This is a genomic window from Pseudarthrobacter sp. 10T415 (genome assembly GCF_056394175.1).
The window spans coordinates 57672-172000 of record NZ_JBFTHJ010000002.1 but is presented as its reverse complement, the minus strand read 5'-3'; the positions used below and the strand labels follow the sequence as shown (position 1 = coordinate 172000).

The 114329-nt window shown below is 66.6% G+C and carries 106 protein-coding genes and 1 tRNA gene (1 of these 107 only partly in view); 67 read left to right on the top strand and 40 right to left on the bottom strand.

Annotation, left to right across the window (positions count from 1 at the left end; genetic code table 11):
* Positions 1-128 precede the first annotated feature (128 nt).
* From hisN to AC1DBN_RS03610, 4 genes are all read right to left on the bottom strand, one after another.
* Entirely contained in the window at positions 129-941 is an 813-nt protein-coding gene (gene hisN / locus AC1DBN_RS03625; RefSeq protein ID WP_015937565.1) for a histidinol-phosphatase, read from the bottom strand.
* Between the two features lie 61 nt (positions 942-1002).
* A complete protein-coding gene (gene rsgA / locus AC1DBN_RS03620; protein ID WP_477722577.1) occupies positions 1003-2118 on the bottom strand; it encodes a ribosome small subunit-dependent GTPase A in 1116 nt (371 codons plus the stop codon).
* A complete protein-coding gene (gene aroA, locus AC1DBN_RS03615; protein WP_091721242.1) occupies positions 2102-3523 on the bottom strand; it encodes a 3-phosphoshikimate 1-carboxyvinyltransferase in 1422 nt (473 codons plus the stop codon). Before aroA ends, rsgA begins: the two co-directional genes overlap by 17 nt.
* Before the next feature lie 5 nt (positions 3524-3528).
* Positions 3529-4077, bottom strand: a complete 549-nt coding sequence (locus AC1DBN_RS03610; RefSeq protein ID WP_015937562.1) for a DoxX family protein — start codon at positions 4075-4077, stop codon at positions 3529-3531.
* Between the two features lie 220 nt (positions 4078-4297).
* On the opposite strand from AC1DBN_RS03610, the gene AC1DBN_RS03605 reads away from it, so the two are divergent.
* Both AC1DBN_RS03605 and rsrA read left to right on the top strand, forming a co-directional pair.
* Positions 4298-5137, top strand: a complete 840-nt coding sequence (locus AC1DBN_RS03605) for a sigma-70 family RNA polymerase sigma factor (RefSeq protein ID WP_390896663.1) — start codon at positions 4298-4300, stop codon at positions 5135-5137.
* Positions 5134-5394 carry a mycothiol system anti-sigma-R factor gene (gene rsrA / locus AC1DBN_RS03600; protein WP_056085089.1) on the top strand — a complete coding sequence of 87 codons (261 nt, stop codon included), beginning with the start codon at positions 5134-5136 and terminating at the stop codon, positions 5392-5394. The genes AC1DBN_RS03605 and rsrA overlap by 4 nt, the downstream gene beginning before the upstream one ends.
* 161 nt (positions 5395-5555) lie before the next feature.
* Here rsrA and AC1DBN_RS03595 read toward each other — a convergent pair whose 3' ends face one another.
* The 5 genes from AC1DBN_RS03595 to AC1DBN_RS03575 all read right to left on the bottom strand — a co-directional run bounded on the left by AC1DBN_RS03595 (position 5556) and on the right by AC1DBN_RS03575 (position 11826).
* A complete protein-coding gene (locus tag AC1DBN_RS03595) occupies positions 5556-5630 on the bottom strand; it encodes a 50S ribosomal protein bL37 (RefSeq protein WP_369299106.1) in 75 nt (24 codons plus the stop codon).
* Positions 5631-5751: 121 nt separating this feature from the next.
* Positions 5752-6366 (bottom strand): PadR family transcriptional regulator, encoded by a 615-nt coding sequence (locus AC1DBN_RS03590; protein ID WP_477722576.1) that lies wholly within the window; start codon positions 6364-6366, stop codon positions 5752-5754.
* On the bottom strand, positions 6366-7193 hold the full coding sequence (locus tag AC1DBN_RS03585) for a DUF4097 family beta strand repeat-containing protein (RefSeq protein WP_091721234.1): 828 nt from the start codon (positions 7191-7193) through the stop codon (positions 6366-6368). Before AC1DBN_RS03585 ends, AC1DBN_RS03590 begins: the two co-directional genes overlap by 1 nt.
* An 83-nt stretch (positions 7194-7276) precedes the next feature.
* The gene (locus AC1DBN_RS03580; RefSeq protein WP_091721231.1) at positions 7277-7876 is read right to left on the bottom strand and encodes a GDSL-type esterase/lipase family protein; all 600 of its coding nucleotides are present in this window, start codon (positions 7874-7876) and stop codon (positions 7277-7279) included.
* A 149-nt stretch (positions 7877-8025) separates the two neighbouring features.
* Positions 8026-11826: a multifunctional oxoglutarate decarboxylase/oxoglutarate dehydrogenase thiamine pyrophosphate-binding subunit/dihydrolipoyllysine-residue succinyltransferase subunit gene (locus AC1DBN_RS03575; RefSeq protein WP_091721229.1), complete on the bottom strand. Its 3801-nt coding sequence runs from the start codon at positions 11824-11826 to the stop codon at positions 8026-8028.
* Between the two features lie 519 nt (positions 11827-12345).
* On the opposite strand from AC1DBN_RS03575, the gene AC1DBN_RS03570 reads away from it, so the two are divergent.
* The 5 genes from AC1DBN_RS03570 (at position 12346) to AC1DBN_RS03550 (ending at position 17557) form a co-directional block, all read left to right on the top strand.
* Positions 12346-13677: a hemolysin family protein gene (locus tag AC1DBN_RS03570; protein ID WP_477722575.1), complete on the top strand. Its 1332-nt coding sequence runs from the start codon at positions 12346-12348 to the stop codon at positions 13675-13677.
* The gene (locus AC1DBN_RS03565; RefSeq protein WP_091721224.1) at positions 13674-14744 is read left to right on the top strand and encodes a hemolysin family protein; all 1071 of its coding nucleotides are present in this window, start codon (positions 13674-13676) and stop codon (positions 14742-14744) included. Before AC1DBN_RS03570 ends, AC1DBN_RS03565 begins: the two co-directional genes overlap by 4 nt.
* A gap of 135 nt (positions 14745-14879) precedes the next feature.
* Entirely contained in the window at positions 14880-15866 is a 987-nt protein-coding gene (locus AC1DBN_RS03560; protein WP_477722574.1) for a metal ABC transporter solute-binding protein, Zn/Mn family, read from the top strand.
* Positions 15867-16682: a metal ABC transporter ATP-binding protein gene (locus AC1DBN_RS03555; RefSeq protein WP_091721219.1), complete on the top strand. Its 816-nt coding sequence runs from the start codon at positions 15867-15869 to the stop codon at positions 16680-16682. It begins immediately after the preceding gene.
* On the top strand, positions 16682-17557 hold the full coding sequence (locus tag AC1DBN_RS03550; RefSeq protein ID WP_091721216.1) for a metal ABC transporter permease: 876 nt from the start codon (positions 16682-16684) through the stop codon (positions 17555-17557). Before AC1DBN_RS03555 ends, AC1DBN_RS03550 begins: the two co-directional genes overlap by 1 nt.
* A gap of 27 nt (positions 17558-17584) precedes the next feature.
* On the opposite strand, the gene AC1DBN_RS03545 is transcribed toward AC1DBN_RS03550, so the two are convergent.
* Positions 17585-18049, bottom strand: a complete 465-nt coding sequence (locus AC1DBN_RS03545; protein WP_477722727.1) for a Fur family transcriptional regulator — start codon at positions 18047-18049, stop codon at positions 17585-17587.
* Positions 18050-18144: 95 nt separating this feature from the next.
* Between AC1DBN_RS03545 and AC1DBN_RS03540 the strand changes: the two genes are divergently transcribed.
* Complete coding sequence (locus AC1DBN_RS03540; protein ID WP_091721213.1) at positions 18145-18801, top strand: MBL fold metallo-hydrolase; 657 nt, start codon at positions 18145-18147, stop codon at positions 18799-18801.
* Here AC1DBN_RS03540 and AC1DBN_RS03535 read toward each other — a convergent pair.
* Positions 18798-19847: a PLP-dependent cysteine synthase family protein gene (locus AC1DBN_RS03535; protein WP_091724033.1), complete on the bottom strand. Its 1050-nt coding sequence runs from the start codon at positions 19845-19847 to the stop codon at positions 18798-18800. The two genes, AC1DBN_RS03540 and AC1DBN_RS03535, sit on opposite strands and share 4 nt — an antisense overlap.
* A 187-nt stretch (positions 19848-20034) precedes the next feature.
* Between AC1DBN_RS03535 and AC1DBN_RS03530 the strand changes: the two genes are divergently transcribed.
* The 3 genes from AC1DBN_RS03530 to AC1DBN_RS03520 are packed head-to-tail and all read left to right on the top strand — an operon-like array spanning position 20035 to position 22525.
* Entirely contained in the window at positions 20035-20931 is an 897-nt protein-coding gene (locus AC1DBN_RS03530) for a sulfurtransferase (protein ID WP_477722573.1), read from the top strand.
* The gene (locus AC1DBN_RS03525; protein WP_477722572.1) at positions 20928-22100 is read left to right on the top strand and encodes an NAD(P)-dependent alcohol dehydrogenase; all 1173 of its coding nucleotides are present in this window, start codon (positions 20928-20930) and stop codon (positions 22098-22100) included. The genes AC1DBN_RS03530 and AC1DBN_RS03525 overlap by 4 nt, the downstream gene beginning before the upstream one ends.
* Positions 22097-22525, top strand: a complete 429-nt coding sequence (locus tag AC1DBN_RS03520) for an HIT family protein (protein ID WP_377202685.1) — start codon at positions 22097-22099, stop codon at positions 22523-22525. Before AC1DBN_RS03525 ends, AC1DBN_RS03520 begins: the two co-directional genes overlap by 4 nt.
* Positions 22526-22579: 54 nt before the next feature.
* Here the strand turns inward: AC1DBN_RS03520 and AC1DBN_RS03515 are convergent, their stop codons facing one another.
* From AC1DBN_RS03515 to AC1DBN_RS03505, 3 genes are all read right to left on the bottom strand, one after another.
* Entirely contained in the window at positions 22580-23563 is a 984-nt protein-coding gene (locus tag AC1DBN_RS03515) for a beta-ketoacyl-ACP synthase III (RefSeq protein ID WP_477722571.1), read from the bottom strand.
* A 28-nt stretch (positions 23564-23591) separates the two neighbouring features.
* Positions 23592-27602 carry an ATP-dependent RNA helicase HrpA gene (gene hrpA, locus AC1DBN_RS03510; RefSeq protein WP_477722570.1) on the bottom strand — a complete coding sequence of 1337 codons (4011 nt, stop codon included), beginning with the start codon at positions 27600-27602 and terminating at the stop codon, positions 23592-23594.
* Between the two features lie 69 nt (positions 27603-27671).
* Complete coding sequence (locus tag AC1DBN_RS03505; protein ID WP_172829976.1) at positions 27672-27839, bottom strand: hypothetical protein; 168 nt, start codon at positions 27837-27839, stop codon at positions 27672-27674.
* A gap of 81 nt (positions 27840-27920) precedes the next feature.
* Between AC1DBN_RS03505 and AC1DBN_RS03500 the strand changes: the two genes are divergently transcribed.
* Positions 27921-28889 carry a GlxA family transcriptional regulator gene (locus AC1DBN_RS03500; RefSeq protein ID WP_477722569.1) on the top strand — a complete coding sequence of 323 codons (969 nt, stop codon included), beginning with the start codon at positions 27921-27923 and terminating at the stop codon, positions 28887-28889.
* 1 nt (position 28890) lies between these two features.
* Here AC1DBN_RS03500 and AC1DBN_RS03495 read toward each other — a convergent pair whose 3' ends face one another.
* The 6 genes from AC1DBN_RS03495 to AC1DBN_RS03470 all read right to left on the bottom strand — a co-directional run bounded on the left by AC1DBN_RS03495 (position 28891) and on the right by AC1DBN_RS03470 (position 33650).
* Positions 28891-29223, bottom strand: coding sequence for a protealysin inhibitor emfourin (locus AC1DBN_RS03495; protein WP_091721196.1), 333 nt, complete (start codon positions 29221-29223; stop codon positions 28891-28893).
* 61 nt (positions 29224-29284) lie between these two features.
* Positions 29285-30337 (bottom strand): M4 family metallopeptidase, encoded by a 1053-nt coding sequence (locus tag AC1DBN_RS03490; protein ID WP_314213613.1) that lies wholly within the window; start codon positions 30335-30337, stop codon positions 29285-29287.
* Between the two features lie 188 nt (positions 30338-30525).
* Positions 30526-30598: transfer RNA gene (locus tag AC1DBN_RS03485), tRNA-Arg, on the bottom strand.
* A 146-nt stretch (positions 30599-30744) separates the two neighbouring features.
* Positions 30745-32289: a ferredoxin--NADP reductase gene (locus AC1DBN_RS03480; protein ID WP_477722568.1), complete on the bottom strand. Its 1545-nt coding sequence runs from the start codon at positions 32287-32289 to the stop codon at positions 30745-30747.
* Positions 32286-33158, bottom strand: coding sequence for an FAD:protein FMN transferase (locus AC1DBN_RS03475; RefSeq protein WP_314213611.1), 873 nt, complete (start codon positions 33156-33158; stop codon positions 32286-32288). The genes AC1DBN_RS03480 and AC1DBN_RS03475 overlap by 4 nt, the downstream gene beginning before the upstream one ends.
* A 3-nt stretch (positions 33159-33161) precedes the next feature.
* Positions 33162-33650 carry an FMN-binding protein gene (locus tag AC1DBN_RS03470; RefSeq protein ID WP_314213609.1) on the bottom strand — a complete coding sequence of 163 codons (489 nt, stop codon included), beginning with the start codon at positions 33648-33650 and terminating at the stop codon, positions 33162-33164.
* A 188-nt stretch (positions 33651-33838) separates the two neighbouring features.
* Between AC1DBN_RS03470 and argS the strand changes: the two genes are divergently transcribed.
* From argS to AC1DBN_RS03420, 10 genes are all read left to right on the top strand, one after another.
* Positions 33839-35503: an arginine--tRNA ligase gene (gene argS, locus AC1DBN_RS03465; RefSeq protein ID WP_314213608.1), complete on the top strand. Its 1665-nt coding sequence runs from the start codon at positions 33839-33841 to the stop codon at positions 35501-35503.
* A gap of 5 nt (positions 35504-35508) precedes the next feature.
* Positions 35509-37008, top strand: coding sequence for a diaminopimelate decarboxylase (gene lysA, locus AC1DBN_RS03460; RefSeq protein WP_314213606.1), 1500 nt, complete (start codon positions 35509-35511; stop codon positions 37006-37008).
* Positions 37009-38337 (top strand): homoserine dehydrogenase, encoded by a 1329-nt coding sequence (locus AC1DBN_RS03455; RefSeq protein WP_314213605.1) that lies wholly within the window; start codon positions 37009-37011, stop codon positions 38335-38337.
* The gene (gene thrC, locus AC1DBN_RS03450; RefSeq protein ID WP_091721182.1) at positions 38338-39444 is read left to right on the top strand and encodes a threonine synthase; all 1107 of its coding nucleotides are present in this window, start codon (positions 38338-38340) and stop codon (positions 39442-39444) included. It abuts the gene before it with no gap.
* A 2-nt stretch (positions 39445-39446) separates the two neighbouring features.
* On the top strand, positions 39447-40421 hold the full coding sequence (gene thrB, locus AC1DBN_RS03445) for a homoserine kinase (RefSeq protein ID WP_314213603.1): 975 nt from the start codon (positions 39447-39449) through the stop codon (positions 40419-40421).
* Positions 40422-40713: 292 nt separating this feature from the next.
* A complete protein-coding gene (rho, locus tag AC1DBN_RS03440) occupies positions 40714-42897 on the top strand; it encodes a transcription termination factor Rho (protein ID WP_314213602.1) in 2184 nt (727 codons plus the stop codon).
* A 310-nt stretch (positions 42898-43207) separates the two neighbouring features.
* The gene (gene prfA, locus AC1DBN_RS03435; protein WP_477722567.1) at positions 43208-44281 is read left to right on the top strand and encodes a peptide chain release factor 1; all 1074 of its coding nucleotides are present in this window, start codon (positions 43208-43210) and stop codon (positions 44279-44281) included.
* 9 nt (positions 44282-44290) lie between these two features.
* Complete coding sequence (prmC, locus tag AC1DBN_RS03430; protein ID WP_091721169.1) at positions 44291-45157, top strand: peptide chain release factor N(5)-glutamine methyltransferase; 867 nt, start codon at positions 44291-44293, stop codon at positions 45155-45157.
* 12 nt (positions 45158-45169) lie between these two features.
* Complete coding sequence (locus tag AC1DBN_RS03425; RefSeq protein ID WP_091721167.1) at positions 45170-45994, top strand: L-threonylcarbamoyladenylate synthase; 825 nt, start codon at positions 45170-45172, stop codon at positions 45992-45994.
* A complete protein-coding gene (locus tag AC1DBN_RS03420) occupies positions 45994-46752 on the top strand; it encodes a WecB/TagA/CpsF family glycosyltransferase (protein ID WP_091721164.1) in 759 nt (252 codons plus the stop codon). The genes AC1DBN_RS03425 and AC1DBN_RS03420 overlap by 1 nt, the downstream gene beginning before the upstream one ends.
* A 36-nt stretch (positions 46753-46788) precedes the next feature.
* On the opposite strand, the gene AC1DBN_RS03415 is transcribed toward AC1DBN_RS03420, so the two are convergent.
* The gene (locus AC1DBN_RS03415; protein ID WP_091721161.1) at positions 46789-47685 is read right to left on the bottom strand and encodes a glycosyltransferase; all 897 of its coding nucleotides are present in this window, start codon (positions 47683-47685) and stop codon (positions 46789-46791) included.
* A gap of 289 nt (positions 47686-47974) precedes the next feature.
* On the opposite strand from AC1DBN_RS03415, the gene AC1DBN_RS03410 reads away from it, so the two are divergent.
* The 14 genes from AC1DBN_RS03410 (at position 47975) to AC1DBN_RS03345 (ending at position 61426) form a co-directional block, all read left to right on the top strand.
* A complete protein-coding gene (locus AC1DBN_RS03410; RefSeq protein ID WP_477722566.1) occupies positions 47975-49087 on the top strand; it encodes an MraY family glycosyltransferase in 1113 nt (370 codons plus the stop codon).
* 105 nt (positions 49088-49192) lie between these two features.
* Positions 49193-49675: a hypothetical protein gene (locus AC1DBN_RS03405; RefSeq protein ID WP_091721156.1), complete on the top strand. Its 483-nt coding sequence runs from the start codon at positions 49193-49195 to the stop codon at positions 49673-49675.
* Positions 49668-50006 carry an AtpZ/AtpI family protein gene (locus AC1DBN_RS03400; protein WP_477722565.1) on the top strand — a complete coding sequence of 113 codons (339 nt, stop codon included), beginning with the start codon at positions 49668-49670 and terminating at the stop codon, positions 50004-50006. Before AC1DBN_RS03405 ends, AC1DBN_RS03400 begins: the two co-directional genes overlap by 8 nt.
* 81 nt (positions 50007-50087) lie before the next feature.
* Entirely contained in the window at positions 50088-50888 is an 801-nt protein-coding gene (gene atpB / locus AC1DBN_RS03395) for a F0F1 ATP synthase subunit A (protein WP_056085165.1), read from the top strand.
* A 95-nt stretch (positions 50889-50983) separates the two neighbouring features.
* Positions 50984-51202, top strand: coding sequence for an ATP synthase F0 subunit C (gene atpE / locus AC1DBN_RS03390; RefSeq protein ID WP_011775261.1), 219 nt, complete (start codon positions 50984-50986; stop codon positions 51200-51202).
* 51 nt (positions 51203-51253) lie between these two features.
* Positions 51254-51808: a F0F1 ATP synthase subunit B gene (locus AC1DBN_RS03385; RefSeq protein WP_015937520.1), complete on the top strand. Its 555-nt coding sequence runs from the start codon at positions 51254-51256 to the stop codon at positions 51806-51808.
* Entirely contained in the window at positions 51808-52635 is an 828-nt protein-coding gene (locus AC1DBN_RS03380; RefSeq protein ID WP_091721151.1) for a F0F1 ATP synthase subunit delta, read from the top strand. Before AC1DBN_RS03385 ends, AC1DBN_RS03380 begins: the two co-directional genes overlap by 1 nt.
* A gap of 77 nt (positions 52636-52712) precedes the next feature.
* Positions 52713-54350 carry a F0F1 ATP synthase subunit alpha gene (gene atpA / locus AC1DBN_RS03375; protein ID WP_091721148.1) on the top strand — a complete coding sequence of 546 codons (1638 nt, stop codon included), beginning with the start codon at positions 52713-52715 and terminating at the stop codon, positions 54348-54350.
* Positions 54351-54423: 73 nt separating this feature from the next.
* Positions 54424-55314, top strand: coding sequence for a F0F1 ATP synthase subunit gamma (locus AC1DBN_RS03370; protein WP_091721145.1), 891 nt, complete (start codon positions 54424-54426; stop codon positions 55312-55314).
* An 83-nt stretch (positions 55315-55397) separates the two neighbouring features.
* Positions 55398-56852: a F0F1 ATP synthase subunit beta gene (gene atpD, locus AC1DBN_RS03365; RefSeq protein WP_091721143.1), complete on the top strand. Its 1455-nt coding sequence runs from the start codon at positions 55398-55400 to the stop codon at positions 56850-56852.
* Between the two features lies 1 nt (position 56853).
* Entirely contained in the window at positions 56854-57138 is a 285-nt protein-coding gene (locus AC1DBN_RS03360) for a F0F1 ATP synthase subunit epsilon (protein WP_091721140.1), read from the top strand.
* A 10-nt stretch (positions 57139-57148) separates the two neighbouring features.
* A complete protein-coding gene (locus AC1DBN_RS03355; RefSeq protein ID WP_091721137.1) occupies positions 57149-57580 on the top strand; it encodes a DUF2550 domain-containing protein in 432 nt (143 codons plus the stop codon).
* 4 nt (positions 57581-57584) lie between these two features.
* Positions 57585-58895: an alpha/beta hydrolase gene (locus tag AC1DBN_RS03350; protein WP_091721134.1), complete on the top strand. Its 1311-nt coding sequence runs from the start codon at positions 57585-57587 to the stop codon at positions 58893-58895.
* On the top strand, positions 58892-61426 hold the full coding sequence (locus tag AC1DBN_RS03345; RefSeq protein ID WP_091724028.1) for a bifunctional lysylphosphatidylglycerol flippase/synthetase MprF: 2535 nt from the start codon (positions 58892-58894) through the stop codon (positions 61424-61426). The genes AC1DBN_RS03350 and AC1DBN_RS03345 overlap by 4 nt, the downstream gene beginning before the upstream one ends.
* Before the next feature lie 155 nt (positions 61427-61581).
* Here AC1DBN_RS03345 and AC1DBN_RS03340 read toward each other — a convergent pair whose 3' ends face one another.
* Both AC1DBN_RS03340 and nucS read right to left on the bottom strand, forming a co-directional pair.
* Entirely contained in the window at positions 61582-61785 is a 204-nt protein-coding gene (locus AC1DBN_RS03340) for a cold-shock protein (protein WP_011692441.1), read from the bottom strand.
* Between the two features lie 296 nt (positions 61786-62081).
* A complete protein-coding gene (gene nucS / locus AC1DBN_RS03335; protein ID WP_091724026.1) occupies positions 62082-62777 on the bottom strand; it encodes an endonuclease NucS in 696 nt (231 codons plus the stop codon).
* Between the two features lie 115 nt (positions 62778-62892).
* Here nucS and AC1DBN_RS03330 point away from each other — a divergent pair, with 115 nt between their 5' ends.
* Positions 62893-63246 (top strand): hypothetical protein, encoded by a 354-nt coding sequence (locus AC1DBN_RS03330; RefSeq protein WP_015937510.1) that lies wholly within the window; start codon positions 62893-62895, stop codon positions 63244-63246.
* Positions 63247-63317: 71 nt separating this feature from the next.
* Complete coding sequence (locus AC1DBN_RS03325; protein WP_091721131.1) at positions 63318-64118, top strand: alpha/beta hydrolase; 801 nt, start codon at positions 63318-63320, stop codon at positions 64116-64118.
* 36 nt (positions 64119-64154) lie between these two features.
* On the opposite strand, the gene AC1DBN_RS03320 is transcribed toward AC1DBN_RS03325, so the two are convergent.
* Positions 64155-65465: an AI-2E family transporter gene (locus AC1DBN_RS03320; protein WP_091721129.1), complete on the bottom strand. Its 1311-nt coding sequence runs from the start codon at positions 65463-65465 to the stop codon at positions 64155-64157.
* A 202-nt stretch (positions 65466-65667) separates the two neighbouring features.
* Between AC1DBN_RS03320 and AC1DBN_RS03315 the strand changes: the two genes are divergently transcribed.
* The 9 genes from AC1DBN_RS03315 to AC1DBN_RS03275 all read left to right on the top strand — a co-directional run bounded on the left by AC1DBN_RS03315 (position 65668) and on the right by AC1DBN_RS03275 (position 75421).
* Positions 65668-67371 carry a hypothetical protein gene (locus AC1DBN_RS03315; protein ID WP_091721126.1) on the top strand — a complete coding sequence of 568 codons (1704 nt, stop codon included), beginning with the start codon at positions 65668-65670 and terminating at the stop codon, positions 67369-67371.
* A 69-nt stretch (positions 67372-67440) separates the two neighbouring features.
* The gene (locus tag AC1DBN_RS03310) at positions 67441-68445 is read left to right on the top strand and encodes a co-chaperone YbbN (protein ID WP_477722564.1); all 1005 of its coding nucleotides are present in this window, start codon (positions 67441-67443) and stop codon (positions 68443-68445) included.
* Complete coding sequence (locus AC1DBN_RS03305; RefSeq protein WP_091721121.1) at positions 68445-69542, top strand: NADH:flavin oxidoreductase/NADH oxidase; 1098 nt, start codon at positions 68445-68447, stop codon at positions 69540-69542. Before AC1DBN_RS03310 ends, AC1DBN_RS03305 begins: the two co-directional genes overlap by 1 nt.
* Complete coding sequence (locus tag AC1DBN_RS03300; RefSeq protein WP_322788287.1) at positions 69511-69900, top strand: DUF3253 domain-containing protein; 390 nt, start codon at positions 69511-69513, stop codon at positions 69898-69900. The genes AC1DBN_RS03305 and AC1DBN_RS03300 overlap by 32 nt, the downstream gene beginning before the upstream one ends.
* Positions 69901-69988: 88 nt before the next feature.
* Positions 69989-70807 (top strand): ABC transporter ATP-binding protein, encoded by an 819-nt coding sequence (locus AC1DBN_RS03295; protein WP_091721118.1) that lies wholly within the window; start codon positions 69989-69991, stop codon positions 70805-70807.
* Positions 70789-72360 (top strand): transporter, encoded by a 1572-nt coding sequence (locus tag AC1DBN_RS03290; protein WP_091721115.1) that lies wholly within the window; start codon positions 70789-70791, stop codon positions 72358-72360. The genes AC1DBN_RS03295 and AC1DBN_RS03290 overlap by 19 nt, the downstream gene beginning before the upstream one ends.
* Positions 72361-72387: 27 nt before the next feature.
* Entirely contained in the window at positions 72388-73167 is a 780-nt protein-coding gene (gene nagB, locus AC1DBN_RS03285; RefSeq protein WP_091721112.1) for a glucosamine-6-phosphate deaminase, read from the top strand.
* 131 nt (positions 73168-73298) lie between these two features.
* Positions 73299-73640, top strand: coding sequence for a DUF3039 domain-containing protein (locus AC1DBN_RS03280; RefSeq protein WP_015937500.1), 342 nt, complete (start codon positions 73299-73301; stop codon positions 73638-73640).
* Positions 73640-75421 carry a DEAD/DEAH box helicase gene (locus tag AC1DBN_RS03275; RefSeq protein WP_091721109.1) on the top strand — a complete coding sequence of 594 codons (1782 nt, stop codon included), beginning with the start codon at positions 73640-73642 and terminating at the stop codon, positions 75419-75421. Before AC1DBN_RS03280 ends, AC1DBN_RS03275 begins: the two co-directional genes overlap by 1 nt.
* A gap of 61 nt (positions 75422-75482) precedes the next feature.
* Here AC1DBN_RS03275 and AC1DBN_RS03270 read toward each other — a convergent pair whose 3' ends face one another.
* Together AC1DBN_RS03270 and AC1DBN_RS03265 are read right to left on the bottom strand one after the other, a co-directional pair.
* Positions 75483-76106, bottom strand: a complete 624-nt coding sequence (locus tag AC1DBN_RS03270; RefSeq protein WP_091721106.1) for an isochorismatase family protein — start codon at positions 76104-76106, stop codon at positions 75483-75485.
* Positions 76107-76115: 9 nt separating this feature from the next.
* A complete protein-coding gene (locus AC1DBN_RS03265) occupies positions 76116-77444 on the bottom strand; it encodes a nicotinate phosphoribosyltransferase (protein ID WP_091724023.1) in 1329 nt (442 codons plus the stop codon).
* A gap of 38 nt (positions 77445-77482) precedes the next feature.
* Between AC1DBN_RS03265 and clpS the strand changes: the two genes are divergently transcribed.
* The 6 genes from clpS to rdgB all read left to right on the top strand — a co-directional run bounded on the left by clpS (position 77483) and on the right by rdgB (position 81818).
* Complete coding sequence (clpS, locus tag AC1DBN_RS03260; protein ID WP_091721104.1) at positions 77483-77845, top strand: ATP-dependent Clp protease adapter ClpS; 363 nt, start codon at positions 77483-77485, stop codon at positions 77843-77845.
* Entirely contained in the window at positions 77838-78404 is a 567-nt protein-coding gene (locus AC1DBN_RS03255) for a DUF2017 domain-containing protein (RefSeq protein ID WP_091721101.1), read from the top strand. Before clpS ends, AC1DBN_RS03255 begins: the two co-directional genes overlap by 8 nt.
* Positions 78405-78509: 105 nt before the next feature.
* Positions 78510-79550 carry a glutamate racemase gene (gene murI, locus AC1DBN_RS03250; RefSeq protein ID WP_390896657.1) on the top strand — a complete coding sequence of 347 codons (1041 nt, stop codon included), beginning with the start codon at positions 78510-78512 and terminating at the stop codon, positions 79548-79550.
* Entirely contained in the window at positions 79547-80344 is a 798-nt protein-coding gene (locus tag AC1DBN_RS03245; protein ID WP_091721099.1) for an MBL fold metallo-hydrolase, read from the top strand. The genes murI and AC1DBN_RS03245 overlap by 4 nt, the downstream gene beginning before the upstream one ends.
* A 65-nt stretch (positions 80345-80409) precedes the next feature.
* Positions 80410-81168: a ribonuclease PH gene (gene rph / locus AC1DBN_RS03240; RefSeq protein WP_015937492.1), complete on the top strand. Its 759-nt coding sequence runs from the start codon at positions 80410-80412 to the stop codon at positions 81166-81168.
* Positions 81165-81818: an RdgB/HAM1 family non-canonical purine NTP pyrophosphatase gene (gene rdgB / locus AC1DBN_RS03235; protein WP_091721096.1), complete on the top strand. Its 654-nt coding sequence runs from the start codon at positions 81165-81167 to the stop codon at positions 81816-81818. Before rph ends, rdgB begins: the two co-directional genes overlap by 4 nt.
* An 84-nt stretch (positions 81819-81902) precedes the next feature.
* Here the strand turns inward: rdgB and AC1DBN_RS03230 are convergent, their stop codons facing one another.
* On the bottom strand, positions 81903-82682 hold the full coding sequence (locus tag AC1DBN_RS03230; protein WP_091724019.1) for a DedA family protein: 780 nt from the start codon (positions 82680-82682) through the stop codon (positions 81903-81905).
* 108 nt (positions 82683-82790) lie between these two features.
* Here AC1DBN_RS03230 and AC1DBN_RS03225 point away from each other — a divergent pair, with 108 nt between their 5' ends.
* Entirely contained in the window at positions 82791-83801 is a 1011-nt protein-coding gene (locus AC1DBN_RS03225; RefSeq protein WP_091721094.1) for a 3'-5' exonuclease, read from the top strand.
* A gap of 113 nt (positions 83802-83914) precedes the next feature.
* Entirely contained in the window at positions 83915-84391 is a 477-nt protein-coding gene (locus AC1DBN_RS03220; protein WP_091721091.1) for a DUF4395 domain-containing protein, read from the top strand.
* On the opposite strand, the gene AC1DBN_RS03215 is transcribed toward AC1DBN_RS03220, so the two are convergent.
* On the bottom strand, positions 84372-85454 hold the full coding sequence (locus AC1DBN_RS03215) for an ADP-ribosylglycohydrolase family protein (RefSeq protein WP_091721087.1): 1083 nt from the start codon (positions 85452-85454) through the stop codon (positions 84372-84374). The genes AC1DBN_RS03220 and AC1DBN_RS03215 overlap by 20 nt on opposite strands.
* 176 nt (positions 85455-85630) lie before the next feature.
* On the opposite strand from AC1DBN_RS03215, the gene AC1DBN_RS03210 reads away from it, so the two are divergent.
* The 4 genes from AC1DBN_RS03210 to AC1DBN_RS03195 all read left to right on the top strand — a co-directional run bounded on the left by AC1DBN_RS03210 (position 85631) and on the right by AC1DBN_RS03195 (position 92386).
* The gene (locus tag AC1DBN_RS03210) at positions 85631-86587 is read left to right on the top strand and encodes an aquaporin (protein ID WP_091721084.1); all 957 of its coding nucleotides are present in this window, start codon (positions 85631-85633) and stop codon (positions 86585-86587) included.
* A 79-nt stretch (positions 86588-86666) separates the two neighbouring features.
* On the top strand, positions 86667-87845 hold the full coding sequence (locus AC1DBN_RS03205) for an exonuclease SbcCD subunit D (RefSeq protein WP_091721083.1): 1179 nt from the start codon (positions 86667-86669) through the stop codon (positions 87843-87845).
* Positions 87842-90919, top strand: coding sequence for an AAA family ATPase (locus tag AC1DBN_RS03200; RefSeq protein WP_477722563.1), 3078 nt, complete (start codon positions 87842-87844; stop codon positions 90917-90919). The genes AC1DBN_RS03205 and AC1DBN_RS03200 overlap by 4 nt, the downstream gene beginning before the upstream one ends.
* Positions 90920-91027: 108 nt before the next feature.
* Complete coding sequence (locus AC1DBN_RS03195; RefSeq protein WP_091721077.1) at positions 91028-92386, top strand: MFS transporter; 1359 nt, start codon at positions 91028-91030, stop codon at positions 92384-92386.
* A 40-nt stretch (positions 92387-92426) separates the two neighbouring features.
* Here the strand turns inward: AC1DBN_RS03195 and AC1DBN_RS03190 are convergent, their stop codons facing one another.
* Positions 92427-93158 (bottom strand): IclR family transcriptional regulator, encoded by a 732-nt coding sequence (locus AC1DBN_RS03190; protein ID WP_091724017.1) that lies wholly within the window; start codon positions 93156-93158, stop codon positions 92427-92429.
* A 220-nt stretch (positions 93159-93378) separates the two neighbouring features.
* Here AC1DBN_RS03190 and AC1DBN_RS03185 point away from each other — a divergent pair, with 220 nt between their 5' ends.
* Positions 93379-94713, top strand: coding sequence for an MFS transporter (locus AC1DBN_RS03185; protein WP_091721075.1), 1335 nt, complete (start codon positions 93379-93381; stop codon positions 94711-94713).
* 106 nt (positions 94714-94819) lie between these two features.
* On the opposite strand, the gene AC1DBN_RS03180 is transcribed toward AC1DBN_RS03185, so the two are convergent.
* The 3 genes from AC1DBN_RS03180 to AC1DBN_RS03170 form a co-directional block, all read right to left on the bottom strand.
* Positions 94820-95467, bottom strand: a complete 648-nt coding sequence (locus tag AC1DBN_RS03180; protein ID WP_172829974.1) for a phosphoribosyltransferase — start codon at positions 95465-95467, stop codon at positions 94820-94822.
* A 97-nt stretch (positions 95468-95564) separates the two neighbouring features.
* Positions 95565-96392, bottom strand: a complete 828-nt coding sequence (locus tag AC1DBN_RS03175) for an alpha/beta fold hydrolase (RefSeq protein ID WP_091721072.1) — start codon at positions 96390-96392, stop codon at positions 95565-95567.
* Positions 96393-96500: 108 nt separating this feature from the next.
* The gene (locus tag AC1DBN_RS03170; RefSeq protein WP_477722562.1) at positions 96501-97880 is read right to left on the bottom strand and encodes an amino acid permease; all 1380 of its coding nucleotides are present in this window, start codon (positions 97878-97880) and stop codon (positions 96501-96503) included.
* A gap of 237 nt (positions 97881-98117) precedes the next feature.
* Between AC1DBN_RS03170 and AC1DBN_RS03165 the strand changes: the two genes are divergently transcribed.
* The 5 genes from AC1DBN_RS03165 to AC1DBN_RS03145 are packed head-to-tail and all read left to right on the top strand — an operon-like array spanning position 98118 to position 103820.
* Positions 98118-98828: an NUDIX hydrolase gene (locus AC1DBN_RS03165; RefSeq protein ID WP_091724014.1), complete on the top strand. Its 711-nt coding sequence runs from the start codon at positions 98118-98120 to the stop codon at positions 98826-98828.
* Positions 98825-100126 carry a quinolinate synthase NadA gene (gene nadA, locus AC1DBN_RS03160; protein ID WP_477722561.1) on the top strand — a complete coding sequence of 434 codons (1302 nt, stop codon included), beginning with the start codon at positions 98825-98827 and terminating at the stop codon, positions 100124-100126. The genes AC1DBN_RS03165 and nadA overlap by 4 nt, the downstream gene beginning before the upstream one ends.
* Positions 100126-101757, top strand: coding sequence for an L-aspartate oxidase (gene nadB / locus AC1DBN_RS03155; protein ID WP_477722560.1), 1632 nt, complete (start codon positions 100126-100128; stop codon positions 101755-101757). The genes nadA and nadB overlap by 1 nt, the downstream gene beginning before the upstream one ends.
* Positions 101750-102658, top strand: a complete 909-nt coding sequence (gene nadC / locus AC1DBN_RS03150) for a carboxylating nicotinate-nucleotide diphosphorylase (protein WP_091721061.1) — start codon at positions 101750-101752, stop codon at positions 102656-102658. Before nadB ends, nadC begins: the two co-directional genes overlap by 8 nt.
* 4 nt (positions 102659-102662) lie before the next feature.
* On the top strand, positions 102663-103820 hold the full coding sequence (locus tag AC1DBN_RS03145; RefSeq protein ID WP_091721040.1) for a cysteine desulfurase family protein: 1158 nt from the start codon (positions 102663-102665) through the stop codon (positions 103818-103820).
* 13 nt (positions 103821-103833) lie between these two features.
* Here AC1DBN_RS03145 and AC1DBN_RS03140 read toward each other — a convergent pair whose 3' ends face one another.
* The 3 genes from AC1DBN_RS03140 to AC1DBN_RS03130 all read right to left on the bottom strand — a co-directional run bounded on the left by AC1DBN_RS03140 (position 103834) and on the right by AC1DBN_RS03130 (position 105263).
* The gene (locus AC1DBN_RS03140; protein ID WP_091721037.1) at positions 103834-104325 is read right to left on the bottom strand and encodes a GtrA family protein; all 492 of its coding nucleotides are present in this window, start codon (positions 104323-104325) and stop codon (positions 103834-103836) included.
* Positions 104326-104426: 101 nt separating this feature from the next.
* Positions 104427-105089, bottom strand: coding sequence for a DUF1684 domain-containing protein (locus AC1DBN_RS03135; protein ID WP_091721034.1), 663 nt, complete (start codon positions 105087-105089; stop codon positions 104427-104429).
* A 9-nt stretch (positions 105090-105098) separates the two neighbouring features.
* Entirely contained in the window at positions 105099-105263 is a 165-nt protein-coding gene (locus AC1DBN_RS03130) for a hypothetical protein (RefSeq protein ID WP_477722559.1), read from the bottom strand.
* Between the two features lie 76 nt (positions 105264-105339).
* Here AC1DBN_RS03130 and AC1DBN_RS03125 point away from each other — a divergent pair, with 76 nt between their 5' ends.
* On the top strand, positions 105340-106203 hold the full coding sequence (locus AC1DBN_RS03125; RefSeq protein WP_091721031.1) for a hypothetical protein: 864 nt from the start codon (positions 105340-105342) through the stop codon (positions 106201-106203).
* Positions 106204-106273: 70 nt separating this feature from the next.
* A complete protein-coding gene (locus tag AC1DBN_RS03120; RefSeq protein WP_314213528.1) occupies positions 106274-107080 on the top strand; it encodes a transglutaminase-like domain-containing protein in 807 nt (268 codons plus the stop codon).
* A gap of 51 nt (positions 107081-107131) precedes the next feature.
* On the opposite strand, the gene AC1DBN_RS03115 is transcribed toward AC1DBN_RS03120, so the two are convergent.
* The 5 genes from AC1DBN_RS03115 to AC1DBN_RS03095 all read right to left on the bottom strand — a co-directional run.
* On the bottom strand, positions 107132-107599 hold the full coding sequence (locus AC1DBN_RS03115) for a MarR family winged helix-turn-helix transcriptional regulator (protein ID WP_091721026.1): 468 nt from the start codon (positions 107597-107599) through the stop codon (positions 107132-107134).
* Positions 107599-108708: an LLM class flavin-dependent oxidoreductase gene (locus tag AC1DBN_RS03110; protein WP_477722558.1), complete on the bottom strand. Its 1110-nt coding sequence runs from the start codon at positions 108706-108708 to the stop codon at positions 107599-107601. Before AC1DBN_RS03110 ends, AC1DBN_RS03115 begins: the two co-directional genes overlap by 1 nt.
* A gap of 115 nt (positions 108709-108823) precedes the next feature.
* The gene (locus AC1DBN_RS03105) at positions 108824-112051 is read right to left on the bottom strand and encodes an efflux RND transporter permease subunit (RefSeq protein WP_314213524.1); all 3228 of its coding nucleotides are present in this window, start codon (positions 112049-112051) and stop codon (positions 108824-108826) included.
* A 63-nt stretch (positions 112052-112114) separates the two neighbouring features.
* Positions 112115-113617, bottom strand: coding sequence for a malate:quinone oxidoreductase (locus AC1DBN_RS03100; protein WP_314213522.1), 1503 nt, complete (start codon positions 113615-113617; stop codon positions 112115-112117).
* A 79-nt stretch (positions 113618-113696) separates the two neighbouring features.
* Positions 113697-114329, bottom strand: the 3' end of a protein-coding gene (locus AC1DBN_RS03095; RefSeq protein WP_314213520.1) for an ABC transporter substrate-binding protein. Its footprint extends 1038 nt past the window's final position; the window shows 633 of its 1671 coding nt (coding positions 1039-1671); the start codon falls outside the window, past its right edge — the gene reads right to left on this strand; the stop codon is at positions 113697-113699.

The following is a 114329-nucleotide window of genomic DNA, read 5'->3' as shown; positions in this document are numbered from 1 at the left end:
CTGAAGCCGGGAGGATTGTTAAGGGTTTTGTTACGTGCGGCCCGGAAACGGGACTTTCTTCGAAGATTACGACGGCGGGCGCCACCTTTCGGAGGCGCCCGCGGTCGATTGTTCGGGAGGAGGCCGGCCTACAGCAGGTCGTCCAGGCCGGGGTTCAGCCGGTGCAGCACTTCGGTGTGCAGGATGGAATTGGTGGCCAGGGCGTTCCCGCCGAATGGGCCGTCCTCGCCTTCGAGGGAGGTGAAACGGCCGCCGGCCTCCACCACGATGGGCACGAGGGCGGCCATGTCATAGAGGTTCAGTTCGGGCTCGCAGGCGATGTCCACGGACCCTTCGGCCACCATGCAGTAGGACCAGAAATCGCCGTAGGCGCGCGTGCGCCAGACGTCCTCAGTCAGGCCCAGGAAGTCGTCAAGGTTGCCGCGTTCCTTCCAGCCACCCAGGCTGGAATAGGACAGCGAAGCGTCGGACAGGGTAGAAACGTCCGAGACCCGGAGCCGGGTGGCCGACGCAAGGGAACGGCCCATGTAGGCCCCCATGCCTTTGGCGGCCCACCACCGCTTTCCCAGGGCGGGTGCGCTGACGACGCCCACTACCGGCTCGCCCTCATCAACCAGGGCGATGAGCGTGGCCCAGACGGGAACACCGCGGACGAAGTTCTTGGTGCCGTCGATGGGATCGATGATCCACCGCCGGGAGCCGTGGCCGGTGCTGCCGAACTCTTCACCCAGCACGGCGTCGCGTGGCCGGGAGCGTGAGAGCTGGCCGCGGATGGCTTCCTCGGCGGCCTTGTCCGCATCGGTGACAGGCGTCAGGTCTGGCTTGGTCTCCACGTGGAGGTCCTGCGCCTTGAAGCGGCTCATGGTCTGGTCATCCACGGAATCGGCCAGGACATGGGCCAGCCGCAGGTCGTCGTTATAGGTCGAAGCGGGTTGGATCATGGTTCCAAACTACCGTCTGGCGCCGGTTCTGCCGGGAGGTCGGCCGTGCCGGTTGGCGCTGTCAGCTGATGGTGCCGAGCTCCTTGGCCTCCTGGGCTTCCATCCTGGGATCCGCGCCCAGGAGCCGGCGGAGCGAAGCCAGGCGTGCTTCGCCGGTGGGTCCTGCGTGTCCGCCGGTCACCCAGGCGTCGAGCCCGCAGTTGACGGCAGTGGCGGTGTGCTTGCAGCCGCGTTCGCAATCATCAGTGCCCGGCGAAAGATCCGGGAACGACCTCAGGATCCGGTCCGGATCCACATGGGCAAGGCCAAATGACCGGATGCCTGGGGTGTCGATGATCCAGCTGCCGGGAGGGGCGTCGGCCAGGCGCAGGGCAAGGGCCGACGACGACGTGTGCCGTCCCCGTCCCGTTACCGCGTTCACGCCGCCGGTGGCCCGTTCAGCGCCGGTCAGGGCGTTCACCATGGTTGATTTACCGACGCCGGAGTGCCCCAGCATTACGGTGACCTTGCCGCCCAGGTGTGCCCTGAGCCCGGCAACGGCGTCACTGTCCAGCCGGGCCGACAACCCGTCATCGGAGCGGGCGTCGATGCCTGACGCCTCCAGGTCGGCGGTCCGGCTGATGATGACCGGGAAATCAAGGTGCGTGTAGTTGGCCAGGAACTCGCCGGGATCCTTCACGTCCGCCTTGGTGACCAGCAGGATCGGCTCAATGCCGGCGTCGTACGCTGCCACGAGGGCGCGGTCGATGAATCCTGTGCGGGGTTCGGGGTTTGCTGCTGCCACCACCACCACCAGCTGGTCGGCGTTGGCCACGACGGCACGTTCAATGGGGTCAGTGTCGTCTGCACTGCGGCGCAGGAGGGTGGTGCGGTCCTGGATTTTGACGAGCCGCGCCAGGGTGTTGGGGTCCCCGGACACGTCACCGACGAGGGAGACGAAATCGCCGGCTACCACCGGGTTCCGGCGCAGCTCCCGCGCCCGCGCGGCAACGACTGTCCGCTCATCGCCGGAGTCTTCGTCAACGACGGCGGTGTAGCGTCCGCGGTCGACCGTAATGATGCGGCCTGTTACGGCGTCGTCGTGGCTGGGGCGGTCCTTCGTGCGCGGCCGGGTGCCCTTCTTGTTGGGCCGGATCCGGACGTCGGATTCGTCCCAGGAGTCAGTCCTCCGCGGCACCGGCGGAACCTCCCGCTCCAGCTTCGGAGCCCAGTGAGGCCGTTCCCCGTTGTTCGAGCATGCCCGTCCACAGCCGCGGGAAGTCCGGCATGGTTTTGGCCGTCGTCGCGATGTCCTCCACCTGGACACCCTCGACCGCGAGGCCGAGGATTGCCCCGGCGGTGGCCATACGGTGGTCGGCATAGCTGTGGACGACGCCGGCATGCAGCTTCGCCGGGCGGATGACCAGGCCGTCACTGGTTTCCTCCGCGTCGCCGCCCAGGCGGTTGATCTCGGTGACCAGTGCGGCGAGCCTGTCCGTTTCATGCCCCCGGAGATGGGCGATGCCGCTCAGGCGGGAGGGGCCGGTGGCCAGGGCACAGAGCGCGGCCACTGTGGGTGCCAGTTCGCTGGTGTCGGCGAAATCCGCCCCCTTGATTTCGGACCCGCCCCGGACCGTCAACACCCCGTCCAGCAGTGTCACTTCTGCGCCCATGCGGGCCAGGATGCTGCGCCACAGGTCGCCTACCTGCTGCGTCTGCTCCGGCCAGCCCGGGATCCTGACGGTTCCAGCGGATGCGAGGGCGGCGGCCAGGAACGGACCTGCATTGGAAAGGTCCTGCTCGATCTGCTGGTCAAAGGCACGGATGGGCCCCGGAGCAACAACCCAGTGGTTGGGAACGGAATCGTCCACCTGCACACCGGCGCCGCGGAGTACAGCCACCGTCATGTTGATGTGGTCGAGGCTGGGCACAGGCTTGCCCACGTGCTCCAGGTGCAGGCCTTCGGTGAACCGTGCACCGACCAGCAGGAGCGCGGAGACGAACTGCGAGGACGCACTGGCGTCGATAACCAGGTGCCCGCCGCGGACTGCTCCGGTTCCTTCGACGACAAACGGCAGCGACGCGGGGGTGCTGCCATCTTCGGCCGAGACATTCACGCCGAGGGCTTTAAGGGCCTCGATGATAGTCCCCATGGGGCGCTTCCGCGCGTGCGGGTCGCCGTCGAACGTGCTGGCACCGCTGCGCAGCGCCGCGAGTGGTGGAACGAAGCGCATGACGGTGCCGGCAAGGCCGCAGTCGATGCGCACCGCGGTGCCCGCTGCGTTCCCCTGCCCCTCAGGTTCCCGGTGCCGCATCGGAACCACCTCAAGGTCGGGGCCGAACGCGCCGTCGCCGGGAACCTCGGTGATCGTGGCGCCCAACTGGCGCAGCGCCTCGATCATCAGGACGGAGTCCCTGGAATGCAGGGGCGCCCGCAACCGCGATGGCCCGTCAGCCAGGGCTGCCAGGACCAGGTACCTGTTGGTCAGGGACTTTGAGCCGGGCACCGTGACGGTGGCGTCTACGGGACGGTCTGCGTAGGGTGCCGGCCAGTGGGGGACAGTCGTTCCGGAGTCATTCCGGGCAGCGGCTGCAGCGATCATGTCCTTTAGGCCCCCGTAGCCTGCTCCACGGCGCGGCGCACGGCCTTGTCGGCCTTGGTCAGCTTCTTGTTCGTGGTCTTGCGCGCATCCGCGGCGAGGTGGGCGGCACCCTTGCGGGCGTCGGCAGCCAGGTGTTCCGCGCGCCACGCCAGTCCGGGCCTGCCTGCGGTGTCAACGGAAGCCAGCAGTGCGCCGCCGCTGAGCGACAGGTTCTTGAGCAGCTGGCCCCGGCGCGCTTCGCGGCCTTCCTTGCTGCTGATGTCCGCGCTGCGCCATTCAACGAACGTGTTAAGCAGCGAGACCACCGTCAGGACGGTGGCGGAAAGCCGGGAGAACTTGCCCAGTCCGAAGAGCACTCCCGCGCCTACCTGGGTTCCTCCGATGACCCGGGCGAGCGTCTTCTCGTCCGTTTGGAAGGGCAGGGACGCCGCCGCCTTGCGGAGCAGGGGTGACAACTGCTGGGCAGTGTCGTCGGCGTTCTTGAGCTTGTCCAATCCTGCAATGACGAAGCTGGAAGCCAGCATGGGGCGGGCGAGCGTGCGGACAAAGGACATGGATTTCCTCCTGGCTGGACGAACCGCATCGGCAGCGGCATAAGTCCGTTCTAGTCTTGCACTTTTAGGGAATATTTGCCCAAGGCCGGCGGTTATGGCTCTTGGGTCCGCGCAGGGGGCTGGACCCGAAAGCAAGCAGCAGAACGGGACACCGGACAGAGAGCGGAGTTGGGCCTTGGCGAGGGTGTTGGACGGAGTTGGTGCTCCAGGGCCGGTGGCACTGGACCTGGTATCGGACGCGTTGCCGGAGTATGGCAGCGCCGGGCCGAGGAGCCTGACAGTAGACTTGAAGGCAATGAGTACCTTGGATCCGGCCGTTTCGGCCATGTATGAAGCGTCCGGCGCTGAAGCTAAGGGCGGAAACGTTGCAGTGCCGTCAGACGGCGGGGAAACCCGGGACGTACCCACCGGCGATTCGGGCGGCAACGGCCTGGACGTTTCCACCGAATCGGTGGAGGAACGCAGGCTCCGGTTTGAGCGTGACGCCATGCAGTACGTCGATCAGCTCTACTCTGCCGCAATGCGGATGGCCCGGAACCCGTCCGACGCCGAGGACCTGGTGCAGGAGGCTTACACCAAAGCGTTTTCGGCCTTCCACCAGTACAAGCCGGGAACAAACCTGAAAGCCTGGCTGTACCGGATTCTGACGAACACCTACATCAATCTGTACCGCAAGCGGCAGCGCGAACCCCTTCAGTCCAACTCGGACACCATCGAGGACTGGCAATTGGCGCGGGCCGAATCGCATACCTCAAGCGGACTCCGTTCCGCCGAGGCAGAGGCGTTGGACCACCTTCCGGACTCTGACGTCAAACGCGCCCTTCAGGCCATTCCCGAGGAGTTCCGGCTTGCCGTGTACTTCGCGGATGTGGAGGGGTTCGCGTACAAGGAAATTTCCGACATCATGAACACCCCCATCGGAACGGTGATGTCCCGGCTGCACCGCGGCCGGAAGATGTTGCGGGACATGCTCGCGGAGTACGCCGCAGAGCGCGGATTCAAGACGGGCGTGGAATCGCAGGCCGCGGCCAACACCAAACAACAGGAGAGCCGGAAATGAGCGACTGCCAGGGATTGGGCGATTGCGACGACGCCCGGATGCAACGCATCTATGAGTACCTCGATGGTGCGCTGACCCGTGAGGACATCACGGAGATCAAGAACCACCTCGACGAGTGCCCGGAATGCACGGAGCAGTATGACCTCGAGTGCGTCATCCGGAACATGGTGAAGCGCTCCTGCACCGAAGCGGCCCCGGACAACCTCAAGAACGCCATCCTGGACCGCATCCACGCCATCAGGCCCGTGGACGCCTAGACCAGGACGCAGCGGTGCGCTGAGCACGCGCCGCGACGGCAGCCCGCACCCAACGGGATACGTTGGGTGCGGGAGCAGTAACAGGTTTTAAACAGTGAAAGACCCCGGAAGCCGATTGGCGTCCGGGGTCTTTCACTTGAACCGTGGTACCTGGCTGTTGCCTAGGTGTTGGGGCGCTTCCCGTGGTTCGCGCCGCCACGCTTACGGTCACGACGCTTGCGTGCACGCTTGCTCATAGCTGGCCTCCTTACTTTCGGTACTCAAAAGAGCTGCCCTCCAGTCTCCCACATGATCAGACCCGCCGCGAACCGGCACCGCCGCATGACCTGCAGCTGGACCCGGCGGCTGTGGCAGCTGCTAGCGCGCCAGGGAGTTCAGGACGGCGATCCTGGCTTGTTCCAGGACAGTGCGGACCGTCTCCAATGCCACCGGGCTCAGCGGCTCCTTGCCCGCCTTCAGCCGCAGCTCCCGCCGGAGGTCGTCGCGGAATGCCTGCAGCATCATTTCCGCTGCCTTCAGTGCCCGGTTTCCCTCGGCCGGCGTCCGTCCGCTCCTGCCCCTGAACTCAGCAGCGGTTGCGGTGGCGCGGGCTGCCTCTGCCGTGGCTGCGAGGTCCGCGCGGAGGCCGCGCATGTTGCTTCGGATGTCTTCCCGAAGGCTGTCCGCCAGCCGGCGTACGGAGGCCGAGATCTCGTTCTCCACCCCGGCCAGTTCGTCGCGGCGGCTGTTCAGCTCCGCCAGGCCGGACTCGGTGATGCGGTAATTGGTCCTCCTGCCGGCGGTTTCAGTGGATACCAGCCCTTCCTCCTCAAGCTTGCCGAGGCGAGGGTAGATGGTGCCCGCGCTGGGGGAGTAGGTGCCGCCAAACCTGTCCTTTAGGGCCTTGATGAGCTCGTAGCCGTGTTTCGGCCCCGACTCCAGGAGCGCAAGGAGATACAGGCGGAGGGCGCCATGCGCGAATACCGGGGGCATCAGAGCCCTGCTTCCGCGTTACCGCGCTCCGCCCCGTGGAAGATCGACGTGGTGCCGGAGATCGAATTTGTCCGGACCAGCATCAGTTGGCGGTCCGGCCCGGCGATGGTTTCCACCTTCCCGCCCACCTGGGCATAGCGGTGGTCGTTGATGACTACCGCGCCGCTGGCCGATTTGGCCACGATGTCCACGCCGACGTCGTGCGGCAGCCGGATTGTCAGGTCCCCGGACACCGAGTTGGAACCGAAGTCCTCCGTAAAGCCGTGCAGGTCGAAGCTGAGGTCCCCACTGACCGTATTGGCCCGGACGTGGCTGAGGGTGCCGGAAACGGTGACCTCGCCGGAAACACTCTTGGCGGTCAACACGCCGGAGTGGCTCCGGGCGGTTACATCCCCGCTGACGGTATTGACGTGCAACTCGCCGGCTGTGCCGTCCGCCATGACTGATCCCGAGACGGTGTTCAGCCTGGTGTGTCCGGAGATCCCGGACACCAGCCCGTCGCCGCTGACAGTGCCTGCCTCAACTTCGACATTCTCCGGGACTGCGATGCTGATGATCGCGGAATTGTCGCTGTGATGGCTGACGGTGCCCATCAGGTTCTTGAACCAGCCTTGGGGGCCGTGCAGCTGGTGGCGAATCTCAAGCCTGCCGTCCACCACCGAGACAGCGACGGGATCTCCCTCGACCTGGGAGATCTCGATGCGGGTTACCGGCTCTCCATGGGTCACAACATCGAACCTGCCGCTGACCATGCCGAGCTTCAGCGACGTCACGGCGTCGATATCGATGGTTTGCGGACTGGTGACTGTCCAGCTCTGCTCAGGCATTGCCCCTCCAAAGACGATATATCGCGGTTGCATCCACCGTACGCCGGAGGCGCAGGCGGGTCAAGATATATCGCGAAACCGGGCTACTCCGGGGCGTTGATGCGCAGCCACTGGAACCAGCCGCGGTGCAGGACCAGCCAGGCCATGAGGCCATAGCCGGCCTGCCCGGGAGTTCCTCCGTTGGCGGCGAGGTCCTGGCGCCATTGCTCATGGTTGAGCAAGGGGGAGAAGGTGTCCACGTAGAGGTGCTTCCGGCGGGTGGTGACATCTGCGAAGGCAGTGTTCAGCTCGTCGAGGCGGCGGTTCTGGGCCGGGTCCAGGGTGGGCGGCGGGCCCACGACGAAAACCTCGATCCGGTTCTGCGATGCGGAGTCGAGGATGTTGGCGAGGTTGAGGCGGCTTCGTGCCGTGGACAGGCCGAACTCAACGTCGCGGCCCGACAGCCCGATGACCAGCCGGTTCTCCGCCTGGTCGCTGAAGCGCCGTCCGGCCTCGCCCAGCCAACGGGCGGCCAGCCCCTCGGTGCCTTCCTGGGGGCAGGGCAGGGCATAGCTTTCCAGCAGCATGCCGTCCTGTGGTGTCCGGGCAAGGACACGCCCCAGCCAACCCAGCGCGCGGGGGTCTCCCAGTCCGGCCAGCAGTTCGTCTCCTACAGCTGCAATGCGCAGCTTCCTGTCTTCCACACGATCCTCTTTACGTTCGTACTGACCGGCCGGTGTGCGCCGGTTGCCGCCTGGAGCTGCAACCGGCACACAAAGGGCGCTGTCCATCCATTAAACAGAACTGCCCGGCCGGAGTCTGGTATTTCGACTCCGGCCGGGCAGCGCGCTGCCTACTTCCGTGCAAATGCCTGCTTCAGGAGCAGATCCTGCTCAGCAGCGTGCCGCTTCATGGAACCGGCCGCCGTCGAGGCCGATGCGGGCCGGGACACCAGGCGGACCCTGCGGTCAAGTGCGTCCGGCAGGTTCAGGCCAATGAAAGGCCACGGTCCCTGGTTGGCGGGCTCGTCCTGGGCCCAGATAACCTCGGCGTTCGGGTACTTGGCAAGCTCGGCCGCAATGTCAGCGCTCGGCAGCGGGTACAGCTGCTCAACGCGGACAATGGCGGTGGTCTTGTCGCCGGTCTTCTGGCGGGTTGACAGAAGATCGTAGTACAGGCGGCCAGAGACCAGGAGGACCCGTTCGACGGCGTTCGCATCCAGGTGCTCGTGCTCGGCGATCACCGGGCGGAAGGTACCGGTGGTGAAGTCCTCGACGGAGGACGCGGCGGCCTTCAGGCGCAGGAGCTGCTTGGGAGTGAAGATGATCAGCGGCTTCCGCGGCCGGCTGTACGCCTGGCGGCGCAGCAGGTGGAAGTGCGATGCCGCGGTGGTGGGGTTGGCCACGATCATGTTCTCTTCGGCGCACATCTGGAGGAAGCGCTCGATGCGGGCGGACGAGTGGTCCGGCCCCTGGCCCTCGTAGCCGTGCGGCAGCATCAGGACCAGCGAGGAGCGCTGGCCCCACTTCTGCTCAGCGGATGAGATGAACTCGTCGATGATGGTCTGCGCGCCGTTGACGAAGTCGCCGAACTGCGCTTCCCAAAGGACCAGTGCATCCGGACGCTCCACCGAGTAGCCGTATTCGAAGCCCATGGCCGCGTATTCGGAGAGCAGCGAGTCATAGATCCACAGCTTGGCCTGGTCATCTGACAGGTTGCCCAGCGGCAGCCATTCGTTGCCGTTGGCGCGGTCGTGGAACACGGCGTGGCGCTGCACGAAGGTACCGCGGCGGGAGTCCTGGCCGGCGAGCCGGACGGGGACGCCTTCCATGATCAGGGAGCCGAACGCGGCGATTTCGCCGAAGCCCCAGTCGATGCCGCCTTCGCGGGACATCTGCTCGCGCTTCTCCAGCAGCTGCTTCAGCTTGGCGTGCACCGTGAAGCCTTCAGGGATCTCGACGTGCGCCTTGCCGATGCGGGCCAGGGTGTCGGCAGAGATCGCGGTGCTGGCCGGGGCGTTCGTACCGAAATCGGACTGCTGGGCGATGGGCCGCTCGATGTCCGAGACGGCCGCGGAGTCGGCGGTGACGATCGGGATCGGGGACGTCTGCGCTGCGTGCGTCTCGGCGAAGACGCGCTCCAGCCGTTCCTGGTAGTCGCGGAGCAGCTGCTCTGCTTCTTCCTCGGTGATGTCGCCGCGGCCGATGAGGGCCTCGGTGTACAGCTTGCGGACCGAACGCTTGGCTTCGATCAGGTTGTACATCATCGGCTGGGTCATCGAAGGGTCGTCGCCTTCGTTGTGCCCGCGGCGGCGGTAGCACACCATGTCGATGACAACGTCCTTGTGGAAGCGCTGGCGGAACTCGTAGGCAAGCTGGCCGATGCGGACCACTGCCTCGGGGTCGTCGCCATTGACGTGGAACACCGGTGCCTGGATCATCTTGGCGACGTCCGTGGAGTAGGTGGACGAACGCGATGACGACGGCGCGGTGGTGAACCCGACCTGGTTGTTGACCACCACGTGGATGGTGCCGCCGGTGCGGTACCCGCGGAGCTGCGACAGGTTCAGCGTCTCGGCAACAACGCCCTGGCCGGCGAACGCGGCGTCGCCGTGGACCATGATGGGCAGGACGGGGAAGGCCTCGCCCTGGTCCAGGCGGTCCTGCTTGGCGCGCACGATGCCTTCGAGGACGGAGTCCACGGCTTCGAGGTGGGACGGGTTTGCGGCCAGGTAGACCTTGGTCTCGTTGCCGTTCTCCGACGTGAAGGTACCTTCTGTGCCGAGGTGGTACTTGACGTCGCCCGAGCCCTGGACGGAGCGGGGATCCTGAGTACCTTCAAATTCGCGGAACACCTGGGCGTAGGTCTTGCCGGCGATGTTGGTCAGGACGTTGAGGCGGCCGCGGTGGGCCATGCCGATGGCAACCTCGTCGAGGCCGTCGTCGGCCGCTTCCGAGATGACGGCGTCGAGCAGCGGAATCAGTGATTCGCCGCCTTCGAGGGAGAAGCGCTTCTGCCCGACGAACTTGGTCTGCAGGAAGGTTTCGAATGCTTCCGCGGCGTTGAGCCGGGAGACGATCCGGAGCTGCTCTTCACGGCTGGGCTTCGAGTAAGGGTGCTCGAGCTGGTCCTGGAACCACTTGCGTTCTTCCGGCTCCTGGATGTGCATGTACTCGATGCCGGTGGTGCGGCAGTAGGCGTCGCGGAGGACACCCAGGATGTCGCGGAACTTCAGCATCGGCTTTCCGCCGAAACCGCCCGTGGGCCACTCGCGGTCCAGGTCCCAGAGGGTCAGGCCATAGGTCAGGACGTCAAGGTCGGGGTGCTTGCGCTGTACGTACTCCAGCGGATCGGTGTCCGCCATCAGGTGGCCGCGCACGCGGAAGGAGTGGATCAGCTGCTGGATCCGGGCAACCTTGTTGATCTCGTCGGCCGGGTCGACCTGGAGGTCGGGGCTCCACCGTACGGGCTCGTAGGGGATGCGCAGTGCTTCGAAGATCTCGTCGTAGAAGTTCTGCGCACCCAGCAGCAGCTGGTGGACCAGCTTGAGGAACTCGCCGCTGCCGGCGCCCTGGATGACGCGGTGGTCGTACGTCGAGGTCAGGGTGAGGACCTTGCTGATGGCGTTCTGGGCGATGATCTTTTCGCTGGCACCCTGGAACTCGGCGGGGTAGTCGAGGGCGCCGACGCCGATGATGGCGGCCTGGCCCTTGGAGAGTCGCGGAACCGAGTGCACGGTGCCGATGCCGCCGGGGTTCGTCAGGGACACGGTGGTGCCCTGGTGGTCGTCGGCCGTGAGCTTGCCGTTGCGGGCGCGCTTGATCAGGTCCTCGTACGTGTGCCAGAACTCGGCGAAGTTGAGGGTTTCGGCCTTCTTGATGTTCGGGACCATCAGCAGGCGGGTGCCGTCAGGTTTGGGCATGTCGATGGCGATGCCGAAGTTGACGTGCGCCGGCTGGACTGCGACGGGCTTGCCGTCCACCTCGTCGTAGTACACGTTCATGGACGGGAACTGGGACAGGGCGCGGATCACGGCGTAGCCGATGAGGTGCGTGAAGGAGACTTTGCCGCCGCGGGCCCGGGCGAGGTTCGAGTTGATGACCACGCGGTTATCAATCAGCAGCTTCGCCGGGATGGCGCGCACGCTGGTGGCGGTGGGAACCTCAAGGCTGGTGACCATGTTGGTGGCGATGGCCTTGGCCGGTCCGCGGAGGACGGAGACGACGTCCTCTTCCGGAGCGGTGGGTGCCTTGACGTTCTTGGGCAGCTGGGCCGGGATGGGCTGGGCTCCGGCGGCGGGCTTCCGGCCGCCGTCGCGAGCTTCCGTGGCGGGAGCCTTTTTCGCAGGTGCCGCGGCCGCGGGTGCTGCGGCCGGTGCTGCTGCGGGCGCAGGCGGTGCGGCGGCCGGCGACGGTGCCGGTGCTGCAGGTGCCGCGTTCACAATAGGCATCTTGGTTGTGGGAGGGTTCGCTGCGGCATTCGCCGAGTGTCCGTTGGAAGAAGAACTGCTGCCTGAGTCGAACGATTCAAACAGCGGCCACCACTTGGCATCCACAGCGTTCTTGTCCTGCTGATACTGCTCGTACAGTTCATCAACGAGCCACTCGTTCCCGCCAAATTCCTCTGGTAGACGGTGGCTTGGCTGCTCTGGCACTTGAAATACGCCTCTTCCATGAGTTTGATTTCTCTGCCGGCCATACGGTGCTACAGCACTCTGACGGACCGGTTTCCCTGAGTCCTCTGAACCCAGACCTTTGCAAGTCTAGTAACCCCGATGTGGTATCTGCCAATAAGGGTGACCCAAATCATGAAGTGACGTTCTGGCCGTTGATTATGGCGGCTGGAAGAGACCCCGGATGGTGTCCCCGGGTATGGGGATCCGGAGTCCGCTGCCGGTGCCGGGGGAACGGGCCGGGGACAGGTGCTCCTGTAGACTGAAATCCTTATGGACAGTAAATCTAGGTGCCGGCCTGGGGGCTGTCAGCGGAGCATGAACCACAGCGCCGCACAGCCCACCCGCAGAGCCGGCAAACCCCGAACACGCGCCCATCATCTGCTGTCGGCCTCCCCGGTCGAATTCCCCGGGGACAGGGCATCCGCCGACCACCCTCCGCCGGACCGATATTCCAGCCCCGTGATTCCCGGACCCCTGTCCGGGCCGGCGGGGTGCTGAATGGAATGGCTACTCCTGGCGGCAGGACTGCTGCTGATCGCCGGCACGGGCTTCTTCGTCGCCGTCGAATTCTCCCTGATCGCCCTTGACCAGCCGACGGTCCAGCGCGCCGTCGACGCCGGTGACACCGGTGCCGTGCCACTGCTGGCCTGCCTCAAATCGTTGTCGACCCAGCTCTCAAGCTGCCAGCTGGGCATTACCCTCACCACGCTGCTCACCGGCTACGTCATGGAACCGTCGGTGGGCCGCCTCCTGGAGGGCCCGCTCACTGCCCTTGGCCTGCCCCAGGTTGCTGCGGCCTCAATTTCGCTGGTCCTCGCCATGGTGCTGGCCACGCTGCTGTCGATGCTCCTGGGCGAACTCGTTCCCAAGAACATGGCCATCGCGTTGTCCTTCCCCGTCGGCAAGGCCCTGGCCCGGCCGCAACTGATCTTCACCGCGGTCTTCAGGCCGGCCATCGTGGTCCTCAACGGCTTTTCCAACCGGGTGCTCCACATCTTCGGGCTGGAAGCCAAGGAAGAGATTTCCGGCGCCCGCACCCCGTCCGAGCTGGCGTCACTGGTGCGCCGCTCGGCGGCGATGGGAACGCTCGACGCCGGTACGGCCAACTTCGTGTCCCGCACCTTGAACTTCTCCTCCAGGACCGCGGCCGACGTCATGACGCCGCGCATCCGGGTGGAGATGGTCGATGCCGACCAGCCGGTCTCCGACATCGTTGACGCGGCGCGCCGCACTGGTTATTCACGGTTCCCCGTGATTGGCGATTCCGCGGACGACATCAAGGGCCTGGTTCATGTCAAGAAGGCCGTGGCCGTGCCTTGGGACAGGCGGCACAAGCTTGAGGCCGGCGCCATCATGACCGAAGTCCTCCGGGTTCCCGAAACCATCCACCTTGACGCCCTGCTGGCGGAACTCCGCGAGGGCAACCTCCAGCTGGCTGTGGTCCTCGACGAATACGGTGGCACCGCAGGCATTGCCACGCTTGAGGACCTGGTCGAGGAAATTGTGGGCGAGGTAGCCGACGAGCACGACAAGGTGCGGCCGGGGCTGCTGCAGAGCGCTTCCGGGGACTGGTATTTCCCGGGACTCCTGCGCCCGGACGAGTTGTCCGAGCAGATCCCGGGCCTGACGGTCCCGGACGAATCGGCCTACGAAACCGTGGGTGGTTACGTGATGAGCAAACTCGGCCGGATCGCAGCGGTGGGGGACACGGTGGCCGTCGATGGCGGAACGCTGAGCGTCACCCGGATGGACGGGCGCCGCATCGACCGTATCTGCTTCCGGCCGGCTGCCCCTGAACCGGACAGCAACAACGACGGGAGCGCATCATGAGCGACTGGGCCGGCATCGTCTGGCTGGCGTTCCTGCTGCTCGGCAACGCGTTCTTCGTGGCGGCCGAGTTCGCCATCATGTCCGCCCGGCGCAGCCAGATTGAACCATTGGCGGAGTCCGGGTCAAAGCGGGCCCAAACCACCCTGAAGGCGATGGAGAACGTGTCGCTGATGCTGGCCTGCGCCCAGCTTGGCATCACGGTGTGCTCGCTGCTGATCCTGCTGGTGGCCGAGCCCGCGATCCACCACCTCCTCGCCGCGCCGCTGGAGCTGGTGGGCCTGCCCGTGGAGGTGGCCGATATCGCCGCGTTCGCTGTTGCCCTGATGTTCGTGACCTTCCTGCACGTCACCTTTGGCGAGATGGTGCCCAAGAACATTTCGGTCTCGGTCGCTGACAAGGCGGCAATGTTCCTTGCCCCGCCGCTGGTCTTCGTGGCACGGCTGGTTCACCCCGTCATCTCGGTGCTGAACTGGTCGGCGAACCACATCCTCAAGCTGTTGCGGATCGAGCCCAAGGATGAGGTCAACTCGTCCTTCACGCTCGAGGAGGTCCAGTCCATCGTGCAGGAATCCACCCGGCACGGACTGGTGGACGACGACGCCGGCCTGATCACCGGAGCCCTGGAGTTCTCCGAATACACGGCGGGGGACATCATGGTGCCGCTGGACAGCCTGGTCATGCTCAAGGCTGCCACCACCCCGGTGGAGTTTGAGAAGGCCGTCAGCCGCACGGGCTTTTCACGGTTCCCCATGCTGGACGAGGACGATCTTTTGTACGGCTACCTGCACGTCAAGGATGTGCTGTCCATCCCTGCGGCGGCCTACGAGCTGCCGATCGCAGAAAGCCGGGTCCGTTCCCTGGCCAACCTGGCCCTCGGCGATGAAATCGAAAAGGCCATGTCCGTCATGCAGCGGACAGGCTCGCACCTTGCCCGCGTCATCGGTAAGGACGGCAACACCCAGGGCATCCTGTTCCTTGAGGACGTGATTGAACAGCTGGTTGGTGAGATCCGGGATGCCACCCAGGCCACCGGCATCCGCCGGCTGGGGCAACCCAACGGGGGATAGGCGCTGCAGTGCCGGTGAGCCCGGTCCCTGGGGGGTCCAGAGGGCCGGGCTTACCCATACCTAAATAGGAATGATTCCTATTTAGGTATAAGCTGGGCACCTGTTGTTCCCCTCCCCAGTGAACCGAGGTTTTCCGTGCACCGCTCCGCCGTCCGTCCGTCCCTGGCCGCCCTTGCCGGCCTTGGCTTGCTGCTCTCCGGATGCAGCGCCCAGCCGGACAACGCTTCGCCGGGGGCGCAGTCCGGTGGCACTGGAATCAATGTGGTTGCCTCCACCAACGTCTACGGCGACATCGCGTCGTCAGTGGGTGGCGACAAGGTCAGCGTAACTTCGATCATCACCAAGACCAGCCAGGACCCGCACTCCTACGAGGCAACCGCCCAGGACCGGCTGGCGGTGTCCAAGGCCGACCTGGTGATCACCAACGGCGGCGGGTACGACGACTTCATGAATACCCTGGTGGACGGCAGCAAGCTCGACGCCGGAAACGTGCTTGACGCCGTAGAACTCTCCGGCCTGGAGCATTCCGGCGAGGAGGCTGAGCCCTCCGCCAGTGCCGATGCCTCGGCAGGAGACCACGGGCATGACCATGGCGATTTCAACGAACACGTCTGGTACAGCCTCCATGCCATGGAACATCTCGCCGACGAGCTGGAAGCCAAACTGTCGGCCCGGGCGCCGGAATCCGCGCAGGAGTTCAAGGCCAACGCTGCCTCCTTCAAGTCGTCGCTGGAGGAATTGCACGGAAAGCTGGACACGCTGAAGGCGTCAGGCGGCGGAGCCCGGGTGGCTGTCACGGAACCCGTGCCGCTCTATCTCCTGGAAGACGCAGGCCTGGTCAACGCGACCCCCGCGGACTACACCGCAGCGATCGAGGAAGGCACGGACGTGCCGCCCGCCGTCCTCAGGGCGGCCACAGACCTGATGTCCGGCAAGTCCGTTCGGATGCTCGCCTACAACGAACAGACCGAAGGGCCCCAGACCGAGGCCCTGAAGAAGGCGGCGGAGGCCGCAGGCGTCCCGGTGGTGGACTTTAACGAAACCCTCCCCGAAGGCAAGACGTACCTGCAGTGGATGACGGACAATGTGGACAACATCAGCACGATCCTGGAGAGCAAATAGGTGGAACCAGTCGTCAGCCTTACCGGAGCGTCCCTGAAGTTCGGCGAGCGGACGCTCTGGGAGGACCTCGACCTGGACATCAACCCCGGCGAGTTCTTTGCGGTCCTCGGACCCAACGGAAGCGGTAAAACGAGTTTCCTGAAAGTCCTGCTCGGCCTCCAAAACCTCCACCGCGGCAACGTCGATATCGGCGGCAAGCCCGTGGAGCGTGGCAGCAGGCTGATTGGCTACGTCCCGCAACAAAAATCCTTTGCTCCCGACACCCCCATGCGCGCCCGCGACCTGGTGGGACTGGGCGTGGACGGCCACCGCTGGGGGCTGCGGCTCCCGTCGGCGAAGACCAGCCGCCGGATCGACGGACTCCTGGACCTGGTGGGCGCAGCCGACTACGCGAAGGTGCCTGTGGGCCAGCTGTCGGGCGGCGAGCAGCAACGGCTGCGGGTGGCCCAGGCCCTTGCCTCGGACCCCCAGGTGCTCCTGTGCGACGAGCCGCTCCTCTCACTCGACCTGCACCACCAGCAGGCAGTCAGCGCGCTGATCAACAACCAGTGCCGCGAACGCAACAGCGCCGTGGTGTTCGTAACCCACGAAATCAATCCGATCATCGACTACGTAGACAGGGTGCTGTACCTGGCTGGCGGCCGGTTCAGGGTGGGAACACCGGAAGACGTCATGACCACCGAAGTGCTGTCCGACCTGTACGGAAGCCATGTTGAGGTCATCCGGGCAAATGGCCGGTTGGTGGTGGTTGGACTCCCTGACGCCACCACCCACCACCATGCCGAAACGCATGAGCTGGCGGGGGAGGTTGCCTGATGGACGCTGACAGCATCCTCGGAGCCATCTTCAACTTCGACAACTACGGTGAGCTGCTGGTCCTGGTGCAGAACTCCATCTGGGCCGGAGCCATCCTGGGCCTCCTGGGCGGCCTGGTGGGAACCTTCGTCATGAAGCGGGACCTCGCCTTCGCGGTGCACGGCATCTCCGAGCTGTCATTCGCCGGTGCGGCGTTCGCCCTGCTCATCGGCGCCGATATTGTCTTTGGTTCCCTCGTCGGCTCCGTCGCCGCGGCACTCCTGCTGGGGCTGATGGGCGTCAGGGCGCGGGACAAGAACTCGATCATCGGCGTCATCATGCCTTTCGGGCTCGGCCTGGGAATCCTCTTCCTGTCCCTTTATGAGGGCCGCGCCGCCAACAAGTTCGGCCTGCTGACCGGCCAGATCGTGTCCGTCGACACGGTCCAGCTCCAGGCGCTGGCAGGAACCGCCGTGGTGGTCATGCTCGCGCTCGTTGCCATGTGGCGGCCGCTGAACTTCGCCAGCGTGGATCCCGAGCTTGCCGAAGCACGGGGTGTTCCGGTGCGGACCCTGGCCATTGTCTTCATGGTCCTGCTGGGCGTCAGTGTGGCGTTGTCCATCCAGGTGGTGGGCGCCCTGCTGGTGCTGGCCCTGCTGATTACGCCTGCTGCAGCCGCGCTTCGGGTGACATCCTCCCCTGTGGCCGTGGTGGCGCTGAGCGTGGCCTTCGCTGTGACGGCGACGGTGGGCGGAATCCTGCTGGCCCTCGGCGGACGGATTCCCATCAGCCCCTACGTGACCACGTTGTCGTTCCTGATCTATGTGGTGTGCCGCGTCATCGGATCGGTCCGGCAGCGCAGGGGCATCAACGGGCGGGTCCTGCAGCCGCGCTGACAGGATTCGGCCGGAAAGCCTCCGGGCTTAGAGCCGGCCGGCGGCCTTGAGCGCGGTGCAGTCCGGGCAGAGGCCAAAGATTTCCACGGTGTGCGCCACCTCGGTGAAACCGTGCTCGGCAGCGGTGCGGGCAGCCCAGGTTTCGACGGCGGGCGCCTCCACCTCCACGGCCCTGCCGCAGTTGCGGCACAACAGGTGGTGGTGGTGCTCCGTGACGGCGCAGCGCCGGTAGACGGCTTCGCCTTCGCCGTTGCGCAGCACGTCCACCAATCCCTCGTCCGCGAGCGACTGGAGGATTCGGTAGGCGGTTGCCAGGGATACCGAGACGCCCTGGTTCTGCAGGATCCTGTACAGCTCCTGGGTGCTGACGAAGTCGTCCAGTTCGTCCAGTGCAGCGCTGACGGCACGGCGCTGCTTGGTGACGCGCTGTTCCTTGCCGACACCCGCAGGCGGGGCAGGCGGGGTGGAATCAGCCTTGGCGCCGAGCGGCATGGATGAACTCGCTTCCGTGGTGTTGGTGGCAACTATCAAGATTACCAGCCGGAGCTCCGTGGACACCTTTCCGGGGGCCGCCCTAGGCTGGCGCTATGAAGCTGACGAAATACACCCATGCCTGTGTCCGCCTCGAGAAGGACAACCGGGTCCTGGTGATCGACCCCGGCAACTTCTCCGAAACCGGGGAGGCGCTGGCCGGTGTGGAATCGGTGCTGGTGACCCACGAACATGCTGACCATATCGACGTCGACGCAGTGGCAGGTGCCCTTCGCAACAACAAGGATCTATCGCTGTATGCCCCCGCAGGCGTCGCGGCGCAGATGCGCTCCGAAGCCGGGGACGCGCAGGACCGCATCCACGCCGTGGAACCGGGCTCCTCATTCCAGGCAGCAGGATTCGATATCCGGAGCTTCGGCGGCCAGCATGCACTGATCCACCCGCAGATTCCGGTGGTGGCGAACATCGGCTACCTGCTGGATGAAAACCTGTACCACCCGGGCGACTCGTTCATCATCCCCGACGGCATCAGTGTGAAGACCCTCCTGGTCCCGTTGCATGCGCCCTGGAGCAAGGCCGGTGAGGTGGTGGACTTCGTGGTGGGCGTGCGCGCGCCGAAAGCCTTCCAGATCCATGACGGACTGCTCAACGATAACGGCCTGAAGATCGTAGAGGCCCACGTCAAGCGGATCGGTGCCAAGTATGGGACCGACTATGTCCACCTGGCTGCAGGGGAGTCCGTGGAAATCTAGGCTCCCGTCCACCGGCCGGTCTCGAAGAACTCCGCGATGACCGCTTCCCACGGCGCGGGTTCAAGGCCTTGGGAGGCCAGCCACTGGGCGTTGTGGTAGCTGCCCGCGTAGCGTTCGCCGCCGTCGCACATCAGCGAGACGACGCTGCCGTGGCGGCCGTCCGCCAGCATCTCCGCGATCAGCTGCCAGACGCCCCAGAGGTTGGTTCCCGTCGACGGGCCGGCATGGAGCCCGGCGAGGGAACGGAGGTGCCGCATGGCAGCCACCGACGCTGCGTCAGGGACCTGGACCATCCGGTCGATCACGGACGGCACGAAACTCGGTTCCATGCGCGGCCGCCCGATCCCTTCGATGCGGGACGGCAGCCCCGTGGCGGGGCCAGTGGCGCCGGTCCTCCCGCCAAGCCAGCCCGGGTAGAAAGCTGAATTCTCGGGATCCACCACAAGCAGCTGCGTGGGGTGGCTGTGGTACCGGAGGTAGCGGCCGATGGTGGCGCTGGTGCCGCCGGTTCCGGCTCCCACCACGATCCAGTCCGGCACCGGATGCTCTTCCTGGCTGAGCTGGCCGAAGATGGATTCGGCGATGTTGTTGTTGCCACGCCAGTCAGTGGCCCGTTCGGCATACGTGAACTGGTCCATGTAGTGCCCGTTGGAGGTGGCGGCCACCTCTTCCGCCGCCGAATACACATCGGAGGCGTGGTCCACCAGGAGGCAGGAACCGCCGAACTGTTCGATCAGGGCGATCTTTTCGGGGCTGGTGCTGCGCGCCATGACCGCGACGAACGGCAGCCCCAGCAGTTGGGCGAAGTAGGCCTCGGAGACGGCGGTGCTGCCGCTGGAGGCCTCGACGATGGTGGTACCGGGACGGATCCAGCCGTTGACCAGGCCGAAGAGGAAGAGGGAACGTGCCAGCCGGTGCTTCAGGCTCCCTGACCGGTGCGTGGACTCGTCCTTCAGGTAAAGCTGGACGCCCCAGTGCTCCGGCAGCGGAATGGAATAGAGATGGGTGTCGGCGGAGCGGTTGTTTTCCGCCGTAATCCTGCGGATCGCCTGGTCGGCCCAATCCCGGTCCTGCCGCCCGCGGCCGCTCCCGTCCGCACCCGCCCTGCTGCCGTCGCCTGCGTTGCCCCCGCCTGCATAACCGTTGTATCCGTTTGCCACCGCACCAGCCTACCCGCGGACGGGAGCGCGCCGCCTAGAGTGGAAGCACAATGGCAACCACCCAAGGAGAACGATGAATCCCCTGATGGACGTGGCCCGGCTGACGGAGCTCCTCGCTGAAGGCCGGCGCACCGTACTGCTGGACGTGCGCTGGGCGCTGGGGGATCCGCACGGCAGGGAACACTACCTCGCAGGCCATCTGCCCGGCGCCGTGTTCGTGGACCTGGCCACGGAACTCGCTGCCCACGCAGAGCCCAGGCGGGGGAGGCACCCCTTGCCCGCTCCCGCCGACTTCCAGGCGGCCGCCCGCCGCTGGGGAATCAACGACGGCGACGTGGTGGTGGCGTACGACGACACCGGAAACATGGCCGCCGCCAGGGCGTGGTGGATGCTGCGGAACGCCGGGTTGCCCGAGGCATACCTGCTCGACGGCGGATTGGGCGCCTGGCGTGCCGCCGGCCTGGCCATTGAAACGGGCCCGGTGCAGCCGGTCCCAGGCATCGTCACCTTGGGCGACGGAGCCATGCCTGTGGTCGACGCCGCTGCTGCCGCCGCGTGGGCGGACAGCGGGCTCCTGCTCGATGCGCGGGCGGGGGAGCGGTACCGCGGCGAGGTTGAGCCGGTGGACCCGCGTGCCGGTCACATCCCCGGGGCCGTCAGCGCGCCGACGTCGGAGAATGTCGACGGGACCGGCGCATTCCTGCCGGCGGCCGTGTTGAGGAGCAGGTTCGAGGTGCTGGGCGTCCGGGAAGAGACACCCGTGGCCGTGTACTGCGGTTCCGGCGTGACTGCCGCGCACCAGGTGGCCGCGCTGGCCGCCGCGGGATTTACGGCGGCGCTGTACCCGGGCTCGTTCTCCGAGTGGTCCAACCATCCGGACCTGCCGGTGGCCACAGGCCCCGAACCCGGAAGCACCGCCCGGGAGCCGGCTGGAAACGGCGCCGCAGGCAAGGGTAGCGTCGCACTATGACCCCAGGACGCCCCGTTCCCCCGCCCCTTGACAAACCCATCGAACCCGCCGCCGACCTCCCCGGCAGCCGTCTCCCCGCCAGCGCGGTCGAGGGCCTGCTGGCGGCAGCCCGCGGAGCCGTGTCCCCGGACAGCGGACTGGTCCCGCTGACTGTCGCCCGGCGCGCACCCAAGGCCGACGACGTCGAAATCGCCATTGAATTTTGCGGTCTCTGCCATTCAGACGTCCACGCCGCCCGGGGTGAGTGGGGCGGCCAAACCTACCCGCTGATCCCAGGCCACGAGATTGTGGGACGGGTCAGCCGCGTCGGTGCCGGCGTCACGGACTTCGCCGTGGGTGACCGCGTGGGTGTCGGCTGCATCGTGGATTCCTGCCGGGAATGCGAAAGCTGCCTCGACGGCCTGGAACAGTACTGCGAAAACGGCATGACCGGAACGTACGGCGCCACGGACCGGAGGAACGGTGACGCCATGACCCAGGGCGGCTACTCCTCCTCAATCGTGGTGGACCGACGGTACGTCCTCCGCATCCCGGACGCACTGGACCCGGCTGCCGCCGCGCCGCTGCTGTGCGCAGGTGTGACAACTTACTCCCCGCTGCGGCACTTCGATGTCGAAGAAGGCGACGTAGTGGGTGTGGTGGGCCTGGGCGGACTCGGGCACATGGCAGTCAAGCTGGCCAAAGCCATGGGTGCGCGGGTGGTCGTTTTTACCACCTCGGAGTCCAAGGTGGCCGCCGCGCTGGAGCTGGGAGCTGACGAGGTGGTCCTGTCCCGGGACGCGGACGCCATGGCGGGCGCCAACCGGACCATCGACGTCATCATCGACACCGTGGCGGCACCGCACGACCTGAACGCGCTGTTCCGCACCCTCCGCGTGGACGGCGCCCTGTTCCAGCTCGGCCTGCCGTCCGGGGAGATGCCTCCGGTCAATCCGCGGACCCTCATCCGCCGCCGCGTGGCCTATGCCGGCTCGCTGATCGGCGGTATCGCAGAAACACAGGAGATGCTGGACTTCTGCGCGGAACACGGCGTGCTGGCCGACATCGAAGTGGTCGGTGCGCACCAGCTTGATGAGGCTTACGACCGGATGGTTGCCGGCGACGTCAAATACCGTTTCGTGCTGGACGCCGGAACCCTTCAGTCACCCGCCAAGGAGGCAAACGCATGAGCACGCTTTTCACCAAAATCCTGAACGGCGAGATTCCCGGCCGGTTTGTGTGGCGTGAGGACGGTGTAGGTGCCTTCCTGACTACCGGGCCACTGGCAGACGGCCACACTCTGGTGGTTCCCACCGAGGAAGTGGACCGTTGGACCGACGCCTCGCCCGAGACGCTGGCGAAAGTCATGGAGGTGGCAAGGCGGATCGGCGCAGTCCAGGTGGACATCTTTGGCGCGAGCCGGGCCGGGCTGATCGTGGCCGGGTACGAGATCAACCACCTGCACGTCCACGTGTGGCCGTCCCGGACCATGGCTGACTTCGACTTCGGATCCGCGGACCAGAACCCGGACCCTGCCGTGCTGGATGCCAATGCCGCCAAACTCCGCGAGGGGCTCCGGGCCGCCGGCTACGGGGAGTTTGTCCCGGCTGACTAGGCCCTGCTGATTGCCGGCGCCATGTGCCGGCAATCAGCAGCGCGGTGGGGTCCGTTACGCGCGGCGGGGCGTCATCGCCACCATGCCGGCGTAGGTAAAGCCTCCGCCGAACCCGAAGAGCAATGCCGGGACGTCCGCAGGGATTTTGCCGGAGTGCCACCACTTACTCAAGCCGAGCGGCACGCTGGCAGCAGACGTGTTCCCCGATTCGGTGACATCGGTGATGACAACGCGGTCCGTCATGCCCAGGGCCTCGGCCAGCGGCTCGATGATGCGCAGGTTGGCCTGGTGCGCGGCCAGCACCTGGATGTCGTCCAGGGTCAGGCCTGCGCGGGCAACGGTCTCGCGGGCGCGCTCCGGTGCCTTGGTGAGGGCCCAGCGCAACACCTCGCGGCCGTTCTGGGCGAAGCGTCCCGAGGGCGGGGAGATCTTGACGGCGTCGGCCATGCCGATTTCCGAACCCCACACCACCGGGCCGATCCGCGGGGTGACGGAGGGGCGCACGACGGCGGCGCCCGCACCGTCGGCGGTGAGCACCGCCGTCGCACGGTCCGTCCAGTCAGTCACCGCTGAGAGGGTCTCGGCCCCCACCACGATCGCGTGCGAGGCGCTTCCCATGCGGATGGCCTGGTCGGCGATGCCCAGGGCGTACTCGAATCCCGAACAGGCCGTGTTGACGTCCATGATGGCGGGTCCCCGGCCGTCACGTCCCAGCCCGAGGGCTGCTGACACGCGTCCGGCGGTGTTGGGTGACCGCTCGGCGGCAGTGGTGGTGGCCACGACGACGAGGTCGATGTCCGCGGCCGGAACGCCTGAGTCTTCCAGCGCCATCCGTGCGGCGGGAATGGCGAGGTCCACTACCGTTTCGCCTTCCGCGGCGATCCGCCTGGTGATGATGCCGGTGCGCTGGCGGATCCATTCGTCGTTGGTGTCCATCATGCCTTCGAGCTCATGGTTGTCCATGACGCGTACCGGCTGTGCGTGGCCAAGGCCGGCTATCTCGGTGCCGGCTGGCCCGTGGGCAAGCGAAATCTCCATGGGGTTTCCTCTCGGGGTAAGTTGCCCGCTATGCCGGGGCCAGGGCTTTGTTGAGTACGGTGCGGATGCGCTTCTCCGAGACGGAGTAGGCAGTTCCAAGTTCGACGGCGAAGAGGCTCACCCGGAGTTCCTCGAGCATCCAGCGCACCTGGGTTAACTCACGCCCGGCGCGCCGCCCCGGCAGCAGCGCCGAAACTGCATCGTCGTAGTCGTCTTCGAGGCGCTGGACCACGGCCATGTTGAGGGCGTCGCGCTGGACGTTGCCCGGCAGGCGTTCCAGCCGTTTCTCGATGGCCGTGAGGTACCGGGGCAGCTGGCTGAGCTGTGCGTAGCCCGTGCGTGCCACAAAACCGGGGTAGACCAGCTGCTCCAGCTGGCTTTTGATGTCGTTCAGGGCGCTGATCAGGGCCAGGCTGGTAGTGCCCTTAAGCTGCTTTTCGATCCGGCGGGTGCTGGCGAGGATGCGCTCCACGACGGCAGTCACGCTGAACACGGTGTCAATCAGCTCCGCACGGACCACCTCATAGAGCCGGTCGAAGGCGTTCCTGTCCCACGGCAGCTCGGCCGGGGTGAGCTTATCGATGGCCGCCAGTGCACAGTCGGCAATCAACGCCGACACTGAGCCGTGCGGATTTTGGCTGAACGTGAGCTTTTCGGTGTTGCTCAGATGTTCGAGGACGTAGCGGTCCGGCGCCGGGACGCGCAACGCCAGCAGGCGGATGACGCCGCCCCGCATGGCATCGAGCTGCTCATCCGGGGTCTGGAAGACCTGCAGTGACACGGATGTGCCCTGGTCCACCAGCGCCGGGTACCCGGTCACCGTATGGCCCTTGACCATGTTGCTGACCTTGCGCTCTACGCTGCCGAAGCTCCACTCCGTCAGACCGTCGCGCTCCACGAATCCGGCAGCGGCCCGGCTGCCGCCGGCGTTGGTGGCGGCGGGCTGCCCGGCCGGTGCCGCTCCGGCGTCGCGCGTTGCTCCCGCTGGAGCGGCCCCGGATGCCCCTTGGCCCTTGCCATGGGCCTTCGCGCGGGTCGTGGTGGCGGGTGTGGCTCCGAGGGATTCGGCAATGGCGCGCCGGGTAGCCGGGGCCAGGCTCTCCTGGAGCGCCGCAAGGTCCTTGCCTTCGCCGAGGGCCTTGCCTTTGCTGTCCACCACCGTAAAGCTCACGCGCAGGTGCGGCGGCACGGCGTCCCAGTTCCACGAGCCGGGGGGAATGACCGCTCCGCGGAGGCGGCGCAGGGCCAGCTCCAGTGACGGCTCAAGCCCGTCCGTAGCGGGATCGAAGTCGGCCTCCAGCAGTGCGACGGCCTGGCGTGCCACGTCGGGGGCCGGGACAAAGTTCTTCCGCACCTGTTTTGGCAGCGATTTGATCAGGGCCGTCACCAGCTCCACGCGCTGTCCGGGGATCAGCCACCGGAACGGGGCGTCATCGAGCTGGTTGAGGAACAGCACGGGAACTTCCGCCGTCACGCCGTCGGAGGGGTTCGGGGGAGACCCGGGGGCCACCGGGTGGAACTCGTAGGTCAGCGGAAGTTCGAAGCCCTTATGCAGCCAGGTCTTCGGGTACGCGGCCTCGTCAAGGTCCTCGGCATCGTCGCTGAGCAGAAGTGACTTGTCGAAGTCCAGCAGGTCGGGATTGTCCCGGCGGGCGTCCTTCCACCACTTGTCGAAGTGGCGTTCCGAGACCACATCGGCGCCCACCCGGGCATCGTAGAAGTCGAAGAGCGTGTCGTCGTCGACCATCAGGTCACGGCGCCGCATCCGGGCTTCAAGCTCTTCCACCTCGTGCAGGAGGGCACGGTTGCGGTGGAAGAACTTGTGGTGGGTGCGCCAGTCGCCCTCCACCAGGGCGTGCCGGATGAACAGCTCCCTCGCCACCACCGGGTCCACCCGGCCATAGTTGATCCGCCGCTGGGCGATGATGGGGACACCGTAGAGGGTCACCTTCTCGTAGGCCATGACGGCGCCCTGGCGCGTTGACCAGTGCGGCTCGCTGTAGCTGCGCTTCACCAGGTCCGGTGCCACCTGCTCGGCCCAGTCGGGATCGAACTTCGCGGCCACCCTGGCCCACAGCCGGCTGGTTTCCACCAATTCGGCAGCCATGACGAACGTAGGTGACTTCTTGAACAATGCGGAGCCCGGGAAGATGGCGAACCGGCTGCCCCGGGCACCGGCATATTCGCGCTTGCGTTCGTCCAGGATGCCGATGTGGCTCAGCAGCCCGGACAGCAGGCTGATGTGGACACCCTCGTGGTTCCCCACCGGATCCGTGAGCCGCTTGTTGTCCAGGCTGATGCCCAGCGGGCGGGCCAGCTGGCGCAGCTGGGTGAACAGGTCCTGCCACTCCCGGACCCGGAGGTAGTTGATGAACTCCGCCCGGCACAGGCGGCGGAACGCCGACGACGACAGTTCCTGCTGCTTCTCCTGCAGGTAGTTCCAGAGGTTCAGGTAACCGGTGAAGTCCGAGTTTTCGTCCTTGAACCGGTTGTGCTTCTCTGCCGCCAGTTGTTGCTTGTCCGTGGGGCGCTCGCGCGGGTCCTGGATGGTGAGCGCAGCGGCGAGGATCATGACTTCCCGCACGCAGTTGCGTTTGCCGGCCTCCACGATCATGCGGCCCAGGCGGGGGTCCACGGGCAGCTGGGCAAGTTTCTGCCCGACGGCGGTGAGGCCGCCGCCCTGGGGTCCGCCCCGGGTGCCTGTTTCCGCCTGCCCCGCCTTGCCTTGGGACCGCGGGGGAGCCAGGGCGCCGAGCTCGCGAAGGAGGGTGACGCCGTCGTTGATGGCCCGGGTTTCCGGCGGTTCAACGAAGGGGAATTCCTCCACGTCCTTGGGTCCGCGTGCCACGCCCATGGCGGTCATCTGCAGGATTACTGCTGCCAAGTTGGTTCGCAGGATCTCAGGATCGGTGAACTGGGGGCGGGACTCGAAGTCCTCCTCCGAGTACAGCCGGATGGCGATGCCGTCGGAGACGCGGCCACAGCGGCCGGACCGCTGGTTGGCTGAGGCCTGGGAAACCCGTTCGATGGGCAGCCGCTGGACCTTGGTGCGGTGTGAGTACCGCGAGATGCGGGCCGTGCCGGTATCGATGACGTATTTGATGCCGGGGACCGTCAGCGAGGTTTCTGCCACGTTGGTGGCCAGCACGATCCGGCGCTTGCTGCCCGGGTGGAAGACCTTGTGCTGTTCCTGCAGGCTCAGGCGAGCGAAGAGCGGTAGCACCTCGGTGCCTGCGAGCCGGCGGTTCCCCTGGATGCGCGCCTGGAGTGCTTCGGCGGCGTCTCGGATCTCGCGCTCGCCGGAGAAGAACACGAGGATGTCGCCCGGGGCTTCCGCCGCGAGTTCGTCCACGGCGTCGCAGACGGCGTCCAGGGGGTCGCGGTCCTCTTCAAGCTCGTCGTCCGAGGCGTCATCGTCTTCCTCCCTGGGCTGGGAGAGGGGGCGGTAACGGATTTCCACCGGGAAGGTACGGCCGGAGACCTCGATGATGGGTGCCGGTGTTTCCGGCGTGCCGAAGTGGTTGGCGAAGCGCTCGGGATCGATGGTGGCCGAGGTGATGATGAGTTTCAGGTCCGGCCGCTGGGGGAGGATCCGCTTCAGGTAGCCGAGGATGAAGTCGATGTTGAGGCTGCGCTCATGGGCTTCATCAATGATGATGGCGTTGTACTTGCGGAGCAGCTTGTCGCGCTGGATCTCGGCCAGCAGGATGCCGTCGGTCATCAGTTTGACCTTGGTGGCCTTGCTGACTTCGCCGGTGAAGCGGACCTGGAACCCCACCTCTTGGCCGATCTCCACGCCCAGTTCCTCGGCGATGCGTTCGGCGACGGTGCGGGCGGCGAGCCGGCGCGGCTGGGTGTGGCCGATCAGCCCGTTCTCGCCCAGGCCCAGTTCCAGGCACATCTTGGGGATCTGGGTGGTCTTTCCGGAACCGGTCTCGCCGGCAATGATGGTCACCTGATTGGCCGCAATGGCTGCCATCAGGTCCTCGCGGCGCTCGGAGACCGGCAGTTCGGCGGGATAGGAAATGTGAAAAGTCATGGCTGCAGACAGTCTACTGCGGCGGGGCCGGCTCCCTGTGGTTCGACTGCCTGCGGCGGTTGCTGGTGGCTAGAAGATGCGGAGGGTGTAGTTGGTGCTGGGCAGGTCCAGCGCGGACCAGTCCTGGTGCGAAGCGACGGGAGGCGTGTGCCCCCGGCCGTCGCTGAGGAGTGCCGCCACGGTGGCCGCGGCGACGAGGAGGAGGACGATGATGAGGATGGCTGCGAAGATTTCCATATCTCCATGCTTCTCCTGTGGACCGGCAGGAAACAGTGGCAGAAATGCCCAAAAAGGGAAAATTTCTGCCACACTGAAGACATGCTGAAAACCGTGGCAGTGATCGTGGTTCCCAACTTCTCGATGTTCGAATTCGGCACCGCCTGCGAGGTGTTCGGAATCGACCGCTCGGACCGGGGGAACGGCGTTCCCGCTTTTGAATTCCGGGTCTGCACGCCGTCGCCGGGGGACGTGCCGCTGAAATCCGGCCTGTCCATGAACGTCAAACTCGGTCTCGAAGCGACAAAGGACGCGGACCTGGTGATCATGGCCCCGTTCGGACGCGACCAGGACCTGCCGGAACCGCTCCTGGATGCCCTGCGCGCCGCTGATGCCAGGGGAGCCTGGGTCATGTCCATCTGTTCCGGCGCTTTCGCCCTGGCCCGGGCCGGGCTGCTGGATGGCCGCCGCTGCACCACGCACTGGCATTACTCGGACCAACTGGCCGCGTCCTATCCGGCCGCCCGGGTCGATGAAAACGTCCTGTATGTCCAGGACGGCAACATCATCTCCTCCGCCGGAACGGCCGCAGGCATTGACGCCTGCCTGCACCTGGTGCGGGTGGAGCTCGGCGCACAGGTTGCCTCCGCCATCGCACGGGACATGGTGGTTCCCCCGCACCGTGACGGCGGCCAGGCCCAGTTCATCGACCGGCCCATGCCCACGTGCGGCTCGGCGCCCATGGAGGCACTGCTGCGCTGGATGGTACAGAACCTGGACCGTGAGCACTCGGTCAATGAACTGGCGGCCCGGGTGCACATGTCAGCGCGCACGTTCGCACGGAAGTTCCGGTCGGAAACCGGGGCCACGCCCGCCGCGTGGCTCAATTCCCAAAGGGTGCTGCGGGCGCAGGAACTGCTCGAGTCCACGGACCTGAATATCGATGAAGTGGCCAAGGAATCAGGATTCGGCCACCCGGTGCTGCTGCGGCACCATTTCGCAAAAGTACTGGATACCAGCCCGCAGTCCTATCGCCGGGCGTTCCGGGGGCAACTGGCCGAGGCGGGCTAGCTCACGCGCCGGACGTCCCGTCGTCGTCCGCTGTCGCCTGGTCCTGTTCCGCTGCGGCCCGGGCACTCTCCACGAGGATGCGCCACGGACCGGTGACTGCGCGCTCCGGCAGGGCGGCGCGGCGCCCGCCTGCACGGATGGAATAGATAAACCGATCCGGCTGGGCGTCGGCGAACTCCCTGGCCGCCGCCACCGCGGTCCGCGGGACGGCGTCCCAGGGGCACGCCTCAACGATCGGCTGCCACTGGTTGATGGCAGTCTCGGACCGGGCATCCACGGTCCACACCCTGGTGATCGCCGCGATTCCGCCGGTGCGCTCAACACTGATCTTCATGGCCTGGTTCCTGGGGCTTCCGCTCAGCCTGGCGGACTGGAATCCGGCAGCCAGGCATCTGTTAAAGCTTGACCTTCACAGTTTCCCACGCCTTCCGGACGGCGTCATGCTCCTTGCTGTCCGACCCGAAAAGTTCCACCGCCGCCGCGAGTGTGGCGCGGGCAAAGACGGTGAAGGTGGCCGTGGCGGGAAGCGAGCCCCCGGTCAGGGTTTCGTACCAGATGCGCCCCGGTGCGTCCCAGGCGTTTCCGCCCAGGGCGTCCGCCACGAGGTAGAACGCCCTGTTGGGGATGCCCGAGTTGATATGGACGCCGCCGTTGTCAGCGCTGGTCCGGACGTAGCCGTCCATGGAATCAGGCTGGGGATCCTTGCCGAGCACATCGTCGTCGTACGCCGTTCCCGGGGCCTTCATGGAGCGCAGTGCCTGCCCTTGCACCTCCGGTGTGAAGAGTCCCTCGCCGATGAGCCAGCTGGCTTCCGCCGCGGACTGGCCCTTCACATACTGCTCCACCAGTGCGCCGAAGACATCCGACATGGATTCGTTCAGGGCTCCGGCCTGGTTGCGGTACGCCAGGCCGGCGGAAAACTGCGTGACCCCGTGCGCCAGTTCGTGGCCGATGACACTCAGTGAGGCGGTGAACCGCTGGAAGACAGCGCCGTCGCCGTCACCAAAGACCATCTGCTTGCCGTCCCAGAAAGCATTGTCGTACAGCTTGCCGAAATGCACGGTGGCGTCCATCGGGAGACCGCGGCCGTCAATGGAGTCCCGGCCAAAGACGTCCGCGTAGAGGCGGTGGGTGTGGCCCAGGCCGTCATAGGCTTCATCGGCAGCGGCGTCTCCGGTCTGTGGTTCGCCTTCCTTCCGCACCAGTTTTCCGGGGAGGGATTCGGCGCCGTGGGCGTCATAAATGGTCCTGATTGCCGGGCCCGGTTTGGCAGCCAGCATCCCGGCGGTGGTCTCCGGCCGGGCGGTTATCCGGGCGGCCTGGACACTCTTCACATGGACCAGGGCTTCCTTGGCAGCCCTGGCTGCCGCGGAGTACTCCGGTGCGTCCTGCCGGGCAAGACGCCGCAGCAGGTACGGCGGAACGATGGTGCAGAACGGAACGTGCATGGCGTACCCCCTCAAGTAGGTAACTTCAGGTTAGGAGGGGGCACGGACATTTGGCGGCAGCCACACGGCAGCCACGTTTCCGCCGGACAGCAGTCAGCAGCCGCGGCTGTGCACGCATGACAGAGCGGGCTGCTGTCCGGCGGGTTAAACAAAACACCCCGCCGTACTGGACGGCGGGGTGTTTGCTGTGCCCTCGATAGGATTCGAACCTACGACCTTCTGCTCCGGAGGCAGACGCTCTATCCCCTGAGCTACGAGGGCAATCCGGGGTTCCTGCCGTTGCTGGCGGGACGTCCTAGAGCTTAGCAGGAAGGTGCCCCGCAAAGGAAAATCGGCGCGGGTTCAAGGCCCCGGCCAATCCCTGGCAGTGCCGGAACGGCCTGCCCGGGCACCCTGGGCCACGCCCATCAGTAACCGGAGAAGGAGTCCACATGCACGCGCCGTGCCCCGGCCTGGCGCGCGGCGCGGCGCAAGGACGCCACGCTGGCGGGCGAGCCGGACACGTAGACGTCGCGGCCCTCGATGTCCGGGACGAGGGCCTTCAGCGCATCTGCGTCGAGCCTGGAAGTGCCGGCCGGCGCAGCGTCGAGGCCTGACGGCGGTTCTGACCCGTCGGAGGTGCGTACCAGGACCCGGACACCCGAAGCCCTGAGTTCGTCCGCATAGGCGACGTCGTCCGCGCTCCTGGCCAGCAGGACCAGTACCGCGTCGCGTTCCTCAAGTGCGCCGGAGGCGACGTGCGAGAGGAACGGCGTGATGCCGATGCCCGCCGCGACGAGGAGCACCGGACGGTTCGGATCCCGGGACAGGACGAAGTCGCCGCCCACGGAAGTGGCCGTGAGCTCATCACCGGGCTGCAGACCCAGCAGGACCTTTTTGGCCGCAGAAAGGGGTTCGGCAGTACGGACGCCGAATTTCACGAGGCGTTCCCTTGGCGAACCGGCAAGGCTGAAGACGCGCCGCCTGCCCTTGCCGTCGGTTTTTGCGTGCGGCAGGTCCAGTTCCATGTACTGGCCGGGAAGGAACCGCACGGGATGCGATGGCGTGAACGAGAACTCGGTGGTGCTGGGCGTGAGTGGCCGGCTGGAGGCAAAGCGGAGCTTTACGCCGCCGCGCTGGCCCAGCAGGAAGGCCGCAAGGTTGCCCACCAGAAGTGCAGCCTCGGGTGAATTGGCGATGAAGCCGAAGTTGTACGGGACGGCGAACAGCACGCCCACCAGTGCCGCCAGGGACAGCTGCTGCCAACGGCGCGGCGGCAGCGTCAGGGGTTCGGACAGCATGAAGCCCACGAAGAACAGCACAGGACGCTGCGCCAGAGCCTGCCAGAGACCCATCCCCGCGCCCATACCGGCCCGGAGCAGTTCCAGCGTGATGATCGATGTTGAGACCACCGTGAACACCGAGGCCATCAGGAGCTTCCTGGTCCGGTAAAGGACCAGCAGGACGCCGGGAACCAGCAGCCACAGCATGGCCGGCGTGGCCGCCCACCAGGTGGCGATATTGAGCCCGGTCAGGCCGGTCACGAAGGCACCGAGGGCTGCAGGGTTGAAGACGTGCCTGCCCCGCCACGCCAGTGCGTATTTCGAGGCGGAGGCAAGGACGCAGGCTAACGCCACTCCGGCGACGTCCATTGCCTGGAACGTAGGCCAGAACAGGAAGTAGAGCAGCAGGCCGGTGATGAGGGAGGACTCCGAGTGCGGGCGTACCCTGAACAACGCAGCCAGGCCACGGTTCGAGGCATAGGTCAGGAAAAGGCACAGGGCCAGGTGGGCCAGCATCTCCGGAACGCCGAACGTCAGCCATCCCAGCACGTCCAGCAGCAGGCTGTAGGCCACCAGGCCCGCCAGGACCAGCAGGATGAGCCGGTACATCGTGAAGCGGCCAAGCACGGTGTCCAGCCGCCCGGCAATGGTGGGTGCCGGGCCGGCGGACGGCGTCTCAACGGTGCTCATGTGAACAGTGTCCCTTCGAATTCTGCGGAATAGGCGGCGCTGCCGTCGGAAAAAACCGTCAGCCAGGAAACGTCGAATGACTCCTCGAGCACAGCGCCGGGGACGAAAAAGAGGGCGGTGGCGAGGGCGTCGGCCACGGCGGCGGTGTCCGCCAGCGCCCAGGTTGCGACGGCGGTGCGCACCGGTTGCCCGGTGGTCGCGTCAAGGACATGGTGCAGTCCGTCGCCCCAGGCCCGGCGGTTGGCGGCGGAAGCGCACAGTGCCCTGCCGCCAAGTTCCACCACGCCGATGGCCTGGGCCGGGTTATACGGGTGTTCAAGCCCCACCGGGACGGTACCGGGGCCGCGGGCCAGCAGGTCCCCGCTGGCGTCCACCATGAAGGCCTCCACGCCGTGTACCTCCAGGGCGGATGCCAGCACATCAACCAGCAGGCCCTTGCCTGCTGCCCCGATGTCCAGCACCACCGGGGCGGTGGTGCTGATCGACGTCCCGTTCCAGTCCAGGACGTCCTCCCAGCGCGGGGCCGGCAGCGGGTCACCCGACGGCCGGAGCGTATAGGCGGCGTCGTAGCCCAGGCGCTCGAGGCTTGCGCCCACCAGCGGCGTCATGGCGCCGCCGGTCAGCCCGTACAGCGTCCTGTACAGTTCCCCGAGCCCGGCGGCTTCTGCTGGAAAGCTGTAGCTGCCGGGCTCGCGGGCCATGGCACTGACCAGCGAGTCGGCGCGGAAACGGGACCAGACGGCGTCGAACTTTTCCACGAGGGCCAGCAGGTCCTGTTGTGCGGACAGCCCAAGGACGTGCGGCGTGGAAACCTCCCAGCCCGTCCCGATTCCCTCGAACGAAAAAGCAGCCCAGTCCGCGTGCGGCACCGCCTACTGCGCCTCCGACTTGATCTGCTCCACGGCCTGGTTGAAGCCACCGCTGGTCAGGGACGAACCGGCCACCTTGGACACATTGAGGTCCTCGATGTTCTTGCCCACCACCTGGGCGGCGATACCGCCGGCGAACTCGCCCTGGAACTTGCGGGTGTTGGGATTGGACGGGTGCTGGGTGATCTGGACATCAGTCACTTTGCCCGACGCCAGGGTCAGCTGCACCCCCACCGTTTCGTTTCCGTTGGGCGAGACGTACGTCCCGTCAGCGCTGTAGGTACCGTCCTTGTAGCTCGAACCACTGCTGGCCAGTGCAGATTCCCCTGCGGAGGGTGTGGTTGCCGCGGCAGAGGCGCCGCCCGCGGTCGAAACGGGGTTGCTTTCGGCCGCCGAGGGGGCGCAGCCGGCCACAGTGCCCACGAGGGACAGCCCGGCGATTCCAACATAGATGCTCTTGCGTACCGGTCGGTTCAGTGCTGAGGGTCTCATGAAGGCTCTCGTTTCGTAGGGTGATCACAGGTATGGGCGGACGTTACGACCTTGTCAACGCTGAAACCACCATATTGGTTCAACCCTGTGCATTCTCTGGGATTTCCTTGGAGGCGCCCTGCGTGGATACACGACGAAGCAAATGCCCGGAATTCTTTGCTGTGACTGGCCCCCGGTACCCTAGAAGGGTGACTCCCGAAGAACTCTCCCTCGCCATATCCGCATGCCTGAAGGACGCCGTCGCCGCCGGCGAAATCGCCCTGGCAGAATCAGCCGTCCCCGAGGACGTGCGCGTGGAGCGACCCAAGAACCGGGACCACGGCGACTGGGCCACCAACATCGCGCTGCAGCTCGCGAAGCAGGCCGGCACGAATCCCCGCGAATTCGCCACCATCCTCAGTGCGCGGCTGAAGACGATCAGCGGCGTCGCCGCCGTGGACATCGCCGGGCCGGGCTTCCTGAACATCACCGTTGACGCCGCTGCCGCCGGTGCCCTGGCCAAGGTCATCGTGGAGGCCGGCACACAGTACGGCACGAACACCGCGCTCGCAGGCCACACCGTCAACATGGAATTCGTCTCCGCCAACCCCACCGGGCCGCTGCACATCGGCCACACGCGGTGGGCCGCCCTCGGCGACGCCATTGCCCGGGTGTTGCGGGCCTCGGGCGCCGACGTCACCGCGGAGTACTACATCAACGACGCCGGCTCGCAGATGAACACGTTCGCCAACTCCGTGTACTCCCGCCTGCACGGCCTGCCCGTCCCCGACGGCGGCTACCCGGGCCAGTACATCGCAGACCTTGGCCATGAGGTCCTCACGGCGCATCCGGACATCCGCGAACTCACCGAGGTCGCTGCTTTGCCGGTCATCCGTGCTGCCGCCTACGAAGCCCAGATGAAGGACATCAAGGCCACACTCGCGGACTTCGGCGTCGAGTTCGACGTCTTCTTCTCCGAGCAGGAGCTGCACGACGCCGGTGCCATCGAAAGTGCCGTGGCGCGCCTGCGCGAGCAGGGCCACGTGTTCGACGACGGCGGTGCGGTGTGGCTGCGCACCACGGACTTTGGCGACGACAAGGACCGCGTCATGATCCGCGCCAACGGCGAGCCCACCTACTTCGCCGCGGACGCCGCCTACTACCTTTCCAAGAAGGACCGCGGCTACACGGAGAAGATCTACCTGCTGGGAGCCGACCACCACGGCTACATCCACCGCCTCAAGGCCATCGCTGCCGCCGCCGGGGACGATCCCGAGGTCAACATCGAGGTGCTGATCGGCCAGCTCGTTTCCGTCAACGGGGCCAAGCTCTCCAAGCGCGCGGGCAACATCATCGAGCTCAAGGACCTCATCGACTGGCTGGGCAAGGACGCGGTGCGCTACTCATTGGCCCGCTTCCCGGCGGATTCCCCGCTGACGCTGGACCCGGAGCTGCTGAAGAAGAACAGCAACGAAAACCCGGTGTTCTACGTGCAGTACGCCCACGCCCGTTCCCGCGGTGCCGCGCGCAACGCGGTGGCAGCCGGCGTGGAACGCCAAGTGGACGGCGCGGACAGCTTCGATGCCTCGCTGCTGGACCACGCCACCGAGAACGAGCTGCTCTCCTTCCTGGGCAGCTACCCGTCGGTGGTGGCCAAGGCCGCGGAACTGCGTGAACCGCACCGCGTGGCACGGCATCTTGAAACCATCGCCGGTGCCTACCACCGCTGGTATGACGCCTGCCGGATTGCCCCCATGGGAGACGAAGCCGTCACCGATACCAACCGCACGCGCCTGTGGCTCAACGACGCCACCAGCCAGGTCCTCGCCAACGGACTCGACCTGCTGGGTGTCTCCGCCCCGGAACGGATGTGAGCGCCATGACAACCACTGGAAGGACTGTGCACGCCGGGCACGCGGCGTCCCCGCTGGCCCCCGAATGGCTGCAGGTCCCGGCCGACCTGAATGCGCTGCACGAACCCATGTGGGCTGGCAGCGTTGACCGGAACAGTGCCGGCGCCCTCACTGTCGGCGGCGTTGGCGTGCAGGAGCTCAAAGAGCAGTTCGGCACGCCCCTCTTCGTGATGGACGAGGCCGATTTCCGTGCCCGTGCCCGCGCCTTCAAGGACTCCTTCGACGCAGCCTTCGCCGATATCTGCGGCGGCGTGGACGTCTACTACGCCGGTAAGTCCTTCCTGTGCACCGCCGTGGTGAAGTGGGTGGAAGAGGAAGGGCTCCGCCTCGACACCGCGTCCGGCGGTGAGCTCGCCGTGGCTGCCCGCGCCGGCATCGCAGGGGAGCGGGTTGCGCTGCACGGCAACAACAAGTCCGACGCCGAGATCACCCGGGCCCTGGACATGGGCCTGGGCCGCATCGTGGTGGACAGCCTGGACGAGCTGGTCAGGGTAGGGGACATCGCCCGTGCCAGTGGCCGGTTGGCAAAGGTCATGCTCCGGCTCACTCCGGGTGTGCACGCGCACACCCACGAATTCATCGCCACCGCCCACGAGGACCAGAAGTTCGGCCTCTCCATGGCCGCGGACACCACGGACCAGGCAGGGCTCTCCGCAGCGGAGGAAGCCGTGGCCGCAGCATCGGCCCACCCGGGCATCGAGCTGCTTGGCCTGCACTGCCACATCGGGTCGCAGATTTTCGAACCCGACGGGTTTGCCCTGGCCGCCGAGAAGCTGCTGCGCTTCCTCGCGGCCATGCAGGAAAAGTACTCCATCACCATGCCCGAGCTGGACCTCGGCGGTGGCTACGGCATTGCCTACACGCCGGTGGACACCCCGCGTCCCGCGGCGGAGATCGCGACGGCGATGGCCGCCGTCGTGCGTTCGACCTGCGCCGAGCTGGGCATCGACGCGCCGCGCATCTCCATCGAGCCGGGCCGCGCGATCGTTGGCAGCACCACTTTCACGCTGTACGAAGTGGGAACGCTCAAGACCGTCCGCGTCGATGCCGCTGCGTCGGACAATGGTGACGCCGCAGGTGACGCAGGCAACAACGTTACGTATCCCCGCCGCTATGTTTCAGTGGACGGCGGCATGAGCGACAACGCCCGACCGGTGCTGTACGACGCCGATTATTCGGCCGTCCTCGCCTCGCGCACCTCCTCGGCCGCCCCGCAGCTGTCCCGAGTGGTGGGCAAACATTGCGAGAGCGGCGACATAGTTGTTAGAGATGTATATCTGCCCGGGGACGTGGCAGCCGGTGATCTGCTTGCTGTACCGGGAACCGGCGCCTACTGCTGGGCCCTCTCGAGCAACTACAACTATCTGGCCCGGCCGGGCGTTGTCGCGGTGCGCGACGGATCTGCCCGGCTGATTGTCCGCGGGGAAACCGAAGAAGATCTGCTGAACCGCGACATGGGAGCCTGAATGACGGAAATGCGAACCCTGAAAGTAGCCCTGCTGGGCTGTGGCAACGTTGGGGCCCAGGTTGCGCGGATCCTCCTTGAGGACGCCGACGCCCTCGCCGCCCGCACCGGTGCGCGGCTGGAACTCAGCGGCATCGCCGTGCGCAACGTAAACTCCAAGCGCGACGTCGAACTGCCGCAGGAACTGTTCACTACCGACGCCGAGACCCTGGTCAAGGACGCCGACCTGGTCATCGAACTGATGGGCGGCATCGAACCGGCCCGCACGCTGATCCTTTCCGCGCTCACTAACGGTGCCTGCGTGGTCACCGGCAACAAGGCCCTGCTCGCGCAGGACGGCCCCACGTTGTACGAAGCAGCGGACAAAGCCGGCGTGCAGCTGTCCTTCGAGGCCGCCGTGGCTGGTGCGATTCCCATCCTGCGGCCCATCCGCGACAGCCTGTCGGGCGACCGGATCACCCGGGTGCTGGGCATCGTCAACGGCACCACCAACTTCATCCTTGACCAGATGGATTCAACAGGTGCCCAGTTCGCCGACGCCCTCGCCGAAGCGCAGCGCCTCGGTTACGCGGAGGCCGACCCAACAGCCGACGTCGAAGGCCATGACGCCGCCGCGAAGGCCGCCATCCTCGCAACGCTGTCCTTCCACACCCGCTTTGCGCTGGAAAACGTCCACTGCGAAGGCATCACCTCCGTCACTGCGGCAGATATCGCCGCGGCCAAGGACGCCGGCTTCGTCATCAAGCTGCTGGCAATCGCCGAGAAGTTGACGGCCGGAGGCACGGAAACTGACGGTAAAGACGGCGTTTCCGTCCGCGTGCACCCCACGCTGCTGCCCCGCGAGCACCCGCTGGCTGCTGTCCGCGGCGCCTTCAACGCCGTGTTCATCGAAGCGGAAAATGCCGGCGAACTGATGTTCTACGGACAGGGTGCCGGTGGCACGCCGACGGCGTCTGCCGTCCTGGGCGACCTCGTCTCAGCTGCACGGCGCCTGGTCCTGGGCGGACCCCAGCGCACCGAAACCACCACCGGCCATGTCCCGGCCCTGCCGATCGATGCCTCGGTCACCAGCTACTACATCGGACTCGACGTCGCGGACCAGCCGGGCGTCCTGGCCAGGATTGCCCAGCTGTTCGCCGGGAACGGTGTCTCCATCGAAACCATGCGGCAGACCATCCACCGCGACGCGGAGTCCAACGTGGAATCCGCCGAACTCAGGATCGTCACCCACCGCGCGTCCGAGGCCGCCCTTGCGGCCACCGTCGAGGCCGTGAAGGGCCTGGACGTCATCAATTCAGTTACATCCGTTCTGCGGGTAGAAGGAGTCTAAGTGGCTCACCAATGGCGCGGCGTCATCCGCGAATACGCTGACCGCCTGCCCGTCACGGCATCCACCCGGGTCATCACCCTGGGCGAAGGCGGCACCCCGCTGGTGCACGCACAGAAGCTCTCCGAGCTCACCGGCTCCGAGGTGTACCTCAAGGTTGAGGGCATGAACCCCACCGGTTCCTTCAAGGACCGCGGCATGACCATGGCCATGACCGCCGCCGTCGAGGCCGGGGCCAAGGCAGTGGTGTGCGCCTCGACCGGCAACACCTCCGCCTCCGCAGCCGCCTACGCAACGGCAGCGGGACTGAAGTGCGCCGTCCTGGTGCCCGAAGGAAAGATCTCCATGGGCAAGCTGAGCCAGGCCATCGCGCACGGCGCCACGCTGCTGCAGGTGGACGGCAACTTCGACAACTGCCTGGACATCGCCCGGAAACTGGGGGAGTCCTACCCGGTTTTCCTGGTCAACTCCGTCAATCCCGCCCGCATCCAGGGCCAGAAGACCGGAGCGTTCGAGGTTGTTGACGCCCTTGGCGACGCCCCGGACATCCACGTCCTCCCCGTGGGCAACGCCGGCAACATCACCGCGTACTGGAAGGGCTACAAGGAGTACTCCGCGCCGTTCGAGTCCGAAACCGCCGGCACGCTTCCCGCAGTGTCCACCAAGACGCCCACCATGTGGGGCTTCCAGGCCGCCGGTGCCGCGCCGTTCGTTGCCGGCCACCCCATCACCGAACCGGACACCATCGCCACGGCCATCCGGATCGGCAACCCCGCCTCCTGGGACGGTGCCGTGGGTGCCCGCGACGAGTCCGGCGGCCTGATCGACGCCGTGACCGACGACGAAATCCTGGCCGCACACCGCTGGCTGTCCGCCAAGGAAGGCGTCTTCGTTGAGCCCGGTTCCGCTGCTGGTGTCGCCGGACTGCTCAAGAAGCACGCTGCCGGTGAGGTTCCTTCCGGTAAGACCATCGTCATCACTGTCACCGGGCACGGGCTCAAGGATCCCCAGTGGGCGCTGCGCACCGAGGACGGCAGCGACGTCCAGCCGGTAAAGGTTTCCAACGACGTCGTCACTGTTGCTGCTGAACTGGGACTGGAAGAAAAATAGCCTTGAACGCCACCTCGCAGGCCGCCGTCGGACTGCAACTCATTAAGCCCGGCCAGCGCGTCACGGTCCGGGTCCCGGCCACCACGGCCAACCTGGGACCGGGGTATGACAGCCTCGGAATGGCACTGGCCCTGCACGACACCCTGACGGTGGAGAGCCTGGACACGGACGAACTGGTCTTCGACCTGAGTGGCGAAGGGGCAGATACCCTGCCGCGGGATGCCAGCCACCTGGTGATCCGGGCAATGGATGCGGCCTTCGAACGGCTCGGCTTCCGCCACGGCGGCCTGAAGGTGACGGCCCAGAACGTCAACCCGCACGGCAGGGGGCTGGGCTCCTCCGCATCGGCAGTGGTTGCAGCAGTGTCTGCCGCGAATGCCATGGTTCCAGCGGAAAGCCGGCGCGGCCGGGACTGGATCCTGCAGCTCACCAGCGAGATGGAAGGCCACCCGGACAACGTCGCACCGGCGATTTATGGCGGACTGGCGCTGTCATGGCAGGACAGTGACCAGTACAGCAGCACCCGCGCCGAGGTGGCCGGAACAGTGGTTCCCATTGTGGCTGTCCCGGACTTCGAGCTGTCCACCGAAGCGGCGCGGGCCCTCCTGCCCGCCTCGGTGGGACACCACGCGGCCGCCATGAATTCCGGCCGGGCCGCGCTGCTGGTCCACGCCCTGACCCGGGACCCCAAATTCCTGCTGGCGGGCACGGAGGACTACCTGCACCAGAGCTACCGTGCATCGGCCATGCGGCCCAGTGCGGCGCTGATTGGTGCGCTGCGGCAGGCGGGCCATGCCGCAGTGGTTTCCGGTGCCGGCCCCACCGTGCTGGTACTGGCCAACGGCGAGCCGGAAGCAGCCGACATCCTGGCCTTCATCACCGCGTTTACAGGAGCCAACACGCCGGAAGTGAACTGGCGCGTGCTGAAGCTCGCAGTGGACGTGGAAGGTGCTAAGGTGGACGTGCACCGGCGGTAATTCCGCCTATCTGATCTGCTTCTGCACTCAGTGGCAACTGATCTCCTACTGCGAATCTATTCCGGTGCCACCTGCTTGGTCTGTCGCAGGAATTTGCAGCATCCAACTGCCCCCCACGCGTCAGCCCTCCGTTCCGCCACGGGCGGTACGGAAGGTGAATCAGTACCGGCCCTGCTGGCCGAAATCCAACCGGCAAGGCCGCAAAATGCGGCTGCAGATCTGAACTGCAGCCCAGATCAAATCATCGCGTCCAGCTCCCAGTCCGGACGCCGTCGAGGGGGAAGGATCCTTCGTGACCGAAACCACTGAGCTGTCACCAGCTGTGGAACTATCATCTTCTGTTGCCGAGTCACCGGCAGCACCCGCCAAGAGCAGCGGCCTTGCAGGCCTGAAGCTCGCCCAGCTGCAGGCCTTGGCCAGCCAGCTTGGAATCTCGGGCGGTTCCCGCATGCGCAAGGGGGACCTGGTGGCTGCCATCTCCGCCCACCGTGCCGGCACTCCCACCACCAAGGCACCGGCCCGGGCAACTGAAAAGGCCACCGCTCCTGTTGCCGCTCCCACTGTTTCCGCTCCGGCCGCCCCTGAGGCTGCCGAAGCACCGGCCGCCGAAGGCACCCGTGCCCGGCGCGGCCGCAGCCGCCGCGCCGGCAGCGATGGTGTTGTTGTGACCCCGGCCGCTGAAACCGCTCCTGCAGTTGAAGCAGCGCCCGTTGCGGAAACCGCTGCAGCGCCGTCAGCCGCTCCCGCTGCGGAAGCCGCCGAAGGTGCCTCCGAGCGCCGCCAGCCCCGTACCCGCAACCGCCGCCGTGGCGAAGCCGCCACCCAGGAGGCTCCCGCCGAAACTCCCGCGGAGCAGCCGGCCGGCGAACCCAAGGCCGCCGATCAGGGCAACACGGAGCAGAAGGCCGCCGAGCAGCGCTCCGAGTCCACCGAAACCGTGGATGCCGGCCAGCGCAATGACCGCCGCGACCGCAGCCGTGGAGGCCGCGACAACCGCGATGCCGACGGTGGTCAGCGCGACAACAGCCGTGACGCCGGCCAGCGCGACTCCGGCCAGCGCGACAACAGCCGTGATGCCGGCCAGCGTGACTCCGGCCAGCGTGACAACCGCGATAACCGCGATGGCGATGACACCGACGGCAGCAGCCGCCGGAACCGCCGCAACCGTCGCGACCGCAACGACCGTAACGACCGTTCCGGTGGCCAGGACCGGGACAACACCTCCCGCAACGACCGCTTCCGCGACCGCAACGACCGCCGCCGCGGACGCAACCAGGGCCCGGACGTCGACGACGTCGAGGTCACCGAGGACGACGTCCTCCTGCCCGTCGCCGGCATCCTGGACGTCCTGGAGAACTACGCGTTCATCCGCACCTCCGGCTACCTGCCCGGCCCCAACGACGTTTACGTTTCGCTGGCACAGGTCAAGAAGTACAACCTGCGCAAGGGTGACGCCGTCGTCGGCGCCATCCGTGCACCGCGCGACGGCGAAGACCGCAGCCAGCAGTCCACCCGCCAGAAGTTCAACGCCCTGGTCCGCGTCACGTCCGTCAACGGCAAGACCGCCGAAGAGCTCAAGGACCGCGTCGAATTCGCCAAGCTGGTCCCGCTCTACCCGTCCGAGCGCCTGCGCCTCGAAACGGACCCCAAGAAGATCGGTCCCCGGGTCATCGACCTCGTGGCTCCCATCGGCAAGGGCCAGCGTGGCCTGATCGTCTCGCCGCCCAAGGCCGGCAAGACGCTCATCCTGCAGTCCATCGCCAACGCAATCACCACCAACAACCCTGAGGTCCACCTCATGATGGTGCTGGTTGACGAACGTCCCGAAGAAGTCACGGACATGCAGCGCACAGTCAAGGGCGAGGTCATTGCCTCCACCTTCGACCGTCCCGCAGACGACCACACCACCGTGGCCGAACTCTCCATCGAACGCGCCAAGCGCCTCGTGGAAATGGGCATGGACGTGGTGGTCCTCCTGGACTCCATGACCCGCCTGGGCCGTGCCTACAACCTGGCAGCACCGGCCTCCGGCCGCATCCTGTCCGGTGGTGTGGACTCCGCCGCGCTGTACCCGCCGAAGCGCTTCTTCGGTGCAGCCCGCAACATCGAAAACGGCGGCTCGCTCACCATCCTGGCCACCGCCCTCGTCGAGACCGGCTCCAAGATGGACGAAGTCATCTTCGAAGAGTTCAAGGGCACCGGCAACATGGAACTGCGCCTGTCCCGCCAGCTGGCAGACAAGCGTATCTTCCCCGCCGTGGACGTCAACGCATCGGGCACCCGCCGCGAAGAGAACCTGCTCTCGCCGGAGGAAGTCAAGATCATGTGGAAGCTGCGCCGCGTCCTCTCCGGACTCGAAACGCAGCAGAGCCTTGAGCTGCTGACCAACAAGATCCGGGAAACCGGAAGCAACGTCGAGTTCCTCATGCAGGTACAGAAGACGACGCTTGGTGCTAAGTCGGATAACGACAAGTAGCTGAGTTTAGGGGCGGGGTGCCGGAAAATCCCGCGGCTTGGGGGCCGCGCGGATTTTCCGCCCCCGCCCCTTCGCGTGGCGGCTCAGTCCTGACGGACATGAGCCGCCACGCTCCGGCAGCGGGCAGGGGCCTTCCCAACGCTCGCAAGCTCGCGTAGGGTCCCTCGGCCCGGCCCTTACGGGCCACTCCCGGAGCGGCAAAATCCGAACGCCATGCATTTATCCCACCAAATGCGGGCGTGCGTCCGGACGTGCGGTCAGTCTCCGCATGGCAGTCATTAGACTTGTACAAGTCGAAAGAGGTTTATAAATGTTTGAGTCCGTACAGGGCCTGCTTGATGAGCATGACTCCATCCAGGCGCAGCTGGGGGATCCTGCTGTTTATGCTGACCAGCGGCTTGCCCGGAAGCTGGGGCGGCGGTCGGCTCAGCTTAATGGCATTGTGGAGGCCTACCACCGCTGGGAGGGGCTGCGGGACGATCTTTCCGCTGCCAGGGAGATGGCAGCCGAGGATTCCGAGTTCGCTGCAGAGGTTCCCGAGCTGGAGGCATCCCTGGAGACTGCTGCGGCCAAGCTTCGGCGACTGCTGATCCCGCGCGATCCGGACGACGCCCGCAACGTGATCCTCGAAGTCAAGGGCGGCGAAGGCGGCGACGAAGCCGCGCTGTTCGCCGGTGACCTCCTGCGCATGTACACCCGGTACGCGGAATCCCGCGGCTGGAAGACCGAAATCATCTCTTCCACAGAGTCCGACCTGGGCGGATACAAGGACGTCCAGGTGGCTGTCAAGGGCAGCTCCAACGATCCCGCCGAGGGCGTCTACGCACGGCTCAAGTTCGAAGGCGGCGTCCACCGCGTGCAGCGCGTCCCCGTCACCGAGTCCCAGGGCCGCATCCACACCTCCGCCGCCGGCGTGCTGGTCCTGCCCGAGGTTGACGAGCCCGAAGAGCTCGAAATCAACCAGAACGACCTCAAGATCGACGTGTACCGGTCCTCCGGCCCGGGTGGCCAGTCGGTGAACACCACGGACTCCGCCGTCCGCATCACGCACCTTCCCACGGGCATCGTGGTGGCCATGCAGAACGAAAAGTCGCAGCTGCAGAACCGTGAAGCCGGCATGCGCGTGTTGCGTGCACGCATCCTTGCCCACCAGCAGGAGCAGATTGACGCCGCCAACTCCGAGCAGCGGAAATCCCAGATCCGCACCATGGACCGCTCCGAGCGGATCCGCACGTACAACTACCCGGAGAACCGGATCGCGGACCACCGCACCGGCTACAAGGCGTACAACCTGGACCAGGTCATGAATGGGGACCTGGAACCGGTCATCCAGTCTGCCATCGAGATGGACGAACAGGCACGCCTGGACGCCATCGGCGACTAGTCCGCGCGTATGAGTGCAGGCCAGTCCCTCGCTGACGCCGTCAGTGCGGCAACCGCTGTCCTCCGCGAGGCGGGTGTGCCCAGCCCCCGCGTTGACGCCGAGCTCCTCGCCGACCACCTGCTCCAGGTGGGCCTGGGCCGGCTCCGCGCCCTGATGCTGGGCGACACCCCGGCGCCAGAGGGGTATGACGAACTTGTGGCGGAACGGGCAGGCCGTGTACCCCTTCAGCACATCACCGGGGTGGCCCACTTCAGGTATCTGGAACTGGCGGTAGGCCCGGGTGTCTTCATTCCCCGTCCCGAGACTGAATCGGTGGTCCAGCTGGTGATCGACCATGTGGCGGGAATGGACGCGCCGAGGATCGTGGACCTCGGAACAGGGTCCGGCGCCATCGCAGGCTCCATCGCACATGAGGTTCCCGTCGCCGAAGTCCACGCCGTCGAATTCAGTCCGCTGGCCCACGCCTGGGCGGCCCGGAACCTCGAACCCCTCGGCGTCCACCTCGTCCTGGGGGACCTGCGAACGGCACTTCCGGAGCTGAACGGAACCTTCGACGTCGTGATCTCCAACCCGCCCTACATCCCCGCCGAAGCCATCCCCAACGAACCCGAAGTGGCACTGCACGACCCGCCGGAGGCACTGTACGGCGGGGGAGCGGACGGTATGGAGCTCCCGACGGCGGCAGCGGCCTCCGCTGCGCGTCTTCTACGGCCCGGGGGCTACTTTGTGATGGAACACGCCGAAGTCCAGGCCGGCTGGGTCGCCGCCATGCTCGGCAGGCAGGGAGCCTGGACCGGTATCAGCACGCACGTGGACCTGAACGGCAAAGAGCGCGCCACCAGCGCCTTCCTTGCCGGACCTGGCCACACGGAATGAAAGAATAGGCCTGTGACCACAACCTACGACTGCAGCACCGACAGCCAGCGCGCCGAAGCCCTCGAACATGCCCAGCGGGCCATCAGCGAGAAAAAATGCGTGGTCCTGCCCACGGACACCGTGTATGGAATCGCCGCCGACGCTTTCTCGCCGCAGGCCGTCACCATGCTCCTGGTGTCCAAGGGACGCAGCCGCACCATGCCGCCGCCCGTGCTGATTCCCCGTATCAACGCCCTGGACGGGCTGGCCACGGACATTTCCGCGGAGGCCCGCAAGCTTGCGGAAGCCTTTTGGCCCGGCGGCCTCACGCTCATTTTCCACGCCCAGCCCTCATTGGACTGGGACCTTGGCGAGACCAAGGGGACTGTAGCGCTGCGGATGCCGGCCGATGAAATTGCGCAGGAGCTGCTGACCCTCACCGGGCCCCTGGCCGTATCCTCCGCAAACCGGACCGGACACGCCCCGGCACAAACCGCCGCCGCAGCGCGCGAGCAGCTGGCGGACTCCGTGGAGGTCTACCTGGAAGGCGGCTTCCGCCCGGCCGAGGGCGCGGACGCGGTTCCTTCCACCATTGTTGATGCCACCGGGCCCCGCCTCCGCGTTGTCCGCAACGGTGCGGTCAGTCTCGACCAGCTTCGCGAGCACGTTCCGGGCGTCCTGGGCCTCGGCGAGATTCCCATGGCTGAGGAGAATGCCGAGGAGGATACTGCGGAGCCAGCCGTGGCAGCAGAGCCGGCCGATGAGGGAATCGTCGGCAACGAAGCGGGCAACGGTGAATCTGCAGGGAAGGCCGAGCCGGCGGATGCCGCCGCACCGGCCAGGGAACAGCAGCCTTGATGGCACTGGACCGCCAGCAGATTCCTGTCCTGGACGTCCACGCCACGCCGCTGCGGGTTCCCGAGCTGGTTGAGGAGCTCAGCCGCTTTATCGAGGACGGCTCCACCCGGACGGTGCTGGGACACAACCTCCACAGCGTCACGCTCACCCTCTCCGATGATGGGTTTCGCCGGCTCTACGAGGCCAGTGACATCGTGCTCCTGGACGGGGCGCCCGTGCTGTGGCTGTGGGGGAGGACAGGCAACGCGGCGGGTCCCGTCATGGACTACCGGCTCGGCTCCACCGACTGGCTGCCCGCCCTTGACCAAGTGCGCGGCCTCGAGCGGATTGCTGTGGTGGGCGCCGGCAATGAAGCCAATTCCGGTGCTGTCGCCCGGCTGAGGACCATCGTTCCCGGTGCCCGGGTGGAAGGTTTTCCGGGCGAGGACTGGAACCCTGAACTGGAGGATGCCGCCGTCGCCTGGCTGCACCGCGAGCAGCCGCAGCTGGTGCTGTTGGGCCTGGGCATGCCCCTGCAGGAGGAAGTGCTGCAGCGTCGGCTCGACGGCTTGCCGCCGGCCATTTACTGCGCCGTGGGTGGTGCCATCGAACAGCTGGCCGGGATCCAGAAGCTGGCGCCCCGCTGGCTGGGCCGGCTGGGCCTTGAATGGGCCTGGCGGCTGCTGCTGCACCCGCGCCGCGTTGCCTACCGTGTTTTCGGCGAGCCCTGGGTCCTGCTGTGGCTCCTGGCAACGCGCCGTTTATCCAGCAAGGGCTAACGGGCTCCTCCGGCAGCCCCTACGCGGGGAGTGCCGCTAGAACTTCTGGTCCTCCAGCGGGCCGAATCCTTTGCCGCGCAGGCCGGCGCTGAAGGTCCGTGCCCAGGCAAGCAGCCCGGGAAGGTCGCGGCGCTGCAGGAAGTACCCCAGGTAGCCGCCTACGTCCGCAATGAACGAACGGACCCGGAAATACCGGCGGATGAGGTACCCGCGGTTGCGGTAGTAGTAATAGCGCTTGAACGCCGATTCCGGAACGATGACGTGCCATCCGGCGCCGTACACGTGCTGGGTTTCGGAAAACGCGTGCGGGTGTGTAATGGCTGTGGTGGTGACTGTTCCAAACCTGATCCCTGCCTGGCGGAGCCGGATGGTGAAGTCCACCTCGTCGCCGCGGATAAACAGGCGCATGTCGGGCAGGCCCACCTTGAAGAACACGTCGGACCGGATGAGCGCGCCATTGAAGAAGTGCCCGTCGTCGGGAAGGAACCCCAGTTTCTCCACCTCGGCGCGGTCGTGGGTGACCTTGCCGTCCAGCCGGAAGAAGAAGGAAAGCCTGTCGGGCTGTCCGGGTGCCGTCACGAGTGGAACCACAGCCTCCAGGTCGCGGGCTTCGGCCTCCCGGACCAGCGTGGCGAGGCATTCAGGATCGGCGGGCACGGCGTCGTCGTCCATCATCCAGATCCACTTGGCACCGCTGGCCACCGCCTTGAGGGCCGCGAGGGCAAACCCGCCGGCCCCGCCAAGGTTGGCTTCGGACCGGACATAGTCAACGTTGGCATGTTGATCCGCTATGCTGCGCGCCGGCGTTGTGCCACTGTCCACCAGGCAAATGGTGTCCACTGCGGCCGTCTGGGCCTTGATCGAATCCAGCAGTACCGCGAGCTCCTTCGGACGGTCGAAGGTCACGGCTGCAACTGCAATGCGGGCGGTCATGGGGGTCCTTTCAGCATGGCTGTCAGGGGTTTCCCTGCTCCTTCTGCGCGAGTGTGGCGCGGAGCCATGACGCCGTTGGCGCTAGTATCTTTGACTAGAGTCCACTGTAATACAGCCCTGTAAGGCACTGCGTAAAGCTATCTGCGTACTGTCTGCTGCGCGCTCGGCGACGGAGAAGTTTCATTTATCGGAGAACAGATTCCCGGCCAGTGAGCCCACCTATCCCGGACCTGCCGCCGGCGCGGCGGTCCATTCCCGGCCCCATCAATCCTGAAACGGCCATCACCCCATGATCATGTACCTGCTCATGGGCCTGACGGCCGCCGTCGTGTCCTACGCCGCGACCTGGGGTGCCCGGGTGGTGGGCCACAGGCTCGAACTGCACCAGCCCATCCGCAGCCGCGACATGCATTCCACTCCCGTTTCCAGGCTTGGCGGCGTTGCCATCTTCCTGGGGGTGATGGTGGCACTGATCGTCGCGAGCCAGTCCTTCTTCGTCAAGGACATCTACCGGAACAATTTCTCGCCGTGGGGAGTGCTGGCCGGGGCCGCGGTGATCGTCCTGGTGGGCGTGGCCGATGACCTCCTGGACATTCGCTGGTGGGTGAAGCTGATCGGCCAGAGCCTGGCTGCGCTTACCGTGGCCACCTGGGGCGTACAAATGACCATCGTTCCCTGGGTTCCCGACCCCATCTACCTGGAGAACGGAACGCTCCGGGTGGTGCTGACCGCAGGGCTCATTGTCACCACCATGAACGCCTTCAATTTCATCGACGGCTTGGACGGTCTTGCCGCAGGAGTGGCCGTGATCGGCGGAACGGCGTTCTTCGTCACCGCCTACTGGGTACACCGCAATGCGGTTCTGCTGGATTACTCAGACCTTGCCACGCTCATCACGGCGGTCCTCGTAGGCGGCTGCCTCGGGTTCCTGCCCCACAACTGGTTCCCCTCAAAGATCTTCATGGGGGACTCCGGGGCCATGCTGATCGGGCTGCTGATGGCGTCGGCAGGTGTGGTGTCCACGGGACAGATCACCTCGGGCCTGTACGACCGGGCCAACGGTATTTCCACGGTCATCCCCATCCTCCTTCCCTTCGCCGTGCTCTTCCTGCCCTTGCTGGACCTGGGCCTCGCCGTGGTCCGGCGCACCGCGCGAGGACGATCGCCGTGGTCTGCGGACCGTGGACACCTGCACCACAAACTTCTCGACATCGGCTACTCGCACCGCACGGCCGTAATCCTTATGTACCTGTGGACAGTGGTGCTGTCCTTCGGCGGGCTCGCCTTTGCCATCTTCCCCTGGCAGATCGTCCTCGCGGTTGACCTCTTCGCCACGTTGGTCATGGGCCTGATCACGGCGTGGCCGTACCTGTCCCGCAGCGGCGAGGAACCAGCCACGTAACGCCGTGCGGAAACATTTTCTATCTCGTGTAGAATTTAGGGGCAGCACAAGCTGCCACTCCACCCTGCTGGCTCCCCGCCAAATGCCCCCGACGATTGGGATCGAATGACCTCCAACGCCGAGCCCGGACCTGCGTCCGGCAAAGGACATGTTGGTGCTTCCGGTCCCACCGCATCGCTGTGGCTGCACCTGCTCAAGATCAGCGCCGCTGCCGCGGCAATAGGCCTGGTCCTCTGCAGTGCAACCGCGATGTTCCTCAACGGTGGTGCCGCCGCACTCTCAAGTGCTTTGGGCGGTTTGCTGGTGATGCTGTTCTTTGGAATCAGCCTCCTGGTTGGCCACTTCGTTGGACGAAGCAACCCCTCCGGTGCCATCGGCGTCTTCGTGGCCACCTACTTCATCAAAGTCGTGGGATTCGCCATTGTGATGTTCGTGCTGGGGGCGCCCCAATGGCTGCAAGGCCGCTGGTTCGTCGCCGGAGCCGTAGTGGCCGTCGTCCTGTGGCAGGCGGCCGAAATCTATGGTTTCAGCAAAGTCCGACTTCAGATCTACAACGATCCAGAGGACAAAGGGGAGCCCCGTGCGTAACTCAAGGAAACGTGACGCTGCCGGTAACGGCAGCCGTGCGGAGGGCAGTTCTGCGCCCGGCGTCTCCAGCGAAAACACCGACGGCGGATACAACGCCGGGATGGCCGTCTTCAGCTACATCATTGGCGGAATCATCGTCTGGAGTTTGATAGGGTGGGGATTGGATTTTCTGTGGGGAACGCGCTGGATTGTGCTCGCAGGCGCTCTGCTTGGAGCCGTCGGAGGTTTTTACCTTTCCCACATGCATGGCCTCACCAGTTCCCGCAAAAACACTGGTGATCGTCCTGCTGCCAGCGGTCCGTCCCAGGACGGCGGCACGAATGCCAAATAATTTCACAGGGGGAACTTCAGGCCGCAAGGCCCCTGCTCCCCGCCCAACGCCCAATGATGGACACTGCAGAGAGGAAACGCGTTGATCGCGCTTGCGCTCCCGGCCCAAGATTCAGGAGAGTTTACACCTCCTGGTATTAACGAAATGCATTTGCCGGCAATCCTGCCGTGGGGTGCCGCAGAAGGATTCTCCAAGCAGATGCTGCTGGTCCTCCTCTCTGTCGTCTTTATCGCCGTCTTCTTCGTGCTGGCTGCACGCAAGCAGCAGCTGGTACCCGGTAAGCTCCAGTTCGCCGGCGAGGCCGCCTACGGCTTCGTCCGCAACGGCATCGCCAAGGACATCATCGGCGGCCGCGACTTTATCAAGTACGTGCCCCTGCTGTTCAGCCTGTTCTTCTTCATCCTGGTGAACAACATCTACGGCGCCATCCCGGTCATCCAGCTCCCCACGTTCTCGCACGTCGGCGGAGCATACGTCCTGGCCGGCATCGTCTACTTCACCTGGATCGCCATCGGCGTCAAGAAGAACGGCCTTCGCTACTTCAAGCTGGCCACCGTTCCGTCGGGTGTTCCCTGGTTCATCCTGCCGATCGTCATCCCGATCGAGATCATCTCCAACTTCGTCGTCCGGCCCGTGACGCACAGCCTCCGTCTGTTCGCCACCATGCTGGCCGGCCACCTCATCGTGATGATCGCCGGTTCCGGCATCGAATACCTGGTCATGCAGGAAAGCATCCTCCTGAAGGGCACCTCTGTCCTGGTGCTCGCCGGTGCGATCGCCATGTACATGCTTGAGGCCCTGATCATGGTCCTGCAGGCGTACGTCTTTACCCTGCTGACGGCGATCTACATCGAAGGCGCCCTGCACGCCGACAGCCACTAGGCGCCCTGCCGACAGGCACACACAAATCTTCCCCTCACGGGGATGAAGCAACCCAAACAACCTGCCACATGGGTGGCATCTTGAAAGGAAGAAAAATGGAAGGCACAATCAACGGCTCCCTCAACCTCATCGGCTATGGCCTCTCGGCCATCGGCGGTGGTATCGGTGTGGGTCTCGTGTTCGCCGCTTACATCAACGGTGTGGCACGTCAGCCGGAGGCTCAGCGTGTGCTGCAGCCGATCGCATTCCTTGGTCTGGCACTGACCGAAGCCCTCGCCATCCTTGGTCTCGTCTTCGCTTTCGTCCTTTCCTAGTCCTGGCGCGAAGCGAACATTCAGAACCGAGTAGATAAGGACGGGTGAAATATGAATCAGCTGATCATCTCAGCCGCCACTGAAGGCGAAAAGGTTAACCCCCTCGTTCCCAACCTTTGGGAAATGGGCGTTGTCCTGGTTGGCTTCGCGATTCTCATGTTCATCGTGGTCAAGTTTGTTGTCCCGATGTTCGAGAAGACCTTTGCCGAGCGAGCCGAAGCCATCGAAGGTGGCATTGCCAAGGCTGAAAAAGCCCAGGCTGAGGCGTCTGCTGCACTCGAAGAGTACAAGCAGCAGCTGACCGACGCCCGCACCGAAGCAAACCGCATTCGTGAGGAAGCACGCGCCGAAGGTGCGCAGATCCTCGCGGACCTCAAGGAGAAGGCTGCTGCCGAGTCTGCCCGCATCACTGCGCAGGCACACGCACAGATCGAATCCGAGCGCCAGGCGGCCGTTGTGTCCCTGCGCTCTGAGGTTGGCACCCTGGCCACCACCCTTGCCGGCCGCATCGTGGGCGAATCGCTCAACGACGACGACCGCTCAGCACGGGTTGTGGACCGGTTCCTGGCAGATCTGGAGACCCAGAGCGCAGGTGCAGCTAAGTAATGGCAGGCGTATCGAGCGAATCGCTGGCAACAGCACTGGCCGCGCTGGAAGTAAAGCTTCCCACCGCATCGTTGCAGCTGGCTAAGGAACTCTTCGGAATTCTGGGAATGGTGGACAGCTCGGCTGGCTTGCGCCGCGCCCTGACTGACCCGTCCCGTAACGGTGACGAAAAGTCGGCGCTGGTCAGGCAGCTGGTTGGCGGAAAAGTCTCCGCTGATGCTGCAGAGGTCGCGGGCGGATTGGCCAGTTCACGCTGGGCATCTGCTCGGGACATCGGCGATGCACTCGAGACTCTTGCCGCAACGGTGGTCATTTCCGTTGCTGAAAACAAGTCGGCCGTTTCTGCCTCCGGCATCACTGGCCTGGAAGAACTGGAGAACGACCTGTTCTCCTTCAACCAGGCCGTGGCGTCCAGCCACGAGGTACAACGTGCTCTGTCCGAACCACAGGCCAGCGGGGCAGCCAAGGCTGCCCTTGCCGAAAAGCTGGTGCCCGGTGTCAGTGAGGAAGCAAAAGTCCTCATTACCCAGGCAGTCACCCAGCCCCGCGGCATCAAGGCGACGCGCCTGGTGGAACGGTTCGCCGAGTTGGCGGCCAAGCGGCAGCAGCGCTGGATTGCAACGGTCAGCGTGACCCGTCCCCTGACGTCGACGCAGCTGTCCCGCCTCCAGGCGGGCCTGAACGCGCTGTACGGACGGGAACTGAAGGTCAACATCAACGTTGATCCGGCACTCATTGGCGGCATCCGCGTCCAGGTGGGTGACGAAGTGCTCGACGCTTCGGTCATCAGCCGCCTGGGCGAGCTGCAACGCCAGCTGGCCGGCTAGCCGGACAAGCACAACCAAACTGATAGAAACCCCGGTCACCTGACGGTGATCACAAAACAGGAGAGCAGGGACTGCAGATGGCCGAATTGACCATCAACGCCGACGACGTCCGTAATGCGCTGAACGAGTTCGCGGCGTCCTACGAACCCGGAAACGCAGAACGCGTAGAGGTCGGCCGCGTAACCACCGCTAGTGACGGCATCGCCCGTGTTGAGGGCCTTCCCTCGGTCATGGCGAACGAGCTGCTGCGCTTCGAGGACGGCACGCTGGGCCTCGCCCAGAACCTTGACGTCCGCGAAATCGGCGTCATCATCCTCGGCGACTTCACCGGTATCGAAGAAGGCCAGGAAGTCCACCGCACCGGACAGGTTCTGTCCGTGCCCGTGGGCGACGCCTTCCTCGGCCGCGTAGTCGACCCGTTGGGCGTGCCCATCGACGACCTCGGCGAGATCAAGGCTGAAGCCACCCGTGCCCTGGAGCTCCAGGCTCCCGGCGTGACGCAGCGCAAGTCGGTTCACGAGCCGATGCAGACCGGTCTCAAGGCCATCGACGCCATGATTCCGATCGGACGCGGCCAGCGTCAGCTGATCATTGGTGACCGCCAGACCGGCAAGTCGGCCATTGCGATCGACACCATCATCAACCAGAAGGCCAACTGGGCTTCCGGCGATGTGACCAAGCAGGTCCGCTGCATCTACGTGGCGATCGGCCAGAAGGCATCCACTATTGCCGCTGTCCGCCAGACCCTCGAGGACAACGGCGCGCTCGAGTACACCACCATCGTGGCGTCTCCCGCATCCGACCCCGCCGGCTTCAAGTACCTGGCACCGTACGCAGGTTCCGCGATCGGCCAGCACTGGATGTACGGCGGCAAGCACGTCCTCATCGTGTTTGATGACCTGTCCAAGCAGGCTGAAGCCTACCGCGCCGTGTCCCTGCTGCTCCGCCGCCCGCCGGGACGCGAAGCCTACCCGGGTGACGTCTTCTACTTGCACTCCCGTCTCCTGGAGCGTTGTGCAAAGCTCTCCGACGAGCTCGGTGCCGGTTCCATGACGGGCCTGCCGCTGATCGAGACCAAGGCGAACGACGTGTCCGCCTACATCCCGACCAACGTCATCTCCATCACCGACGGCCAGATCTTCCTGCAGTCGGACCTCTTCAACGCCAACCAGCGTCCCGCAGTCGACGTGGGCGTTTCGGTGTCCCGCGTTGGCGGTGCAGCGCAGGTGAAGTCCATGAAGAAGGTCTCCGGCACGTTGAAGCTGGAACTCGCCCAGTACCGCGACATGCAGGCGTTCGCTATGTTTGCCTCGGACCTGGACGCCGCGTCACGCCAGCAGCTCACCCGTGGAGCCCGCCTGATGGAACTGCTCAAGCAGGGCCAGTACTCACCGTTCCCGGTTGAGGACCAGGTTGTCTCCATCTGGGCAGGCACCAACGGCCACCTGGATGACGTTCCGGTTGAGGATGTGAACCGGTTCGAAACCGAGTTCCTGGAGCACCTCAAGCACAAGTCCTCCATCCTCACCACGCTGGCGCAGACCAACGTGATGGACGATGACACCGCAGCAGCTCTGAAGTCCTCCATCATCGACTTCAAGAAGGGCTTCTTCGGCGAAGGCGACAACCACTTGGTGGGCGCAGGCCACGAGGCACATGACGCCATCTCCGAGGGCGAAGTCGACCAGGAAAAGATCGTCAAGCAGAAGCGCTAGTTCCGATGGCCGGGTGTGCCGGGCCCGCAGGGTCCGGCACACCCGGTTTACGGAATGTTAGGAAAGGATAAGTATGGGAGCCCAGATCCGGGTCTACCGCCAGAAGATCAGCTCGACCACGTCGATGCGCAAGATCTTCAAGGCGATGGAACTGATCGCTACCTCGCGCATCGGGAAGGCCCGTGCGCGCGTAGCAGCTTCACTGCCTTACGCGAACGCGATCACGCGCGCCGTTTCTGCTGTCGCCAGCCAAAGCGAAATCGACCACCCGCTGGTCACTGAGCCGGAGCAGATCCGCCGTGCCGCCGTCCTGGTAATTACCTCGGACCGCGGCCTGGCAGGTTCGTACTCGGCCAGCGTCCTCAAGCAGGCGGAAGGTCTCAACGAGCTGCTCCACGCCGAAGGCAAGGAAGTCAAGACCTACCTCGTGGGACGTAAGTCCCAGGCTTACTTCGACTTCCGGAACCGCGAATATGCGCGGGTCTGGACCGGAGGAACCGACGCACCCGAATTCAGCACCGCGCGTGAAATCGGGGCCGCACTGCTGGCCGACTTTGCTGCGGACTTCGAAGACGGCGGCGTGGACGAAATCCATGTTGTCTACACACGCTTCAAGTCCATGGTCACCCAGGAGCCCACGGTCATCCGCCTGCTGCCGCTTGAGGTAGTGGAGGAAGAAGCCGCCTCCGAGTCGGAGCTTCTGCCGCTGTACGAGTTCGAGCCGGAGACCGAACAGGTCCTCGACGCGCTGCTGCCCCGCTACATCGAGTCACGCCTGTTTGCAGCAATGCTGCAGGCCGCCGCATCCGAACTGGCCGCACGCCAGCGCGCGATGAAGTCGGCAGGGGACAACGCCACCGATCTGATCAAGAAGTACACGCGTCTGCGCAACACGGCCCGCCAGGCCGAGATCACGCAGGAGCTCTCCGAGATTGTTGCCGGTGCCGACGCGCTTGCGTCCTAGCCTGCACTGACCCGGTTTCCGCGGAACCTGCACCACAACAGATAAACTTAACCCCACGCCATCTACTGAGTGAAGTGAGAGAGATGACTGCCACTGCTACCGAACACGTAGCCGCAACGTCCGGTGCCACCGGCCGCATTGCGCGCGTAATCGGCCCGGTTGTCGACGTCGAATTCCCGGCTGACGCAATCCCGTCCATCTATAACGCCCTCACCACCGAGATTACTCTCAACGGTGAGACCAAGACCATCACGTTCGAGACCTCCCAGCACCTGGGTGACAACCTCGTCCGCGCCATCTCCCTGCAGGCTACTGACGGACTGGTCCGCGGCACCTCAGTGGTGGACTCCGGCGCCCCGATTTCCGTCCCCGTTGGCGACGGCGTCAAGGGCCACATCTTCAACGTGCTGGGCCAGCCCCTGGACGTTACCGAGTCGGAACTGGACATCAGCGAACGCTGGCCGATCCACCGCAAGGCACCCAGCTTCGCTTCGCTCGAAGGCTCCACCGAGATGCTGGAAACCGGCATCAAGGTCATCGACCTTCTCACCCCGTACATCAAGGGTGGCAAGATCGGCCTGTTCGGCGGCGCCGGCGTGGGCAAGACTGTTCTGATCCAGGAAATGATCACCCGTGTTGCGCGCAACTTCGGTGGTACTTCCGTGTTCGCCGGTGTTGGCGAGCGTACCCGTGAGGGCAATGACCTCTGGGTTGAAATGGAAGAGGCAGGCGTCCTCAAGGACACAGCCCTTGTATTCGGCCAGATGGATGAGCCGCCGGGAACGCGCCTTCGCGTTGCACTGTCCGCACTGACCATGGCGGAGTACTTCCGCGATGTCCAGAACCAGGACGTGCTGCTGTTCATCGACAACATCTTCCGCTTCACGCAGGCAGGTTCCGAGGTTTCCACCCTGCTCGGCCGCATGCCGTCCGCCGTGGGCTACCAGCCCAACCTGGCCGACGAAATGGGTCTCCTGCAGGAACGCATTACCTCCACCAAGGGCCACTCCATCACCTCGATGCAGGCCATCTACGTTCCCGCAGATGACTACACCGACCCGGCCCCGGCCACCACGTTCGCGCACCTGGATGCCACCACGGAGCTTTCCCGTGAAATCGCATCCCGTGGCCTGTACCCGGCCGTGGATCCGCTGACCTCCACGTCGCGAATCCTGGACCCGCAGTACATCGGCAAGGATCACTACAACACGGCTGTCCGTGTGAAGCAGATCCTGCAGAAGAACAAGGAACTCCAGGACATCATCGCCATCCTCGGCGTTGACGAACTCTCCGAAGAGGACAAGATCGTCGTGTCGCGTGCACGCCGTATCCAGCAGTTCCTCTCGCAGAACACCTACACCGCCAAGCAGTTCACCGGCGTTGAGGGCTCCACGGTCTCTATCAAGGACACCGTCGAAGGCTTCACGGCGATCTGCGACGGCGAGCTCGACCACATTGCGGAGCAGGCGTTCTTCAACGTCGGCGGCCTCGATGACGTTGAGCGCCAGTGGGCCAAGATCCAGGAACAGACCAAGTAATATGGCTGAGCTTGAGGTTGAGATTGTCGCAGCGGACCACTTCGTGTGGTCCGGAGCGGCCACGATGGTCAAGGCCCGCACCAGCGATGGTGAGATCGGAATCCTGCCCGGCCACTCGCCCCTGCTGGCGATCCTGGCCGAAGGTGAACTCGCGATCCAGCCGGTGTCCGGGGACCGTATTTCGGTCGATGTTGACGGCGGGTTCTTCTCCGTCGACAACAACCGGGTAGTCATCGTTGCTGACAACGCCCAGCTTGGCGGCTCGGCTACCGCTGGGATCCGCTAGCACGACCTTGATGGACGCACCGGGTATTTCGTTCATCGCACTGGCAATCGCCTTTGGATTGCTGATTTTTGCACTGTGCCTTTCGGGGGTGCGCCGCTTCAACCTGCGGCGTGCCCTCGGCACGGTGGACGCCTCCATTTGCATGGCTGGAAACAGCTGGCAGATGGGGGTTTGTCGTTATCAGGACAACGACCTTGAGTGGTTCCGGCTGCTCTCGCTCAGTGTCCGCCCAAAACACAAGTTCAAGCGGCATTCCCTTGAACTCCTTGGCCGCCGCAAGCCCACCGAGGCCGAAGCCGTCAAGGTACAGCCCGACGTCGTCATCGTGGAACTTCGCTACGAGGGCCAGGACCTGCGGCTCGCCATGAAGTTCGATGCCTACACAGGCCTGTCGTCGTGGCTGGAAGCCGGGCCGGTCATCGGCATCGGCACCTGGCGTTAGACGCGTGGACTGGATCCTTGATGTCCGGCTGACCGACGGCCCCCTCTACTGGGCCTCGCTGATCCTGGGCCTCGCCGGCGCCGCGTTCCTCCTCATGCCACCGCCGCCCCACGGACCGGTGCGCTGGCTCTACCGGGTCATTGCCGCCGTTGCCGTGGCCTTTGCGCTGGTGGCCACCGTCCACTGGGCGCTGATTAACCTCTATTCCGTTTTCCCGGAAAACATCCCGGACCCGGTCCTTCTGTGGCTGGTGCCAGCTGTGGCCGCGGTACTCCTCTGGCTGTTCCTCCTGCCCCGCAACTCCTGGCGCCGCCGTGGCGGTGGCCTGGCTGCCGCACTGCTGGTGGTTGCCCTGTCCAGCGTGCAAATCAACGCCTACTTCGGCCTCAACCGTACGGTGAGCGACCTGATGGGGACCGCCCTTGCCCGCATTCCTGCCCTGGAACAGAACCTCGTCCGGCCGGCAGGAGCGCCCGACGGCGTGGCGCTGCAGGGCTGGCGTCCGCAAGGGGACATCCCGGACGGGGGAGTCCTGCGCAAGGCCGCCATTCCAGGCACCATCTCCGGCATGGATACCCGGGACGCCTTCATCTACCTTCCTCCGGCCTACTTTGCACAGAACCGTCCGGCGTTGCCCGTGTTGGTCCTCATTGCCGGCCAGCCCGGCGGTCCGGCCGACTGGCTGACCGGCGGAGCCCTCCGCGGCCACATGGACTCCTTTGCTGCCGCCCATGGCGGCGTGGCTCCCGTGGTGGTGGTCCCCGACGCAAACGGGTCGCAGAACGCCAACACCATGTGCATGGACAGCCAGATCGCCCACGCCGATACCTACCTGTCGCAGGATGTGCCGCGGTGGATCGGCTCCACCCTTGCCGTGGACACGGACCATTCGCACTGGGCGGTAGGGGGATTCTCCTTCGGCGGCACTTGCGCCATCCAGCTGGGAACCCGCCATCCTGACCTGTTTCCCGAGGTCCTGGCGTTCTCGGCAGAAGCCGAGCCCGCCATCGCCAAGGAACGCCAGAAGACCATCGACGCCGCCTTCCCGGGCGACCCCGAGGCGTTCCTGCGGCAGACGCCGCTGGCCATCATGGCGGACAAGCGTTTTGACGGCCATGGCCTGTACCTGACGGCCGGGCAGAACGATACTGAATTTGTGGGCTACCTCAGGACCCTGGCGGCCGCTGCCGGGGACGCCGGATTCACCGTACGCGCCTACGAGGTGGAGCACACCGGGCACTCGTGGGACACGTCGTCCCGGCGGTTTGGCGATGCCCTGCAGTTCCTCGCAGCCCAGTGGGGGACCGGCGGATGAGCGGCGGACAGGACACCCGGACCATGGCATTGGCTTGGGACACCGTGGTCCGGCCAACGCTGGGCAGGGCGGCGACGGGGCTGAAGGCCATGCCGTTCACGCTTGTGGTGCTCGCCGTGTTTGTGGGTACAGGCGCGGCTACGGACAGCTTCCTGGCCGGTCCGTCCGAGCAGCTGCTGGATGTTGCCGGCGTCAGCGGTCCCGGACTGCGTGAGGGGCGCTGGTGGTCGCTGTTCACCAGCCTCTTCTTCGCCACCAACCCCACTGCCTATGTGGTGGCCGCGCTGATGATCATTGTGCTGCTGGGCCTTGCCGAACGGAAACTCGGTTTCCGGAGTGCCGCTGCACTGTTCCTGGGCGGCCAGTTCGCGGCCGTCACGCTGTTCCTCCTGGTTACCCAGCTCGCGGCCTATGTGGGGGACGGGTGGCTCGACACCATGACCGACGTCATCCTGATCGGCCCCTACGCCCCGGTGCTCGCCGCAGGCATGGCAGGCAGCGCCCGGCTGCCGGTGCTCTGGCAGCGGCGCCTGCGGACGGCGGCACTTTCGATCTCGCTGCTGCTCGTCCTGTACGTGGGACATGCCGAGACGGTGATCGGCCTCCTTGGCGCGCTGCTGGGACTCCTGGTGGGCTGGTGGATCCAAGGCGACGAAGGCAGGCTCCACCGGCACCGCTCCACCGGACGGGAGGCCCGTAACCTGCTGGCCCTGATGGTGGCCGTGTTCGCCGTCGGGCCCATCCTCACCGGGATCACCCGGGCACCCACCGGGCCGCTGGCGCTGCTTCGGGACGTTGTCCTGAATCCGCTGCCCACGCTGGGCCAACTGGCGTTCAACTGCGGGGCCACTGTGGAAGCGTCCTGCCTTGAAGCGGGCAGGGCAGGTTTCGCCGGTCCGTTCGGCCTGGCACTGGCAGTGGTCCCGGTGGTCCTGCTGCTGATCTGCGCCGACGGGATGCGCCGGGGACGCAGGATGGCCTTGAACATTGCCCTGGCGATCCAGCTGGCTGTGACGGCCCTGGCCGCCGTGTACCTTGCACTGTTCGCCCTGGTTCCCTCCAGGCCGCAGGGCCCGCACGCGGCGCCCATGGGCTCCGCCTTTGCCCATGTGCTTCCGCTGGTGGTGGTTCCGCTGCTGCTGTCCGTCATCCTGTGGCTGAACCGGAGGCAATTCCGGGTGCAGACCCTGCCCACCGCCCGGCGCACGCTTGCCGTGCTGGTGGGCGGCTCCTGGGGGGTGCTGGCTGCCGCCTATGCCACCGCATGGTTCGCCTCTGGCGGGATGTCCCGCGACGGCGGTGTGCTGGGTCTGTTTGCCGAGCTGGCCCGGCAGTATGTACCGGTGCCGATTCCGCAGCATTTCCACCGGGTCTTCGCAGACCGGAACACGGTGGAGGCTGTCCTCTTCGCCTATTCCGGGCCCGTGTTTTGGCTTATTGCGCTGGCAGCCGTGTGGTGGGCGCTGCTGGGCGGAAACCACGGGCACGACTCCGGCCGGCAGGACCGGGCACGGGCGCGGACGCTGCTCCACCAGGGCGGCGGCCCGCTGTCCTGGATGGCCTTGTGGGAACCGAACGCATACTGGTTCAGCCCGGACGGCCAGGGAGCCATGGCCTACCAGCAGCACGGCAGTGTTGCCCTGACCCTCGGGTGTGCCATCGGCCCTGCCGGATCCCAGCTGGCCGTCACGGAGGGATTCCTCGCCCATTGCCGGCGCGAGGCGCTGATTCCGGCACTGTATTCCTGCGACGACTCGGTGTGGCCGGCCCTGCGTGAGCGCGGCTTCTCCCGGGTATCGGTGGCCCAGGAAACCCGGCTGGCCATCCGGGAGCTGGAATTCAAGGGCAAGGAGTGGCAGAACGTCCGGACGGCACTGAACCGGGCTGCCAAGTTGGGGGTGCATGCCGTCTGGGGTCCGTACAGCGGGTTGCCGGTAGCCTTGCGCACCCGGTTGAACGAAGTGTCCGAGGAATGGGCCGCCGGAAAGTCCGTACCGGAAATGGGCTTCACGCTTGGCAGCGTGGACGAGCTCGACGACGATGAGGTGCTGTGCTGCCTTGCCGTCGACGGTGAAGGCAGGGTCCACGGGTTCACCAGTTGGCTTCCCGTGTACGACGACGGCCGCCTCGTCAGCCGGACGCTGGACGTGATGCGCCGGGGCGCCGACGGTTTCCCCGGCGTGATGGAATTCCTGATCGCCTCCGCTGTCCTGGAACTGCGGGATTCCGTGGAGGTGATTTCGCTGTCCGGTTCACCGCTGGCGAATGACGGGGGAGCCGAGGACACCGCCCAAGGGGGAGCCAAGAACCTGGTCCGCATCCTTGACCTGGTGGGCCACGCGCTGGAACCCGTTTATGGATTCCGGTCGTTGGCGGCCTTCAAGTCCCGTTTCAAGCCCGAGTACCGGGCGTTGTACCTCTACTACCAGGACCCTCTTCAGTTGCCGGCCATCGGCCGTGCGCTCACCCGGGCCTACCTGCCTGGCCTGTCCCTGCCCCAGGGCGCCAGGCTGGTCCGGAATTTAGTCTGATAAGGATGCCGTTCGCTGCCGGATATCGCCCGGCCGGGGCCGCATAACGCAAAGGCTAAGGCTGGCCCAACAATGCGCCAGGCAAAAAGAATGGTCCCCGGCAATTATGCCAGGGACCATTCTTTGCTAATCAGGCTTAGCAGTCTGTCCGAAGACTAGACGAGCGTAACGCCGGTGGCCTGCGGGCCCTTGGCGCCCTGACCGATTTCGAACTGAACGCGCTGGTTCTCGTCGAGGGTCTTGAAGCCGCCGGTCTGGATCTCGGAGTAGTGGACGAAGACGTCGCCGTCGGAGTCGTCCGGGGTAATGAAGCCGAAGCCCTTTTCAGCGTTGAACCACTTCACAGTTCCCTGTGCCATTTATTTCTCCTCATTGTGGAACTTTCTTAAGATCGGCACACTTCGTACCGGCCTTGGTCACTCCGCGAGAAGAATCCTGAATAGCCGTCCGGAAAAGGAACTGGCCCTGCAGGAGCTTCGCGCTCGCAACATGTCTTGCGAGCATGAAAAACACCTACACAAAGACTGAGTTAAGAATTTCATGCCCGTTCCCGCAGGTCAACGCTTCGGCGGCGGAATCGGACAAATTTTAGGTAAAAACCGGGGTGCATGCCTTGTCGGGACACAATTGGCCAATGCCGAAAGGACAGGCGGCGTTAGAAGAGCCGGGATTCGCTGTCGTCGACACCGCGCATTGCGTCGTAATCGAGGGTCACGCAATCAATCCCGCGGTCGTTGGCGAGGACCTTGGCCTGCGGTTTGATCTGCTGGGCGGCGAAGATGCCGCGCACCGGTGCCAGCAGGGGATCGCGGTTCAACAGCTCAAGGTAGCGGGTGAGTTGCTCCACGCCGTCGATGTCCCCGCGCCGCTTGAGTTCGATGGCCACGGTTGCGCCGTCGCCGTCCCGGGCCAGGATGTCCACCGGACCGATGGCCGTGAAGTATTCGCGCCGGATCAGCGAATAGCCTGTTCCCAGCGTTTCGATCTGGTCGGCCAGGAGCCGCTGGAGGTCCGCCTCCACGCCGTCCTTGATCAGGCCCGGGTCCACGCCGAGGTCGTGGGAGGTTTCGCTGAGCTTTTCATGGATATTGATGATCAGCCGGTCATCCGTCTTCGCGGACTGGACCGTCCATTGCTCCGCGACTCCCAACTCCAGGTCAACGTCCTCCGGTGACGTAACACGGAGTGTGGCCGGCGGACTCATCCAGTTCAGGGGCTTGTACGAGCCACCGTCTGAATGCACAAGGACAGAGCCGTCCGCCTTGACCAGCAGGAGCCTGGTGGCGAGGGGGAGATGGGCTTTGAGCCGGCCAACATAATCAACGGAGCATCGGGCAATCACAAGTCGCACGCCGTACACACTACCGGGTGCCGGAGCGGGAATGACGACGGGGGCCGGCGGCAGTGCACCACTCTTCGCGGAGAGGCTGCAGTAGCGCCCCGTCCCGCTGGGGCAGAATGGATGCATGCCGCGCTCCAACCGTCCCCGCCGTCCCGTGTCCGGGAAGCCTGCGGCAACCGGGCGGGGAACCGGAAAAAAGGGGAACGGTGACGTTCCCGAACTGGACCTCGAACGGGCCCGGGCAGGCATCGCCCGCCGGGAAAGCGCCCCGGACGGGGAATGGATGGTCCGCAGCATGACAGCGCGTAACGCGGCGAAGACCTACATCTGCCCCGAATGTTCCACCGCCGTGCTGCCCGGGGTGGCACACCTGGTGGTCTGGAAGGACGACCACCTGTTCGGTGCCGCCGCCGGCCTCGCTGAACGCCGCCACTGGCACACGAACTGCTGGAATTCGCGCAGCTACAGGTACCGCTGACGCGGCACTGAACAGCTGGCGCGGAGGAGCCCGGGCCGTGGAGACCGCCCGCTGTCGCTAAGCTGGCAGGCATGACTTTTGATCCGGCGTCGTACGAATTCAGCCAGGCCGCTGGCCCCGTTCCCATCCGTGCCTCCACGGTCCTGCCGGCCAGGCGCGAGAACGTCGAGCTGCAGACAGCGGACGGACACACTCTGGTGGGCGAACTCGCCCTGCCGGAATCCGGCGAGGTCCGGGCCACGCTGATCACGTTGCACCCGCTTCCTACGCACGGCGGCTTCATGGACTCGCACGTCTACCGCAAGGCGTCCTACCGGCTGCCGGCGCTGGCCGGCATCGCAGTGCTGCGTTTCAACACGCGCGGCACCGGCTCCCCCCGGGGCACCAGCACGGGTGCGTTCGAGGAAGGCGTGGGGGAACGCCACGACGTGGAAGCGGCGGTCCGTTTCGCCGTCGAACGCGGGCTGCCCAACCGGTGGCTGGTGGGCTGGTCCTTCGGCACGGAACTGGCACTGATGTACGGTGCCACCGAACCTGTGGCATCGCAGGTGGAGGGTGCTGTCCTGCTGTCCCCGCCGCTGCACCGGGCCACGGACAAGCACCTGCAGCTGTGGGCGGAGTCGGGCAAACCGCTGACGGTCCTGGTGCCGGAGCACGATGACTTCCTCCAGCCCGCCGAGGCCGCAGCCCGCTTCAGCCTGGTTCCCCAAGCGCACGTGCTGGGCGTGGACGGCGCAAAGCATCTGTGGGTGGGCGAGAAGTACGCCGCGCGGGTCCTGAACGAGATTGTGGGGCGGGTGTCCGCAACGGACGGGAACGCCGCTGCACTGCCGACCGAGTGGGACGGGCCCACGGCGACTGCCGCCTCCTGACCCGTCCCCGAAGCGGGCATCCCCGCGGTTGCCGGGCTAGTGCTGGTCCTGCCGGACGATATAGATCTCCTTGATCAGCAACAGGATGGCAGCCGCCGTGGGAATCGCGATAAGGGCGCCCAGGACCCCCAGCAGGCTGCCGCCGGCGATCACGGAAATGACGGCGACGGCACCGGGAACGGCCACGGCCTTCTGCATGATGCGTGGCGAGATGAAGTAGGCCTCGAACTGGAGGTAGGCAAAGTAGCAGATGGCGTAGATGGCGGCCGTCTGCCAGCCCACGGTCAGGGCGATGAGGACTACGACAACGCCGGCGATCATGGCACCCACCAGCGGGATAAAGGCAAGCAGTGCCACCACGAACGCGAGCAGCAGGGCGAACGGAATGCCCACAATCGACATCACGATGAAGGCGAAGGTGGCATTGAGCAGGGCAACGCAGGCCTGGCCGATCACGTAGTTGCCCACGGACTTGGTGATGGCATCCGACAACGCCTCCACCCGGTGCCGGCGGGAACGCGGGGCCAGCCGGTAACCCCACTTCTTCATTGCCGGCAGGGCAGCAAGGAAGTAGAGGCTGAGCACCAGGACGATCAGGGCACCGAACAGGCCATTGGCCACCGTGGAGCCGAACCCCACGACGCCGCCGGCGATTCCGCCCACGGCGTTGGGATCGTTGACGAACTTGTTCAACTCATCGGCGATGCGGTCGCGGACACCGAACTGGTCGTCAAGGGTGCGGAAAAGGTCCGAGTTCATGAAATCCCGCACCCACGTGGGCGCCTGCTGCACTATCTCGGTGACCTGCTGGACGATCGTTGGGATCAGGGTGGCAAAGAAGCCCACTACGGCGACGATCAGCACGGAGACTGACATCAGGATTCCGGCCGGCCGGGGGATCTTCCGGTTCTCGAGCCACTTCACCACGGGCTCGAGGCCCAGCGCGATGAAGAGCGCCGCAACGATCCACAGGAGCAACTGGGTGGTGTGTGATCCAATCCAGTAGACCAGCAGCGCCACCCCGACGCCGACGGTTCCCATGAAGCCCATGTAGAGCGGATGTTGCGGGGACATCCGTGGTCCGGGGGCGCCGAACTGGGGGCGCGTCACGCCGTCGGGGTCCTCGGTGGTTTGGTCCTGCTGGGAGTATTCCGGGGGCATCTCGAAACGGAGCCGCGGCTGCGCGCCGGGCAGCGGCTGGCGGAGGCGACGTGCCAGGAAGCCCAGCGCTGCTGCGGCGGCGCCCTTCCGGTGGGCAGTTCCGGGCCCCTGGGGGACCGCGGGCGACGGTCCAACGTCCCTTGGATCGCCTGCTGCCTGGGAGGACTCGTCCGTCTTGTCAGTCACTGGTTTTTGGCGCCTGTTCCGTGCATGGCACCGCCTTGGCGGGCCGGTGTGATGATCATCGCAAACACTATCAGCAGGCTTGTCAACACCTGCGGAGGAGCACCGCAGAGACTCCTGGCGAGGACTGCCGGATAGCCATGAACCGGGCCTGAACTGGGGCTCGTGGTAACAAAATGGTTACTATTGAAGCTAAACCCCGCTGATGATAGGTGTTCCCTTGCGTTTAAAGACTGCAGCCGCACTTGTGCTGCTCGGCCTCCTGACACTTCTGGCCGGTATCGGCCAGAAGACCATCTGGGCCCCTTCCGAGACCTTTACGGCGTCCGCGCCGGCCGACGCTACGGCTGCCCCGTTGACCGTCTTCGACCAGAAGCTGCGGACACTCCACGGCGGAACCGTCAAGATCGATGTCCAGGGCGACGGCAACTTCATGCTTGCCGCGGGCCGGCCCGATGACGTTGAGGCATGGGTGGGCACCGCTGCGCACAACACCATCACGGGAACGTCCGAGGACGGCAAGTCCCTGCAGGTTGAACATACCGACGGCGAAGCCACGGCACCCAACCCTGCAGGATCCGACCTTTGGGTCACCACGGAGAATGCCAGCGGTGAGCTTGAATACTCCTGGACGCCTCCGGCGGACGGCGACTGGACGTTGCTGCTGGCCGCTGACGGAACCAAGGCTGCTCCCGCGACTGTCTCGATGACCTTTCCCAACGACACCGCCACCCCCTGGGCCATCCCGCTGATGGTCCTCGGCGCGCTGCTCATCCTTGGCGGGATTGTCCTCGCCGTGCTCTCGGCCCGCCGTCGCGACGGTGACGGCGACGGCGAGGGCAGCGGATTCGCCCAGCGTGCCCGTGCACGCAAGCAGGCCCGCTCCTCCTCCAGGGTCACCATGGCGGCCGCCGGCGTGGCCGCTGCGGTACTGGCCGGCACGGGAACTGCCGCCACGGCCGCCACATCGCCTGCCCCCGCTCCCACGGGCTCTGCCTCGGCGCCTGCCGCCCAGGGTGGAAACGCCGCCCCCGTCCTGCTGGACGTGCAGTTCCGCCGCATCCTTGAGCAGGTGTCCAGTGCTGCCGACGCCGGCGACGCCGCCAAGGATGCTGCAAAACTGGCTGACCGGGTGGGCGGTACGGAGCTGGAAGTCCGTACCTCGAACTACAAGATCCGCTCGCAGGTGGGCTCGTATGAGGCCCGCATGCCGGTCCGTTCCACCAAGCTCCTGACGACGGCGGTCACCACGGACCGCGGATGGCCGCGCTCGGTCCTCGCCGTTTCCCAGGGTGATGGCAACGTGGTTCCCCAGCTGCTGACCCTCGTCCAGAAGTCCCCGCGGGAAAACTACAAGCTCATGGAGACCACTCCGCTCCAGCCGGGCACCACGTTCCCCGCCATCAGCCGGAACGGCACTGAGACCGTGGAGGCTAAAGACAAGACCGGCCTGCTGTACACCGGGGAAGAGGCCCTGTCGGGCCTGGCCGACCGGCTCAGCAATGCCGATTCGGCGTTCAAGGACAAGATCGTGGAAGGCGAGTCCTCGCCGTACATTGCCGACACCCTGTCCTACCAGGCCGAGGTGGTCAAGGCCGGCGAAAACGGAAACTTCTCCTTCACCCACAAGGTGGCCCCCGAAGGCACCGTGGTGTTCCGCACCGAAGATGGCGGCGCACTGGTGCTGGGCCGCATCAACTTCGGCTTCGAAGGAACCCCGAAGGCCGCCGGAGACAAGCTCTCCATTGGTGACGACGCCGCAGCCCTGGCCGGAGGCAAGGAAACCACCACGGGCATGGTCCTGAGCTTCGCCGAGTCGGTGGCGGTCTACGTGCCGCCGGCGGGGTCCTCCGATCCCATGAAGCTTGTGGCAGCAACCCGCGGGCTCGTGGGCGCCAGCTTCAAGTAGCCGCCCGCACCAAGTAGTCCCATTACCGCAGTACCACCGGCAGCGGCCGCAGTGGCTAGAGTGGGAAGCATGAGTTCGCCTGCTTCCCGTCCAGTCCCTCCGGCCGCTGCCAACCTGCTTAACCTGCGCGGCGCCGTCGATCTTTCCAGCCTGAAGCAACGCCCCGCCGCTCCGTCGCCGTCAGCGGCACCGCCGTCGCAGGATGCCCCGGCGGGCACCCCGGCGGCCGGTGGGACAAGCGGTCCGGGAAATGGCCCCGAGTTGCGGGTCGAGGTGACGGAGATGAACTTCCAGCAGCTCGTGGAGCTCTCCGCGCAGGTGCCGGTGGTCTTCGCCCTGTGGGCTCCGTACTCCCCGGAATCCGCTGCGGCCCTTGAGGCCCTGGACCGCGTGGTGGCCGGCTACGGCGGCCGGCTGGTACTGGGCGCTGCTGACATCGAAGCGTTCCCCCAGCTTGCCCAGGCCTTCCAGGTCCAGGCCGTGCCCACTGCAGTGGCCGTCCTGAAGGGGCAGCCGGTTCCCCTCTTCCAGGGCCACGCCGAGGAAGAACAGGTGCGCAGCCTTTTCGATGAACTGCTGAAGGTTGCCGCTGCCAACGGTGTCACCGGCAGCCTGAACGCCGGGGACGGCGGCGAACCGGAAGAAGCTCCGTTGCCCCCGCTGCACCAGGCCGCGTACGACGCCATCGAAGCAGGGGACTACGAGTCGGCGGCAGAAGCGTACCGGCAGGCCCTTAACGAGATGCCGTCCGATCACGAGGCCAAGGCCGGCCTGGCACAGGTGGAGCTGATGGCCAGGCTGCAGGTGGTGTCTGCCCAGGACACCGAGGCCATCCGGGCGCTGGCGGCCAATGAGCCGGACAACATTGAAGCGCAGCTGGGCGTCGCGGACCTTGATGTCGCCGGGGGCCACGTTGAGGATGGGCTGAACCGCGTGGTGGCCTTTATCGGCCGGAACTTCGGCCCGGAGCGTGAGACCGCGCGGGTGCGGCTGCTGGAGCTGTTTGACGTCGTGGGGGCCTCGGACGAACGGGTGGCCAAGGCGCGCCAGGCCCTGGCGAGGGTGCTCTTCTAGTGCCGGCGCTCTTCGAGCCGCTGAAGCTGAGGTCCCTGGAACTGCAGCACCGGGGCTGGGTATCACCCATGTGCCAATACAGTTGCGATGCCGACGCCGCCCCGGGTGTTCCCAACGACTGGCACCTGATGCATTTGGGCTCCTTTGCCGCCGGCGGGGCCGCGCTGATCCTCACCGAGGCGGCAGCCGTGAACCCCGAAGGCCGCATCAGCCCGCGCGACGCCGGCATCTGGAACGACGATCAGGTTCACGCCTGGCGGCGGATTACCTCGTTCGTGCACCAGCACGGCACCGGCGGGGCCAGGATCGGCGTCCAGTTGGCCCACGCCGGCCGGAAGGCCTCCACGTTTTGGCCGTTTTCCGGCCGGCGCGGGACGGTGCCCGAATCGGAGGGCGGCTGGACCACGGTTGGCCCGTCGGCAATCGCGTTCGAGGGGTACGACACTCCGGCCGCCATGACCGGGGACCAGATCCAGGCAGTGGTTACGGACTTCGTCGCTGCCGCGGTCCGGGCGGTCGATGCCGGCTTCGACACTGTGGAGATCCACGGGGCCCACGGCTACCTGCTGCACCAGTTCCAGAGCCCCTTGAGCAACACCCGTGACGACGAATGGGGCGGCGACGAGGAACGGCGGAACCGCCTGATGCTCGCCGTCATCGATGCCGTTCGGTCCGCCATCCCGGACTCAATGCCGCTCCTGCTGCGGATTTCCGCCAGCGACTGGGCGCCGGGCGGCATCGGCCTGCCGGAGTCTGTCCGCCTGGCTCGCCAGGCGGCGGAGCATGGCGTGGACCTGATCGACGTTTCCAGTGGGGGAGCGGTGGCCCACCAGGAAATCACCGTGGGCCCGGGTTACCAGACCGGATTCGCTGCCGCCATCCGGGAGGAAACCGGAGTGCCCACCGGCACGGTGGGACTCCTGACCTCCGCCGGGCAGGCGGAGCACGCTGTGGCCACTGGCCAGGCGGATGCGGTGCTGATTGCCAGGGCGGCGCTCCGCGATCCGCACTGGTGGCTTCGTGCGGCCTTCGAATTGGGTCATGACCTGCCGTGGGTTCCGCAGTATGAGCGCGCCATTCCGCGGCGCTCGTTCTGAACGGCATGCCGTGAACGGGCCGAAGCCATCGGATGACGCGGCACCTCGCGGCGCTGCCCCGTCCGGCAAGTCCGCCTCCGGCAAGTCCGCCTCCGGCTCTTCCTCTTCCGGGCCCACCGGCAAGGAACTGGAGACTGCCATCCTGAAGCTGCTGGCCGCCCGGGCAGCCACATCCACTATTTGCCCGTCCGATGCCGCCCGCGCCGTGGGCGGCGAGCACTGGCGGGGTCTGATGGAGCCGGTCCGCCAAGCCGCCCGCCGGCTGGTTGACGCCGGCGACGTCGAGGTCACCCAGGGCGGTTCCGTGGTGGATCCGGGCACCGCCAAGGGCCCCATCCGCATCCGCAAGGCCCGCTAGGCACCCGCCCGCGGACGCCGTCGTACGCCTTTGTCGCTACTCCTCCGGGAGGACCCCAGGGGCGGCACCTGCGGGCTAGTCTGGCTTCATGACTGCTCCGCAACCGCACCCGGCGCTTCCACCCACCCCTGCCGGCCCACCCCCTGGCGGGGCCGTTCCGGCACTGTCCATCCGGGGGTTGGCCAAGCGTTTTGGCACCAAGATCGCCGTGGACGGAATCAGCCTCGATGTCCCGGCCGGCTCCTTCTACGGCATCGTGGGTCCCAACGGCGCCGGCAAGACCACCACCCTGTCGATGGCGACGGGGCTTCTCCGCCCGGACTTCGGCACGGCCCTGGTGCACGGCGTGGATGTCTGGGTGAATCCCCTGGAGGCCAAAAGGCTGATGGGCATCCTCCCGGATGGCGTCCGGCTCTTCGACCGCCTCACCGGAGAACAGCTCATCACCTATGCCGGGCTGCTGCGCGGCATGGACCGCGGGGTGGTGGCTTCCCGGGTGGGCGAGCTGCTCGCTGCCATGGACCTGGCCCAGGACGCCGGCACCCTGGTGGTGGACTACTCGGCCGGCATGACCAAGAAGATCGCCCTCGCTTCGGCACTGATCCACGCCCCGCGGCTCCTGGTCCTTGATGAGCCTTTTGAAGCCGTGGACCCTGTCTCGGCGTCGAATATCCGGTCAATCCTGGACAGCTACGTCGCCTCGGGCGGAACAGTCATTGTCTCCAGCCATGTAATGGACCTGGTGCAGCGCATGTGCGACCACGTGGCAGTGGTGGCAGGCGGCCGTGTGCTGGCTGCCGGAACCGTTGACGAGGTCCGCGCCGGAGCCTCCCTGGAAGACCGCTTCGTCCAGCTGGTGGGCGGCCGGAGCCACACGGAAGGGCTGGAATGGTTGCGCACCTCCTAAGGCTCAAGCTGACTCTGCTGCGCAACGGGCTCAAGCGCAGCCCCTGGCAAATCGTGGGTATTGCCTTTGGCGCCCTTTATGCCGTGGGAATCGTGGGGGCGCTGGTGGTCGCGCTGATCATGGTGGGGCGCGAAAGCCACGAAATTGCACAGACTGCCGTGGTGCTGGGCGGATCCATCGCCATCCTTGGGTGGGGGCTCATCCCGGTGGCCGTATCCTCTGCCGATATGACCCTGGACCCGCTGCGGTTCACCACCTTCGCCGTGCCCATGCGGCAGCTTCTGGCGGGGCTCGCACTGGGCGGCCTGATTGGCATCCCCGGGGTGGCCACCGCACTGGTGGGTCTTGCCACCGTGGCAACCTGGTCACGGGGCATCCTTTCGGCCGGTGCCGCACTGGTGGGGGCTGTCCTGGGAATCCTGACCTGCATCATCCTGTCCAAGGTGGTGACCACGGCTACGGCCAGCCTTGCCTCGTCCCGGCGCTTCAAGGACATCAGCGGCGTAGTCTTCATGATTCCGCTGATCCTGCTGGGACCCATCGTGGCAGGTGTTGCACAAGGCATCAGCGCCTCGGCGGCGTTCCTGCCTGACTTCGCCCGTGCCCTTGCATGGACGCCGCTGGGTGCGGCCTGGTCCCTCGGCGGAGACATTGACGCCGGGCAACCCGGGGCCGCCGGTCTGAAACTGCTGATCGCCGCCGCAACGCTGGCGGCCCTTACCTGGTGCTGGAAAGTCCTCCTGGAACGCGCGCTGGTCAACCCGCCCTACGCAGGCGGTGGAAGCCGGAAGGGCGGAAAGCTGGGAATGTTCGCCTTGCTGCCGCCAACACCCACCGGAGCCGTAACGGCCCGTTCACTCACGTACTGGCTGCGGGACCCCCGCTACGGCGGATCGCTCATTGTCATTCCGCTGCTGGCCGTGGTGCTGTTCTTCCAGGCCAGCCAGGGGGACAGCCTGGGCGCCCTTTCCGTGCTCGGCCCGCTCACGGCTTTCCTCATGGCCTGGTCCATTTCTGCAGACATCTCCTATGACAACACCGCCTTCGCCCTCCACCTGGCCACCGGGGTCCGGGGAACCGCAGACCGCCTGGGCCGTGCACTGGCGTGCCTGATCCTCTCCGTCCCGGTGGTGCTGGCCTTCACGGTGGTGCCCTTTGCCTTCACCGGGTCCTGGGAGTGGTTGCCTGGCGTGCTGGGCCTGTCACTGGGCATGCTGCTCAGCGGGCTGGGACTGTCATCAGTGGTGTCCGCCCGGTACAACATCGCCGTTCCGCTGCCGGGCGACAGCCCGTTCAAGAAGCCGCCGGGAAATGTTGGCCAGACCATGCTGGTGCAATTCGGCGGCATGGGCGTGCTTGCCTTCCTGGTCATTCCGGAGGCCGCGCTGCTCATCGTGCAGAGCGTCACGGGTAATCCGTTCTTCGGGTGGCTGAACCTTGGCGTAGGCCTGGCCCTGGGGCTGGTACTTTTTGTGGTGGGCGTCAGGGTTGGCGGCCGCTGGCTGGAAGCCCGCGGTCCGGAAATGCTGGCCCAACTCACTGTGAACCGTTGATCCACCACCCCCGAAGGACGGCCTGACGTGGAAGTTGTAATCCTTGGCGGCAGCCGTCCCATCGGGAAGCTGGCCGCTGACGCCATCGAAGAGCTGTTGCGGCGCAAACCGGACGCTGTGCTGGGGCTGGCCACCGGGTCCTCGCCCCTGCCCGTCTACGAGGAACTGGCCGCGCGCCACGCAACAGGGCTGGATTTTAGCCGGGCGTCTGGCTTCGCCCTCGATGAATATGTGGGACTGCCCGACGGGCACCCCGAGCAGTACCGGAACGTGATCCGCCGCGAATTCACCGACCGGATCAATATCGATCCCGCCAACGTCCATTCGCCGGACGGCTCCGCCGCGGACATCCCGGCAGCCTGCGATGCCTATGAAGCCGCCATCGCCGCTGCCGGGGACGTGGACCTGCAGTTGCTGGGCGTTGGCACCGACGGCCACATCGGTTTCAATGAGCCCGGGTCCTCCTTCGCCTCGCGCACCCGGATCAAGAGCCTGATCGAACAGACCCGCAAGGACAACGCGCGGTTCTTCACCAGCCTGGCGGACGTTCCGCACCATGTCATCACGCAGGGCCTGGGCACCATCATGGACGCCCGGCACGTGATCCTGATCGCAACCGGAGCCCAGAAGGCGCAGGCGGTCCGGGACTTCGTGGAGGGACCCGTTGCTGCGATCTGCCCGGCGTCGGTCCTGCAGTTCCACCCGCACGCCACCGTCCTGGTGGACGAAGCCGCCGCTTCGGCCTTGAAACTCGCCGATTTCTACCGGCATACCTACGACAACAAGCCCTCCTGGCAGGGCCTTTAGCGGCACCTCCGGCACCCGGGCGCGTCGCGGAAACGTACGACGCCGGGCTTCGCCGGGATGCGTCCGGCCCGGATGGACGTGCCCCCGGGAGCCGCGCCACCGTCGGACGCAGCCCTGCCGGAAAGGCTAAGATGGTTGGCATGACTAGCATGACGGACCCTCTCGAAAACGACCCGATGCGCGAGCTTTCCGGGGCTGGTACGTCCACGGCCACCATTGAGCGCGAGGAACTGCGCCAGGAGGTCGAACCGGGGGACCGGGAGCGCTTTTCGCACTATGTCCGCAAGGAAAAGATCATGGAGTCGGCGCTGAGCGGTGAGCCCGTCATCGCACTGTGCGGCAAGGTCTGGACGCCGGGCCGGGATCCGAAGAAGTTCCCGGTGTGCCCCACGTGCAAAGAGGTCTACGAGGGCCTCCGCCCGGGCAATGACGGCGGCAAGGGTCCCGGAGGGGACTCAGGCAGCAACAAATAGTGACGGAGACGCTCTTTGGCGGCCCCACCCTGCCCCCGGCCTATCCGGAACGCGCAGCCTGGGGAACCGCCCCGAAACTCCGTGCCTGGCAGCAGGAGGCCCTTGACCTCTACTTGGCCAAAAGCCCCCGCGATTTCCTTGCGGTAGCAACGCCCGGCGCCGGTAAGACCACCTTCGCCCTGCGCATCGCCTCAACGCTCATCGATTCCGGTGCGGTAAACCGCGTGACCATCGTGGCGCCCACCGACCACCTCAAGCGGCAGTGGGCTGACGCTGCAGCCAAGGTGGGCATCGCGATCGACCCCAACTTCAAGAACTCGGACGGCCAGCACGGCCGCGGATTCATCGGGGTTGCTGTCACGTATGCCCAGGTTGCCAGCAAACCGATGCTGCACCGCGCCAAGACCGAGGCCGCCCGCACGCTGGTGATCCTGGACGAGATCCACCACGGTGGCGAAGCCCTGTCCTGGGGCGACGGTCTGCGGGAGGCCTTCGACCCCGCGATCCGCCGGCTGTCCCTGACCGGAACACCGTTCCGTTCGGATACCTCGCCTATTCCGTTCGTGGAGTACGCCGAGGACCGCGACGGCATCAGGCGCTCCAAAGCCGATTACACTTACGGCTACGGCAACGCCCTGCGCGACCACGTGGTCCGGCCCGTGATGTTCATGGCGTATTCGGGCCAGATGCGCTGGCGTACCAGTGCCGGCGAGGAGATGGCGGCGTCCCTGGGCGAGGCTGCCGTCACGAAGGACATCACCTCGCATGCCTGGCGGACAGCACTAAACCCGGCCGGCGAGTGGATCCCCGCCGTCCTGGCGGGCGCGGACAGGCGGCTCAGCGAGGTGCGCCGCACGGTGCCCGACGCCGGCGGCCTGGTGATTGCCACGGACCACGAGGACGCGCGGGCCTACGCCGGGCAGCTGAAGCGGATCACGGGGGAGTCGCCCACGGTGATCCTCTCCGATGACGCGAAGGCCTCGAGCAAGATCGAGGAGTTTACCGCTAGCGAAAAGCGGTGGATGGTGGCTGTCCGGATGGTGTCCGAAGGCGTTGACGTGCCCCGGCTGTCCGTCGGTGTGTACGCAACGTCCACGTCCACGCCGTTGTTCTTTGCCCAGGCTGTGGGGCGTTTCGTGCGTGCCCGCAAGCGCGGCGAAACTGCCTCGGTGTTCCTGCCGTCCGTCCCCACGCTGATGGCGCTGGCCAACTCCATGGAAATGGAGCGGGACCACGCCCTGGACCGGCCGGAGAAAGAAGACGGCGACGGCCTGTTCAACCCCGAGGACTCGCTGATGGCCGAGGCGAACCGGGAGGACAAAGCCTCGGACAGCCTCACCAAGGGCAAGTTCGAGGCACTGGACTCACAGGCCTCCTTCGACAGGGTCCTGTTCGACGGCGGCGAGTTCGGCACCGGCGGCGAGGTGGGGTCCGACGACGAAATGGACTTCCTGGGCATCCCCGGGCTCCTGGATGCCGAGCAGGTGGGCACGCTGCTGCGGCAGCGCCAGCATGAACAGCTGAACCGGAAGAACCGGAAGGGGCCGGCGGCGGCGGAAACCGTGATTCCAGCCGTACCGGACCATAGGATGCTGATGGACCTGCGGAACGAGCTGGCGAAAAACGTGGCTGCATGGGCGGCCCGGACCGGCACTCCGCACGGCATGGTGCACACCAAGCTGCGCACCGTCTGCGGCGGTCCACCGGTGGCCCAGGCCAACGAGGAACAGCTGCAGGCGCGGCTGCGGAAGCTTCAGGACTGGTTCGTCGGCCGCAAGTAGCGGACAGGAATACAGGAATGGCCGGGCCCGTAGGCCCGGCCATTCCTGTAGGTTCCGGCTTTCAGGCGACGTCTACGCCGCCGAGTTCCATCTCCGCCACGGCTTCTTCCAGGTCTTCGGCAATGCCCGCCGTGAGGGACCGGACCACGGTGACCGAGTATCCTGCCTGGACGGCGTCGAGGGAGGTGGCCAGCACGCAGTAGTCGGTGGCGATCCCCACCACCACAACGTCCTCAACGTCATGGCTCTGCAGCCAGTCGTCGAGGCCGACGGCGTCCCCGTCCGGCTCAAGGGCGTCGCCTGTTGAACCGGCCTGGCGCTCCCCGGTGGGGACGGCGTCCTCGGGCGCCAGGAGTCCCTCGAAGCCCGAGTACGCGGCAGCGTACTGGCCCTTCCGGAAATACGCCTCGATGTATTCGGTGTCCAGGTCCGGGTGGAGGTCCGCGCCGCGGGTGCCCGCCACGCAGTGCGCCGGCCAGCTGTCCTTGAAATCAGGGGTTTCCGAAAAGTGCCCGCCCGGATCGATGTGCCAGTCCTGGGTGGCCACAATGTGGTCGAATTCGTTGTGGTGGGCGTCGACGTATTCGCTGATGGCGCCGGCCACGGCAGCGCCGCCGTCAACGGCAAGCGAACCGCCCTCGCAGAAGTCGTTCTGGACGTCGACAATAATTAGTGCGCGTGACATCAGTCCTCCTCAGTTGTCTTCGTAGATGGTGGGGATTGCTGCCTCGCCGCGCTGCAGCCGGTTGACCACCGGCGGCAGTTCGGCCATGGAATCGGCGTGCCGCCGGGCCGCCCGGACCACTCCCTCGTGCCCGGTCCAGCCGGGAAGGAGCTCGCCGTTCTTCATGAACTGCTGCAGCAGGGGGCGGTCGTTCCCATCGTCTTCGGGGCGGTGGCCTACGCCCACTACCTCCGCCGTAGCCGTGCCTCGGCTGTCCAGCTTGCGCAGCGCATATTTGCGCCCGCCCACGCTGGCTTTGTTCTTGGCGGCCTTGGCCACGGAGACGTACGCGCCGTCGTCGTCCGTGCGGCTGACCAGCTTGTAGACCATGCTGGCGGTGGGAGCACCGGAACCGGTGACCAGCGACGTGCCCACACCGTAAGCGTCCACCGGAGCGGACTGCAGGGCGGCGATGGCGTACTCGTCGAGATCGGACGTGACCATGATCTTGGTGTTCTCGTTGCCGAGGTCGTCCAACAGCCGGCGGACCCACTGTGCCTGGGCCACGAGGTCGCCCGAGTCCAGCCGCACCGCACCCAGCCGGGGACCCGCAATGTCCACGGCCGTGCGGACGGCCTGTTCGACGTCGTACGTGTCCACCAGAAGGGAGGTGCCCTCGCCGAGGGAAGCGATCTGCGCCTCGAAGGCTTCGCGCTCGGTGTCATGCAGCAGCGTGAAGGAGTGCGCGGCGGTGCCCACCGTCCTGATGCCGTACCGGATGCCGGCCTCGAGGTTGGAGGTGCTGCCAAAGCCGGCGATCACGGCGGCACGCGCGGCCGAAGCAGCCGCTTCCTCGTGGGTGCGCCGCGACCCCATCTCAATGCAGGGGCGGCCGCCGGCAGCGCTGACCATGCGCGACGCGGCGGAAGCGATGGCGCTGTCATGGTTGAGGACGGACAGGATGTACGTCTCCAGCATGCAGGCTTCGGCGAACGTGCCCTCGACGATCAGGATGGGGGAGTTGGGGAAGTAGGCCTCACCCTCCGCGTAACCCCAGATGTCGCCGGAGAACCGGTAGGAGGACAGGTACTCCAGCGTGGCGTCATCCACCACGTTGGTGCGGGCCAGGAAATCCAGCTCCGCCTTGCCGAAGCGGAAGTTGGCGATGCCCTCCAGCAGCCGGCCGGTGCCTGCCACGATGCCGTACCTGCGGCCGTCCGGGAGCCGCCGTGCAAAGGCCTCGAACACCGATTTGCGGTGGGCCGCGCCGGAATGGAGCGAAGCCTGCAGCATGGTCAGCTCGTAGTGGTCTGTATAAAAGGACGTGCGGGGATGGTCCCAGCCGGCAGAGGTACTCACGAAAATCACTCTAGTAGCCAGCCCCATAGAATGGACAGATGAGCATTAGCGTTGCGCCCGGCCCTGATACGCAGGAGGGCACCCGGACCGGAACAGCGGAGTCCATAGACACCCTGGCCGCCCCGGACATCCCCTGGAACCTGGTGATCTGGAACGATCCCGTCAACCTCATGAGCTACGTCAGCTACGTTTTCCAAAGCTATTTCGGGTATTCGGAGACCAAGGCGAACAAGCTCATGATGGAGGTCCACAAGAAGGGCCGGTCCATCGTGACGCACGGCAGCAAGGAACAGGTGGAGCGCCACGCGGTGGCCATGCACGGCTTCGGGCTGTGGGCCACAGTGGAAAAGGCAAGCGGCACGTCCGGCAACCCGGGCCGGGGCAAGGGGAAACGTGGCTAAGGCATTCAAGTACGGACTCAAGGGCATCACCGGATTCCTGGAACCAACCGAGCGCGAACTCCTGCGGAGCCTGATTGCCGATGTCATCTCCATGCTGCAGCCGGAGGAACGCGAGGGCCAGGACCCGCTGGCGGCACTCATCGGACTGGACATGGACGTGGTTGAGCCCACCGACCGTGCGGTCAGGCGGTTGCTGCCGAACGTGGTCAAGGACGACGGCGACGCCTCGCTGGAGTTCCGCCAGCTCACCGAGCGCTCGCTGCGGGAAACCAAGATCGGAGCCCTGCGGGCCGCGGCGCTGGACCTGGACAAGGACGAGATCGTGCTGACCACCGAGGGCGCGAAGCACTGGTCCACGGCGCTGAACGACGTCCGCCTGGTGCTGGCTGAACGGCTGGACATCCGCGACGAACAGGATGCCGAGCACGTCCACCTGATGCAGGACTGGTCCCAGGCCGAAGACGTGGAAAGCTACCTGGCGCTGGTCTACAACTTCACCACCTGGCTGCAGGAATCCCTGGTGCAGGCCATGCTCCAGTCCATGGAAAGCCGCCGTTGAGCGGCGGCCGCCGCGCCGGCAGCCGGGCCTGTGACACATCAGACACGAGTTCCAGGCCACAACATGATGGCTGAGGCTTCAGGGAAGACCTATCCTCGAATAATCATGACAACAGCCTCGAGCAAGGAGCCGTCAGCGGTCGCTGCACAGGTGTCCGCAGCCAGCGACCCTCCCGCAGCGGCGCTGGAAACCCGGCCCATCGGCGTTTTCGATTCCGGCGTAGGCGGCCTCACGGTGGCCCGCTCCATCATCGACCAGCTGCCCAACGAGTCCATCCTCTACGTGGGGGATACGGCACACGGGCCCTACGGGCCGCTGCCCATCGCCGAAGTCCGCGCCAATGCCCTCGGCGTCATGGACGAACTGGTGGACTCCGGCGTCAAGCTGCTCACCATAGCCTGCAACTCGGCGTCGGCCGCTGTGCTCCGGGACGCCCGCGAGCGGTACACGGCCAAGTACGGCATCCCTGTCATTGAAGTCATCCAGCCGGCTGTCCGCCGCGCCGTGGCGGCCACCCGCTCCGGGCGCGTCGGCGTCATCGGAACTTCCGCCACCGTCGGCTCCCGGGCCTACGAGGACACCTTCGCCGCAGCCCCGGACCTGCACATCACCTCCGTGGCCTGCCCTGAATTCGTCAGCTACGTCGAGGCCGGCATCACCACCGGGCCGGAGCTGCTGGCCGTTGCCGAGGAATACCTCGCACCCCTGAAGGCCTCGGGCGTGGACACCGTGGTGCTGGGCTGCACCCACTACCCGCTGCTGACCGGCGTCATCTCCTATGTCATGGGGGCGGATGTCACCCTCGTCTCCAGCGCCGAGGAAACCGCCAAGGACGTCTACCGGGCCCTGGCAACCAACAACCTGCAGCGCACGGCGGCCACCCCGCCCGAGCACCATTTCGTGGCCACCGGCGACGCCGCGCAGTTCGAAACCCTGGCCCGGCGGTTCCTCGGACCCGAGGTGCTGTCCGTCCGCCACGTGGACCACGTGGCTGCGCAGTACCCCACGGGAAGCCTTGCCCGCATCACGCCGGAGATGATCGCAGCGGCCCAGAGCGCGCGGACCCGGCCGCGAATCTCCAATTTCGTGGACCGCGCACTTGCGGACACCGGCCCCGCCGGCAGCAGCGGGGGGACCGGCCTGTGAAGCTCACCATCGTCGGCTGCACCGGCTCGTTCCCCGGCCCCGGATCCCCGGCATCCTGCTACCTTCTGACGGCCACCGACGGGGAGCGGACCTGGAAAGTGGTCATGGACCTCGGCAGCGGTGCCCTCGGCGCCATCCAGCGCTACACGGACCTTGAGGACATCGACGCGATCTTCCTCACCCACCTGCACCCGGACCACTGCATGGACCTGTGCGGACTGCACGTCGCCGTCCGCTGGAAGCCCGGTGGGTGGGACCGAGGCCGCATTCCCGTGTGGGGACCCGCCGCCACCGCTGACCGGATGGCCACCGCCTACGGGTTGGACCTGGACCCCGGGATGCACGAGGAATTCGACTTCACCAACTGGAGCGAACGCCAGCCCGTGACGGTGGGCCCTTTCACGGTGACGCCTTACGCCGTGAACCATCCCGTGGAGGAGGCGTACGCGCTCCGGGTGGAGGTGGTGGAACCGGACAAGGATGGCAACCCGGTGGCCCGCACCCTCACTTACTCGGGGGACACGGACTCGTGCCCCGGCCTGGAAGAGGCAGCGAAGAACGCCGACCTGTTCCTGTGCGAGGCGGCCTTCGAAGAGGGCCGCGACGACGGGATCAAGGACGTCCACCTCACCGGCAAGCGCGCCGGCGAAGCAGCAGCGGCCGCGAACGCCCGCAGGCTCCTGCTGACCCACATCCCCGTCTGGACCTCGCAGACCACCGTCATGGCTGAAGCGCGCCCGGTTTTCCCGGGCGATGTGGCCGTGGCCGTGGCCGGAGTGCACTACACCATCTAGCGGCCGGTCGAGCATGCCCGGCTGCCGGGGCGGACCCTGCCCTTGGCACTCGATAAGCTAAAGGCATGACTTCTGAAGCAACTGCAGTGCCCATTGTGCGCGCCGACGGCCGCGCCCCCGACCAGCTCCGGCCCATCAGCATCACCCGCGGATGGTCCAACCAGGCTGAAGGTTCGGCGCTGATCGAATTCGGCAACACCAGGGTCCTGTGCACCGCTTCCCTGACCGCAGGCGTCCCGCGCTGGCTCAAGGGGGAGGGCAGGGGCTGGGTCACCGCCGAATACGCCATGCTCCCGCGTGCAACCAACACCCGCTCCGACCGGGAATCCGTCAAGGGCAAGATCGGCGGCCGCACCCATGAGATCTCCCGGCTCATCGGCCGGTCCCTGCGCTCGATCATCGACACCAAGGCCCTGGGCGAGAACACCATCGTGCTGGACTGCGACGTCCTGCAGGCCGACGGCGGCACCAGGACCGCGGCGATCACGGGCGCCTACGTGGCCCTGGCCGATGCCATCCGCTTCGCCCGCGACAACAAGCTGATCGCGCGGAACGCCCAGCCGCTGACCGACACCATCGCTGCCGTGTCCGTGGGCATCATCGACGGCGTTCCCATGCTGGACCTGCCCTACGTTGAGGACGTCCGGGCCGAGACGGACATGAACGTGGTGGTCACCGGGTCCGGCAAGTTCGTGGAGGTCCAGGGCACCGCAGAGGGTGCGCCCTTCGACCGTGACGAGCTGAACCAGCTCCTGGACCTGGCGCTGCTGGGCACCACCCAGCTCGCGGCCATCCAGCGGGAGACGCTGGCGGACACCCTGTGAGTGACGGGGCCACCCCGCGGCTGGTCCTTGCCACGCACAACAAGGGCAAGCTCCGGGAGCTGCGCGAGCTCCTGCGCGGCCAGGTCCCAGGGCTCGACGTCGATACCCAGGTGGTCGATGCGGCTGCGGCGGGTGCGCCGGACGTCGTCGAAACGGGTGTCACGTTCGCGGAAAACTCGCTGCTGAAGGCCCGCGCCGTGGCCGCCGCCACCGGCCTGGTGGCCATCGCGGATGACTCTGGGCTCGCCGTCGACGTCATGGGCGGCGCGCCGGGCATCTTCTCCGCGCGGTGGTCCGGCAGGCATGGCGACGACGAAGCCAACCTCAATCTCCTCCTGGGCCAGCTCTCCGACGTGCCGGACCAGCACCGCGGTGCTGCGTTCGTCTGTGCGGCGGCCCTGGCTGTCCCGGCAGCCGATGGGGAGGACACGCGCGAGGTGGTGGAGTACGGGCAGCTCGAGGGCGTCCTGCTGCGCGAGCCCCGCGGGGCCGGCGGCTTCGGTTATGACCCCATTCTGCAGCCGGCCGGCCACGACCGCAGCTGTGCCGAACTGTCGGCCGCGGAGAAGAACGCCATCAGCCACCGCGGCAAGGCCTTCCGTGCCCTGCTGCCGTCCATCGTGGCGGCCCTGGAAACTCAGCCCGCCTGACGCAGCTCGGGCCGGGAACCTCCCGAGGATATGCATGAAAAAGGCGCGGTCCCCATGGTGGGGACCGCGCCTTTCGCTATCCGGCTACTTAGGGTGGCGGGGGGTCTTGTGTTCGTCCTCCGGGGTGTGTTCCTCGATGAACTCGTCAACGGCGTCGGTACCGTAGGCCTGGGCCTGGCGCTTGGCGGACATGCCGCGAAGGACCTCGATGCCGATGGGCAGCACCGATACCAGCACGATGGCGATGAAGATGATGTCCAGGTTGTCCCGCACCCACGGGACCTTGTCGCCGAGGAGGAAGCCGAGCAGCGTCACGCCGCCGCCCCACAGCAGCGCGCCGATGACGTTGTAGAGGAAGAACTTCTTCTTATCCATCTGGGCCACGCCCACGATGACCGGCACGAAGGTCCGGATGATGGGGACGAAGCGGGCCAGGATCAGTGCCTTGCCGCCGTGCTTTTCGAAGAACGCGTGGGCGTTCTCCACGTTTTCCCGCTTGAACAGCCGCGAATTCGGCTTGTTGAAGATGGCGGGGCCGGCCTTGGACCCGATGAAGTAGCCGGCCTGGTTGCCGATGATGGCCGAAATCACAATCAGCAGGGCAAGCAGCCACACGTTGAACTTGATGGTGTCCGTGGCAACCAGCAGGCCCGCCGTGAACAGCATGGAATCGCCGGGGAGGAAGAAGCCCACCAGCAGGCCGGTCTCCGCGAAGACGATGCCGCACACCAGCAGGACCACCCACGGCGCCAGGGCAGGATCAGCCAGGAAGATCTGGGGGTTCAGCCAGTCGGGAAGGAAGGAAGCCAGCTGCGGCTGGACCGGTCCTGCACCGCCCAGCATGGACACAGCAAGGTCATTCATCACGGGAAAGTTCACCCTTCAAGGGTACTTGACGGGCCTGCGCCGGGCGGTCCGGCAGTGCCGCCAGCCTGTCGGGTCCGGGCGCCTTCCGGCGGTAAGGTTGCTGGCGTGGGTTTGGACTTTACGGCGATTGACTTTGAAACGGCGAACGGCTTCAGGGGCTCTCCCTGCGCAGTTGGCCTGACAAAAGTCCGCGGCGGCAAGGTGGTGGAGGAGGCCGCGTGGCTGATGCAGCCACCGGCTGACCACGACCACTTCGACTACCACAACGTGCGGATCCACGGCATTACCGCCGCGGACGTTGCGGGCCGGCCCCGCTTCGGTGATCTGTTTCCCGAAATCGGGGCCTTCATCGGCGATGACGTGCTGGCCGCCCACAACGCCGCCTTCGACCTGGGAGTGATCCGCTCGGCCCTGGAGGTCTCCGGACTTCCCGGCCCCGCGTACGACTACGTCTGCACCGTGATGCTGTCCCGGCGGTGCTACTCCCTGGTGTCCAACTCCCTGCCGTTCGCGGCGGAGGAGGCGGGCGTCCCGCTGCTCCGGCACCACGACGCCGCAGAGGATGCCCGGGCCTGCGCCGGAATCCTGATCGACATCGCCCGGCGCAACGGGGCCAACAGCCTGGCCGAGCTCTACCTTTCACTGGGGCTCGTGATGCCGCGGCAGCACGCGTTCGATCCGGCGGTGGATCCGTTGTCCAAGCAAAGCCTGACAGCCCTTGCCGGCGGGTCGGGCAACGGTGCTGCGCTGGTCCGGCCCTTCCAGTCCGGCTGGCCGGACGAAGGCCCCAACCCGGAGCCCAACCCGGATGCGGAGCCCGGCCATCCCCTCTACGGGCAGACCGTCGTCTTCACCGGTCAGTTGTCCATCGGGCGGCCGGAGGCGAAGGTCCGCTCCGCCGAGGCCGGTGCCCGGACGGAAAGCCGCGTGACCGGCAGGACCACAGTCCTGGTGGTGGGTGACGGATTCGTGGCCGCGGACCTGCGCTCCGGGCGGCTGACCGGCAAGGCCCGCAGGGTGCTGGAGCTCCACGACCGCGGCCAGGCCATTGAGGTGTTGTCCGAGGGCGAGTTCCTGCAGATGGTGGGGAGCATGGCGGGCGCAGCAACCGCGTAGCCTCGCTTCATGCCAATCGGCCGCCCGGCATGCGAAGCGTTGCCTCACCTCCGGGAGTTCACGGGAAGCAACAATCCTTCCTCCCGGCGGCGGCCCGATCCTAGCCTTGCACCATGAGCCTCTTCGCCTTCCCCAACCCCGTCAACGAGTACGCGGCCCGCGTCACTGCAGGGCTGGTGGTGCTCGCGGCCGTGGCTACTGCCTTGAGCGGTTCCGTATGGGGTTTGGCGGCCATTGCCGCGGGTTTCTGGCTGAGGCTGCTGTTCGGCCCGCGGATCTCCCCGCTTGCGTTGCTGTCCGTCAAGGTCATCACGCCGCGGCTGGGCAGGGTCAAGCTCGTGGCCGGACCGCCCAAGCGTTTCGCCCAGGGGATGGGCGCGCTGGTGTCCACCGCGGCGCTGGTCCTGTTCCTCTCCGGTGCCGTACCGGCGTCGTGGGCTGTCCTGGGCGTCCTGATCGTGGCGGCTTCGCTGGAGGCGTTCCTGGCGTTCTGCCTGGGCTGCGTGATCTTCGGCTGGCTTCAGCGCCGCGGGCTGATTCCGGAGGACGTCTGCGAAGCGTGCAACAACATCAGCCTTCGCCGGTTGTGACTCCCACCAGGAGGTCCGCCATGCCCCGGATCACTTCCGGGGCCTCGAGCACGCCAAGCCACTCTTCCGGCAGGCACGCCTCGCCGTAGTAGGCGCCCAGGATGTTGCCCGCCACGGATCCGGTGGAGTCGCTGTCGCCGCTGTGGTTCACGGCCAACGCCACCGCTTCCCGGAAATGCCGCACGGGAGCGTCCGCGGCTGCGTCATCGGCGGGGCGGGTGGCGAGGACGGCGTAAAGGCCGACGGCGAGCGCCTCCTCCGCAACCCAGCCCTCGCCGAGTTCGGCAACGAGTTCCTCGGGCGGGACAACGCCCTTGGCTGCCAGCCGAAGCGCCACCTCAAGCCGCTGCGGCAGTTCCGGTGCCACGCCGGTGATGCCGGCGGCGTGGGCAGTTACCGCCGCGGCTGCATCGTGCAGGGCGTCGCCTGAGATGAGGCGGTGGATCAGGAGGCTGAATACCCCGGCGCTCTGCCGCGCCGAAGGGTGCCCGTGCGTCAGGGAGGCGGCGTCGGCACTCAACTTGTAGACGGCGTCGGCCGTCACATGCGGCACCAGGCCGAAAGGTGCCGAACGCATGACGGTGCCGCAGCCCTTGGAGTCCGGATTCACGGGCCGGAAGGATGTTCCCATTTCCCCGGTGGCCAATCCCGAAATGCAGGCACGGCCGGGGTGGCGGCGCTGGTGGAGGACCGCATGCCCGTCGATCCAGCGGGGCTGCGGGGCCGGCGCCGCGGGCCCGGCATCCTCACCCTGGGTGGCAAGCCACCGCAGGTAGGCCAGCCACAGGCAGGCATTGACGTCGGCGCCGACTCCCGAGTTGGCCCACTCCAGCGCTTCAACCAGGCCATCCACGGTGTACAGGGTCATCTGCGTATCGTCGGAGATGTGGGTGCTGCCCGAAATGTCGGCGAAGTCCCTCAGCCCGTCCGGGCCGAAGCGGCTCCGGATGTCGGAAATGGGATCGAATTCAACTTCGTAGCCGAGGGAGTCGCCGAGTGCGCCGCCGAGCAGGCATCCGTGGATGCGGGACTTCAGTGCGGGCACGGCAGTGTCAAAGCTCATGCTGCAAATCTACCGTGGGCGTGCAGTGGGCCGGAAAGCAGCGGCGCTGGACTGCGCCGCTGGATCGGCGACGGTGCCGGCGTCCGGCCGGTGTCCAGCCAACGCCCAGCCGGGGCTGGAACAATACTGGGGTTGCCCGGCGGCAGCACCCCTGGCCCCTACCCAAAGGTCCCATCATGAGCACTACCGTTCCTGACCGACACGATGCCCTTCCCGGCACCTCCGACGCCGTCCGTCCGGGCCTGCTGCCCAGGCTTGGCGCCGAAGCGTTCGGCAGCCTCTTCATCGCCGTCGCCGGCCTTGGGGTACCGCTGTTCAGCATCCCGCAGTCCAGCCCCCTTCCCGCAGCCCTGGCGGCCGGCCTTGCGGTGACTGCGGCGATGCTCGCGGTGGGGCACGTGTCCGGCGGGCACTTCAACCCGGCGATTACCCTGGGCCACCTTCTCGCCGGGCGCATGCGTGCCGGCGCGGCAGCCGCCTACGCCGTTGCCCAGCTGGCCGGCGCCGTGGTGGGGGCCCTGGTGCTGTTCGCGGTACTGCGCACCCTGCCGGGCATCGCGGACAGCCGCACCGCCTTCGATACCGTCACCGCAGGCTTCGGTGAGCACTCGATTATCCAGGCGCCCGTGGCTGCCGTGCTCCTCCTCGAAGTGCTGGGCGCAGCCATCGTGGTGGCCGTCTTCCTTGGTGCCGCCGCCCGCGAAAGGGCCGGCGCCGTCGTCGCGCCCTTTGCCGTGGGCCTGACCTTCGCCGCCCTCCTGCAGCTGGGACAGGCCGTGGGAAACCTGCCTTACAACCCCGCCCGGGCGCTGGCGTCCGCCGTCTTCAGCTCAGGCTGGGCCGTTGAACAGCTCTGGGTATTCCTGCTGGCGCCCCTCGCCGGTGCGGCCATCGCGGGCCTGCTGTTCCGCATCTTCCGCGCCACGCCGGCGCCCGCGCCCGTCACCGGGGACACGTCCGACGACGATGCCTCCCTGGACGGGCACCCTGCGGTTGCTGCGGGGGCCGGCGCGGACGCCACAGCCGGCTCCGCCGGGGGAGCCCGCAGCGCAGCGCAGCCGGATCGTGCGGTCGGGTCCACCGGCGGCGCCCCCAGCGAGGCCCAGGAGTTCTTCGACGGCAAGCGGGGCTGAGGGCCCTTTTACTGTGGGATGCCACTGACGGGTTGCGGCGCTGGCGCAAACTGTCAGTGGCAGCCGATAGCTTAGAAAGATGCGGTTACTTCATACATCGGACTGGCACCTTGGCCGGTCTTTCCACGGCGTGGGCATGCTTGATGCCCAGCGTGCGTTCGTCAGCCAGCTCGTGGCGGCGGTATCGGATCACGGGGTTGATGTTGTCCTGATCGCGGGGGACGTCTACGACCGCGCCCTGCCGGGCGTCGACGTGGTGCGCCTGCTGGATGAGGCCCTCGTGGGGATCACGGACGCCGGGGCAAAGGTGGTCCTCACCAGTGGCAACCATGACTCCGCCATCCGTCTGGGCTTTGCGGCCCGGCTGCTCGAACGCGGGGGAGTGCACCTGCGGACACGAGTGGAAGACCTGGACAAGCCGCTGCTTCTGCCGCTGGGTCCGGATGCGGCCGGCGGGGATGCCGTTGCCGCCATCTACGGCATCCCATGGCTGGAGCCGCGGCTCGTGGCCGAGCAGCTGGGTGTGGAGGCGGCCAGCCATTTCGACGTCACCCGCGCGGCCACCACCCTCATCCGGGAGGACATCGCGCGGCGCGCCGGCTCCGCTGCGGTCCATTCAGTGGTCCTGGCCCACACCTTTGCCAGCGGCGGCATCAGCTCGGACAGCGAACGTGAACTCAGCATCGGCGGGGTGGGAGCAGTCCCGCTGGACCTGTTCGACGGCTTCAGCTACACCGCGCTGGGCCACCTGCACGGACGCCAGTCCCTTTCCCCGCAGGTCCGGTACTCAGGCTCACCCCTGGCCTATTCCTTTTCCGAGGCCAACCACAGCAAGGGCGCCTGGCTGGTGGACCTCGGGCCGGACGGCGTCACGTCTGTGGAGGAAGTGCTGTGGGACGCCCCGCGCCGCCTGGCGGTCCTGCGGGGTCCCTTGGCGGAACTCCTGGAGTCACCGGACCATGCATGGGCCGAAACTGCCTACTGCCAGGTCACGCTGACGGATGACCAGCGGCCGGCACGCGCCATGGAGCGGCTCCGCGCAAGGTTCCCCGACACCCTGGTGCTGGGCTTCGACCCCCAGGGCGCCGCACCGGCGCTCTCCACCAGCTACAGCAGCAGGCTCGCCGAAGCCCCGGACGACCTCGCAGTGTGCTGCGGGTTCCTCGACCACGTCCGCGGCCGAACACCGGACGACGCCGAGAAGGCAGCGCTCGCGGCCGCGCTGGAGAACGTCCGGCTCCAGGAGGCGGCACTGTGAGGATCCACCACCTCCGCATCTCTGGTTTCGGCCCCTTCGCGGGCACCGAGGACGTTGATTTTGACCGGCTCAGCGGGCACGGCCTGTTCCTCCTCAACGGGCCAACGGGTGCAGGAAAAACCAGCGTCCTGGACGCCATCTGCTTCGCCCTGTACGGCTCCGTCCCGGGTGCACGGCAGGACGGCAAACGCCTCCGGAGCGACCATGCAGAGCCGTCCCAGGAACCTGCCGTGACCCTGGAATTTTCGGCGCAGGGCCGGCGCTTCGAAGTCACCCGTTCACCCGCCTGGGACAAACCGAGCACGCGGGGCAGGAACGGATTCACCACGCAGCAGGCAAAGACGCTCCTGCGGGAGCGTGCTGACGGCGCCTGGGTGGAAAAGTCCGCCCGCAATGACGAGGCCGGCGCGGAGATCACTGCGCTGCTGGGGATGGACCGCGATCAGTTCACCCGCGTGGTGATGCTCCCGCAGGGGGACTTTGCGGCCTTCCTCAGGTCGAAGGCTGCTGACCGGCTCGAGCTGCTGCAGAAGCTCTTCGGCACCCAGCGCTTCGAAGCCCTGGAGCAGGAGCTCTCCCGGGAGGCGCTGGCGGCCCGGGAAAGCGTCGCTGCACTTTCGGGACAACTGGAACTGCTCACTGCGCGTGCCGAATCCGAGGCCGCCTCCCTGGAATTGGCCGAGGACGGCGCCCCTGCGGCGGACAACGCCTCCGAACGGCTGGAGTGGCTGCAGGGAGCGGTCGCGCAACGCCTGGAGGTACTTCGCGGGTCCGCGGCGGAGGCCGAAACGGCGGCCGCAGTGCGGACGCTGGCTGTTGATGAGGAAACCGGACGCCGCGAACGGCGGCGCAGGCTTGAAGCGGCCGAAGCGCGGCGGAATGCTGTGGCGGATGCGGCGCCCCGACTCGAAGAACTTGCGGCCCGCCTGGCGCGGCACCGCAAGGCCGAAGTCCTCGAAGGTCAGCTGAAGAACGTTGACGGTGCTGCGGCCAGGGTCGCCAGCGCGTCCCGGGCCGCGGAGTCGGCACTGACGTTCCTTCGTCTTGCCGCTGACGACGACCCCGAACTGGCGCCGTTGGAACTCACTGACGGCGCTGCGGCCGGGAGCAGTGCTGCTTCCCTGCCGGCATCCGTCACGGCGTCTGCGGCGGATGAACTGGGCCGGCTCCGTTCCCTGTTGGCCGTGGTGGAGGCGCGCCTTCCGGACGAAGACAGGTTGCAGGCCCTGCGAAAGCGTCACGCCGACCTTGGCCGGAAACAGGCAGAGCTGGAGGCGGCCGGAGCCAAGCTCGGGACCCGCTCCGCCGCCCTCCTGGACGAACGGGCAGGCCTCGAATCCGGGCTGGGGCCCTTGGAGCTGCTGGCCGGAACCGCTGCCCTGCGGAGCAAGGAAGCAGCGTCAGCAGGAGAGCTCCTGGACGTGGTGCGCCGCCACGCCTCAGCTGTGGCGGCGCGCAATGCCGTGAAGCTGCGCTGCGATGCGGCCAGGGAACGCCAACTGGAGGCCAAGCAGCAATGGCTGGACCTGAGGGAGGAGCGGCTCACCCATGCCGCTGCCGAACTTGCCGCCCAGCTGCACGCCGGTGACCCATGCCCGGTGTGCGGCAGCGCCGAGCATCCTGCGCCTGCCGCCGGCGGCAGCCAGGGCCCCGGGCTGGCACAGGCAGAGGACGCAGCACACGCTGCCTACGAGGCTGCAGATGACGCCCTTTCCCGGGTTGGCGCCGAACTGGCCACCGCTGAGCAGTCGGTGGCGGTTCTTGCCGGGCAGGGCGGCGACACCCCCGAGGACGAAGCACTCGCCGCCGCCGAAGAGGCGCGTACTGCAGCTGCAGAGGCGGAGCGTGCGGCAGCGGACCTTTCAGTGGTCCGCGGAAAACTTGAGGCGCTGGACGCTGGAATTGCCGAGGCCACAGCCGCCAAGGCCGGAATCGATGCGGGGCTGGTGCAGGCGGAGTCCTCGCTGGCAGAAGTGTCCGATCAGGCCGCTGCGCTGGACGAGGCCCTGTCCGGTCTGCGGGCCGGCCGTCCCAGCCTGGCCCGGCGGCTGCGCTCGCTGGAGGGCGCAGTGGCTGTGCTCGACAAGGCCGTGGCAGCTCAGGCCGCGCTGACAGTGGCGCAGTCACAGGCGGACGACGCCCGCCAACAGCTCGAGCTGGCATTGCCGTCGGCCGGCTTCGCGACGGCCGAGGAAGCACGCAGCCAACTCCTCGACAGCGCGGAGGCGGACGGACTCGAGGCCGAGGTCCGTGCCGGCCAGGATGAGGCAGCCAGGGTGCGGGAGCTGTTCGCTGCCGAAGACCTGGTTCGCGCCGCGGAAGAGAAATCCGGAGAGTTTGACCCCAGCGGGGAAAGGCTCGCCGCGCTGGAAAACGCAGCTGCCGAGTCCCGCGAATTGGCGCGCCAGGCAGACCTCTCCGCCGGGATGGCCGCACGGTGCCTGGCATCGCTGGCGGCCATTAGCCAGGACTACGCAACGTTGGCAGGTTCTGCCAGGGAACCGGCGGAGCGGGCCCGGATGCTGGCGGGGCTGGCGGACGCAGCCGCCGGCCGGGGCGAGAACACCTACCGGATGAGCCTGAACAGCTACGTCCTCGCAGCCCGCCTGGAACAGGTTGCCATTGCGGCGTCCGAGCGGCTGGTGGCGATGAGTGACGGCAGGTACCTGCTGCAGCACACCGACGCCAAAGCGGCACGCGGGGCCAAATCCGGGCTGGGCCTGGAAGTGGTGGACCAATGGACGGGCCACCGCCGTGACACGTCCACCCTGTCCGGGGGTGAGTCCTTCATGGCTTCCCTGTCGCTGGCGCTGGGTCTCGCCGACGTCGTGCAGCAGGAAGCCGGGGGAGTGGAAATCGAAACCCTGTTCGTGGACGAGGGCTTCGGCAGCCTCGACGAGCAGTCACTGGAGCAGGTCATGGACGCCCTTGAGGGACTGCGTGATGGCGGCCGCGTCGTGGGGCTCGTCAGCCACGTCGGTGAGATGAAGCAGCGGATCGGGACCCAACTGCAGGTGCTCAAGGGCCGGACCGGATCCACGCTGAGGATCTCGGAGGCACTCGACGCCGGTTGACCCGCAGCCGGCCGGGCCGCGGTTGGGATGCAGGCGTAGAATGGTGTAGTTACCGGGTTGCGTGCATCGGGAGGAGGGACGATGCGCATGATCTGAACGAGCCCGGAATTGACTTCACACAGCCCTTCTCCCACGTCGCCGTCCACCGCGCCGCCGTCCCCGGTATCAACCGAACCCGGATCCCCGTCGCAACCAACAGCGGCCACGGGCGTTCCCCAACCGGCCAGGACCGGCCGGTTTGCCCGGCTTCCCCTGCTGGCCGGCCGCAGCTTCATTCCCCTTGGCCTTTTTGCCCGGCTTCCGCTCGCCATGCTGACGGTGGGAACCCTCACCATGGTCACGTCCGTCAGCGGGTCCTACGCCGCGGGCGGCACGGCTGCCGGGGCTGTAGGCATCGGCTCGGCCCTTGGCGCACCGGTGCTCGGTGCGCTCGCCGACAGGCGGGGGCAGCGGCCCGTCCTGCTGACCGCGGCGATCATCAACACCGTGGCGGTCCTGGCCCTCATTCTGGCGGCCACGTCGACTGTAACCTCCGGCGGACTGTTTGGAGCCGTCATCGCGGCGGCGCTTATTTCCGGCGCGAGTTCCCCGCAGGTGGGCCCCCTGGCCCGGGTGCGCTGGATGGCACTCGCATCGCATGGCCCGGCGTCACAGCAGGCCGCGGACCTGGACACGGCGCTGTCCTACGAGAGCACCGCCGACGAAGTGACGTTCGTCCTGGGCCCGGCCCTGGTGGGAATCCTGGCCAGCCTCGTGGCCCCGTGGCTGCCCCTCGTCCTGGCCGCCGCCATGACTGCAACCCTGGTACCTGCGTTCGCGGCCCACCCGACCCACCGGGCAGTGCGGCCCGCCCCGCGTAAGGCAGCAACCGGGAAGCCGGCGGCCCGGGCCGGAAGGCTGCCGGCCGCCGTCGCCCTCCCTGTCGCCGCCATGGTCTGCATGGGAACGTTCTTCGGCTCGACGCAGGCAGCCCTCAGCTCGTTCTCCGCGCCCATCGCAGGGCCGGAAATTGCAGGACTGCTGTACGCGGCCGTGGGTTTGAGCTCCGCCGCCGCGGCACTCTCGGTGGCCTACTGGCCGCGTACGTTCACCCTGCCCCGGCGATGGATTGTGTCCGCCGGGCTGATGGCGCTCCTGTCACTGCTCCTGCTGTTGCCGGATTCGCTGGCCGCCATGGTGGCTGTGCTGCTGATCCTGGGGATCCCGGTGGGCCCGGTCATGGTGACCGTCTTTACGGCAGGCGGCGTCCTGGCGCCGGCCGGCCGGCTGGGAACGGTCATGACCGCCTTGGCCAGCGGCATCGTGGCCGGCACGGCACTGGGTTCAGCCATCGGTGGTTACCTGGCAGAAGCGGGCGGCCATCACCTTGCGTTCCTGGTCCCCATCGCAGCGTCCATGCTGTTGGCACTGCTGGGCGCCGCTGCCGCCGTCGTGCTTGGAAAGCGCGGAACCGGCAGCCGCGGCTGATGCGGCTTCGCGTCCAGAGGCGGAAGCACGGCCGGACGGGTCAGGCCAACTGTTCCTGGATCCTCGCCGCGCTCCCCGCCAGCGCGGCGCCCACGGCCTCGGGGTCGTGGGCGGAACGGATGTAGACGACGGCCAGGGCGGCGGGCCGGCCGCCCGGCACCTTGATGGGGGCAGCCAGGGAGGAAACCCCTGCGATGACCTCGTCGTGGCTTGCCGAGTATCCCAGCCGGCGGGCCTCGCCGGCCTCCTGCCGGTAGGCCACGCCGGTGTCCAGCCGGTCCCATTCGGCCCCGGTGAACGCTGACTGGATGGCGATGCCCGGTGCCCCGGCGTTGATGGGATGCCTCGTGCCGGGGTGCTGGGCCACTGTGGCCCCCGAATGCCGCGGCTCGACGGTGACCAGCGTGATGCAGTCATGATGGTCCCAGACCGCGATGAAAGCAGTCATGTCCAAGCTGTTTGCGAGGTAGGTGAGCTCGGGGAGGGCGGCCGACTGGAGGTTTCGCGAGACTCCGCGTGCCAGGACGGCAAGGCCGGGGCCTGGCTGTACTTTTCCGGCGTCGTCCCGCACCAGCAGTGAGTGGTCCTCAAGTGTGCGCAGGATCCGGTACGCCACGGACCGGTGGACGCCCATGGCATCGGCCAGTTCGGCGATGGTCAGCGGGCCGGGCGCAGCTGCCAGGATCTCAAGGGCGCGAATACCGCGCGAGAGAGTCTGGGAGGGCGAAGCTTGGGCTGCCGGTCCTGCCGGGGCGGCTGCGGTGGAGGTCATGGAGTCCATCGTAGGTGCCCGGAGCGGGGTAGGTGTGTCCTTTATGGGAACTCACCATTCAAATATGGAACTGAGATGCCATCCCGCCGTTCACCGCAAAATTCGACCACACCGTGTTGCGTCTCACATTTTCGTAGTACTCTACTTACCAACTGACCGTTCTGTCGGTAATCCTGAAGGCGTCCGGCGGTGCATGCCGCCAATAAACAATGGAGTTTCAATGACCACACCTTCCCAGGTGGATACACTCTCCGGTCCCAGCACACGGAGGGAAGAGCGCAAGGTCCTCGCGGGCACGCTCGTCGGCACCACCATCGAGTGGTACGACTTCTTCATCTTTGCCCAGCTGACGGCAACGCTGCTGTCGCCGCTGTTCCTGGCGCCGCTGAACGAGTCAAACCCCGGACTGGCGCAGATCCTGTCCTTCGCCCTGATCGGCATCAGCTTCCTTTTCCGGCCGCTCGGTGCAGTGGTTGCCGGGCACCTGGGTGACAGGCTGGGCCGCAAGGCCATGCTGGTGTTCACGCTGGTCATGATGGGTGCTGCAACGGCCCTCATCGGCATGCTCCCCACCTACGCCCAGATCGGTGCCTGGGCCCCGATCCTGCTGATCCTCCTGCGCGTCATCCAGGGCTTCTCCGCAGGCGGCGAATGGGGCGGCGCAGCCCTGATGGCCGTTGAACATGCACCCCTGAACAAGCGCGGCCTCTTCGGTGCCTACCCGCAGATCGGCGTTCCCGTCGGCATGATCCTGGCCACCGGCCTGCTGTTCTTCCTCAACAGCAGCATGTCCAAGGAAGACTTCGCTGCCTGGGGCTGGCGGGTCCCGTTCCTGCTGTCCATCGTCCTGATCGTGGTGGGTTACCTGATCCGCCGCGCCGTGGCCGAGAGCCCTGTCTTCCAGGAGATGGCATTGCGGAAAAAGGAAAGCAAGGCGCCGCTGGGCGAGCTCATCCGCAACCACAAACTCCCCGTCCTGTACTCCACCCTGATCTTCATCGGCAATAATGCCGCCGGCTACCTGCTGATCGCGTTCTTCATCTCCTACGCCACCAGGACCCTCAAGATGCCCACCCCGCAGATCCTGCTGGCCACCACCCTGGCGTCCTTCGGCTGGCTGATCTTCACCCTGGCGGGCGGCTGGCTCTCCGACAAGATCGGCCGGGTCAAGACGTTCCTTGCCGGCTACGCCATCGTGTTCGCCTGGATGCTTCCCATGTTCGCCCTGATCGACACGAAGAACATCTGGCTCTACGGTGTGGCGCTGTTCGTCCTCACCATCGGACTGGGACTGTCCTACGGGCCCATGTCCGCTATGTACGCCGAAATGTTCCCGGCGAACGTCCGGTACTCCGGTATCTCGATCGGCTACGCGTTCGGCGCCATCCTGGGCGGCGCGTTTGCGGCCACCATTGCTGAAACACTGCTGCAAAGCACCAAGTGGGCCGGGTCCATCGGCATCTACATCATGGTGTTGTGCGTCATCTCGGCCATCGGGGTAGTGCTGGCCAAGGAAACCAAGGGCCGCCCGCTGGGCGTCAGCGCCCACCACTGACCACAAATCCCGCGCCCCGCTTCGCTTCGGCCAAGGAAACTTGACGGCGGGGCCCGGGGGAACGAAGGCGACGGCGGGCCGGACTTTTGCGTCCGGGCCGCCGTAGCTAATTCCTGAGGTAGTGGATGGCGGCGTCGTCGGACAGCTGTTCGAAGTGCCGGTAGAAACTGCCCACCGCCCGGAACTTGCCCGGCAGGTGCAGGCAGATCACGGCATCGCAAACGCGCTCCACTGACGCCTCGGCCTCGATCGAACCCACCGGAGCGGCGGCCACCACAACGGCAGCGCCACTCTCGCGGACCGCTTCCACGGCTGCCCGCATGGTGGCGCCGGTGGCCAGGCCGTCATCCACCAGCAGCACGGTCTTCCCGGCCAGGTCAATGGACGTTCCGGGGTAGAGGCCCACCCGGCGTTGCAGCTCGGCACGCTCGCGTTCTTCCACCTCGTCCAGCCATTCGCGCCGGACGCCGTGCTCCAGCACACGGTCCACCAGCGGCTTGTTGACCAGCCTGACGGTGCGGCCGCGGGCCCACGCCAGTGCTCCATATGCCGTTTCCTCGTGGCCCGGAATGCCCAGCTTGCGGACCAGGATGGTCCCCAGCGGAAGGTAGAGTGCCTTGGCCACGGCCGCTGCTACCGGTATCCCGCCGCGGGCCAGGCCCAGGACAACGGCACCGGGCCGCTCCCTGAATTGGGTCAGAGCGGCGGCGAGGCGCTCGCCTGCCTCGGTTCGGTCTTCGAATCGCGTACCCATCTGCCCCTCCAGGCTCTTCCGGCCCTGTGATTCCAGCCTACCGCTGGGCGCCGCCGGGATATTCAGGGTGCCGGCATGATCCGGGGTGCTGGAATCCTCAGACCGCCAGGAAGGCGATAGCCGCCTGTTTGAAGGCCCTGCTGGTGACGGCATTGGTATGGTTCCGGCCCGACAGGACGAGCTGTTCAGCCATGCCCCCGGTACTGTTGGCCAGCTCGGCGAGCTTGGGGAGGCTGCCGATCCGTTCATCCTGGTCGCCGGCCACCAGGAGCATTGGCACGTGGGGGACCGCTTCGGCGGGGTCATAGGGCTCGGCCTTGATGGCCTCGACAAGGGTGAGCAACGCAAAGATGTTGTTGGTGGGCAGCAGCAGCGCCATCTTCAGCAGTTGCGCGGTGGACCCGTCGGCGATCGGCGTGCCGTCGGCCAGGTAATCCTGGGCGGCCGTCAGGTCGAACTCGGCCAGCGGATCGGAGATGTTGGGTCCGCCAAGCACCAGGCGGTGGACGATCTCGGGCTGGGTGGAGGCAAACTCCCACGCCAGCCGCGATCCCAGGGAGTAGCCGACGAGGTCGAGCCCGCTGGAAGGATCGCCGTCCTGCAGTGGCCGGACGCCGGCGTCGAACGCTGTCTGCAGCAGATCGGCGCGGATGCGGCTGGGGGAGTACGAATCACGGTCCTCCGGCGCGCCGCTGCGGCCGTGGCCGGGCAGGTCCACCGTGATCACGCGGCGGCCCGCCTCCAGGAGGGCGCCCACCCAGCCGGTGTCTTCCCAGTTGAGTTTCCCCGAGGAGGAGAAGCCGTGCAGCAGCAGGACCGGCCGCAACCCGGCATCGTCAGCGGGGTCATGCACCGCCACGAACAGTTGGGGGTCCGTGCCCTCCACAGTGTGCGCATGCTGTTGGCCGGTGTGCCTGCCGCTCATGGTGTCAGTCCTCATCAACTCGAACACGGTGGCGGGGGTCCGCACGGATCGTGCGGCGCCGCCGAAGGTACTAGCCACTCTACCGGCCGGGCTGCCGGGTTTTTCAAGTCACTCGGACGGGCGGCGGCGGCCCTGGATCCGGGCGCCTGCGGCGCAGGCCAAGGCAATTCCCGCGATCAACGCAAACGTGCTGAACAGCTGCACCCGGCTCTCCTGGGCGCTGAAGCCCACCGCAAAGATCAGGCCCAGCAGGACAAGCCCCAGGACGGTCAGGGCGGGGAAACCCTTCATCTTCAGTGGAAGCGGTGTGCCGTCGCGTGCGGCGCGGCGCCGCAGGATCAGCTGGGACACCAGGGCACTTCCCCACACCACCAGGCAGGTTGAACCCACCAGCTGGAAAAGCGCGGGAAGGACCTTGTCCGGGAAGAGCAGTTCCAGCACGGTGGCCACGAAACCGAAGGCCACCGATACGGCCACGGCCAGCATCGGCACGCTGGCCCCGCTGAGCCGTGTCAGGAACTGCGGGGCTTCGCCGCGTTCCGCGAGCGAGTAGGCCATCCGGGAGGCGCCGTACAGATTGGCGTTGAGTGCGGACAGGAGGGCGACGACGGCCACCAGGGTGATCGCCGTTGCCGCACCGGGGATCCGGGCGGCGTCCAGGACGCCGGCGAAGGGGGACGCCAGGCTTTCGGAGGTGGCCGGAAGGACCGCAGCGATGACGAACACGGAGCCGATGTAGAAAACGAGGATGCGCCAGACCACCGTGCGGATGGCCCTGCCCACGCTGCGCTCGGGGTCCTGGGTCTCGGCAGCGGCGACCGAAACGATCTCCGTGCCGCCGAACGCAAAGATCACTACGAACAGTGCGGCGGCCACCCCGCCGAGGCCCTGCGGGGCGAAATCGGAGCTGATGTTGGACAGTCCCGGCGACGTGACGGCGGGGAGGAAGCCCAGCAGGAGGGCGGCGCCGACTGCCAGGAATAGCACGATCGCGGCCACCTTGAGGATGGCGAACCAGAATTCGAACTCACCGAAGTTCCGCACCCCGGCGAGGTTGATCGCGGTGAACGCCACCATGAAGGCAAGTGCCAGGGCCCAGACCGGAACCACGGGCCACACAGAGTACAGGAGCCCGGCGGCGCCAAGGGCCTCGGCGGCGATGACCACCACCAGCTGCAGCCACCACAGCCAGCCGATGGTGGCGCCGGCGGTCCGCCCCAGCGCGCGTTCGGCGTACACGGAGAAGGCGCCGCTGTTGGGGTTCGCGGCGGCCATCTCACCCAGTGCCCACATCACCAGGATGATCAGCGTGCCCGCCACGAGGTAGGACAGCAGGACGGCGGGGCCGGCAGCCTGCACCCCGGCTCCGGAGCCGAGGAACAGCCCGGCGCCGATGGCGCTGCCCAGGCCCATCATGGTGAGCTGGCGGGGTTTCATGGTGTGGCCCAGGTGGCGTTCCGGGCGTACGGATGCGGACTTCGTCGTCATGGTGCGGTTGAACCTTCTTGGGGTTTGGCGTGATGTTCCTCGTGGGACCTCTTGAATTTACTCCCTTCGCCGGGAGCGCGCCCACCGGGCCGGCCCGGTGGGCGCCCGGCCGCGTCAGCAGAAACATTTCCCATCGGGCCCCGCGTGGCCGTAGAATTAGTTCAGGTCAAAATGACTATAACTAGCGCGGCGCCCTGAGGGTGCCGTGTGGCTAATGGAACGAAAGGCGGTGTGGCCATGTTCTCCAGTTCGGCAAACGTCTCCGAACGCCAGGCCGCGCCGCCGTCGCTGGCAATCTCGACAGTCATTTTCGCGCTCCGCCCGAGTGAGACCTCCGGGCGGCCCACCCTGTGGCTGCCGCTGGTCAGGCGCATCCGTGAGCCCTTCAAGGGCCTGTGGGCGCTTCCCGGCGGCCCGCTGTCGCATGACGCGTCGCTGCAGGACGCAGCGTCGCGGAACCTCCGGGACACCACCGGGCTGGCACCGAGCTACCTCGAGCAGCTGTACGCCTTCGGCGGGCTGCACCGGTCACCCTCCCAGCGCGTGGTGTCCATCGTGTACTGGGCCCTGGTCCAGCCCACGGAAGCGGCGCTCGCTGACGAATCCGAGAACGTCAGGTGGTTCCGGGCGGACCGGCTGGGCGAGCTCGCCTTCGACCACAACGCGATCGTGGACTACGCCCTCTGGCGGCTGCGCAACAAACTCGCCTACGGCTCAGTGGCCTACCACCTGCTCGGCGAATACTTCACCCTGGCACAGGTCCGCGAAGTCTATGAGGCAGTCCTGGACCGCCAGCTGGACCCGGCCAACTTCCGCCGCCAGCTCAAGGCAACACCGGAAATCGAAGAAACCGGCGAATACCTGCAGGGTGGCAAGCACCGCCCGCCACGCCTCTACCGCTACACCGGCCGCCCCGGCCTCGACCCAGACAACAGGAGCACACCATGAGCAGCGTCAACACAGCCATCCAGCTGATCACGCGCGAGCAGGCTGAAAATGGTGCTGCCCGCGGCAGCACCTGCAGCCCTGCCCTTGCCAAGGGGCCGTGGGACTACGACCTCGCCGAAGCCCTGGCCGGCATCCCCGCCTACGGTCCCGGTGCCTCCAGCGCGGACGTTGCCCCGGCGGCAACCCCCCGGCAGGGCCAGTTGCCGGAGGAGTACAAGCGCGCCACTGACGCGGAGCTCGCCCGGCGGATCACCGCGGCCAAAGCCACCCTGGGCGACCGGGCTGTCATCCTGGGCCACTTCTACCAGCGGGATGAAGTCATCCAGTACGCGGACTTCGTGGGTGACTCCTTCCAGCTCGCCAACGCCGCCCTCACCAAGCCGGAGGCTGAAGCCATCATCTTCTGCGGCGTGCACTTCATGGCGGAGACGGCGGACATCCTGTCCACGCCGGAACAGGCCGTGATCCTGCCCAACCTGGCCGCCGGCTGCTCCATGGCGGACATGGCCGACGCCGATTCCGTAGCGGAGTGCTGGGAGCAGCTTGAGGAGATCTTCGGAACCGAGCCCGACGCCGACGGCAGGGTTCCGGTCATCCCCGTCACTTACATGAACTCCTCCGCAGCCCTCAAGGCTTTCTGCGGCGAGCACGGCGGCATCGTCTGCACGTCCTCGAATGCGAAGACGGTCCTGGAATGGGCCTTCGAGCGGGGCCAGCGGGTGCTCTTCTTCCCGGACCAGCACCTGGGGCGCAACACCGCCAAGGCCCTGGGCGTTCCCCTGGAGCAGATGCCCATGTGGAACCCGCGCAAGGACCTGGGCGGCAACGCAGAACAGCAGCTGCTGGACTCCAGGGTCATCCTGTGGCACGGGTTCTGCTCCGTGCACAAGCGTTTCAGCGTGGCCCAGATCGAGCAGGCCCGGGCAGAGCACCCGGGTGTCCAGGTCATCGTCCACCCCGAATGCCCCATGGAAGTGGTGGACGCCGCCGACTCCGCTGGTTCCACCGACTTCATCAAGAAGGCCATTGCCGCCGCCACCGAGCCCACCACGTTCGCCATCGGCACCGAAATCAACATGGTGAACAGGCTCGCCGCCGAATACCCGCAGCACACCATCTTCTGCCTGGACCCGGTGATCTGCCCCTGCTCCACCATGTACCGGATCCACCCCGGCTACCTGGCCTGGGTCCTGGAGGAACTGGTGGCCGGACGGGTGGTCAACCGCATCACCGTTGCCGACGCCGTCCAGGCCAACGCCCGCACAGCCCTTGAGCGCATGCTCGCCGCGAGGCCCTGATGAGCCGCCGGCTTGTCATCGTCGGCAGCGGCATCGCCGGGCTGTACGCCGCCCTGCTGGCATCCGACGCCGGTGCGGACGTGGTGCTGCTGACCAAGGGCAGCCTCGAACACAGCAACACCTGGTACGCCCAGGGCGGCATTTCGGCGGTACTGCCTGAACCGGCCCCGGGCGACACCGTGGCCGCCCACATCGCAGACACCCTGCGCGCGGGGGCGGGGCACTGTAACGAGGCCGCCGTCCGGCTGATGTGCACCGAGGCCGGCAGCGACATTGCCGCGCTCCAGCAGTTCGGCGTCCGGTTTGATGCAGGGCCCGACGGCGGGCCTGCCCTCGGACTCGAGGCTGCACACAGTGCTCCCCGCATCCTGCACGCCGGCGGCGACGCCACCGGTGCCCGTACCGCCGGCGCGCTGATCGGCGCCGTGCTGGCACGGGCAGCCCGGGGGACGCTCACCATCCACACCCACGCCCACACCACCGCCCTGAAGGAGCACAACGGGCGGGTGACCGGTGTGGAATACCTGCAGGACGGGACGCTCCGGTCCCTGGCCGCCGACGCCGTCCTGCTGGCTACCGGGGGAGCGGGCCGGCTGTTCGGCCAAACCACTAACCCAGCTGTGGCCACCGGAGACGGCCTGGCGCTCGCCGTCCGCGCCGGGGCCGCTCCCGCAGACCTCGAATTCTTCCAGTTCCACCCCACCTGCCTGGTGGCCGCCGCCACTCCCCGGCCCCACCGGCTGGACGGGCCATTGCTGATCTCCGAAGCCGTCAGGGGCGAAGGCGCCGTCCTGGTGGACGCGGGTGGCCGCCGCTTCACGAAGGCCTACCACCCGGACGCCGAACTGGCCCCCCGCGACGTCGTCTCACGCAGCATCGCCCTGCACCTTGCCAAGCTCGGAAACCCCGGCGGCCATGTCTACCTTGACGCCAGGCCCATCGAGCAAGACCACGGTGCAGGCTTCCTGGGCCGGCGTTTCCCCACCCTGACCCGGAAAACCCTGGACGCCGGTATCGACTGGACCCGGGAACTGGTCCCGGTTGCCCCGGCAGCGCACTACTGGATGGGCGGCATCGCCACCGACCTCCACGCCCGCACCAGCATCCCCGGGCTCTACGCCGCAGGGGAGGTTGCGTGCACCGGAGTCCAAGGGGCAAACCGGCTGGCCAGCAACTCCCTCCTCGAAGGGCTCGTCTTTGGCCGCCGCGCTGTTGAAGACTTCCTGGAAGGCAGTTACGCAGATCCCTCGGTGCCTGCGCTCACACCTCGCTCAGGTGCGCCAGTCGGGAGTGGGCCGTGCAGCAGCGGAGGGGGCGAGAGCCGGACTGAACCCTTTTCCCGCGAGGCTCTTCGGTCGTTGATGACGTCGCATGCCGGGGTGTTGAGGTCCGGGGAACTGTTGGCCGGGGCTGCCGGCACCCTGGCGCGCTGGGCCGCCGTCGTGCGCCCCGATGCGGTGCCTGGCTCCGCGGACCCTGCCGTGCATGAAGACCGCAACCTGCTCCTGGCCGCGCAGCTGCTGGTGTCCGCCGCCCTGGCGCGGCGCGACTCACTGGGCGCCCACTACCGCAGCGACGAAACTCTCGAGACCATCCCACTCCGGCCGAAAGCGAGCCTCTCCCATGACTGAACCCACCGTGATTGAGCACACCCGCACAAACACCGGCCCCACTCTGCCGCAGGCACCCGTCCGCGACATCCTCGAGCGTGCCTTCGCGGAGGACGCGCCGGCCGGTGACATCACTTCCCAGGTGCTTATCCCCGCCCAGGCCCGCGCCACGGCCGTGCTGAACGCCCGGGTGCCCGGCGTCTTCAGCGGCGCCACGGTCTTCCGGGACGCCATGCAGCTGGTGGACCCGGCCACGGAGGTGGACCTGCTGGTGCAGGACGGGCAGGCGTTCGACGCCGGCACTCACCTGGCCCGCGTCAGCGGAACGGCGCGTTCGGTACTGCTCGCCGAACGCGTGGCCCTCAACCTGGTCCAGCGGATGTCCGCCATCGCCACCAGGACCGCCGAGTTCGTCCGGCTCGCTGAAGGAACGCAGGCGCAAATCACCGACACCCGCAAGACCACCCCCGGGCTGCGGATCCTCGAGCGGTTCGCCGTGCGCTGCGGCGGGGGAGCGAACCACCGCTACAGCCTCTCGGACGCCGTGCTCGCCAAGGACAACCACCTGGCAGTCATGACCGGCGGCGACCCCGCCAAACTCACCGGACTCCTCCTGGCGGCGAAGGCCCAGCTGGGCCACACCACGCACTTCGAAGTGGAGGTGGACCGGATGGACCAGATCGAACCCGTCCTCGCCGCCGGGGTGGACACCATCATGCTCGACAACTTCAGCCTCGATGAGCTGCGTGCAGGGGTTGCCCAGGTGGCCGGACGGGCCCGCGTGGAAGCCAGCGGCAACGTGAACCTGGGCACCGTCGCCGCGATCGCCGCCACCGGCGTGGATGTCATCTCCATCGGCGCCCTCACCCACACTGTCGCCGCCCTGGACCTCGGCCTGGACGTGGAACTGACCGTCGGGTGAAGCCATGATCTTCCTTGACGCCGCCGCCACCACACCCGTCCGCCGCGAAGTGCTGGAGGCCATCTGGCCCTACCTGACCGGCGACTTCGGCAACCCCTCAAGCCACCACAGCCTGGGGGAGTCGGCGGCTGCCGCGCTCGCGGGTGCCCGGGCCTCCGTGGCAGCGGTCCTGGGGTGCAGGCCCGGCGAGCTGGTCTTCACCTCAGGCGGCACCGAGGCGGACAACCTTGCCGTCAAGGGCATTGCCCTGGCCCGGCAGGCTGCGAACCCCGCCCTGAACCGTGTGGTGATCAGCGCCGTCGAGCATCCCGCCGTGGAGGAATCCGCCAGGTACCTTGAACGCTTCCACGGCTTCTCCATTGACGTGGTTCCCGTGGACGCGACCGGACAGGTGACGCCGGAAGCGCTGCTGCCGCTGCTCCGGCCGGAAACGGCGCTGGTAAGCATCATGTACGCCAACAACGAGGTGGGTACAGTCCAGCCCATCCCGGCGCTCGCGGAGCTGGCCCGCGGCCGCGGCATCCCCTTCCACACAGACGCCGTCCAGGCGGCGGGATGGCTGCCGCTGGACACCGCTGCCCTCGGCGTGGACGCCCTCAGCATCTCCGGCCATAAGCTCGGCGCCCCCAAGGGCTGCGGCCTGCTTTACATCAGGGGCCGGGTCCGCTTGGAACCTGTGCTCCACGGCGGCGGCCAGGAACGCGGACGCCGGTCCGGCACCGAAAACGTCGCAGGTGCCGTGGGCCTCGCCACCGCACTGTCCCTGGCGCAGGCCGCACAGCATGAACAGGCCGGGCGGGTCTCGCGGCTGAGGGACGCATTCATTGACGCCGTGCTTACCGGAGTGCCGGAGGCCATCCTCACCGGGCACCCCACGGACCGGCTGCCCTCGGTGGCGTCCTTCTGCTTTCCCGGCACCAGCGGCGAATCGGTCCTGTTGGAACTCGAACGCCAGGGTGTGGTGTGTTCCAGCGGATCTGCCTGCGCGGCGGGTTCGGATGAACCCTCTGCCGTGCTGTCGGCCCTGGGCATTTCCCGCGAGGTGGCGCAGACGGCGGTCCGCTTCAGCTTCGACGCGGCGGTAACTGGCGAAGACCTGGATACCGCGGCCAAAGCCGTGTGCTCGGCCGTGGCCGGAGTGAGGTCACTCGGCACCAACTGATCCGGTGGACCGGTTAGCGGTGCCGGGCCCGGCGGAAAATCCAGTGGCGGAGCAGCGTGAACCGGACCGCCGTGGCCAGGAACCCGGACAGGGTGGTGGTCAGCAGCTCGTCCCCCACAGTGGCGTCCGGATTGATCCAGTGCAGCACGCCCAGGCTGCCTCCGGTGATCAGCAGTGCCACGGCGATCACCACCAGCCCGTTCAGGTGGTCGCTGGCCCGGCGCTGGGTCCCGGAGATCTTGAACGTCAGCCGCCGGTTCAGCGCGGTGTTCAGCAGCGAAGTCAGGACCAGGGCAACGGCGTTCGCCGGTTGCGGCCCGATCCACGGCCGGAGCAGCGCGTAAAGCGCCAGGGATGCGCCCGTGCAGATGATCCCTACACCCGAGAAGCGAAGAAGTTGCCGGACCACCGGAAACCGCAGGATTCCGCGGCGGCGCAGGGCGGCCGGCCTGCGGCGGGCGTCCTGCAGCTCCTGGACGGCTGCCGGCGCGCTGGTGGAATCCATCCGTCCACCCTGCCATACCGGGAGCACCGTCCCGGTTCAGTCCGTGGGCGCGGCGTTGTGTTTGGTGCCGGCGGGCAGGCGGCGCCCGGGTTCCTGAAGCGTCAGTAAAGCTCGCCGGCGGGGATTTCCACGGCCAGCCGGTTTGAGGGGCCGGGCAGCGGGCACGCCCAGGCGTCGTTGTACGCGCAGGACGGGTTGTAGGCAAAGTTGAAGTCCAGGACAAAGGTGGCGTCCGGGCCGGAGCCCTGCACACCGTGGAACGCACCCTTGATGGTGTCCAGCAGGTACCTGCCGGCCCCATAGGTGCCGCCCGGCCGGCCCGCCGTGGCGTCACGGAACGGCACGAAGATGCCGCCGCCGTATCCCTTGAGCTTCCACACGGCCAACTGCCCCATCTCGGGAAGGTCGAAGGTGCCCAGCCGGACAAAGTTGACCACGCCGTCAGTGCCCGTTTCCACGCTCATTTCCCGGCCTGCGCCCTCCTTGGTGAGGGGAACATGGAACCGGTAGATGGGATCGTAGTCAGCAGTCTTCAACCCGGAGAACTGCGCCTTGTCCGCCGGCGACAGCGCCGAGGCCGGGTGCGTGGCAAACATCAGGTCACGCTGATGGCGCCAGTACGAATGCGCTTCCGCCGGGTTATCGGCGGCGATCCGGCGCACATTGTCGTAAAGGTTGAAGGTCCGTAACCTCCAGTCGGCGATGTCGACGGCGGACATTTCCGCCAGGTTCTCTTCGTCCATGCCCTGCTGCCCGTACGCCATATCCCCAGCCTAGCCGCACTGCCGCGTACGGAAGGCGCAGCGCACGACGACGGCACCTCCTGCGGTTCGATGGCTGCGGTGCGGTGCGGTGCGGTGCGGTGCGGCGCGGTGCAGTGCGGCGCGGTGCAGTGCGGCGCGGAGCAGCGGGGTGCGGTGCAGCGGGGTGCGGTGCACGCGCGGTCCACACCCGGCACCGGGAAACGCCACGCGCCTGGGCGGCGGTGCAGCCCGGCGCGGATAGGCTGGCTGCATGGAAGCCAGGGGAACAGCAGCAGCACCGGCGCGGGGCCCGGCCAGGTCGGGGTCCCTGGTGGTCCTGACGGTGGTTGCCCTGCTGGTTACCGGGTGCAGCGGCCCGCAGGCCGGCGGAACCGGTTCGGGCTGGACCGCGCAGGCGGATCCCTCCAGCGGTGCCGCGGGTGCGTCAACCACGGCGCAGGCGGGCACCTCGACATCGGGTGGCGCGCCGGGACCGTCCGGTGAAGCCGGCGCCTCCGGCACTGCCTCAGCCGAACCCCGGCCGGCGGCTACCGCCGCGGCGTGGAAGACTTTCGCCGATCCTGCCAGGACGGTCAGCTTTGAACTTCCCCAGGACTGGATCGCCCAATCAGTCCAGCCCGAGGACGGCACCCTTCCGGGGGCGTTGAAGATCGAGGTGAAGAAGCCCGACGGGACCTTCATGGCCGCGCTGCGGACCGGCCTGCCGCCGTCGTCCGCCGAATGCCCCGAAGGTTCGCGACGGCCCTACACGGTGATCAGCAGCGTTCCCGCGTCCCCGGGCGCCTCCGCCGGGTCCGGCGAAGGCACCATCCCGCCCCGGGTGGTCTTCCGCGTAATCCAGGGCTACCGCTACTTCGGCTCCTACGGGATCACCAACGTGGTGGGCGGCACCGGAAACCAGGCCTGCGAACTGCGCAACACCGTCCGCGGGCCGGCGGGCAAAGGTGACTGGTCCTTCGGCGACCTGGTGGCGCTGAGGGCGTTTGCGCCGGATGAAAAAGTGGCGCCCGCCAAAGCTTTCGACACCCTTGGCGCGGCGGCCGCGTACGCCGGGGAAAGCCCGGACTTTGCCAATGTCCAGCGGATGCTAATGTCGCTGGAGATCAAAAACTAGTCCCGTTGCCGGCCCCCACAGGGCGCCCAGGCACGGCACTGCTTTCCAACGCCGACACCCCCGGAGATTCATGGAACGCTCTGTTTCCGCACGCCTGGCCTTCCGCACCGCGGCCAACACCAAGGTGGCCATGGCCATTGCCGCCGCCAGGAACAACGGATACTCGTCCTTCGAGGAATCCCTGTCGGTGCTGGCGGGCGGTGAGGAAGTCCCGCTGACGGAAATCTCCGACCACCACGGCGGCCGGTTCCACTACATGGAGTTCGCCGAACCCACCGATGTCACTGTCGAGTACTCAGCTACAGTGGCCGGCCGCGCCGAGCCGGAGGGTGCCACGCTGGCGGAACAGATCCGCTACGTCCGGCCCAGCCGGTATGCCGAATCTGACCGGCTCCTCCCCACCGCCTACGCGGAATTCGGGGGACTGCACGGGGAAGAACTTGTCCAGGCCGTCAGGAACTGGGTCTACGGGGAACTCCGGTACATCAGCGGTTCGTCCCGTGGCACAGACGGCGCCGTGGAAACACTGCTGCACCGCCGCGGAGTATGCCGGGATTTCGCACACCTGGCCATCGCGCTGCTGCGGTCCAAGGATGTCCCCGCACGGCTCGCCGCGGTCTACGCGCCGGGGCTGTCGCCCATGGATTTCCATGCCGTGGCAGAGGCCTACGTTAACGGCGCATGGCGCATCATCGACCCCACGGGGCTGGCCCCGCGGGAGTCGATGCTGCGCATCACGGCCGGCCGTGATTCGTCCGACACTGCGTTCCTGTCCACGGTGGGCGGAAGCCTGACACTCAACCAGCTCCGTGTCACCGCAGTGGTCAACGGCATGTTGCCGGCAGAGGACCCTGCCGCGCTGGTGGCGCTGGGCTGACCTGTCCCCGGCCGGTTCAAGCCCGGCCGGTTCAGGTCCCGCCCGGCGCTCCTATCGCGGCTGCTGGCCCAGTGAGTTCCGGAGCTTGTCCGTGAGCCGGCGCAGTTCCTTTTGCTCGTCGGGGGTCAGCGCCGGCGCCACCAGGGCAGAGATGTCGCGGACGTGCTCCCGGCCGATCTCCTTCTGGAGCTCCCGGCCTTCGTCGGTGAGCTTAAGCAGCACACCCCTGCCGTCCTCCGGGGCGGGCATCCGCGCCACGAGGCCGCGCTTTTCCAGCCGCTCCACCAGCCGGCTCAGGCTGGACTGGCTGAGCAGGACGTTGTCGTTGAGCTCGTTCAGCCGGAGCCAGCCCGACGGGCAGCGTGACAGCGTGAACAGGACATCGTACTCATTCACCGCCAGTTTCCGGAATGCCGGGCCGGACTGCAGCCTGCGCATCACGGCTACCTGCGCCCGGAACAGTGACTCCCAGGTTTCCGCCGCGAGCCGGACGGGGGACGTGGATTGGCTGGTTGCCATTACGCCTCCGCCGTGGCCTTTTCGGCGTCCTGGGCTGCCAGGTGCGCCGCGACGCGGGATGCGTGGGTGGGTGCGTCCGGCACGTGCGCGGGCTTGCGGTCCGCGTACTCCTTGCGGAGGACCGGCAGGACTTCCTCGCCAAACAAGTCCAGCTGCTCAAGGACCGTCTTGAGCGGGAGGCCGGCGTGGTCGATCAGGAACAGCTGGCGCTGGTAGTCACCGAAATGCTCGCGGAAGCTCAGGGTCTTCTCGATGACTTCCTGCGGGCTGCCCACGGTCAGCGGGGTCTGCGACGTGAAGTCCTCCAGTGAGGGTCCGTGGCCGTACACCGGGGCGTTGTCGAAGTAGGGACGGAATTCCTTCACAGCGTCCTGCGAGTTCTTCCTCATGAAGAACTGGCCGCCGAGGCCCACGATTGCCTGGTCTGCGGTGCCGTGGCCGTAGTGCTCGTACCGTTCGCGGTAGAGCCCGATCAGCTGCTGGTAGTGCTCCTTGGGCCAGAAGATGTTGTTGGCGAAGAACCCGTCACCGAAGTAGGCCGCCACCTCGGCGATCTGCGGTGTGCGGATGGAACCGTGCCACACAAAGGGGGCCACGCCGTCGAGCGGGCAGGGGGTGGAGGTGAAATTCTGCAGCGGGGTGCGGAACTTACCGGACCAGTTGACGGTGTCCTCATCCCACAGCTTGCGCAGCAGGCTGTAGTTCTCGATGGCCAGCTCCACGCCGTCCTGGATGTTCTTTCCGAACCACGGGTAGACCGGGGCGGTGTTGCCGCGGCCCAGCACCAGGTCCACGCGCCCATCGGACAGGTGCTGGAGCATGGCGAAGTCCTCGGCGATCTTCACGGGATCGTTCGTGGTGATCAGCGTGGTTGCCGTGGACAGGGTGATCCGCTCGGTCTGCGCGGCGATGTAGGCGAGGGTGGTGGTGGGGGAGGATGAGAAGAAGGGCCGGTTGTGGTGCTCGCCCAGGGCGTAGACATCCATGCCGATCTCTTCGACTTTCCTGGCGATGGCCACCGAGGCCTTGATGCGTTCGTTCTCGGTGGGGGTGCGGCCCGTGGTGGGGTCCGTAGTGATGTCGCTGACGCTGAAAACACCGAACTGCATGATGTGCCCTTCCGTTTCCTGGACTTGCTGGCTTGGTTCCAGTGTAGTCCAAATTAGATGCATTTGCATCTATCGCCGGATACAACGCATCCAGGCGGGATTTATTCCGTTTTTGTCAGTCGGGGCTGCCGGGCGCGGCGCGGCGTCCGCTGACCCTCGGCACATCGCCGGTGGTCCAGTCGCGGAACTCGTCATCGACGTCGGCCGCCTGCTCGAATTCCGGCTGTGCCTGCAGGTCGCGGAGGAGCGCCTTCCGTTCGCGCCGGCCCTCCACGAGCCGGTACAGGACAGGAACGAGGACCAGGGTCAGGGCCGTGGAAGAAACCAGGCCGCCGATCACCACCACTGCCAGCGGCTGGGAAATGAAGCCGCCACCGCCGGTGAGTCCCATCGCCATCGGAGTCAGCGCGAAAACTGTTGCCAGGGCCGTCATCAGGATGGGCCGGAGACGCTGCCGGGCACCGTGGGTGATGGCGTCCGCGACGTTCATTCCCGGCGAGGTTGTTCCGCCAGGGCCGGTTCGCGGCTGCCGGTACTGGTTGATGAGGTCGATCAGCACGATGGCGTTGGTGACCACGATTCCCACCAGCATCAGCATGCCAATCAGCGATGGCAGCCCCAGGGGGACGCCGGTGACCAGCAGCAGGGCAACGGCCCCTGTGGCGGCAAACGGCACGGACACCAGCAGGATCAGGGGCTGGACCAGGGACTTGAAGGTGGCCACCATGATGACGTACACGATGGCGATCGCGGCCAGCAGCGCCAGCCCCAGCTGCCGGAAGGACTCTGCCTGCTGCGTGGTGGCCCCGCCGATCTCAGCGGTTACACCCGCAGGCAGCTCGACGCCTGCCAGGCGCCCCTGCACCTCGGTGCTGACGGCACCCAGGTTGGACCCCGACGGCGTCACGGACACCTTCGCGGTGCGCTGGCCGTTGCTGGCCGTGATGGACACCGGAATATCCACCTGTTCCACGGACGCAATGCTGCCCAGGGTGACAGGCCTTCCGGCGGCCGGCAACGGGATGTTCCGGACGGCGTCGATGCTGGTGAACCTGGTTCCCTGGCCGATCCTCACAGGGAAGTCGTTGGTGTCGATCCGGACAGTGCCGGCGGGGACCGGGCTGATGGTGGCTGCAAGGACTCCCGCCACCTGCTCCTCATTCAGGCCCGCCGCCACTGCCTTGGCCCGGTCCACCTTGACCTGGACCACCGGCTGGCTCGCGGCGAGGTTGGTTTCCACCTCGCTGGTGCCGGGTACGCCGGTCATGGCCTTGACCATGGCGTCGCTGGCTGCCTGCAGGTCCTGGGTGCTGGCGGCCTTGAGGGTGATGTCCACGGTGGAGGACGTGCCGAAGCCGCCCTGCTGGGTTCCCACGGAGACTTTGCCGGAGCCCGGGACTTTGGCCAGTTCAGTGCGGACGGTTTCCTGCAGCCGGTCCTGGTCCGCCTTCTCATCCGTCACTACCGTGAAGGTTGAATTCGACGAGCCGGAGGACACCAGGGCAGCGAACCCGGCCTGTGCATTGCCGGAGGTCACCTGAACGTCCTTGATGCCGTCGATTCCGCGGAGGACCTCTTCGAGGCGGACCGCCGCGGCGCTGGTGTCCGCCAGGCTGGTGCCGGCCGGAAGCACCTGGCGGACGGTGAGGCTGTTCTGGCCGGAGCTGCCCAGCAGGTTGGTGGCCAGCAGCGGTGTCATTGCTGCCGTGGCGCCGAGTACCAGGACGGCGGCCACCAGGGTCAGCACGGGGTGTTTCTGCGTCTTGGTGAGGATGGGCAGGTAGCCGCGCTGGAGCCGGCCACGCTGTTCCTTCTCCTGCGCCGCTGCCCGGGCAGCCTCGGCGTCCGTGCGCCCGCCTGCACCGGACGGCGAGGGGCTCTTGAGGAACCAGTAAGCCAGCACCGGAACGATGGTGAGGGACACCAGCAGGGACGCCAGCAGTGCGATGGTCACCGTCAGGGCGAACGGCCTGAACAGCTCGCCGGCCAGTTCACCCACGAAGGCAATGGGCAGGAACACGGCCACCGTGGTGAGGGTGGACGCGGTGATGGCCCCTGCCACTTCACGGATGGCGGTGAGGATGGCAGTGACCTTGTCCTCGCCGTAGGTGAGGTGCCGCTTAATGTTTTCGATCACGACGATGGAGTCGTCCACCACGCGGCCGATGGCAATGGTGAGGGCGCCGAGGGTGAGGATGTTCAGGGAATAGCCGGTAGCCGAGAGCCCAATGAACGTGATGAGCAGGGACAGCGGGATGGATACCGCTGTCACCAGGGTGGAGCGGGCCGACATCAGGAAGACCAGGATGACCGCCACGGCGAATCCCAGTCCCAGGAGGCCCTCGGTGGTGAGGTCCTTGATGGACTTTTCAATGAAGGGCGCCTGGTCGAAGACCGGGGTGAATGTGGCGTTGGAGCCGAGCTCCGTTGCCAGCTCGTCCAGGCTGTCCCGCACTGCGTGGGAGATGGCCACCGTGTCGCCTTCGGGCTTTTTGGTGACGGACACCGCGAGGGTTTCAGCTCCATTGGTCCGGGTGATGGACGTGCGTTCGTCGTCCTTGATGGCGACGTCGGCCACGGATCCGATGGTGGCCCCGTCCTTGGCGCCGGACACCGGGAGGGCCTTGACGGCGTCAAGTGAGTCGACCGGACTGCCGATCTGCAGCGAGAGCGTCTTGCCCTGCTCCTCCAGCGTGCCGGCCGGAACCAGGGCTCCGTTGTTGGAGAGCGTGTCGCGGAGGGAGCCGATGGTGGCACCGGACGCAGCCATCGCCTCGGGGCGCGGAAGGATCTCGATGTGCTGGGTGGCGCCGCCAGTGACATCGGCGCCGCGGACGCCGTCGATTTTCTGCAGCCGGGGAACGCTGAGCCGCTGGAGGTCGGTGTTGAGTTCGCTGAGCGGCTTGTCCGAGGACACCGCCAGGAAGACGATCGGGAAATCGCTGATGCTCCCGGCGATGGCCTGCGGCTGGACGTCAGCCGGCAGGGTGCGCTTGGCGTTGGAGATGGCCCGGTCGATCTGGTTCCGTGCCCGGTCCAGGTTGGAACCGTAGGTGAACACCATCGTGATCTGCGAAACGCCGTTGCGGGACGTGGAGGAGGTGGATTCCAGCCCCTCCACGCCGTTGAGGGCCGTTTCCAGCGGGCTGCTGACCTGCTTGTCCACCACCTCAGGCGAGGCCCCCGGCATGGAGGTCAGCACGGTGATCTGCGGGAACTCAATGGATGGGATGAGTTCCTGCTTCAGCGACGACATGGTGATCACGCCGAAGACCGAAGCGAAGATGGTGATCAGCGCGATCAGCGCCCGGTTCGCCAGTGAAAGGTGTGCCAGCCGAAACATCGATGGTCTCCTGGAAGGGTTAGTGACTGGATCCCGGTAAGCCAGCCACTGGCCCCGGCAGGGTCAGTTGCTGGCGGAAACACTCTCCAGCTGAAGGGACGTGGCAGTTGCCCGTTCAAGCTCGGCGGCGAGCTCGGGATTCTCATCCAGCTTCACACCGTAACCGGGCATCATGTCCTTCAGCTTGCCCTGCCAGCCCTTGAAGTTCTTGGGGAACGTCTTCTGCAGCAGTTCAATCATGATGGGAACAGCGGTGGAGGCTCCGGGTGAGGCTCCCAGCAGAGCGCCGATGGAACCGTCGCGGCCGGCAATCACTTCAGTACCGAACTGAAGGATGCCGCCCTTTTGCGGATCCTTCTTGATGATCTGTACACGCTGGCCGGCAGTGATCAGTTCCCAGTCGCCGTCCTTGGCTTCGGGGTAGTACTCCCGGAGCGCCTCAACCTTGTCGCCGTGGCGCTTGGCCACTTCCTTGACCAGGTAGGCGGTGAGGTCCATGTTGTCCTTGGCTACGGCCAGCATCGGAATGATGTTGCTGGGCCGGATGGACAGCGGCAGGTCCAGGTAGGAACCGTTCTTGAGGAAGTTGGTGGAGAACCCGGCGTACGGCCCAAACAGGAGGGACCGCTTGCCGTTGACGTAGCGGGTGTCCAGGTGCGGGACGGACATCGGAGGGGCGCCCACGGACGCCTGGCCGTAGACCTTGGCGCTGTGCTGGGCGGCGATGGTTTCGTCCGTGCAGCGGAAGAACTGGCCCGAGACGGGGAACCCGCCGTAGCCCTTGCTTTCCGGGATGCCCGAGGCCTGGAGCAGGTGCAGGGCACCGCCGCCGGCGCCTACGAAGACAAACTTGGCGTGGATCCTGCCGTGCTCGCCGGACCTGGGGTGCTTCAGCGTCAGGTCCCAGCCGCCGTCGGAGGCCTTGCTGATCCCGGTGACGTCGTGCCCGTAGTTGATCTCGACGCCGTTGTTCCCGAGGTAGGTGGTCAGCTCGCGGGTCAGTGCCCCGAAGTCGACGTCGGTGCCCTCGGCGGCGCGGGTGGCGGCGACCTTCTGCTGGGCGTTGCGGCCCTTGACGATCAGCGGCGCCCACTTGGCGATCTGGCCGTGGTCCTCGGAGTACTCCATGCTCCGGAACAGCGTGTGCGGCTTGAGGGCCTCGTAGCGGGTCTTCAGGAACCGGGCGTGGTCATCGCCGATCACAAAGCTCATGTGCGGCACGGTGTTGATGAAGCCCTTGGGGGATCCGATCAGGTTCCCGTCCACCAGGTGGGACCAGAACTGGCGGGAGAGCTGGAACTGCTCATTGATCAGCAGTGCCTTGGCCGGGCTGACCGAGCCGTCTTTGGCTGCGGGGGAGTAGTTGAGCTCGCAGAGGGCAGCGTGGCCGGTCCCGGCGTTGTTCCACGGGTCGGAGCTTTCGAGGCCGGGCTGGTCCAGCCGCTCGAACAGGGAGATGCTCCAGTCCGGTTCCAGCTGCTTGAGGAAAGCCCCCAGCGTTGCGCTCATGATGCCGCCGCCAATCAGGACGACGTCGGCATGTTGGGTCTTGGAAATGAAGGTCACGATCAGTCTCCGATTGCAGCGGCTCTGGCTGTCACAGAATATCCCCGCCCTGCCGACATACTGAAATTGGCCCGGCCCGTCAAGGCTTTAATTGCACCTTCGTAAAAACTTCATTTAAGACCGGTGACGCAGGGTAGCTGACCACCCGGTCGGACAAAGCCAGCGCGGAGATGGGGAAAGCGATGGGGACTGCCGGGACGGTGGCCGCAATCTGGGCGTTGATGGTGTGATAGAGCTCATCACGGTCCGCACCCTCGGGCAGGCCCCTTGCACGGTTGATCTTGGAGAACACCTGCGGATCCTGGTAGCCGAACTCACCGTTTTTCTCGCCGAACAGCGGCCCCACGAAGTTGTCTGCGTCGGAGTAGGAACCGTTCCAGCCCAGCAGGTGCAGGGCATGGTCGCCGGGGGACTGGACCTTCTGGAGGTAGCCGTCGGCCCAGTCCACGGGGACCGGCCGCACATTGATGCCGACGGCGGTGAGTTGCCGGCTGATCTCGGCGTACACCTTCTCGGGGGTCGGCAGGTAGGGGCGGGTGACGTTGAGCGGGTAGTAGAACTTCAGTTCCTCGCCGGCATAGCCGCCGTCCTTCAGGTATTCCTTTGCCTTCGCCGGATCGTGGCCAAGCTCGGGGGCGTCCTTGTTGAAGCCGCTGATCTTCGGCGGGACGAACTGGGTTGCCTTGGTGGTGTTGTCGATGAAGAACCTGCG

Bases quoted from the DNA above. Each gene is read 5' to 3' on its own strand.
- AC1DBN_RS03550 (WP_091721216.1), top strand. From the start codon at position 16,682: ATGGACGCTGACAGCATCCTCGGAGCCATCTTCAACTTCGACAACTAC.
- hrpA (WP_477722570.1), bottom strand. From the start codon at position 27,602: ATGACTTTTCACATTTCCTATCCCGCCGAACTGCCGGTCTCCGAGCGC.
- AC1DBN_RS03490 (WP_314213613.1), bottom strand. From the start codon at position 30,337: ATGCACGTTCCGTTCTGCACCATCGTTCCGCCGTACCTGCTGCGGCGT.
- AC1DBN_RS03470 (WP_314213609.1), bottom strand. From the start codon at position 33,650: ATGAGACCCTCAGCACTGAACCGACCGGTACGCAAGAGCATCTATGTT.
- prfA (WP_477722567.1), top strand. From the start codon at position 43,208: ATGTTTGAGTCCGTACAGGGCCTGCTTGATGAGCATGACTCCATCCAG.
- AC1DBN_RS03105 (WP_314213524.1), bottom strand. From the start codon at position 112,051: ATGTTTCGGCTGGCACACCTTTCACTGGCGAACCGGGCGCTGATCGCG.
- AC1DBN_RS03525 (WP_477722572.1), top strand. From the start codon at position 20,928: ATGACCCCAGGACGCCCCGTTCCCCCGCCCCTTGACAAACCCATCGAA.
- lysA (WP_314213606.1), top strand. From the start codon at position 35,509: ATGACAACCACTGGAAGGACTGTGCACGCCGGGCACGCGGCGTCCCCG.
- AC1DBN_RS03205 (WP_091721083.1), top strand. From the start codon at position 86,667: ATGCGGTTACTTCATACATCGGACTGGCACCTTGGCCGGTCTTTCCAC.
- AC1DBN_RS03565 (WP_091721224.1), top strand. From the start codon at position 13,674: ATGAGCGACTGGGCCGGCATCGTCTGGCTGGCGTTCCTGCTGCTCGGC.
- AC1DBN_RS03370 (WP_091721145.1), top strand. From the start codon at position 54,424: ATGGGAGCCCAGATCCGGGTCTACCGCCAGAAGATCAGCTCGACCACG.
- nadB (WP_477722560.1), top strand. From the start codon at position 100,126: ATGAGCCGCCGGCTTGTCATCGTCGGCAGCGGCATCGCCGGGCTGTAC.
- prmC (WP_091721169.1), top strand. From the start codon at position 44,291: ATGAGTGCAGGCCAGTCCCTCGCTGACGCCGTCAGTGCGGCAACCGCT.
- AC1DBN_RS03610 (WP_015937562.1), bottom strand. From the start codon at position 4,077: ATGTCCTTTGTCCGCACGCTCGCCCGCCCCATGCTGGCTTCCAGCTTC.
- AC1DBN_RS03120 (WP_314213528.1), top strand. From the start codon at position 106,274: ATGGAACGCTCTGTTTCCGCACGCCTGGCCTTCCGCACCGCGGCCAAC.
- AC1DBN_RS03455 (WP_314213605.1), top strand. From the start codon at position 37,009: ATGACGGAAATGCGAACCCTGAAAGTAGCCCTGCTGGGCTGTGGCAAC.
- AC1DBN_RS03520 (WP_377202685.1), top strand. From the start codon at position 22,097: ATGAGCACGCTTTTCACCAAAATCCTGAACGGCGAGATTCCCGGCCGG.
- AC1DBN_RS03570 (WP_477722575.1), top strand. From the start codon at position 12,346: ATGGAATGGCTACTCCTGGCGGCAGGACTGCTGCTGATCGCCGGCACG.
- aroA (WP_091721242.1), bottom strand. From the start codon at position 3,523: ATGATCGCTGCAGCCGCTGCCCGGAATGACTCCGGAACGACTGTCCCC.
- nadC (WP_091721061.1), top strand. From the start codon at position 101,750: ATGACTGAACCCACCGTGATTGAGCACACCCGCACAAACACCGGCCCC.
- AC1DBN_RS03325 (WP_091721131.1), top strand. From the start codon at position 63,318: ATGACTTTTGATCCGGCGTCGTACGAATTCAGCCAGGCCGCTGGCCCC.
- AC1DBN_RS03185 (WP_091721075.1), top strand. From the start codon at position 93,379: ATGACCACACCTTCCCAGGTGGATACACTCTCCGGTCCCAGCACACGG.
- rph (WP_015937492.1), top strand. From the start codon at position 80,410: ATGACTTCTGAAGCAACTGCAGTGCCCATTGTGCGCGCCGACGGCCGC.
- AC1DBN_RS03140 (WP_091721037.1), bottom strand. From the start codon at position 104,325: ATGGATTCCACCAGCGCGCCGGCAGCCGTCCAGGAGCTGCAGGACGCC.
- AC1DBN_RS03540 (WP_091721213.1), top strand. From the start codon at position 18,145: ATGAAGCTGACGAAATACACCCATGCCTGTGTCCGCCTCGAGAAGGAC.
- nadA (WP_477722561.1), top strand. From the start codon at position 98,825: ATGAGCAGCGTCAACACAGCCATCCAGCTGATCACGCGCGAGCAGGCT.
- AC1DBN_RS03290 (WP_091721115.1), top strand. From the start codon at position 70,789: ATGGTTGCGCACCTCCTAAGGCTCAAGCTGACTCTGCTGCGCAACGGG.
- hisN (WP_015937565.1), bottom strand. From the start codon at position 941: ATGATCCAACCCGCTTCGACCTATAACGACGACCTGCGGCTGGCCCAT.
- murI (WP_390896657.1), top strand. From the start codon at position 78,510: ATGACAACAGCCTCGAGCAAGGAGCCGTCAGCGGTCGCTGCACAGGTG.
- AC1DBN_RS03420 (WP_091721164.1), top strand. From the start codon at position 45,994: ATGGCACTGGACCGCCAGCAGATTCCTGTCCTGGACGTCCACGCCACG.
- AC1DBN_RS03410 (WP_477722566.1), top strand. From the start codon at position 47,975: ATGATCATGTACCTGCTCATGGGCCTGACGGCCGCCGTCGTGTCCTAC.
- AC1DBN_RS03280 (WP_015937500.1), top strand. From the start codon at position 73,299: ATGGTTGGCATGACTAGCATGACGGACCCTCTCGAAAACGACCCGATG.
- AC1DBN_RS03545 (WP_477722727.1), bottom strand. From the start codon at position 18,049: ATGCCGCTCGGCGCCAAGGCTGATTCCACCCCGCCTGCCCCGCCTGCG.
- AC1DBN_RS03355 (WP_091721137.1), top strand. From the start codon at position 57,149: ATGGACGCACCGGGTATTTCGTTCATCGCACTGGCAATCGCCTTTGGA.
- AC1DBN_RS03590 (WP_477722576.1), bottom strand. From the start codon at position 6,366: ATGCCCCCGGTATTCGCGCATGGCGCCCTCCGCCTGTATCTCCTTGCG.
- AC1DBN_RS03530 (WP_477722573.1), top strand. From the start codon at position 20,035: ATGAATCCCCTGATGGACGTGGCCCGGCTGACGGAGCTCCTCGCTGAA.
- AC1DBN_RS03495 (WP_091721196.1), bottom strand. From the start codon at position 29,223: ATGAAGATCAGTGTTGAGCGCACCGGCGGAATCGCGGCGATCACCAGG.
- AC1DBN_RS03415 (WP_091721161.1), bottom strand. From the start codon at position 47,685: ATGACCGCCCGCATTGCAGTTGCAGCCGTGACCTTCGACCGTCCGAAG.
- AC1DBN_RS03330 (WP_015937510.1), top strand. From the start codon at position 62,893: ATGCCGCGCTCCAACCGTCCCCGCCGTCCCGTGTCCGGGAAGCCTGCG.
- AC1DBN_RS03380 (WP_091721151.1), top strand. From the start codon at position 51,808: ATGGCAGGCGTATCGAGCGAATCGCTGGCAACAGCACTGGCCGCGCTG.
- AC1DBN_RS03405 (WP_091721156.1), top strand. From the start codon at position 49,193: ATGACCTCCAACGCCGAGCCCGGACCTGCGTCCGGCAAAGGACATGTT.
- AC1DBN_RS03220 (WP_091721091.1), top strand. From the start codon at position 83,915: ATGAGCCTCTTCGCCTTCCCCAACCCCGTCAACGAGTACGCGGCCCGC.
- AC1DBN_RS03125 (WP_091721031.1), top strand. From the start codon at position 105,340: ATGGAAGCCAGGGGAACAGCAGCAGCACCGGCGCGGGGCCCGGCCAGG.
- AC1DBN_RS03295 (WP_091721118.1), top strand. From the start codon at position 69,989: ATGACTGCTCCGCAACCGCACCCGGCGCTTCCACCCACCCCTGCCGGC.
- AC1DBN_RS03480 (WP_477722568.1), bottom strand. From the start codon at position 32,289: ATGAGCACCGTTGAGACGCCGTCCGCCGGCCCGGCACCCACCATTGCC.
- clpS (WP_091721104.1), top strand. From the start codon at position 77,483: ATGAGCATTAGCGTTGCGCCCGGCCCTGATACGCAGGAGGGCACCCGG.
- AC1DBN_RS03110 (WP_477722558.1), bottom strand. From the start codon at position 108,708: ATGCAGTTCGGTGTTTTCAGCGTCAGCGACATCACTACGGACCCCACC.
- AC1DBN_RS03190 (WP_091724017.1), bottom strand. From the start codon at position 93,158: ATGACCTCCACCGCAGCCGCCCCGGCAGGACCGGCAGCCCAAGCTTCG.
- AC1DBN_RS03230 (WP_091724019.1), bottom strand. From the start codon at position 82,682: ATGAATGACCTTGCTGTGTCCATGCTGGGCGGTGCAGGACCGGTCCAG.
- AC1DBN_RS03515 (WP_477722571.1), bottom strand. From the start codon at position 23,563: ATGGAGATTTCGCTTGCCCACGGGCCAGCCGGCACCGAGATAGCCGGC.
- AC1DBN_RS03315 (WP_091721126.1), top strand. From the start codon at position 65,668: ATGATAGGTGTTCCCTTGCGTTTAAAGACTGCAGCCGCACTTGTGCTG.
- AC1DBN_RS03215 (WP_091721087.1), bottom strand. From the start codon at position 85,454: ATGAGCTTTGACACTGCCGTGCCCGCACTGAAGTCCCGCATCCACGGA.
- AC1DBN_RS03310 (WP_477722564.1), top strand. From the start codon at position 67,441: ATGAGTTCGCCTGCTTCCCGTCCAGTCCCTCCGGCCGCTGCCAACCTG.
- atpE (WP_011775261.1), top strand. From the start codon at position 50,984: ATGGAAGGCACAATCAACGGCTCCCTCAACCTCATCGGCTATGGCCTC.
- AC1DBN_RS03345 (WP_091724028.1), top strand. From the start codon at position 58,892: ATGAGCGGCGGACAGGACACCCGGACCATGGCATTGGCTTGGGACACC.
- AC1DBN_RS03165 (WP_091724014.1), top strand. From the start codon at position 98,118: ATGTTCTCCAGTTCGGCAAACGTCTCCGAACGCCAGGCCGCGCCGCCG.
- atpD (WP_091721143.1), top strand. From the start codon at position 55,398: ATGACTGCCACTGCTACCGAACACGTAGCCGCAACGTCCGGTGCCACC.
- atpA (WP_091721148.1), top strand. From the start codon at position 52,713: ATGGCCGAATTGACCATCAACGCCGACGACGTCCGTAATGCGCTGAAC.
- AC1DBN_RS03145 (WP_091721040.1), top strand. From the start codon at position 102,663: ATGATCTTCCTTGACGCCGCCGCCACCACACCCGTCCGCCGCGAAGTG.
- AC1DBN_RS03360 (WP_091721140.1), top strand. From the start codon at position 56,854: ATGGCTGAGCTTGAGGTTGAGATTGTCGCAGCGGACCACTTCGTGTGG.
- AC1DBN_RS03170 (WP_477722562.1), bottom strand. From the start codon at position 97,880: ATGACGACGAAGTCCGCATCCGTACGCCCGGAACGCCACCTGGGCCAC.
- rsrA (WP_056085089.1), top strand. From the start codon at position 5,134: ATGAGCGACTGCCAGGGATTGGGCGATTGCGACGACGCCCGGATGCAA.
- AC1DBN_RS03180 (WP_172829974.1), bottom strand. From the start codon at position 95,467: ATGGGTACGCGATTCGAAGACCGAACCGAGGCAGGCGAGCGCCTCGCC.
- AC1DBN_RS03340 (WP_011692441.1), bottom strand. From the start codon at position 61,785: ATGGCACAGGGAACTGTGAAGTGGTTCAACGCTGAAAAGGGCTTCGGC.
- AC1DBN_RS03135 (WP_091721034.1), bottom strand. From the start codon at position 105,089: ATGGCGTACGGGCAGCAGGGCATGGACGAAGAGAACCTGGCGGAAATG.
- AC1DBN_RS03270 (WP_091721106.1), bottom strand. From the start codon at position 76,106: ATGTCACGCGCACTAATTATTGTCGACGTCCAGAACGACTTCTGCGAG.
- AC1DBN_RS03385 (WP_015937520.1), top strand. From the start codon at position 51,254: ATGAATCAGCTGATCATCTCAGCCGCCACTGAAGGCGAAAAGGTTAAC.
- AC1DBN_RS03585 (WP_091721234.1), bottom strand. From the start codon at position 7,193: ATGCCTGAGCAGAGCTGGACAGTCACCAGTCCGCAAACCATCGATATC.
- AC1DBN_RS03175 (WP_091721072.1), bottom strand. From the start codon at position 96,392: ATGAGCGGCAGGCACACCGGCCAACAGCATGCGCACACTGTGGAGGGC.
- AC1DBN_RS03115 (WP_091721026.1), bottom strand. From the start codon at position 107,599: ATGGCAACCAGCCAATCCACGTCCCCCGTCCGGCTCGCGGCGGAAACC.
- AC1DBN_RS03500 (WP_477722569.1), top strand. From the start codon at position 27,921: ATGCTGAAAACCGTGGCAGTGATCGTGGTTCCCAACTTCTCGATGTTC.
- AC1DBN_RS03210 (WP_091721084.1), top strand. From the start codon at position 85,631: ATGAGCACTACCGTTCCTGACCGACACGATGCCCTTCCCGGCACCTCC.
- AC1DBN_RS03300 (WP_322788287.1), top strand. From the start codon at position 69,511: ATGAGCGCGCCATTCCGCGGCGCTCGTTCTGAACGGCATGCCGTGAAC.
- AC1DBN_RS03505 (WP_172829976.1), bottom strand. From the start codon at position 27,839: ATGGAAATCTTCGCAGCCATCCTCATCATCGTCCTCCTCCTCGTCGCC.